This window comes from Nocardia sp. CNS-044, from assembly GCF_059570515.1.
Genome location: NZ_JCANSX010000009.1, coordinates 286,609 through 401,951, shown reverse-complemented (window position 1 = coordinate 401,951; position 115,343 = coordinate 286,609). Strand labels below are relative to the sequence as shown.

Annotated in this window: 107 protein-coding genes and 3 pseudogenes (2 of these 110 only partly in view); 67 read left to right on the top strand and 43 right to left on the bottom strand. The window is 69.2% G+C overall.

The window, feature by feature from the left end; genetic code table 11:
- On the top strand, nt 1-15 hold the 3' end of the coding sequence (locus T333_RS24670; protein ID WP_496425981.1) for an inositol monophosphatase family protein. It extends 513 nt beyond the left edge of the window; only the last 15 of its 528 coding nucleotides appear in the window; its start codon lies off the left edge, out of view; its stop codon occupies nt 13-15.
- Nucleotides 16-28: 13 nt separating this feature from the next.
- Here T333_RS24670 and T333_RS24665 read toward each other — a convergent pair whose 3' ends face one another.
- Nucleotides 29-859, bottom strand: coding sequence for an SDR family oxidoreductase (locus T333_RS24665; RefSeq protein ID WP_496425980.1), 831 nt, complete (start codon nt 857-859; stop codon nt 29-31).
- A 312-nt stretch (nt 860-1,171) separates the two neighbouring features.
- Here T333_RS24665 and T333_RS24660 point away from each other — a divergent pair, with 312 nt between their 5' ends.
- The gene (locus T333_RS24660) at nt 1,172-1,726 is read left to right on the top strand and encodes a DUF4334 domain-containing protein (protein WP_496425979.1); all 555 of its coding nucleotides are present in this window, start codon (nt 1,172-1,174) and stop codon (nt 1,724-1,726) included.
- A 66-nt stretch (nt 1,727-1,792) separates the two neighbouring features.
- The gene (locus tag T333_RS24655; RefSeq protein ID WP_496425978.1) at nt 1,793-3,025 is read left to right on the top strand and encodes an FAD-dependent oxidoreductase; all 1,233 of its coding nucleotides are present in this window, start codon (nt 1,793-1,795) and stop codon (nt 3,023-3,025) included.
- Between the two features lie 14 nt (nt 3,026-3,039).
- On the opposite strand, the gene T333_RS24650 is transcribed toward T333_RS24655, so the two are convergent.
- Both T333_RS24650 and T333_RS24645 read right to left on the bottom strand, forming a co-directional pair.
- Nucleotides 3,040-4,248, bottom strand: a complete 1,209-nt coding sequence (locus T333_RS24650; protein WP_496425977.1) for a serpin family protein — start codon at nt 4,246-4,248, stop codon at nt 3,040-3,042.
- Between the two features lie 701 nt (nt 4,249-4,949).
- Nucleotides 4,950-5,924 carry a quinone oxidoreductase family protein gene (locus T333_RS24645; RefSeq protein ID WP_496425976.1) on the bottom strand — a complete coding sequence of 325 codons (975 nt, stop codon included), beginning with the start codon at nt 5,922-5,924 and terminating at the stop codon, nt 4,950-4,952.
- A gap of 87 nt (nt 5,925-6,011) precedes the next feature.
- Here T333_RS24645 and T333_RS24640 point away from each other — a divergent pair, with 87 nt between their 5' ends.
- Entirely contained in the window at nt 6,012-6,605 is a 594-nt protein-coding gene (locus T333_RS24640; RefSeq protein WP_496425975.1) for a TetR/AcrR family transcriptional regulator, read from the top strand.
- 125 nt (nt 6,606-6,730) lie between these two features.
- Here T333_RS24640 and T333_RS24635 read toward each other — a convergent pair whose 3' ends face one another.
- Together T333_RS24635 and T333_RS24630 are read right to left on the bottom strand one after the other, a co-directional pair.
- Complete coding sequence (locus tag T333_RS24635) at nt 6,731-7,444, bottom strand: HD domain-containing protein (RefSeq protein ID WP_357248231.1); 714 nt, start codon at nt 7,442-7,444, stop codon at nt 6,731-6,733.
- Nucleotides 7,445-7,847: 403 nt separating this feature from the next.
- Nucleotides 7,848-8,474: an alpha-ketoglutarate-dependent dioxygenase AlkB gene (locus tag T333_RS24630; RefSeq protein WP_496425974.1), complete on the bottom strand. Its 627-nt coding sequence runs from the start codon at nt 8,472-8,474 to the stop codon at nt 7,848-7,850.
- 213 nt (nt 8,475-8,687) lie between these two features.
- On the opposite strand from T333_RS24630, the gene pyrR reads away from it, so the two are divergent.
- The 14 genes and pseudogenes from pyrR to T333_RS24560 all read left to right on the top strand — a co-directional run bounded on the left by pyrR (nt 8,688) and on the right by T333_RS24560 (nt 25,406).
- A complete protein-coding gene (pyrR, locus tag T333_RS24625; RefSeq protein ID WP_354999758.1) occupies nt 8,688-9,329 on the top strand; it encodes a bifunctional pyr operon transcriptional regulator/uracil phosphoribosyltransferase PyrR in 642 nt (213 codons plus the stop codon).
- Nucleotides 9,326-10,285: an aspartate carbamoyltransferase catalytic subunit gene (locus T333_RS24620; RefSeq protein ID WP_354999759.1), complete on the top strand. Its 960-nt coding sequence runs from the start codon at nt 9,326-9,328 to the stop codon at nt 10,283-10,285. The genes pyrR and T333_RS24620 overlap by 4 nt, the downstream gene beginning before the upstream one ends.
- A 180-nt stretch (nt 10,286-10,465) precedes the next feature.
- A complete protein-coding gene (locus T333_RS24615; RefSeq protein WP_496425973.1) occupies nt 10,466-11,851 on the top strand; it encodes a dihydroorotase in 1,386 nt (461 codons plus the stop codon).
- Complete coding sequence (locus T333_RS24610) at nt 11,852-12,349, top strand: PH-like domain-containing protein (protein WP_354999761.1); 498 nt, start codon at nt 11,852-11,854, stop codon at nt 12,347-12,349. It begins immediately after the preceding gene.
- Nucleotides 12,346-13,458, top strand: coding sequence for a glutamine-hydrolyzing carbamoyl-phosphate synthase small subunit (gene carA, locus T333_RS24605; RefSeq protein ID WP_354999762.1), 1,113 nt, complete (start codon nt 12,346-12,348; stop codon nt 13,456-13,458). The genes T333_RS24610 and carA overlap by 4 nt, the downstream gene beginning before the upstream one ends.
- Nucleotides 13,458-16,790: a carbamoyl-phosphate synthase large subunit gene (gene carB / locus T333_RS24600; protein WP_354999763.1), complete on the top strand. Its 3,333-nt coding sequence runs from the start codon at nt 13,458-13,460 to the stop codon at nt 16,788-16,790. The genes carA and carB overlap by 1 nt, the downstream gene beginning before the upstream one ends.
- A 214-nt stretch (nt 16,791-17,004) precedes the next feature.
- Nucleotides 17,005-17,829, top strand: coding sequence for an orotidine-5'-phosphate decarboxylase (gene pyrF / locus T333_RS24595; RefSeq protein ID WP_496425972.1), 825 nt, complete (start codon nt 17,005-17,007; stop codon nt 17,827-17,829).
- Between the two features lie 634 nt (nt 17,830-18,463).
- The gene (gene mihF, locus T333_RS24590) at nt 18,464-18,784 is read left to right on the top strand and encodes an integration host factor, actinobacterial type (RefSeq protein WP_040708330.1); all 321 of its coding nucleotides are present in this window, start codon (nt 18,464-18,466) and stop codon (nt 18,782-18,784) included.
- An 8-nt stretch (nt 18,785-18,792) separates the two neighbouring features.
- On the top strand, nt 18,793-19,374 hold the full coding sequence (gene gmk / locus T333_RS24585; protein ID WP_354999765.1) for a guanylate kinase: 582 nt from the start codon (nt 18,793-18,795) through the stop codon (nt 19,372-19,374).
- A gap of 106 nt (nt 19,375-19,480) precedes the next feature.
- Nucleotides 19,481-19,756, top strand: a complete 276-nt coding sequence (rpoZ, locus tag T333_RS24580; protein ID WP_067780290.1) for a DNA-directed RNA polymerase subunit omega — start codon at nt 19,481-19,483, stop codon at nt 19,754-19,756.
- A 74-nt stretch (nt 19,757-19,830) separates the two neighbouring features.
- Nucleotides 19,831-21,060 carry a bifunctional phosphopantothenoylcysteine decarboxylase/phosphopantothenate--cysteine ligase CoaBC gene (gene coaBC, locus T333_RS24575; RefSeq protein WP_354999766.1) on the top strand — a complete coding sequence of 410 codons (1,230 nt, stop codon included), beginning with the start codon at nt 19,831-19,833 and terminating at the stop codon, nt 21,058-21,060.
- A 257-nt stretch (nt 21,061-21,317) separates the two neighbouring features.
- On the top strand, nt 21,318-22,529 hold the full coding sequence (metK, locus tag T333_RS24570) for a methionine adenosyltransferase (RefSeq protein ID WP_354999767.1): 1,212 nt from the start codon (nt 21,318-21,320) through the stop codon (nt 22,527-22,529).
- 60 nt (nt 22,530-22,589) lie between these two features.
- Nucleotides 22,590-22,961: pseudogene (locus tag T333_RS24565) on the top strand (primosomal protein N' family DNA-binding protein); the annotation flags it as partial.
- Nucleotides 22,962-23,642: 681 nt separating this feature from the next.
- Nucleotides 23,643-25,406 carry a primosomal protein N' gene (locus tag T333_RS24560; RefSeq protein ID WP_496426125.1) on the top strand — a complete coding sequence of 588 codons (1,764 nt, stop codon included), beginning with the start codon at nt 23,643-23,645 and terminating at the stop codon, nt 25,404-25,406.
- 125 nt (nt 25,407-25,531) lie between these two features.
- On the opposite strand, the gene T333_RS24555 is transcribed toward T333_RS24560, so the two are convergent.
- Nucleotides 25,532-26,377, bottom strand: a complete 846-nt coding sequence (locus T333_RS24555) for an SDR family oxidoreductase (RefSeq protein ID WP_496425971.1) — start codon at nt 26,375-26,377, stop codon at nt 25,532-25,534.
- Between the two features lie 72 nt (nt 26,378-26,449).
- Between T333_RS24555 and T333_RS24550 the strand changes: the two genes are divergently transcribed.
- From T333_RS24550 to T333_RS24540, 3 genes are all read left to right on the top strand, one after another.
- Nucleotides 26,450-27,016 (top strand): TetR/AcrR family transcriptional regulator, encoded by a 567-nt coding sequence (locus T333_RS24550; RefSeq protein WP_496425970.1) that lies wholly within the window; start codon nt 26,450-26,452, stop codon nt 27,014-27,016.
- Between the two features lie 145 nt (nt 27,017-27,161).
- Nucleotides 27,162-27,818, top strand: a complete 657-nt coding sequence (locus T333_RS24545) for a PadR family transcriptional regulator (protein ID WP_354999771.1) — start codon at nt 27,162-27,164, stop codon at nt 27,816-27,818.
- 120 nt (nt 27,819-27,938) lie between these two features.
- Complete coding sequence (locus T333_RS24540; protein ID WP_496426124.1) at nt 27,939-28,925, top strand: esterase/lipase family protein; 987 nt, start codon at nt 27,939-27,941, stop codon at nt 28,923-28,925.
- A 39-nt stretch (nt 28,926-28,964) separates the two neighbouring features.
- Here T333_RS24540 and T333_RS24535 read toward each other — a convergent pair whose 3' ends face one another.
- Nucleotides 28,965-29,396 carry a PPOX class F420-dependent oxidoreductase gene (locus T333_RS24535; protein ID WP_496425969.1) on the bottom strand — a complete coding sequence of 144 codons (432 nt, stop codon included), beginning with the start codon at nt 29,394-29,396 and terminating at the stop codon, nt 28,965-28,967.
- Nucleotides 29,393-30,316 carry an NAD(P)-dependent oxidoreductase gene (locus tag T333_RS24530; protein ID WP_496425968.1) on the bottom strand — a complete coding sequence of 308 codons (924 nt, stop codon included), beginning with the start codon at nt 30,314-30,316 and terminating at the stop codon, nt 29,393-29,395. Before T333_RS24530 ends, T333_RS24535 begins: the two co-directional genes overlap by 4 nt.
- A gap of 48 nt (nt 30,317-30,364) precedes the next feature.
- Between T333_RS24530 and T333_RS24525 the strand changes: the two genes are divergently transcribed.
- Entirely contained in the window at nt 30,365-30,763 is a 399-nt protein-coding gene (locus T333_RS24525; protein ID WP_354999775.1) for a MerR family transcriptional regulator, read from the top strand.
- A gap of 2 nt (nt 30,764-30,765) precedes the next feature.
- Here T333_RS24525 and T333_RS24520 read toward each other — a convergent pair whose 3' ends face one another.
- Entirely contained in the window at nt 30,766-31,074 is a 309-nt protein-coding gene (locus tag T333_RS24520) for an antibiotic biosynthesis monooxygenase family protein (RefSeq protein ID WP_354999776.1), read from the bottom strand.
- Nucleotides 31,075-31,122: 48 nt separating this feature from the next.
- Nucleotides 31,123-31,749 carry a TetR/AcrR family transcriptional regulator gene (locus tag T333_RS24515; protein ID WP_496425967.1) on the bottom strand — a complete coding sequence of 209 codons (627 nt, stop codon included), beginning with the start codon at nt 31,747-31,749 and terminating at the stop codon, nt 31,123-31,125.
- Between the two features lie 225 nt (nt 31,750-31,974).
- Here T333_RS24515 and T333_RS24510 point away from each other — a divergent pair, with 225 nt between their 5' ends.
- On the top strand, nt 31,975-33,222 hold the full coding sequence (locus tag T333_RS24510; RefSeq protein ID WP_496425966.1) for a PucR family transcriptional regulator: 1,248 nt from the start codon (nt 31,975-31,977) through the stop codon (nt 33,220-33,222).
- 25 nt (nt 33,223-33,247) lie between these two features.
- Here T333_RS24510 and T333_RS24505 read toward each other — a convergent pair whose 3' ends face one another.
- Nucleotides 33,248-33,439 carry a hypothetical protein gene (locus T333_RS24505; protein WP_496425965.1) on the bottom strand — a complete coding sequence of 64 codons (192 nt, stop codon included), beginning with the start codon at nt 33,437-33,439 and terminating at the stop codon, nt 33,248-33,250.
- 214 nt (nt 33,440-33,653) lie between these two features.
- On the opposite strand from T333_RS24505, the gene T333_RS24500 reads away from it, so the two are divergent.
- From T333_RS24500 to T333_RS24490, 3 genes are all read left to right on the top strand, one after another.
- Nucleotides 33,654-34,556: an alpha/beta fold hydrolase gene (locus T333_RS24500; protein ID WP_496425964.1), complete on the top strand. Its 903-nt coding sequence runs from the start codon at nt 33,654-33,656 to the stop codon at nt 34,554-34,556.
- A 15-nt stretch (nt 34,557-34,571) separates the two neighbouring features.
- Entirely contained in the window at nt 34,572-35,387 is an 816-nt protein-coding gene (locus tag T333_RS24495) for a MerR family transcriptional regulator (protein WP_357248290.1), read from the top strand.
- Nucleotides 35,388-35,451: 64 nt separating this feature from the next.
- A complete protein-coding gene (locus T333_RS24490; RefSeq protein WP_354999782.1) occupies nt 35,452-35,796 on the top strand; it encodes an ArsR/SmtB family transcription factor in 345 nt (114 codons plus the stop codon).
- Here T333_RS24490 and T333_RS24485 read toward each other — a convergent pair.
- A complete protein-coding gene (locus T333_RS24485) occupies nt 35,786-36,997 on the bottom strand; it encodes a cytochrome P450 (RefSeq protein WP_496425963.1) in 1,212 nt (403 codons plus the stop codon). The genes T333_RS24490 and T333_RS24485 overlap by 11 nt on opposite strands.
- A complete protein-coding gene (locus T333_RS24480) occupies nt 36,994-38,322 on the bottom strand; it encodes an MFS transporter (protein ID WP_496425962.1) in 1,329 nt (442 codons plus the stop codon). Before T333_RS24480 ends, T333_RS24485 begins: the two co-directional genes overlap by 4 nt.
- A gap of 151 nt (nt 38,323-38,473) precedes the next feature.
- Here T333_RS24480 and T333_RS24475 point away from each other — a divergent pair, with 151 nt between their 5' ends.
- Nucleotides 38,474-39,889 (top strand): FAD-dependent monooxygenase, encoded by a 1,416-nt coding sequence (locus T333_RS24475; protein ID WP_496425961.1) that lies wholly within the window; start codon nt 38,474-38,476, stop codon nt 39,887-39,889.
- 8 nt (nt 39,890-39,897) lie between these two features.
- Here the strand turns inward: T333_RS24475 and T333_RS24470 are convergent, their stop codons facing one another.
- From T333_RS24470 to T333_RS24440, 7 genes are read right to left on the bottom strand one after another with little or no spacing between them, the layout of a single operon-like run.
- Nucleotides 39,898-40,551 (bottom strand): HAD family hydrolase, encoded by a 654-nt coding sequence (locus T333_RS24470; RefSeq protein ID WP_496425960.1) that lies wholly within the window; start codon nt 40,549-40,551, stop codon nt 39,898-39,900.
- Nucleotides 40,548-41,543 (bottom strand): AfsA-related hotdog domain-containing protein, encoded by a 996-nt coding sequence (locus T333_RS24465; RefSeq protein ID WP_354999787.1) that lies wholly within the window; start codon nt 41,541-41,543, stop codon nt 40,548-40,550. Before T333_RS24465 ends, T333_RS24470 begins: the two co-directional genes overlap by 4 nt.
- A 40-nt stretch (nt 41,544-41,583) precedes the next feature.
- Entirely contained in the window at nt 41,584-43,287 is a 1,704-nt protein-coding gene (locus T333_RS24460) for an ABC transporter substrate-binding protein (protein WP_496425959.1), read from the bottom strand.
- Nucleotides 43,280-44,881: an ATP-binding cassette domain-containing protein gene (locus T333_RS24455; protein ID WP_357248306.1), complete on the bottom strand. Its 1,602-nt coding sequence runs from the start codon at nt 44,879-44,881 to the stop codon at nt 43,280-43,282. Before T333_RS24455 ends, T333_RS24460 begins: the two co-directional genes overlap by 8 nt.
- A complete protein-coding gene (locus tag T333_RS24450; protein ID WP_496425958.1) occupies nt 44,878-45,732 on the bottom strand; it encodes an ABC transporter permease in 855 nt (284 codons plus the stop codon). Before T333_RS24450 ends, T333_RS24455 begins: the two co-directional genes overlap by 4 nt.
- On the bottom strand, nt 45,729-46,676 hold the full coding sequence (locus tag T333_RS24445; protein WP_496425957.1) for an ABC transporter permease: 948 nt from the start codon (nt 46,674-46,676) through the stop codon (nt 45,729-45,731). The genes T333_RS24450 and T333_RS24445 overlap by 4 nt, the downstream gene beginning before the upstream one ends.
- Nucleotides 46,673-47,542: a sulfurtransferase gene (locus tag T333_RS24440; RefSeq protein WP_496425956.1), complete on the bottom strand. Its 870-nt coding sequence runs from the start codon at nt 47,540-47,542 to the stop codon at nt 46,673-46,675. Before T333_RS24440 ends, T333_RS24445 begins: the two co-directional genes overlap by 4 nt.
- Nucleotides 47,543-47,714: 172 nt before the next feature.
- On the opposite strand from T333_RS24440, the gene T333_RS24435 reads away from it, so the two are divergent.
- The 3 genes from T333_RS24435 to T333_RS24425 are packed head-to-tail and all read left to right on the top strand — an operon-like array spanning nt 47,715 to nt 50,855.
- Nucleotides 47,715-48,569, top strand: a complete 855-nt coding sequence (locus tag T333_RS24435) for a sulfurtransferase (RefSeq protein WP_496425955.1) — start codon at nt 47,715-47,717, stop codon at nt 48,567-48,569.
- A gap of 16 nt (nt 48,570-48,585) precedes the next feature.
- Entirely contained in the window at nt 48,586-49,890 is a 1,305-nt protein-coding gene (locus tag T333_RS24430) for an NtaA/DmoA family FMN-dependent monooxygenase (RefSeq protein ID WP_496425954.1), read from the top strand.
- Nucleotides 49,887-50,855: an LLM class flavin-dependent oxidoreductase gene (locus tag T333_RS24425; RefSeq protein ID WP_496425953.1), complete on the top strand. Its 969-nt coding sequence runs from the start codon at nt 49,887-49,889 to the stop codon at nt 50,853-50,855. The genes T333_RS24430 and T333_RS24425 overlap by 4 nt, the downstream gene beginning before the upstream one ends.
- A 43-nt stretch (nt 50,856-50,898) precedes the next feature.
- Here the strand turns inward: T333_RS24425 and T333_RS24420 are convergent, their stop codons facing one another.
- The 3 genes from T333_RS24420 to T333_RS24410 form a co-directional block, all read right to left on the bottom strand.
- Nucleotides 50,899-52,251, bottom strand: coding sequence for an aminotransferase class I/II-fold pyridoxal phosphate-dependent enzyme (locus T333_RS24420; RefSeq protein ID WP_496425952.1), 1,353 nt, complete (start codon nt 52,249-52,251; stop codon nt 50,899-50,901).
- A gap of 441 nt (nt 52,252-52,692) precedes the next feature.
- Nucleotides 52,693-52,908 carry an Rv3202a family protein gene (locus T333_RS24415; protein WP_354999798.1) on the bottom strand — a complete coding sequence of 72 codons (216 nt, stop codon included), beginning with the start codon at nt 52,906-52,908 and terminating at the stop codon, nt 52,693-52,695.
- Between the two features lie 246 nt (nt 52,909-53,154).
- Entirely contained in the window at nt 53,155-53,469 is a 315-nt protein-coding gene (locus T333_RS24410) for a hypothetical protein (RefSeq protein ID WP_354999799.1), read from the bottom strand.
- Nucleotides 53,470-53,782: 313 nt separating this feature from the next.
- Between T333_RS24410 and T333_RS24405 the strand changes: the two genes are divergently transcribed.
- From T333_RS24405 to T333_RS24380, 6 genes are all read left to right on the top strand, one after another.
- Nucleotides 53,783-54,103, top strand: coding sequence for a MerR family transcriptional regulator (locus T333_RS24405; RefSeq protein WP_354999800.1), 321 nt, complete (start codon nt 53,783-53,785; stop codon nt 54,101-54,103).
- Between the two features lie 336 nt (nt 54,104-54,439).
- On the top strand, nt 54,440-58,969 hold the full coding sequence (locus tag T333_RS24400) for a HAMP domain-containing protein (RefSeq protein WP_357248335.1): 4,530 nt from the start codon (nt 54,440-54,442) through the stop codon (nt 58,967-58,969).
- Entirely contained in the window at nt 58,969-61,344 is a 2,376-nt protein-coding gene (locus T333_RS24395) for a SpoIIE family protein phosphatase (RefSeq protein WP_357248338.1), read from the top strand. Before T333_RS24400 ends, T333_RS24395 begins: the two co-directional genes overlap by 1 nt.
- A gap of 130 nt (nt 61,345-61,474) precedes the next feature.
- Nucleotides 61,475-61,831 (top strand): STAS domain-containing protein, encoded by a 357-nt coding sequence (locus tag T333_RS24390; protein ID WP_357248341.1) that lies wholly within the window; start codon nt 61,475-61,477, stop codon nt 61,829-61,831.
- Nucleotides 61,828-62,757 (top strand): anti-sigma factor RsbA family regulatory protein, encoded by a 930-nt coding sequence (locus T333_RS24385; protein ID WP_496425951.1) that lies wholly within the window; start codon nt 61,828-61,830, stop codon nt 62,755-62,757. Before T333_RS24390 ends, T333_RS24385 begins: the two co-directional genes overlap by 4 nt.
- 149 nt (nt 62,758-62,906) lie before the next feature.
- On the top strand, nt 62,907-63,050 hold the full coding sequence (locus T333_RS24380) for a hypothetical protein (protein ID WP_354999805.1): 144 nt from the start codon (nt 62,907-62,909) through the stop codon (nt 63,048-63,050).
- Nucleotides 63,051-63,081: 31 nt separating this feature from the next.
- Here T333_RS24380 and T333_RS24375 read toward each other — a convergent pair whose 3' ends face one another.
- On the bottom strand, nt 63,082-63,738 hold the full coding sequence (locus tag T333_RS24375) for a hypothetical protein (RefSeq protein WP_357248345.1): 657 nt from the start codon (nt 63,736-63,738) through the stop codon (nt 63,082-63,084).
- A gap of 18 nt (nt 63,739-63,756) precedes the next feature.
- Between T333_RS24375 and T333_RS24370 the strand changes: the two genes are divergently transcribed.
- Nucleotides 63,757-63,999 (top strand): hypothetical protein, encoded by a 243-nt coding sequence (locus T333_RS24370; RefSeq protein ID WP_354999807.1) that lies wholly within the window; start codon nt 63,757-63,759, stop codon nt 63,997-63,999.
- Here the strand turns inward: T333_RS24370 and T333_RS24365 are convergent.
- Nucleotides 63,984-65,777: an ABC transporter ATP-binding protein gene (locus T333_RS24365; RefSeq protein ID WP_496425950.1), complete on the bottom strand. Its 1,794-nt coding sequence runs from the start codon at nt 65,775-65,777 to the stop codon at nt 63,984-63,986. The two genes, T333_RS24370 and T333_RS24365, sit on opposite strands and share 16 nt — an antisense overlap.
- A gap of 289 nt (nt 65,778-66,066) precedes the next feature.
- On the opposite strand from T333_RS24365, the gene T333_RS24360 reads away from it, so the two are divergent.
- Together T333_RS24360 and T333_RS24355 are read left to right on the top strand one after the other, a co-directional pair.
- Nucleotides 66,067-67,731, top strand: coding sequence for a protein kinase domain-containing protein (locus T333_RS24360; protein WP_496425949.1), 1,665 nt, complete (start codon nt 66,067-66,069; stop codon nt 67,729-67,731).
- Entirely contained in the window at nt 67,695-69,131 is a 1,437-nt protein-coding gene (locus T333_RS24355) for an ATP-binding protein (protein WP_496425948.1), read from the top strand. Before T333_RS24360 ends, T333_RS24355 begins: the two co-directional genes overlap by 37 nt.
- A 277-nt stretch (nt 69,132-69,408) precedes the next feature.
- On the opposite strand, the gene T333_RS24350 is transcribed toward T333_RS24355, so the two are convergent.
- Nucleotides 69,409-70,257, bottom strand: coding sequence for a TetR/AcrR family transcriptional regulator (locus T333_RS24350; RefSeq protein WP_496425947.1), 849 nt, complete (start codon nt 70,255-70,257; stop codon nt 69,409-69,411).
- A gap of 64 nt (nt 70,258-70,321) precedes the next feature.
- On the opposite strand from T333_RS24350, the gene T333_RS24345 reads away from it, so the two are divergent.
- From T333_RS24345 to T333_RS24325, 5 genes and pseudogenes are all read left to right on the top strand, one after another.
- Nucleotides 70,322-72,022: a right-handed parallel beta-helix repeat-containing protein gene (locus T333_RS24345; protein ID WP_496425946.1), complete on the top strand. Its 1,701-nt coding sequence runs from the start codon at nt 70,322-70,324 to the stop codon at nt 72,020-72,022.
- A gap of 263 nt (nt 72,023-72,285) precedes the next feature.
- Complete coding sequence (gene def, locus T333_RS24340) at nt 72,286-72,843, top strand: peptide deformylase (RefSeq protein ID WP_355002236.1); 558 nt, start codon at nt 72,286-72,288, stop codon at nt 72,841-72,843.
- On the top strand, nt 72,843-73,766 hold the full coding sequence (gene fmt / locus T333_RS24335) for a methionyl-tRNA formyltransferase (RefSeq protein ID WP_496425945.1): 924 nt from the start codon (nt 72,843-72,845) through the stop codon (nt 73,764-73,766). The genes def and fmt overlap by 1 nt, the downstream gene beginning before the upstream one ends.
- A gap of 752 nt (nt 73,767-74,518) precedes the next feature.
- A pseudogene (locus T333_RS24330) lies at nt 74,519-75,943 on the top strand (RsmB/NOP family class I SAM-dependent RNA methyltransferase); the annotation flags it as partial.
- A 73-nt stretch (nt 75,944-76,016) separates the two neighbouring features.
- Nucleotides 76,017-76,361 (top strand): MmcQ/YjbR family DNA-binding protein, encoded by a 345-nt coding sequence (locus tag T333_RS24325; protein WP_496425944.1) that lies wholly within the window; start codon nt 76,017-76,019, stop codon nt 76,359-76,361.
- A gap of 4 nt (nt 76,362-76,365) precedes the next feature.
- Here T333_RS24325 and T333_RS24320 read toward each other — a convergent pair whose 3' ends face one another.
- Both T333_RS24320 and T333_RS24315 read right to left on the bottom strand, forming a co-directional pair.
- Nucleotides 76,366-77,226, bottom strand: a complete 861-nt coding sequence (locus T333_RS24320) for an RNA polymerase sigma factor SigF (protein WP_355002239.1) — start codon at nt 77,224-77,226, stop codon at nt 76,366-76,368.
- The gene (locus T333_RS24315; RefSeq protein ID WP_355002240.1) at nt 77,226-77,648 is read right to left on the bottom strand and encodes an ATP-binding protein; all 423 of its coding nucleotides are present in this window, start codon (nt 77,646-77,648) and stop codon (nt 77,226-77,228) included. The genes T333_RS24320 and T333_RS24315 overlap by 1 nt, the downstream gene beginning before the upstream one ends.
- A 124-nt stretch (nt 77,649-77,772) precedes the next feature.
- On the opposite strand from T333_RS24315, the gene rpe reads away from it, so the two are divergent.
- Nucleotides 77,773-78,426 (top strand): ribulose-phosphate 3-epimerase, encoded by a 654-nt coding sequence (gene rpe, locus T333_RS24310; protein WP_141809930.1) that lies wholly within the window; start codon nt 77,773-77,775, stop codon nt 78,424-78,426.
- Between the two features lie 48 nt (nt 78,427-78,474).
- Here the strand turns inward: rpe and T333_RS24305 are convergent, their stop codons facing one another.
- Nucleotides 78,475-78,945: a hypothetical protein gene (locus tag T333_RS24305; protein WP_355002241.1), complete on the bottom strand. Its 471-nt coding sequence runs from the start codon at nt 78,943-78,945 to the stop codon at nt 78,475-78,477.
- Nucleotides 78,946-79,630: 685 nt separating this feature from the next.
- Between T333_RS24305 and T333_RS24300 the strand changes: the two genes are divergently transcribed.
- From T333_RS24300 to T333_RS24285, 4 genes are all read left to right on the top strand, one after another.
- Nucleotides 79,631-80,254 carry a riboflavin synthase gene (locus T333_RS24300; protein ID WP_355002242.1) on the top strand — a complete coding sequence of 208 codons (624 nt, stop codon included), beginning with the start codon at nt 79,631-79,633 and terminating at the stop codon, nt 80,252-80,254.
- Nucleotides 80,255-80,341: 87 nt separating this feature from the next.
- Nucleotides 80,342-81,586 (top strand): bifunctional 3,4-dihydroxy-2-butanone-4-phosphate synthase/GTP cyclohydrolase II, encoded by a 1,245-nt coding sequence (locus T333_RS24295; RefSeq protein WP_355002243.1) that lies wholly within the window; start codon nt 80,342-80,344, stop codon nt 81,584-81,586.
- A 28-nt stretch (nt 81,587-81,614) separates the two neighbouring features.
- The gene (gene ribH, locus T333_RS24290; RefSeq protein WP_355002244.1) at nt 81,615-82,094 is read left to right on the top strand and encodes a 6,7-dimethyl-8-ribityllumazine synthase; all 480 of its coding nucleotides are present in this window, start codon (nt 81,615-81,617) and stop codon (nt 82,092-82,094) included.
- A gap of 2 nt (nt 82,095-82,096) precedes the next feature.
- Nucleotides 82,097-82,615, top strand: a complete 519-nt coding sequence (locus T333_RS24285; protein WP_355002245.1) for a PH domain-containing protein — start codon at nt 82,097-82,099, stop codon at nt 82,613-82,615.
- Nucleotides 82,616-82,648: 33 nt separating this feature from the next.
- Here the strand turns inward: T333_RS24285 and ggt are convergent, their stop codons facing one another.
- On the bottom strand, nt 82,649-84,601 hold the full coding sequence (gene ggt, locus T333_RS24280) for a gamma-glutamyltransferase (RefSeq protein WP_496425943.1): 1,953 nt from the start codon (nt 84,599-84,601) through the stop codon (nt 82,649-82,651).
- Nucleotides 84,602-84,798: 197 nt separating this feature from the next.
- On the opposite strand from ggt, the gene T333_RS24275 reads away from it, so the two are divergent.
- The 5 genes from T333_RS24275 (at nt 84,799) to whiA (ending at nt 90,814) form a co-directional block, all read left to right on the top strand.
- The gene (locus T333_RS24275; RefSeq protein ID WP_496425942.1) at nt 84,799-85,494 is read left to right on the top strand and encodes an HAD family hydrolase; all 696 of its coding nucleotides are present in this window, start codon (nt 84,799-84,801) and stop codon (nt 85,492-85,494) included.
- Between the two features lie 74 nt (nt 85,495-85,568).
- Nucleotides 85,569-87,689, top strand: a complete 2,121-nt coding sequence (uvrC, locus tag T333_RS24270) for an excinuclease ABC subunit UvrC (RefSeq protein ID WP_496425941.1) — start codon at nt 85,569-85,571, stop codon at nt 87,687-87,689.
- Nucleotides 87,690-87,855: 166 nt separating this feature from the next.
- Nucleotides 87,856-88,797 (top strand): RNase adapter RapZ, encoded by a 942-nt coding sequence (gene rapZ, locus T333_RS24265; RefSeq protein WP_246124077.1) that lies wholly within the window; start codon nt 87,856-87,858, stop codon nt 88,795-88,797.
- Nucleotides 88,794-89,840, top strand: a complete 1,047-nt coding sequence (locus T333_RS24260) for a gluconeogenesis factor YvcK family protein (RefSeq protein ID WP_355002249.1) — start codon at nt 88,794-88,796, stop codon at nt 89,838-89,840. Before rapZ ends, T333_RS24260 begins: the two co-directional genes overlap by 4 nt.
- Complete coding sequence (whiA, locus tag T333_RS24255) at nt 89,837-90,814, top strand: DNA-binding protein WhiA (protein WP_355002653.1); 978 nt, start codon at nt 89,837-89,839, stop codon at nt 90,812-90,814. Before T333_RS24260 ends, whiA begins: the two co-directional genes overlap by 4 nt.
- 99 nt (nt 90,815-90,913) lie before the next feature.
- On the opposite strand, the gene T333_RS24250 is transcribed toward whiA, so the two are convergent.
- On the bottom strand, nt 90,914-91,426 hold the full coding sequence (locus tag T333_RS24250) for a GNAT family N-acetyltransferase (RefSeq protein WP_496425940.1): 513 nt from the start codon (nt 91,424-91,426) through the stop codon (nt 90,914-90,916).
- Between the two features lie 296 nt (nt 91,427-91,722).
- Between T333_RS24250 and gap the strand changes: the two genes are divergently transcribed.
- From gap to T333_RS24225, 5 genes are all read left to right on the top strand, one after another.
- Complete coding sequence (gene gap / locus T333_RS24245; RefSeq protein ID WP_163815989.1) at nt 91,723-92,742, top strand: type I glyceraldehyde-3-phosphate dehydrogenase; 1,020 nt, start codon at nt 91,723-91,725, stop codon at nt 92,740-92,742.
- Nucleotides 92,743-92,747: 5 nt separating this feature from the next.
- Complete coding sequence (locus T333_RS24240) at nt 92,748-93,962, top strand: phosphoglycerate kinase (RefSeq protein ID WP_357248384.1); 1,215 nt, start codon at nt 92,748-92,750, stop codon at nt 93,960-93,962.
- A gap of 3 nt (nt 93,963-93,965) precedes the next feature.
- A complete protein-coding gene (tpiA, locus tag T333_RS24235; protein ID WP_357248387.1) occupies nt 93,966-94,751 on the top strand; it encodes a triose-phosphate isomerase in 786 nt (261 codons plus the stop codon).
- 180 nt (nt 94,752-94,931) lie between these two features.
- Complete coding sequence (locus tag T333_RS24230) at nt 94,932-95,222, top strand: hypothetical protein (protein ID WP_496425939.1); 291 nt, start codon at nt 94,932-94,934, stop codon at nt 95,220-95,222.
- 203 nt (nt 95,223-95,425) lie between these two features.
- Nucleotides 95,426-95,659 (top strand): hypothetical protein, encoded by a 234-nt coding sequence (locus tag T333_RS24225; RefSeq protein ID WP_357248393.1) that lies wholly within the window; start codon nt 95,426-95,428, stop codon nt 95,657-95,659.
- On the opposite strand, the gene T333_RS24220 is transcribed toward T333_RS24225, so the two are convergent.
- Nucleotides 95,660-96,454: an META domain-containing protein gene (locus T333_RS24220; protein ID WP_496425938.1), complete on the bottom strand. Its 795-nt coding sequence runs from the start codon at nt 96,452-96,454 to the stop codon at nt 95,660-95,662.
- Nucleotides 96,455-96,642: 188 nt separating this feature from the next.
- On the opposite strand from T333_RS24220, the gene T333_RS24215 reads away from it, so the two are divergent.
- The 5 genes and pseudogenes from T333_RS24215 to T333_RS24195 all read left to right on the top strand — a co-directional run.
- Nucleotides 96,643-97,311, top strand: a complete 669-nt coding sequence (locus tag T333_RS24215) for a hypothetical protein (protein ID WP_496425937.1) — start codon at nt 96,643-96,645, stop codon at nt 97,309-97,311.
- 52 nt (nt 97,312-97,363) lie between these two features.
- Nucleotides 97,364-97,567, top strand: a complete 204-nt coding sequence (locus tag T333_RS24210; protein WP_355002257.1) for an EF-hand domain-containing protein — start codon at nt 97,364-97,366, stop codon at nt 97,565-97,567.
- Nucleotides 97,568-97,711: 144 nt separating this feature from the next.
- On the top strand, nt 97,712-99,322 hold the full coding sequence (locus T333_RS24205; protein WP_355002258.1) for an MFS transporter: 1,611 nt from the start codon (nt 97,712-97,714) through the stop codon (nt 99,320-99,322).
- Nucleotides 99,323-99,403: 81 nt separating this feature from the next.
- A complete protein-coding gene (gene secG / locus T333_RS24200; RefSeq protein WP_355002259.1) occupies nt 99,404-99,637 on the top strand; it encodes a preprotein translocase subunit SecG in 234 nt (77 codons plus the stop codon).
- Between the two features lie 19 nt (nt 99,638-99,656).
- Nucleotides 99,657-99,893, top strand: a pseudogene (locus T333_RS24195) (helix-turn-helix domain-containing protein); the annotation flags it as partial.
- A gap of 36 nt (nt 99,894-99,929) precedes the next feature.
- On the opposite strand, the gene T333_RS24190 reads toward T333_RS24195, so the two are convergent.
- Entirely contained in the window at nt 99,930-100,217 is a 288-nt protein-coding gene (locus T333_RS24190; protein ID WP_496425936.1) for a hypothetical protein, read from the bottom strand.
- A gap of 29 nt (nt 100,218-100,246) precedes the next feature.
- Nucleotides 100,247-101,095, bottom strand: a complete 849-nt coding sequence (locus T333_RS24185) for an SDR family NAD(P)-dependent oxidoreductase (protein WP_496425935.1) — start codon at nt 101,093-101,095, stop codon at nt 100,247-100,249.
- Nucleotides 101,096-101,149: 54 nt separating this feature from the next.
- Between T333_RS24185 and T333_RS24180 the strand changes: the two genes are divergently transcribed.
- Nucleotides 101,150-102,139 carry an alpha/beta fold hydrolase gene (locus tag T333_RS24180; protein WP_496425934.1) on the top strand — a complete coding sequence of 330 codons (990 nt, stop codon included), beginning with the start codon at nt 101,150-101,152 and terminating at the stop codon, nt 102,137-102,139.
- A gap of 12 nt (nt 102,140-102,151) precedes the next feature.
- On the opposite strand, the gene T333_RS24175 is transcribed toward T333_RS24180, so the two are convergent.
- Nucleotides 102,152-102,832 (bottom strand): hypothetical protein, encoded by a 681-nt coding sequence (locus tag T333_RS24175; protein WP_496425933.1) that lies wholly within the window; start codon nt 102,830-102,832, stop codon nt 102,152-102,154.
- Between the two features lie 286 nt (nt 102,833-103,118).
- Nucleotides 103,119-103,940, bottom strand: coding sequence for a bestrophin-like domain (locus T333_RS24170; protein ID WP_496425932.1), 822 nt, complete (start codon nt 103,938-103,940; stop codon nt 103,119-103,121).
- Between the two features lie 217 nt (nt 103,941-104,157).
- Here T333_RS24170 and T333_RS24165 point away from each other — a divergent pair, with 217 nt between their 5' ends.
- On the top strand, nt 104,158-104,709 hold the full coding sequence (locus T333_RS24165; protein WP_496425931.1) for a hypothetical protein: 552 nt from the start codon (nt 104,158-104,160) through the stop codon (nt 104,707-104,709).
- Between the two features lie 43 nt (nt 104,710-104,752).
- On the opposite strand, the gene T333_RS24160 is transcribed toward T333_RS24165, so the two are convergent.
- The 7 genes from T333_RS24160 to tkt all read right to left on the bottom strand — a co-directional run bounded on the left by T333_RS24160 (nt 104,753) and on the right by tkt (nt 114,323).
- A complete protein-coding gene (locus tag T333_RS24160; RefSeq protein WP_357248422.1) occupies nt 104,753-105,232 on the bottom strand; it encodes an SRPBCC domain-containing protein in 480 nt (159 codons plus the stop codon).
- A gap of 137 nt (nt 105,233-105,369) precedes the next feature.
- Nucleotides 105,370-107,709 carry a thiamine pyrophosphate-dependent enzyme gene (locus T333_RS24155; RefSeq protein ID WP_496425930.1) on the bottom strand — a complete coding sequence of 780 codons (2,340 nt, stop codon included), beginning with the start codon at nt 107,707-107,709 and terminating at the stop codon, nt 105,370-105,372.
- 117 nt (nt 107,710-107,826) lie between these two features.
- Complete coding sequence (gene pgl / locus T333_RS24150; RefSeq protein WP_496425929.1) at nt 107,827-108,567, bottom strand: 6-phosphogluconolactonase; 741 nt, start codon at nt 108,565-108,567, stop codon at nt 107,827-107,829.
- Complete coding sequence (gene opcA / locus T333_RS24145) at nt 108,560-109,468, bottom strand: glucose-6-phosphate dehydrogenase assembly protein OpcA (RefSeq protein WP_355002269.1); 909 nt, start codon at nt 109,466-109,468, stop codon at nt 108,560-108,562. The genes pgl and opcA overlap by 8 nt, the downstream gene beginning before the upstream one ends.
- On the bottom strand, nt 109,465-111,030 hold the full coding sequence (gene zwf / locus T333_RS24140) for a glucose-6-phosphate dehydrogenase (protein ID WP_355002270.1): 1,566 nt from the start codon (nt 111,028-111,030) through the stop codon (nt 109,465-109,467). The genes opcA and zwf overlap by 4 nt, the downstream gene beginning before the upstream one ends.
- Before the next feature lie 5 nt (nt 111,031-111,035).
- Nucleotides 111,036-112,175 (bottom strand): transaldolase, encoded by a 1,140-nt coding sequence (gene tal, locus T333_RS24135; protein WP_496425928.1) that lies wholly within the window; start codon nt 112,173-112,175, stop codon nt 111,036-111,038.
- A gap of 6 nt (nt 112,176-112,181) precedes the next feature.
- The gene (gene tkt / locus T333_RS24130) at nt 112,182-114,323 is read right to left on the bottom strand and encodes a transketolase (RefSeq protein ID WP_357248433.1); all 2,142 of its coding nucleotides are present in this window, start codon (nt 114,321-114,323) and stop codon (nt 112,182-112,184) included.
- Nucleotides 114,324-114,803: 480 nt separating this feature from the next.
- On the opposite strand from tkt, the gene T333_RS24125 reads away from it, so the two are divergent.
- Nucleotides 114,804-115,343, top strand: the 5' portion of a protein-coding gene (locus T333_RS24125; protein ID WP_496425927.1) for a heme o synthase. Its footprint extends 453 nt past the window's final position; only the first 540 of its 993 coding nucleotides appear in the window; the start codon lies at nt 114,804-114,806; the stop codon falls past the right edge of the window.

Here is a 115,343-nt window from a genome sequence, read left to right as displayed (position 1 = left end):
GCGGCCGCCCTCTAGCAACGAGCCGACCTCACTGGAAAGCCATGGCGTTCTCTTCCACCCACTGACGGAATGGCCTGCCGGGGGAGCCGGTGATCCGCGAGACCGTGTCGCGGACCGCGAGCAGTTCATCGTTGACATCCCCGCCGGTCACGTCCAGTACCGCGTCCGCGGCTTCTTCGCCGAAGATTGTCACCATGGTCGCCCGAGCCTGCGCACGACCGATCTCGGCGCATTCGATCTCCCGGTCCAGCACGGCGGCGATGGTCGCCACTTGCTCGCGTGGCGTGATGCGGTCGGGGCCGGTCAAGGCATAACGGTGGCCTCGGTGACCGGGCTCGGTCAGCGCGACACGGGCCACCGCCGCGATGTCCGCCGGGTGGATCGTGGGAAGCCCGACATCCGCGTAGGGCACCTGGACCGATCGGCGTTCCTGGATCGCGTCCGCCCAGAGCAGGGCGTTGGAGGCGAACTGCGTCGGACGCAGGATGGTCCAGTCCATACCGCTGGTTTCGAGCAACCGCTCCACAGCTGCGTTCTCGGCGGCGGGGCCGAGGTGGGGATGGGTCTGGACGGTGATCGATGACACCAGCACCACATGCTCCACACCCGCTCGGCGCGCGGCGTCGAGGATGTCGGCATCCGGGCCGAGCCGTGAGACGAGAAACATCGAGCGCACTCCGTCCAGCGCGGGCTCCAGCGAAGCGACGTCGGCGAAGTCGCCCTCGGCGGCCTCGACCCCCTCGGGAAAGGAAGCGTCGGCGTTGCGGGTGAGAGCTCGCAGAGGTCCGGCGTCGACGGCCCGCAGCTGCTTCAGTAGCGCGCTACCTACGTTCCCGGTGGATCCGGTGATCAGCATCATGAGCGACTTCTCCTTGTCCGCGGTGATCGACTGGCGAAGACGCTAAGACCTCAATGCGACTCGAGGTCAAGAAAAGTGCTCTCGCTACTCGGATGCGGCCACCGGACCGAGCGCGCTCAGCCGGTGACGAGCAGCGCCGTGACCGAGCCGACGGTGGCGAGGAGCGCGAGACCGCGGCCGGTCAGCACGAACCGCCTCATCGGCACGCACATCACCGTGGAGTCGGCTGGACGCGCCGCTCTGAGGCCGCTCCCGTGCGGCGATGAGAGATCATTAGACTACTTCTCGCAACGTCGCAACGAGGAGTGTGGAATGGTCGCCGAAACGCCCGTGACAGGAACCGCCGAACTGGCCGGATTGCAGACCGGAGGGTGCACCGCCGAGCAGGCGTGGGCGTTGTTCGATCGACTGCCCGGCGTGCGGGTCGCCGAGGTGGCGACCGGGCGCTGGCGCGGCGAGGAGATCGACACCGGACATCCGTTCGACGGCATGCTTGTCGCCTCGGGTTGGTACGGCAAGCAGTTCGACGGTCCGGACGCCGTGCACCCGCTGCTGTTCGCCGACGCCGCGGGGGAGGTGTTCCCCGTCGATCCCCGCCGGGTGCCGCTGAGCTTGGCGGGCAAGGTGCCGCTGTCCGGTGTGCGGATGCTGCGCTCGATGCTGCCGGTGCTCGGTCCCGCGCTGCGCGCCCGCAAGCCCACCGCGCGGCTGCGGGATATCGAGTACCGGGGCGAGGTGGGCGCGGCGATGGTCTACGACCACCTGCCGATCATCGACCACTTCCGCCGCGTCGACGCGCACACGCTGTTCGGTGTGATGGACCTGCGCGGCATGACCGAGCCGTACTTCTTCGTCCTGCGTCGGTGAGTCGCGGCCCGGCCTACCATCGAACTAGTCGCCGAGGGTTGATCGCCGTGCGAGGGGAGACCGTCGATGGAACGTACGACCTGTTTGGTGGCGGGCGGTGGGCCCGCGGGCATGGTGCTCGGCCTGCTGCTGGCCCGCGCGGGCGTCGAGGTCACCGTGTTGGAGAAGCACGGCGACTTCCTGCGTGACTTCCGCGGCGACACCGTGCATCCCACCACCCTCGACCTGCTCGACGAACTCGGCCTAGGGGAGGAGTTCGCGAAACTGCCCGCGCGGCGATTGGACTCGATACTGCTCCCCGTCGGCGGCTCGCTGCAAACCTTGGCGTCGCTGAAAAACCTTCCGGGCAAACACAAATACATCGCCATGGTGCCGCAGTGGGATCTGCTCGACCTGCTGGCCCGCGCCGCCGATCGCGAGCCGACGTTCCGGCTGCGCGTGAACACCGAGGCCACCGGTCTGATCTTCGCCGAAGGCCGGGTCGCCGGGGTGAAATACCGGACGGCCGACGGTGGCACCGGTGCGATCGAGGCCGCGCTCACCGTCGCCTGCGATGGGCGCGGTTCGGTGCTGCGAGCGTCCGCCGGGCTGCGGTCGCGCCGGTGGGCGACGCCGATGGACGTGTGGTGGTTTCGCCTGCCGCGCACGGGGATCGATCCCGCGGGCGCGATTCCGATCGTCACCGCCCGCCGCGCCGCCGTCATGCTGGATCGCGGGGACTACTGGCAGTGTGCCACGCTCATCGCCAAGGGTAGCGACGCCGCGGCCAGGCGCGGCCCGGTCGGCGCGATCATGCGCGAGATGGCCGCGGCCGCACCGTGGTTGGCCGATCGGGTCGACACGCTGCGCGACTGGGACGAGGTCAAGCTGCTCGACGTGCAACTCGACCGCCTCGAACGCTGGTACACCGACGGGCTGCTCTGCCTCGGCGACGCCGCGCACGCCATGTCCCCGGCCGGTGGCGTCGGCATCAACCTCGCCGTGCAGGACGCGGTGGCGGCGGCGAGAATTCTTGCCGCGCCGCTGCTTTCGGGACGGGTCGGCGTCGCGGAGCTGGCCAAGGTGCAGCGGCGGCGCTGGTTCCCGACCGTTGTCACACAGGGCATCCAACGGTTGCTCCACGCCGCTGTCATCCGGCCCGCGCTGAGCGGGCAGGTGGATCTCACCGGCGCGGACAACGCGCCATTGCCCATCAGGGTGCTGCGGCGTATCCCCGTGGTGCGAAGCGTTCCGCCGTTTCTGCTCGCCAGGGGCGTATTGCCCGAGCACGCACCAGATTTCGCGCGGCGCGGGCACTGACGGTTCACGGTCGGTCAGCCGAAGAGATCGTCCGGGCTGCCTGCTCGACCGGGCAATTCGGCGACCCAGCCCGCGACCACCGCGAGTCCGGTCGCGCGGTGGACGGCGAGGAAACCGAACGGGCGGTCGAAAACGACCTCGACCTGGGTGATCAGGTGCTCGGCCGAGAGCGGCATGCTGACCGCGACCGCCGCGATGCTCGTGACGGCCGCGGCTTCGAAACCCTCGCGGGTGAAACGGGCCAGTACGTCCTGTGCGCCCTGCGCGAGCGCCAGTGGCTCCGGCGAGATCCCGGGGAAGTGGTTTCGGTCCGTCCGCATGGCGGCGGTGAGGCCGAAGAGTTCGGGGGTGGCGCACAGATCGTGCGAGGAGCGAATCTCGAAGGGCGGCATGCGGATATCGAGACGGTCCCCGGGGCGGGAAGCGCGGTGTCGGGTCACGCGCAGTCCAGGGCCGGTGGTTCCGGGCGGCAGGTGATCGCGGACGGGTACCTGCCCGGTGAGTGCGGCGAGGCCGGTGGTGAGCACCGCGCCCGGTGAGCTTGTGCCCGGCGACTCCGTGGCGTCTGGTGCCGCGCCGAGCAGCAGGTGCACGTCGAGATCGCCGGTTCCGGTTACCACCACGCGGGTCACGGGTTCCGAGCCGTCGAGAAGGGAGACCTGGGACAGGTCTCCAGTGGTGCGCGTCAGCCCGCGTCCGTCGATGCCGCGCCACGGCCCGGTTTCGGGACGAAGCACGGCGTCGACGAAGTGCTCGCGCCATTCGGTTTTGGCGACCAACGCGGTGGCGAGTACCAGCATGGTGTCGGGATCGATCCGCAGCGGGAAGCGGTCGATCAAGCCGTCGGTCCCGCGCGCGGCCCAGGCGTCCAGCGCGGCCTGGCTCGTCAGCCGTCCGATGGTGTCCTGCGGCAGGCTGTCGGACCACGTGCGGTGCAGCGGAAGCTCTTCGGCGAACCACACGCCAAGCACGGCGGAGAGATCTTCGGCCTCGGCCATGATCCGCAGCACCTCCAGCGCGGCACTGTGGGCTCGCTCGGCGGGCAGCCCGACCGCGGCTTCCAGTTCCGCGCGAGCCGGGTCGTCCGCGGCTGCGGCCAGCAGGGCGAGCAGCGGCCAGATCCCGGCCCCCGAGACGACGAAATCTCTCTCGCCCGCGACAGCCGCCCACCGCGCGGTCAACTCGTTGACGGCCGCTACCTGCGTATCGATTGCGCTCCCCATCAAGCCAACATAGCCGCCATAACCGCCACTGCCGACGAAGCTTGCCCGTGGCCCGTGGCCCGTGGTCCGTGGCCCGTTGTTGGCGTCTGCCGCCCGGAGTTCTCTGCCGCATGATTGCGACGGCCGCCCGCCGCTCGCTGGCGGCTGGCGGCTTGTCCATGACCCGCGCGGTGCCCGCTGTTCGCCGCTCGCTGCCCGCTGGCGGCTGGCGGCTTATCCGTGAGCCGCGGTGCCCGCTGTTCGCCGCCTGCTGCCCGCTGCTTGCCGCTCGTCGTCTGCTGCCCGCTGTTCGCGGTCCGCCGCCTGCTGCCTGCTGCTGGCGTCTGCCGCCCGACGTCCGTTCTCTGTCGCCTGATGGCGTCTGCCGCTTGTGGCCCGCTGTCTGCTGCAGGTTGTCCGTCGTCGGCTGTCCATGGCCCGCCGCCAGACGCTCGTTGTCTACCGCCCGCGCCTGCTGGCGTCTGCCGCCCGGAGTCCGTTCTCTGTCGCCTGATGGCGTCTGCCGCTTGTGGCTCGCTGTCTGCTGCGGGTTGTCCGTTGTCGGCTGGCCATGACCCGCCGCCAGACGCTCGTCGTCTGCCGCTCGCTCCTGATGGCGTCGGCCGCTCGTACGTGTTTCGGTCTACTCGGGGAGAGTCGTGGGCCGTGCCCGGCAGAACTCGGTGGCTCGTGCGAGTCGGGCGACGAGCGGCCGGGTGAAATCAGGTGTGGTTCGGGCGCAGGACGATCGTGCCGAACGTGGCGCGCTGGTCGATCAGTTCGTGCGCGCGTGCAGCTTGGTCGAGCGGCAGTACCTGGTCGAGCAGGGGCTCGAGCGTTCCGGCCGCGACCTCGTCGAGGACTTGCGCGCGATGACCCGCCACCTTGCCGAGCCAGGCGGGACCGGCGCAGCCGATCAGGGTCAGCCCGCGGGTCACGAGGTCGATCGCGGTGATCGGCGCGGGACCGCCGGAGAGGAAGCCGTAGCTCAGCATGCGACCGCGCACCGGCGTCATGAGGTCGAGCAGCGCCGGTGTCGCGGGCCCGCCGATGGCGTCGAACACGACATCCAGCGTCGTCGCAGCGAGCACGTCGCGCAGGTGGTCCGTCCACGCCGGGTCGTTGTGGTCGATCACCTCGGCGGCCCCAAGCTTGCGCGCCTGCGCGGCCTTGGCGGGGCCGCCCGCCGTCGCGATGACGCGCGCGCCCCGGCGGACCGCGTACTGGGTCGAGTAGGCGCCGACACCGGTCGCGGCCGCCTCGATCAGCACCGTCTCATCCTCGGTGGGTGCGGCCGTGTCGACCAGGGCCGCCGCGACGGATCCGCTCATCATGGCCGCCGCGGCGACGGTGGTTTCCACACCGTCGGGGATGGGCGTCGCGTGCGCGGCGGGGGCGACGACGTATTCGGCGTAGGCGCCGAAGCCATTGGTGTCCACCACGACTCGACGCCCGACCCATCCAGGTTCGACGCCCGCTCCGGTCTCGGTGACCGTACCCGCCGCCTGGAAACCGAACACGAACGGCGGTTCGGCGGGCGTGGGGAATCCGCCCGCGCGGATCACGGTCTCCGGATACAGCACCGGAACGGCCTCCGCCCGGACGACCAGCTCGCCCGTGCCCGCCGTCGGCCGCGGCGCCTCGGACGGAACCAGCACCTCGGGTCCGCCCACCCCTGTCATTACGATTGCCCGCATCGAGAACTCCATAAGTTGACTGTCGGTCCAGATATCTCGCCACGATATGGACCGTCGGTCAACTTTGTCAACGACGAAGGCGGGTGCATGTCCGACGGGCGCACGCGAGAACGGGCCGACGCCGCCCGCAACCGGCGCGCGATCCTGGACGCGACCAGGACGTTGCTCGCCGAGCACGGAGCCGAGGCCGTCACCATGGATCGGGTCGCCGCCGCGGCGGGCGTGGGCAAGGGGACGATCTTCCACCGCTTCGGCAGCCGTGCCGGGCTGCTGCACGAACTGGTCGCCGAACCCGCGGTCGCCCTGATGGAGGCCGTCTCCAGCGGACCGCCGCCCCTGGGGCCGGGCGCACCCGCCGCCGAGCGTCTGCTTGCCTACTTCGCGGCGATGGCCGACCTGGTGATCGACAACATCGAACTCGTCGTCGCCTACAACGCGGTGCCACCGCATCCCAGACGCGAAGAGTTCCACGCCTTCTGGGCCGCGCACATCACGGCGATGCTGCGCGAGGCACGCCCGGACCTGGACGCCGAAGTGGTCGGCGCGCTGTTGCTCGCGCCGTTGGGCACCGAGCTCGCGTCCAGGATGGTGCGCGCGGGGGAGGCGGATCGCCTGCGGGCCGCGGTGCACGATCTCGTCGCGTCGGTGCTGCGAGCGCCTCGGGCCGCGTCGGAAACATGATGCCGGGCGGAACGGCCGCGGTCCGCCGTGCGACTCAGCGGCTCCGGCGAGGGGCGTTGATCAGCCGTGCGCCCAGGATGGCGAGCCGTTGCGGCCTTGCCGCGCCTATCCCGAGCGGCCACTGATCAGCCCCGCGAGAGGATGGCTTCGAAGCGTTCGTCGGCGCGGTCGAGCTGACCGAGGATGTGTTGCTTGACGTGATCCGCGAGGGGAGTGTCCGGCCTGCTCACCAAATCGCGGTAGACGTCGGTGAGCGGACGGTATTTCGTGGCGAGCTTGCGCATGATCGGCTTCTCGGCGTAGAGGATGCCGACGCCGTTGTCGGTGAAGTCCGACAGCTTGACGACCCGCGCCCAGGGAGCGCGATCCAAGGTCGTGGCGACGTGGTCGCGGTACTGCTCGTGACGATCGCGGGCCGGATCGGGCTCGGGATTGGTGACGGCGGCGACGAGGTCGGCGACCCGCCCGCCGAAGCGTTCGGACAGTTCGGTGAGCGCGCCGTCGGTGGGGGAGCCGTCGCGGGCGCCCGCCAGTTCGGCCGGATGGTCTTCCACAGCGTCGTGCAGCAGGCCCGCCGCCACCACGTCGGTATCGCGCACCTCGTAGTGGCTGACGATCCGGATCGCCACGCGCAGAAGATGATTCAGATAGGGCTCGCGGCCGTACTTGTCGTCGCGGTGCAATTCGGTGGCCAGTTCGAGCGCCTCGTTCAGCCGCTCACCATCGGGCAGTTCCGCGATTTCCAGCAGCAGCCGTTCGCGCAGCCCCGGCTCGCCATAGACCTCGCTGATCGTGTGCAGCGGCATCACGGCCAAGACTCCCGCCCCAGGGTTGCGCATAGTCTCAATCTATCGAGCCTTTCGGCCGCGCGCTGTGCCCTGCGCCACTTGTTCACCTATCGGATTTCGAAAATCGGCCGCGAGTCGATTCGCATGGTGCGTTCGTCAGCTCCCGATATGGCGATTCGATTCGTGGGCAATCTCTTTCGCAGCCCGCAGCCCGCAGCCCGCAGCCCGCAGCCCGCAGCCCGCAGCCCGCAGCCCGCAGCCCGCAGCCCGCAGCCCGCAGCCCGCAGCCCGCAGCCCGCAGCCCGCAGTCTGCGGTCCTTACTCGCGGTTCATACGATGCGCGGCTCTCCGCTCGTGAAGATCACGAGTCGCGGCTACGACAACCAGCCGCAGGGGACGCTCTCTCGCATCCGCCCGTCGACGCTGCGGTGCCAGGCGTTCGAGACCGATGGCCTCAGCGCACGTTCCGCGGACGGAACTGAATGCTGATCCGCGGACCGACCGGCTTGCGGGTCTTGGGTACCGCGTGCTCCCAAGTCCGCTGGCAGGAACCACCCATCACCAGCAGGTCGCCGTGCCCCACCTGATACCGGATGCTCGCGCCGCCGCGCCGCGGCCGCAGCAGCAGCGCGCGCGGGGCGCCGACAGACAGGATCGCCACCATGGTGTCGTGTTTCGCCCCGCGCCCGAAGGTGTCGCCGTGCCAGGCGACGCTGTCGCGGCCGTCGCGGTACCAACACAGGCCCGCCGTCCGGAACGGCTCGCCGAGTTCGCTGGCGTAGTGGCGGCTGAGCGCGTCGCGCGCCTCGTCCAGAATCGGATCCGGCAGCGCCGCGTGCTCGTCGTAGAAATGCAGCAGCCGGGGGACGTCCACGACCCGGTCGTACATCGGCCTGCGCTCGGCCTGCCACGGAACCTCCCGCGCCAGCCGATCGAACAGGGTGTCCGCACCGGTCAGCCACCCGGACCGAACATCGACCCACGCGCCGTCCGACAGCGGCGTGCGGTGAATGCCATCGAGGGAGCCGAGGCAGACGTCCCCGGACCCGTCGAACAGCGAACCCTGCAGCCAAGCGGTCACCCGCCCGACCCTACCCCCATTCGAACATATGTGCACACACCGTCGTATGCCGTGGTATCGCCCGATGTTCCGGGTGGCGCCGCTCACAGCGCGTTCGTGGGGCAGCTCACAGGCCGATATGCCTGGTGAAAGCGGGGTCGGAGGCGCTGTTACGCTGCTAGCCGTAAGACATCCTTTAACGGACCGTCCGGTGAGGCGGGGAAGGAGGTCGGCATGGCCGTGCCCGGGGACCGGGCCGCCAAGTCCGGCGCTGCCGAGACGACGCATTCTCAGCGGCACACACCCGAATGGGTGGCGACGGGGCGGGAGCTGTTGTCGGCTTCCGATGTTGGCCGGACCATCGCGCGCATCGCGCACCAGATCATCGAGAAGACCGCGCTGGACTCCGACGAGGCCGGTTCGCCGCGCGTGGTGCTGATCGGCATCCCGACCCGCGGCACCACCCTGGCCGCGCGGCTGACCGACAAGATCGAGGAGTTCTCCGGCGTGCGCCCGGCCCTCGGCTCGCTCGACATCACCCTGTACCGCGACGACCTGCGTAGCCGTCCGCACCGACCGCTGGAGCGCACCTCGGTGCCTGAGGGCGGCATCGAGGACGCGCTCGTCGTGCTCGTGGACGACGTGCTCTTCTCCGGCCGCACCGTGCGCTCGGCCCTGGACGGGCTGCGCGATCTGGGCAGGCCGCGCTCGGTGCAACTGGCCGTGCTGATCGACCGCGGCCACCGCGAGCTGCCGATCCGCGCGGACTTCGTCGGCAAGAACGTGCCGACCGCGCGGGCGGAGGACATCTCGGTGCTGCTCACCGAACACGACGGTCGCGACGGTGTCTATCTGCACCAGGAGGCCGAAGCGTGAGACACCTGTTGAGCGTCACCGATCTGGACCGCGCCGCGGCGTCCGAGCTGCTCGACGAGGCCGAGCGCTTCGAGCAGGCGCTGCTGGGTCGCGAGGTGCACAAGCTGCCGACACTGCGCGGGCGCACCGTGATGACGGTCTTCTACGAGAACTCGACCCGCACCCGGGTGTCCTTCGAGGTCGCCGGGAAGTGGATGAGCGCCGACGTGATCAACGTCAGCGCCAGCAGCTCGTCGGTGTCCAAGGGCGAATCGCTGCGCGACACCGCGCTGACCCTGCACGCCGCGGGCGCGGACGCGCTGATCGTGCGGCACCCGGCCTCCGGCGCCGCGCACCAGATCGCGCACTGGATGGATGGCTGGGCGCGTTCGGAGGGCCGGACATCCGGTCCCGCGATCATCAACGCGGGCGACGGCATGCACGAACACCCGACCCAGGCGCTGCTGGACGCGCTGACACTGCGGCAGCGGCTCGGCGACATCGAGGGCAAGCGGGTCGTGATCGTCGGCGACATCCTGCACAGCCGGGTGGCGCGCTCGAACGTCTTCCTGCTGCACACCCTCGGCGCCGAGGTGGTGCTCGTCGCGCCGCGCACGCTGCTGCCGGTCGGCGTCGAAGCCTGGCCCGCCCGGGTCTCGCACCACCTGGACGCCGAACTGCCCGGTGCCGACGCGGTGCTCATGCTGCGCGTCCAAGCCGAGCGCATGAACGGCGGATTCTTCCCCTCGGCGCGCGAGTACTCGGTGAACTACGGCCTGTCCGAGCGCAGGCTCGCGCTGCTGCCGGAGCACGCGGTGGTCATGCACCCCGGTCCGATGCTGCGCGGCATGGAAATCGCCTCGGCCGTGGCGGACTCGCCGAAGGCCGCGATCCTGCAGCAGGTCACCAACGGCGTGCACCTGCGCATGGCGGTGCTGTTCCGCCTGCTGGTCGGCGCGCAGGAGGCAGTGGCATGAACGGCAACGAGCGGAAGGTGGCGCCCGGCATGAGCGAACGAAGTGAGCGAATCATGTGGCAGCGCGCAGCGCGCATGCCGAAGCTGAGCGTCAGCGAGGCGCAGGCATGAGCGGTCAGGGCTCGGAGGAGGCAGCCCGCGTAACCACGGAGAGCCCCGCTCAGGCCGAAAGGAGGACAGCATGAGTGGGCTGTTGATCAAGGGGGCCTTGATCTACGGCGAGGGTCAGCCCGTGGACGTGTTCGTCGACGAGGGCGAGATCCGGCAGATCGGCACCGATCTGGGCATCGTGGACGCCGAGATCATCGACGCGAAGGGCCAGATCCTGCTGCCCGGCTTCGTCGACCTGCACACCCACCTGCGCGAACCGGGCCGCGAGGACACCGAGACCATCGAGACCGGCTCCGCCGCCGCGGCGCTCGGCGGCTACACCGCCGTGTTCGCCATGGCCAACACCAACCCGGTCGCCGACTCGGTGGTCGTGACCGACCACGTGTGGCGGCGCGGCCAGGAGGTCGGCCTCGTCGACGTGTTCCCGGTGGGCGCGGTGACGGTCGGGCTCGAGGGCAAGCAGCTCGCGGAGATGGGCACCATGGCGGCGGGCGTCGGCGCGGTGCGGATGTTCTCCGACGACGGCCACTGCGTGTACGACCCGCTGATCATGCGCCGCGCGCTGGAGTACTCGAACTCCCTCGGCGTGCTCATCGCCCAGCACGCGGAGGAGCCCCGGCTGACCAAGGGCGCGGTCGCGCACGAGGGCCCGACCGCGGCCCGGCTCGGTCTCGCGGGCTGGCCGCGGGCCGCCGAGGAATCGATCGTGGCCCGCGACGCGCTGCTGGCCAGGGACGCCGGCGCGCGCGTGCACATCTGCCACGCCTCCACCGCGGGCACCGTGGAACTGGTGAAATGGGCCAAGTCCCAGGGCATTTCGATCACCGCCGAGGTGACGCCGCACCACCTGCTGCTGGACGACACGCGGCTGGAGACCTACGACGCGGTCAACAAGGTCAACCCGCCGCTGCGCGAGGCCTCCGACGCCGCGGCGCTGCGGCAGGCGCTGGCCGAGGGCATCATCGACTGCGTGGCCACCGACCACGCCCCGCACGCCGAACAGGACAAGTGCTGCGAATTCGCCGCGGCCCGTCCCGGCATGCTCGGGCTGGAGACCGCGCTGTCGATCATCGTCCAGACCATGGTCGAGCCGGGCCTGCTGGACTGGCGCGGCGTGGCCCGCGTGATGAGCGAGCAGCCCGCGCGGATCGTCGGACTCGACGACCACGGCCGCCCGCTCGAGGTGGGCGAGCCCGCGAACCTCACCCTGGTCGACCCCGACGCCACCTGGACGGTGCGCGCCGCGGAGCTGGCCAGCATCTCGAACAACACGCCGTTCGAGGCGATGACCTTCCCGGCCAAGGTGACGGCGACGTTGCTGCGCGGCCGGGTGACCGCACGCGAGGGCAAGGCGGTCTTGGGTACCGCGGCGCGAGCGACGGGCCCGGAGGCGGTAGCGGAGCGTGGCCACGGAGGGCACCGGGAGCGCCGCCGATTGGACGCAGGAGGTCCGTAAGTGGAAAGAACGCTGTGGGTGGTCGGGTGCCTCGCGCTGTTCGCGCTCGGCGTCTGGCTGATGTACCGGGGCTGGCAAAACCGCGCGGCGCGTCAGCAGGAGCGGATCGGCGAACTGCCGCCGGTGCCCGCCGACCTCGGCGCCCAAGTGCTGGAGCCGACGACCGGCCTGTATCTCGGCAGCACGATCGCGCCGAGTTGGCAGGACCGGATCGCGGTCGGCGATCTGGGTTTCCGCGCCACCGCGGAACTCACGCGGTTCGAGCGGGGGATCCTGCTCGAGCGCGACGGGGCGACGGTGATCTGGATTCCGCAGGAGTCCATCACGGCGGTGCGCACCGAACGCGGCCACGCGGGCAAGGTGATGACAGAAGATGGTGTGCTGGTAATTCGCTGGAAGCTGCCGACCGGAACCGAGATAGACACCGGCTTCCGAGGTGACGACAAGACGGTGTATCCGGCGTGGGCCAGGACGACGACGGGAGATGAACGAACGTGAATGAAGCGGCTGCGCTGGTGCTCGAGGACGGCCGGGTGTTCCGCGGCACGGCCTACGGCGCCGTGGGCGAGACGCTCGGCGAGGCGGTGTTCTGCACCGCGATGACCGGGTATCAGGAAACTCTGACCGACCCCAGCTACCACCGCCAGATCGTGGTGGCGGCGGCACCGCAGATCGGCAACACCGGATGGAACGACGAGGACGACGAGTCCTCGAAGATCTGGGTGGCCGGGTACGTGGTGCGCGACCCCGCGCGCCGTGCGTCGAACTGGCGCGCGACCACGACGCTGCCCGACGCCATGCGTGAGCAGGACATCGTCGGCATCGCGGGTGTCGACACCCGCGCTCTGGTGCGCCACCTGCGCACCCGCGGTTCGATGAAGGCGGGCATCTTCTCCGGCCCCGCGCTCGCCGACGAGGACGCGCTGCTGGCCCGGGTCAACGGCCAGCCGTCCATGCTGGGCGCGGATCTGGCCGAGGAGGTCAGCACCGATTCGGTCTACACGATCGAGCCCACGGGCGAGCGCCGCTTCACCGTCGTCGCCGTCGACCTGGGCATCAAGACCAACACCCCGCGCATGTTCGCCGAGCGCGGCATGCGGGTGCACGTGGTGCCCTCGACCGTCACCTTGGACCAGATCCGCGAGCTGAAGCCCGACGGCGTCTTCCTGTCCAACGGTCCCGGTGACCCGGCCACCCAGGACGGCGCGGTCGCCATCACCCAGGGCGTGCTCGAGCAGGGACTGCCGCTGTTCGGCATCTGCTTCGGCAACCAGATCCTGGGCCGGGCGCTCGGCCGCGAGACCTACAAGATGAAGTTCGGCCACCGCGGCATCAACATCCCGGTCGTCGAGCACGAGACCGGCCGGATCTCGATCACCGCGCAGAACCACGGCTTCGCCCTGGAGGGCGAGCAGGGTGAACAGTTCGACACCCCGTTCGGCCGCGCCGAGGTCAGCCACGTCTGCGCCAACGACGGCACCGTCGAGGGCGTGCGCCTGGTCAACGGCCGCGCGTTCTCCGTGCAGTACCACCCCGAGGCCGCCGCAGGCCCCCACGACGCCGCATATCTGTTCGACCGTTTCGCCGGTCTCATGGAAGGAGCCTGATGCCTCGCCGCGAGGATCTACGCCACATCCTGGTGATCGGTTCGGGCCCGATCGTCATCGGCCAGGCTTGTGAGTTCGACTATTCCGGCACCCAGGCGTGCCGGGTGCTCAGGTCCGAGGGCCTGCGCGTGTCGCTGGTGAACTCCAACCCGGCGACGATCATGACCGACCCCGAGTTCGCCGACTCGACCTACGTCGAGCCGATCACGCCGGAGTTCGTCGAGAAGGTCATCGCGAAGGAGCGTCCCGACGCCATCCTCGCGACCCTCGGCGGGCAGACCGCGCTGAACACCGCCGTCGCGCTGCACGAGCGCGGCGTGCTGGAGAAGTACAACGTGGAGCTGATCGGCGCCGACTTCGACGCCATCCAGCGCGGCGAGGACCGGCAGAAGTTCAAGGACATCGTCGCCAAGGTCGGCGGCGAGAGCGCCCGCTCGCGGGTCTGCTTCACCATGGACGAGGTGCGCGAGACGGTCGCCGAGCTGGGCTTCCCCGTCGTCGTGCGGCCCTCCTTCACCATGGGCGGCCTCGGCTCCGGCATGGCCTACAACCACGAGGACCTCGACCGCATCGCGGGCGGCGGCCTCGCCGCATCGCCGACGGCCAACGTCCTGATCGAGGAGTCCATCCTCGGCTGGAAGGAATACGAGCTCGAGCTGATGCGCGACGGCCGCGACAACGTCGTGGTGGTCTGCTCGATCGAGAACGTGGACCCGATGGGCGTGCACACCGGCGACTCGATGACCGTCGCCCCGGCCATGACGCTCACCGACCGCGAGTACCAGAAGCTGCGCGACCTCGGCATCGCCATCCTGCGCGAGGTCGGCGTCGACACCGGCGGCTGCAACATCCAGTTCGCGGTGAACCCGCGCGACGGCCGCCTGATCGTCATCGAGATGAACCCGCGCGTCTCGCGGTCCTCGGCGCTGGCCTCCAAGGCCACCGGCTTCCCGATCGCCAAGATCGCGGCCAAGCTGGCCATCGGCTACACGCTGGACGAGATCGTCAACGACATCACCAAGGAAACCCCGGCCTGCTTCGAGCCGACCCTGGACTACGTCGTCGTCAAGGCGCCACGGTTCGCGTTCGAGAAGTTCCCCGGCGCCGACGCGACGCTGACCACCACCATGAAGTCGGTGGGCGAGGCGATGTCGCTGGGCCGCAACTTCTCCGAGGCGCTCGGCAAGGTGCTGCGCTCGCTGGAGACCAAGGCCACCGGCTTCTGGACTCTGGACGACGGCCCGTGGGCGCCCGTCGACGGTGACGCGCAGGCCGCGATCGAGAAGATCCTCGACGACCTGCGCACCCCGATCGAGGGCCGCATCTACCAGGTCGAGCGGGCGCTGCGCTACGGCGCGAGCATCGACGACGTGGCCGCGGCCTCGGGCATCGACCCGTGGTTCGTCGCCGAGATCGCCGGTCTTGTCGAGCTGCGCCAGGAGATCATCGACGCCCCGGTGCTGGACGAGCCGCTGCTGCGCCGCGCCAAGCACTACGGCCTCTCCGACAACCAGCTCGCCGCGCTGCGGCCCGAGCTGGCGGGGGAGACCGGCGTGCGCGCGCTGCGCCACCGGCTCGGCGTGCGCCCGGTGTACAAGACCGTCGACACTTGCGCCGCGGAGTTCGAGGCCAAGACCCCGTACCACTACTCGGCCTACGAGCTCGATCCCGCCGCGGAGTCCGAAGTGGCGCCGCAGCGCGAGCGCGAGAAGGTGATCATCCTCGGCTCCGGCCCGAACCGCATCGGCCAGGGCATCGAGTTCGACTACTCGTGCGTGCACGCGGCGCAGACGCTGTCGCAGGCCGGGTACGAGACGGTGATGGTCAACTGCAACCCGGAGACCGTCTCCACCGACTACGACACCGCCGACCGCCTCTACTTCGAGCCGCTCACCTTCGAGGACGTGCTCGAGGTCTACCACGCGGAATGCGAGTCCGGCACCGTCGCGGGCGTCATCGTGCAGCTCGGCGGGCAGACCCCGCTGGGTCTCGCGCAGCGGCTGACCGACGCGGGCGTTCCGGTCGTCGGCACCAGCGCGGCCGCCATCGACCTGGCCGAGGATCGCGGCGAGTTCGGTGAGGTGCTGGTCGCGGCCGGTCTGCCCGCGCCGAAGTACGGCACGGCCACCACGGTCGAGCAGGCGAAGAAGATCGCCGCGGGCATCGGCTACCCGGTGCTCGTCCGCCCGTCCTATGTGCTCGGCGGGCGCGGCATGGAGATCGTCTACGACGAGAAGTCCCTGGAGGGCTATATCTCCCGCGCCACCGAGCTGAACCCCGAGCACCCGGTGCTCGTCGACCGGTTCCTCGAGGACGCCATCGAGATCGACGTGGACGCGCTCTGCGACGGCGAGGAGGTCTACCTCGGCGGCGTGATGGAGCACATCGAGGAAGCGGGCATCCACTCCGGCGACTCGGCCTGCGCGCTGCCCCCGATCACGTTGGGCCGCAGCGACATCGAGGCGGTGCGCCGCTCGACGATCGCGCTGGCCAAGGGCATCGGCGTCAAGGGCCTGCTCAACGTGCAGTACGCGCTCAAGGACGACGTGCTCTACGTGCTGGAGGCCAATCCGCGGGCGAGCCGGACGGTTCCGTTCGTCTCCAAGGCCACCGCGGTGCCGCTGGCCAAGGCCTGCGCGCGGGTCATGCTCGGCGCCACCATCGCCGAACTCCGCAAGGAGGGCATGCTGCCGAGCGAGGGCGACGGCGGGCACGTCGCGCTGGACGCGCCGGTCGCGGTGAAGGAAGCGGTGCTGCCGTTCCACCGGTTCCGTCGCGCCGACGGCAGCGGCGTGGACTCGCTGCTCTCGCCGGAGATGAAGTCGACCGGCGAGGTGATGGGCATCGACGCCGATTTCGGCACCGCCTTCGCCAAGAGCCAGGCCGCCGCGTACGGCTCGCTGCCCACCGAGGGCACCGTGTTCGTCTCGATCGCCAACCGCGACAAGCGCGCCATGGTGTTCCCGGTCAAGCGCCTGCACGACCTGGGCTTCCGCATCCTGGCCACCGAGGGCACCGCGGAAATGTTGCGCCGCAACGGTATTCCGTGCGAGCAGGTGCGCAAGCACTCCGACGAGGACCGGGCCGACGAGCCGACGATCGTGGAGCAGATCCGCGACGGCGAGGTCGACATGGTGTTCAACACCCCGTACGGCAACTCCGGTCCGCGGGTGGACGGCTACGAGATCCGCACCGCGGCGGTGGGCGTCAACATCCCGTGCATCACCACGGTGCAGGGCGCGGCCGCGGCCGTGCAGGGCATCGAGGCCAGCATCAACGGCGGCATCGGCGTGCGGTCCCTGCAGGAACTGCACTCGTCGCTGCGCGGCTGAGGCAGCGATGCGGCGGTCTGCCGGGCAGGTGGAACGTGACGAACCATTCAGACCGGCCCCGCACGGAGCGAGCCTTACGAGCGACCGTTCGCGGCCGTCTCGCGGCCCGGCGATCGAAGCGCATGCGCGTAGCGCGAGTCTCGATCGCCGGGACGCGAGACACCAGGGGCCGCGAACCCGCGCGCCCCGGCGCGCCGACAACACAGGAGACTCGATGAAGACGTTCGGCGCGCGCCTGCACCACGCGATGCACCACTTCGGCCCGCTGTGCGTCGGCATCGATCCGCACCCGCAGCTGCTCGCCGCCTGGGGGCTGACCGAGGACGCCGAGGGCATGGAGAAGTTCGCCGAGATCTGCGTCGAGGCGTTCGACGGCACCGTCGCCCTCGTCAAGCCGCAGGTGGCGTTCTTCGAGGCCTACGGTTCGGCGGGGATCGCGGTGCTGGAGCGGACTGTGGAGGTGCTGCGCGCCTCGGGCACCCTGGTGCTCGCCGACGCCAAACGCGGTGACATCGGCTCCACCATGGAAGCCTACGCCCGCACCTGGCTCGGCGACGGGCCGCTCGGCTCGGACGCGGTGACGGTCTCGCCGTACCTCGGTTTCGGTTCGCTCGCGCCCGCGCTCGAACTCGCCGAGGCCAACCACCGCGGCCTGTTCGTGCTCGCCGCCACCTCGAATCCCGAAGGCGCGCAGGTGCAGCTGGCGCGAGTCGGTGACGGGCGCAGCATCGCCCAGACGATGGTGGACGAGGCCGCCGCGCGCAACAGGGGCCAGGACTTCGGGTCGGTGGGCGTCGTCGTCGGCGCCACCCTCGCCGAGGCCCCCGACCTGTCCGCGCTGAACGGCCCGATCCTGATGCCGGGCATCGGCGCCCAGGGCGGCGGACCGGGATCGGTGCGCGACCTGGTGCCCGAGTCCGTGCTGGGCGCGGTGGTGCCGAACGTCTCGCGGGAGGTGCTGCGCGAAGGCCCGTCCGTTTCGGCACTGCGTGCCAGGGTGAGCGCGCTCCAGGAGGATTTCGCCTTCTTGCGGCGCTGAGAAAATCGCAGCGCGGCCGGGGTTTTCCCGGCGCATAGTCCTCGAAGCGGCCCGCGGGCTCGGTACCGACCGAACCCGCGGGCCGCTTCGTGGTGTCTGGCCGCCCTCCTGCGGGGTTTACGCGCGTCCCGCGCGGGGAAACCCGGGTGACGTGTGGTGAATCGCGTAGACGGCGATTCAGCGGCACGCCGTGCCCCCGGCTCTCTCGTTCCGCTCGCGCCCTCTCGCGCCCTGGCTTGTCGTCGTTTCGGTGGTGCCGAATCCCAAGCGATGGGACATGTGTTCGATCCGACACGCGGACGAACAGTGCGACACGCGGGGAATTTCCAGAAAGTTCCTGGTCGGAAGCCTGACCGATTGCTGACACGTCGAGAGAAGTCATGGCAACCGCTCCGCTAACCCTGGAATGCTTCGAGAATATGCTGGTAGCAGGGCGTTTCCGAGATTCGGCGGTACGATCACCGCAGCGCCCGGGGCGCGACGCGCATCCGGTCCGACTCGCCCCTACGGCATGCAGAATCATGCGCTGACCTGGGGGGTGGGTTCGCAATCGGCGGACGTCGTGGGTACGGTCGCTGAGACCGCGCGGGTTACCGGCGGTAGATCAAGCAATGAACGATGAGACGGAGGAACCGTGGCCCTTCCCCAGCTGACTGACGAGCAGCGCGCCGCTGCTTTGGAGAAGGCGGCTGCCGCTCGCCGCGCTCGGGCGGAGCTCAAGGAGCGCTTGAAGCGTGGCGGCACCGACCTGAAGAGCGTCCTCAAGGATGCCGAGACCGACGAGATCCTCGGCAAGATGAAGGTGTCGGCGCTGCTGGAGGCCCTGCCCAAGGTCGGCAAGGTCAAGGCTGCCGAGATCATGACCGAGCTGGAGATCGCCCCCACCCGCCGTCTGCGCGGACTCGGCGATCGGCAGCGCAAGGCGCTGCTCGCCCGGTTCGACTTCGACGCCTGACGACGAGGGTGGTCGAACACACGCGGAAGGGTCGGCTGGTTGTACTGGTCGGCCCCTCGGCCGTAGGCAAGTCCACGGTCGTGCGGTGCGTGCGGGAACGCCTGCCCGAACTGGTCTTCAGTGTGTCGGCGACGACCCGGGCCCCCCGGCCCGGGGAGGTCGACGGACTCGACTACCGGTTCGTCTCCCGTGACCAGTTCGACGCCATGATCGAGGCGGGCGAACTGCTGGAATGGGCGGACATCCACGGCGGCCTGCAGCGGTCGGGGACCCCGGCCGGCCCGGTGCGCGAGGCGCTGAACGCGGGCATGAACGTGCTCGTCGAGGTGGATCTCGAGGGCGCGCGCTCGGTGCGCACGGCGATGCCGGAAGCTCTCCTGGTCTTCCTCGCCCCGCCGAGCTGGGACGAACTGGTCTCCCGGCTCACTTCACGCGGCACCGAATCGCCGGAGGTGATCGAGCGCAGGTTGCAGACCGCGCGCACCGAACTGGCGGCATGTGACGAGTTCGACATCGTCATCGTGAACGACGAGGTGACCAGCGCCTGTGAGCAGTTGGTATCGTTGTTCGTTAGCACAAATTCGAGGTAGCCGCCGAACACCCGTGTCCCGGTCATCGCGGCCGGGGCCAGGGCGGCGGTATCGCACGCTCGACTACCCGCTGATTTTTCCACGACAACCCGCAGGAGCCTCACCAGTGAGCGACACCAAGACCGCGCCCGCGTACGACACCCCGGTCGGCCTGACCAACCCGCCGATCGACGAGCTGCTCGAGCGCACGTCGTCCAAGTACGCGCTGGTCATCTACGCCGCCAAGCGGGCCCGCCAGATCAACGACTACTACAACCAGCTCGGCGACGGCATCCTCGAGTACGTCGGTCCGCTGGTCGAGCCGGGCCTGCAGGAGAAGCCGCTGTCGGTGGCGATGCGCGAAATCCACTCCGACCTGCTCGAGCACTCCGAGGGCGAGTAACCCATCTCGCGTTCGCGCGTGATGCAGCAGTATCGAACTCCCCGCGTGGCCGGGGACGAGCCCACGGAGGCGTAGTGACCACACGCATCGTCGTCGGCGTCAGCGGAGGGATCGCCGCCTACAAGGCCTGCGCGCTCGTCCGGCGCTTCACCGAGACGGGGCACGAGGTCAGGGTGATCCCGACCGAGTCGGCTCTGCAGTTCGTCGGCAAGGCGACCTTCGAGGCGCTGTCCGGGAACCCGGTGCACACCGACGTGTTCACGGATGTGCCGGAGGTCCCGCACGTTCGCCTGGGGCAGGAGGCCGACCTCGTGGTCATCGCCCCCGCCACCGCGGACCTGATGGCGCGCGCCGCACACGGCCGCGCCGACGACTTGCTCACCGCCACGCTGCTGACGGCGCGATGTCCCGTGCTCTTCGCGCCCGCGATGCACACCGAGATGTGGGAGCATCCGGCGACCATCGCCAATGTCGAGACGCTGCGCAGGCACGGCGCGACCGTCATGGAGCCCGCCTCCGGACGCCTCACCGGCACCGACACCGGTCCGGGCAGGCTGCCCGAGCCCGAGGAGATCTTCGGGCTGGCCGCGCTGCTGCTGGAGCGCGCCGACGCCATTCCGCGCGACCTGGTCGGCCGTCGCCTGGTGATCACCGCGGGCGGCACCAGGGAACCGCTGGATCCGGTGCGCTTCCTCGGCAACCGTAGCTCGGGCAAGCAGGGCTACGCGCTGGCCAGGGTCGCCGCGCAGCGCGGCGCGCATGTCACGCTGATCGCCGGCAACACGATCGAGATGGCCGCTCCTGCGGCCGTCGATTTGGTGCACATCACCACGGCCGAGCAGCTGAAGACGGCGGTGGAGAAGCACGCGGTCGGCGCCGACGCCGTGATCATGGCCGCCGCCGTCGCCGATTTCCGGCCGACGAACGTGGCCGCGGCCAAGATCAAGAAGGGCGCGGGCGAGCCGGACGTCATCCCGTTGACCAAGACCGACGACATCCTCGCCGGTCTGGTGCAGTCGCGGCGCGACGGCCAGCTGGCGGGCACCGCCATCGTCGGCTTCGCCGCCGAGACCGGTGACGAGCACGGCGACGTGCTCACCCACGCGCGCGCCAAACTGGCCCGCAAGGGGTGTGACCTGCTCGTAGTCAACGCGGTCGGCGAGGGCAAGGCCTTCGAGGTCGACACCAACGACGGCTGGCTGCTCGGCGCCGACGGCACCGAACAGGCTCTCGACCACGGGTCGAAGGCGCTGCTCGCCAGCCGTGTGCTGGACGCGCTCGGCACGCTGCTGCGCGCCGGGTAGCCTTGGCTCGATCGAATTCCGTTGCCGCGCCGAGCGATCGGCGTGCCGCTCGATCCGGACGTCGACTGCGGGCGCAGTGCGCGAATGTGCGCCGCGACCACCGCGGGTGCGGATAGTCTGGGACGGCGATAACCGGCGGATTCGTCGCGTCGTGGGTTTGGAATAGTCTGAGATGAAGGGTTGCGCGACGGCGGTATCGCATTACTGTCGCTGTGGCCATCCGATACGAGAAACCCGTTGAGGGAGAGGGAACAACTGTGCGCACGTCTGGCAGCCGCCTATTCACCAGTGAGTCCGTGACCGAGGGTCATCCGGACAAGATCTGTGACGCCATCAGCGATTCCATCCTCGACGCGTTGCTGGCGGAAGACCCGCGCAGCCGGGTCGCCGTGGAGACGCTCGTGACCACCGGCCAGGTGCACGTCGCGGGCGAGGTGACCACCTCCGCCTACGCCGACATCCCGCGCATCGTCCGCGAGAAGGTCCTCGAGATCGGATACGACTCGTCCGCAAAGGGTTTCGACGGCAACTCGTGCGGTGTCAACATCGCCATCGGCGCCCAGTCGCCCGATATCGCGCAGGGTGTCGACACCTCGCACGAGGCGCGCGTCGGCGGCGAAGACGACGAGATCGCCAAGCAGGGCGCGGGTGACCAGGGCCTGATGTTCGGCTACGCCAACACCGACACCCCCGAGTTGATGCCGCTGCCGATCGCGCTCGCGCACCGGCTCTCGCGCCGCCTGACCGAGGTCCGCAAGACGGGCGTGCTGCCGTACCTGCGTCCCGACGGCAAGACCCAGGTCACCATCGAATACGACGGCCACCGGCCGGTCCGGCTCGACACCGTGGTCATCTCCACCCAGCACGCGGCCGACATCGACCTGGACAACCTGCTCGCGCCCGATATCCGCGAGAAGGTGCTGGACTCGGTGCTCGCCGACCTGAGCCTGCCCACCCTGGACATCTCCGACGTCCGGTTGCTGGTCAACCCGACCGGCAAGTTCGTGCTCGGCGGCCCGATGGGCGACGCGGGCCTGACCGGCCGCAAGATCATCGTCGACACCTACGGCGGCATGGCCCGGCACGGTGGCGGCGCGTTCTCCGGCAAGGACCCGTCGAAGGTCGACCGCTCGGCCGCGTACGCCATGCGCTGGGTGGCCAAGAACGTGGTGGCCGCGGGTCTGGCCGACCGGGTCGAGGTGCAGGTCGCCTACGCCATCGGCAAGGCCGCTCCGGTCGGTCTGTTCGTCGAGACCTTCGGCACCGAGAAGGTCGACCCGGAGCGCATCTCGACCGCGATCACCGAGGTCTTCGACCTGCGTCCCGGCGCCATCATCCGCGACCTGGACCTGCTGCGCCCGATCTACGCGCCGACCGCCGCCTACGGCCACTTCGGCCGCACCGACGTCGACCTGCCGTGGGAGCACACCGACCGCGCCGACAAGCTGCGCGCGGCCGCCGGCCTGTAGGCCGACCGGGCCGGAGTGAGCCGACCCGCGGCGGACCAATCCGCCACCTCCACGGATGATGTGTCCGTGGGACCGACGACGACAGCGGAAGCACCCGCGCGACCTATCGCGCGGGTGCTTCCGCTGTTGACGCCCGCGCACCTGGACCGCGATTTCGACTACCTGGTGCCCCCCGAGTTCGACGAGATCGCCCAACCGGGCGTGCGGGTGCGCGTCCGCTTCGCGGGCCGCCTCGTCGATGGTTACGTGCTCGCCCGCCTGACGCACAGCGAGCACGGCGGCAAGCTCGTCAAGCTGGAGCGCGTCGTCTCCGCGGAACGCGTCCTCACCCCCGAGATCCTGGACCTCGCCACCGCCATCGCCGCCCGCTACGCGGGGACCCGCGCGGATGTGCTGCGGTTGGCGATTCCGCCGCGGCATGCGCGGACGGAGAACGGGGGGACCAAGAAGGTAGGCGTTCGTTCGTCCGGTGCGTCGTCGGCGGACGAAGGAGGGGGCGACTCCGTCTCCGGCGCCGATCTCGAGCAGCAGGGTGCGCCTGAGGTCATGGCGGAGAACAGACATGCGGACCCGCCGATGCGAGTTGTCGAAAACGGTTCTGTACCAGGCCATTCGGCTGGCGGGTCCAATGCGTCCGCTTCCGATGACTCGGGCGACCGTAGCGCGGCTGCGGATGTGCCGCGAAATATTCTCGACGAGAACGATTCTCGCACTCCACGATCGGCGACCGCCCCGACCGGAGATGATGGCTTCGTCTCGACCGAGGACGCGAGGATGGCTCCGGAGCTTCGCGGGACCGCCACTGGCGCCGTCGCGACAGACGTGGTCACGGATGGCTCGGCTGCCGTCGGTAGTGCCGCTGCGGGTAGCGAGCTGGCCGGCGGTGCAAACGAGAATCGTGACTCGGCCGAGCAAGTCGCCGCTGCGAGCGGCACGGCGCCGGGTGCGGCACCCGTGGCAGGTGGTGCAGAGGAAAGTGGTGCCGGGGCCGAGCACGATGGGGCTGCGGGCGGTGCGGTGCAGGGTGCGGCGCCCGTGGCAGGTGCTGGTGGGGGAGCAGCGGATAGTGGCCCTGCGGGGGGTGCATCCCGGAGCGCCGCACCGGTGGATGATGTGGCCGAAGGTGGCGCCGACGCGGTCGATGGTGTAGCGGGCAGCCGTGGTGGCGAGACCGCGCCCGGTGCGGTCGCGGGCGGAGCCGCCGCGGCTGCCAACCGTGCAGTCGGCCCGAAGGCGTTGCCGCAGAGCACATCCGGGGTGCGTTCGGAGCTGGGCTTCGATACCGCGCCGTGGGAGCGTTACGTCCACGGCGGTGCGTTCCTCGCGGCGCTCGGACAGGGCAAGGGGGTGCGGGCGGCCTGGCAGGCGATGCCGGGGGAGGACTGGGCCCGGCGGCTCGCGGAACTCGCCGCGACAGTGGTCGGGGCCGGGCGCAGCGCGATCCTGATGGTGCCCGATCAACGGGATCTGAATCGCGTCTTCGCCGAATGCGTTCGGCTGGTGGGTGATTCGGCCGTCGGGTTGACGGCGGGGCTGGGACCCGCCGCGCGGTATCGGCGATGGCTGGCGGTGTTGCGCGGCAGCGCGAAGGTCGTCGTCGGCACGCGCAGCGCCGTGTTCGCGCCCGCCGCGAACCTGGGTCTCGTCGCGATCTGGGACGACGGCGACGACACCTACGCCGAGCCCCGCGCGCCCTACCCGCACGCGCGCGAGGTGTCGATGTTGCGGGCGCACGAGACGGGGGCGGCGTTCGTCGCGGCCGGGTTCGCCCGCACCGCGGAGATCCAAGCGGTGGTGGATTCCGGCTGGGCGCACGACCTCGTCGCCGATCGCTCGGTGCTACGCAAGGCCGCGCCTCGAATCAGCGCTCCTGGCGACAGCGACATGGCGATGGAGCGCGATCCCGTGGCGCGCGCGGTCCGCATCCCCGGCGTCGCTTTCGCGGCGGCACGGGCCGCGTTGAAGGAGGGGGCCGCGGTGCTGGTGCAGGTACCGCGCCGCGGCTACGTCCCCGCGTTGTCCTGCGCGAAATGCCGGACGCCCGCGCGGTGCAGACACTGCAACGGCCCACTGGCGCTTCCGGAAAGCACGCCCGGCGGCGTCCACGAGGCGCACAGCCCGAGCTGCCGGTGGTGCGGCATCACCGAGACCGCGTTCCGCTGCTCGGCCTGCGGCTCCCGCGCCTTGCGCGCCGTCGTGATCGGCGCCGTCCGCACCGCCGAGGAACTGGGCCGCGCCTTTCCCGGCGTGCCGATCCGCGGTTCCGGCGGCGGCGCGGTGCTCGACACCGTCGAACCGGGTCCGCAGGTGATCGTCTCCACCGTCGGCGCGGAACCGGTGGTGCGCGGCGGGTACGGCGTCGCCCTGCTGCTGGACGGCTGGGCGCTGCTCGGCCGCGCCGACCTGCGCGCCGCCGAGGACGCGCTGCGCCGCTGGATGTCGGCCGCGGCGCTGGTCCGCCCGCACGGGCAGGTCGTGGTGATGGCCGAGCCGTCCCTGCCGACCGTGCAGGCGCTGGTGCGCTGGGACCCGCTCGGACACGCCCGCGCCGAGGTCGACGCCCGCGCCGAGGTCGGTTTCCCGCCCGCCGTCCGCTTGGCCGCGGTGGACGGCGCCACGGAGGCCATCGACGAACTGCTCACCGCCGCCGACCTCCCCGCCGACGTCGAGGTGCTCGGCCCCGTCCCGCTCCCTGCCACCGCGCGCAAACCCTTCTCCGGCGACTCCCCGGCCGAAGTCGAACGCATGCTCCTGCGCGTCCCCCGCCGCACCGGCGCCGCCCTCTCCCGCGCCCTCACCGCCGCCCAGGCGATCCGCAGCACCCACCGCTCCGACGCCCCCCTCCGCGTCCAAATCGACCCCATCGACATCGGCTGACCCCCAGGTGCCCTGTCACGCCGGTCGAAACCCCACACCGCCGTCAGATCGCCGAACGAAGCCCGTGCGGCGCGCCGGGCGGGAGCAGCGTGCACCCGCTGGGCGCGGACGCCGGGTCCTGCGCGTCAGGCGAAGACAGCCCGATTCCGTTCCGCCCATTCGGCATACGTGCTCGCTTGCCGACCGAGCACCTTCTCGATGTCCGGGCTGATGAGCAGCTCGTCGGGCGTCGGCGAACCGAGAATCTCCAGCGTGTGGTCGGCGACCGCTTCCGGCATGAAGCGGAGCATGGCTTCGCGCGCTTGGGCCGCGGAGAGTTCGACGAAACGGACTTCGGTGCCGAGAGCCGCACCGAGTGCCGCCGCCTGCTCGCGTGGCGTGATCGGTACGGGTCCGGTCAGTGTGTAGATCTGACCGGCGTGCCGGTCCTCGCGCAACGCCGCGGCGGCGACGGCCGCGATGTCGGCCGGGTCCACCGAGGGCAGCCCGACCGATCCGAACGGCGCGGCGACGGTCTGCTCGCCGCGCACCGACTCCACCCACGCGTAGGTGTTGCTGAAGAAACCGCCGGGCCGCAGGATGGTCCATTCCAAAGACGAAGCCCGAAGTGCCTTCTCGTAAGCGCGCATTCGGTCGTAGCCCGCGGCATCGGGGCGGGTTTGAGTACCGAGCGAGGACACGAAGACCACCCTCCGTACGCCCGCCTCGGCAGCGACGCCCAGAACTTCCTCCGGTTCCGGTCCCGCCATCAACTGCTCACCGGTGATCAACAGGAACAACGCCTCGGCGCCCGCGAGGGCGGGGGAGAGGCTCGCGGGATCGGCGAGATCCGCCGCGACGTGCCGGACTCCTTCCGGTAGGGCGATCGACCCGACTCCCCGCGAGACGGCCGTCACCCGCGTCCCCGACGCTGCGAGCAGCGGGACGAGCGAGCGTCCGATATTGCCGGTCGCCCCGGTCACCACGATCATGTGCACTCCTAGTTAGTTGGCTGACTAAAAGAAACGTAGTGGAGGATCGCGCGGCTGTCTATAGTCAGTTGTGTGACTAACTCAGTCGAGAAGGCGGGCAAGCGCGAGCGGCTGGTCGACGCGGCAGTGCGCGAGTTCTACGAGCGCGGCGTCGAGAAGACCACCATCGCCGACATCGCGCGCACCGCCGAAGTGCCCGTCGGCAACGTGTACTACTACTTCAAAACCAAGGATCAGCTGATCGAGGCGGCCATCGGCGCGCACGCGAAGGGTCTGGACGAGCTCACCGCGAACTTGGATGCCCTGCCGGCGCCGCGGGAGCGGCTGAAGGCGCTGGTCCAAGGCTGGGTCGACGAGCGCGAGATGGCCGTCCGGCACGGCTGCCCATTCGGCTCGCTGACCGCCGAGCTGCACAAGCGCACCGACCCGTTGGACGGTCGCGCGGCCGACGTGATGCGGACGCTGCTGGACTGGGTCGAGCGGCAGTTCGCGGAAATCGGCCGTGCCGACGCTCGGGATCTTGCGGTGGCGCTCATTGCTTCCTATCAGGGAATCTCTCTGCTCACCAACACCTTCCGTGATCCCGAGCTGATGGCGGCCGAGGGAAAGCGGCTCCAGGACTGGATCGACTCGCTGTAGCGACCTGCTTCGGGCGCTCCTGTGGTGCACAGGCGCGCCCGAGGTGTTTCTCGCGGGGAATACTCGAGGACCTCCTTGTGTTCGATGCATTGTCGATATATCGTCGATATTGTGAAATGAACACGAGAGCCCAAGGAGGGCCGACATGGAAAACATCGAGAACACGCAGAACAGAGAGTTCGGACGCGGCGGCCGTTGGCGCAAGCCCGGCCGTGGCGAGTTCGGACGCGGACCGCACCGGCACGGCGGCAGGCACGGCTTCGGCCCCGAGTTCGGTCCCGGCTTCGGTCCGGGTTTCGGGCCGGGCTTCGGCCCGCAATTCGGACGAGGTCGCGGCCGCGGGGGTCGTGGCAGGCGCGGCGACGTGCGCGCCGCCGTGCTGCTGCTGCTGACCGAGCGGCCGATGCACGGCTACGAGCTGATCCAGCAGATCCGTGAGCGCAGCGACGACATCTGGCGGCCGAGTCCCGGATCGATCTACCCGGCGCTCGCGCAGCTGGAGGACGAGGGCCTGGTCCTCATCGAGAAGGTTGCCGGTCGCAAGACCGCCAAGCTCACCGAGGCGGGCGGCGAGTACGTCACCGAGCATCGTGAGGAACTCGGCGACCCCTGGGCGCAGGTCAAGGCGGACGTCGGCGCGCAAGCTATCGACCTGCGGGGATTGGTCGGCGGAGTGATGGGGGCGGTCGCACAGGTGGCCGCCGTCGGCACCCCCGAGCAAGCGGCGAAGGCGGCCGAGATCCTGAACGACACTCGCCGTTCGCTCTACCGCATCCTCGCCGAGGACGAAGCTACCGAATAGTAACGATCACGAAACATCGCTCGAGCGTGCGTTTTTCGCGCCGATCGGGTAGATCATTGTGATATGGAACAGCCGATTGGTTCGTGGGGTTGGGGTAGGTCACAGGTTTGGCGCGGCGCAATGGCGTTCGCGCTGGTCGCGGGAGTGCTGGTCGGCTCGGGTGTGGGCGGGTCGACCACCGCCGTCGCCGAACCGGGCGATATCGCCGAACCGCTCGTCGTCCGGGCGCCCGACGTGCCGACCGTCGGCGCGCCGCCGCAGCCCGACCACCTGGCCGCCGCGCGGCTTCTGAAAGAGAACAAGAACGCCACGCCGCTGGGCACCAACGATTTCGGTTGCCGTCCCACCGCGGCCCACCCCCGTCCCGTCGTGCTGGCGCACGGCACCGACTCCACCGCCTACTCCGATTGGTCGGCGATCGGTCCGCAGTTGGTGGCGGCCGGATTCTGCGTCTTCGCGCTCAACTACGGCGGCGCGCCGGGCGCCGACACCTACGGCACCGAGGACCTGCGCGCGAGCGCCCAGCAGATCGGCATGTTCATCGATCGGGTGCTGGCGGCGACCGGCGCCGCGAAGGTGGATCTCGTCGGATTCTCCCAGGGCGCCAACGTGACCCGGCTCTACACCAACAAGCTCGGCGGCGCCGCGAAGGTGGCCCAGTGGGTCGGCGTGGCGTCGCCGAGCTACGGCGGGGTGATGTACGGGCTGGTGCCGGTGGCGCAGGTGATCCCGGGCGCGCTGGACGTGTTCGCCAGGGTCACCTCGACCGCGGCGGTGCAGCAGGCGCAGGGCTCGCCGATCATGCTCGAACTCAACGCGGGCGGCGATACCGTGCCCGGTGTCCGCTACGTGACCATCGGCAGCCGGGTCGACGAGATGATCCAGCCCTTCAGCAATATCGCGCTGCGTGGGGCGGGCGCCGAGAACATCGTCGTGCAGGATTTGTGCCCGGCCAACCTGACCGGTCACTTCCACATGGTCTACGACCCGTTCGTGCAGCAGCTGGTGCTGCGGGCGCTCGATCCCGTGCACGCCCCGACGCCCACCTGCGCGGCGGTGCCGCTGGGCACCGGTATCCCGCAGGTGATCATCGCGGGCAATTCCTGATCGGGGTCGGCCGGGCGGGATGTGAACCGCCCGGCCCGATCACCGCAGCCGGGCGCCGTAGACGTGCTCGACCGCGATCGTGACGAGCACCCGCCGCTCGGCGACCATCACCGCTCGGTACTCCGCCCAATCGGGATGCTCGCCCGCGGCGGCGCGGTAGTACTCCACCAGGGCCTCCACCTCGGGACCGTGCGGATCCGTTCCGGGCCCCGTCAGTGTCGCGGTGCCCTCGGCGGTGGTCCACGCCCAGCCGTCCGGTCGGGTGACCTCCAGGCTGGCTCGCGGGTCACGCCGCAGGTTGACCGTCTTGGCCGAACCCTCGTCGGTCGCGAAGTAGATCCGGTCCGTCGCGCGGTCGTAGTATGGCGTCACGGGTGAGAGCTGGGGCCGTCCGGACGCTTTGATGGTCGCGAGCACACCGAGTTCGCTCTCCGCCAACAGCGAGCGAGGGTCGAACGGTTCGGCGCTCACCGTGGCGTCACCGAGTCGTCCCGGAACAGCTCGATCAAGGCCGCGTAGCCTTCGTCGCCGCGTCCGGCGGTCACGGCCCGGTCCGCCAATGCCTTGACGAACCTGGGGATTTCGGCGCTGACGCCCGCGGCCTCGCACTCCTCGATGACGTGCTCCATGGTGGCGAGGTGCGTGTGGATTGTGGCGTCCAGCACCGGGTAGTCGCGCGCGTCGATCTGCTGCGCGTATCCGGTCAGCCAATCACCGACGGTGCCGACGCCGCGAGTCGCCAAGGGCGCGAAGGCATCGGCGCGTACTCCGGCGGCGCCCAGCAGTGCTGCGCTGTGCAGAAACGCGTTCAGGATTCCCCACATCAGATTCAGCACCGCCACGTCGTGCAACGACGACAGACCGTGGTCCTCGCCGAGATAGGTTGCGCGGCCGAGGTTCTGGAGGGTCTCTTCGTGTGCGTCGAAGGCCGCGCGCGGGCCGCTGTAGATGATCTCGGCATCCGTCGAGCCGATCGCCGCGGGAACGCCGAGGATGGCGCCGTCGAGATACGCGCACCCTTGCCGCGCCGCCCATTCCGCGGTCTGTCTGGCCTGCGCCGAGGTGCCCGAGGTCAGGTTCACCAGGACGTGTCCGTCCAGCGCTCCGTCCAGCGGATCCAGGATCTCGTGCACCGAGTCGTAGTCGGACAGGCACACGACAAGGAGCCGACCGGCCGCGACCGCATCGCCGACGGACGCCGCGAGCTCGGCGCCGTCCGCCACCAGATCCGCGGCTTTCGCCGCCGTGCGATTCCACACCACGGTCCGATATCCCTTGCGTTGGAACGCTTTCGCGAGCGCGTGACCCATCATGCCGAGGCCGAGGACCGTCACGGTCTCGGTGCCGGATTCGCGCGTCGGCGTCTGCTCTTGTATCGAGTCGATCGTCATGACACGATCCTCAACGTTCACACCGGTATGAAGGTCAAGGAGCGCGCCATGTTGATCGGCGAACTGAGCAGACGAACCGGGGTCCACGCCCATCAGTTGCGGTATTACGAAGCCCAGGGGCTGCTCGAACCCGACCGCGGCAGCAATGGCTACCGGCAGTACGCCGACGACTCGGTGGTGACGGTGACGCAGATCAGGAAGCTCCTCGACGCGGGCCTGTCGACCGAGGAGATCGGCTACCTCCAGCCGTGCATCACCGGCGAGGACGCCGATCTCGTACCGTGTCCGGAGTTGTTCGACACCCTGCGCGGCCGCCTCGCCGGACTCGACGAGCAGATCGCCACGCTGACCCGGACGAGGCAGGCGCTGCTCGACTACATCGAGAACACCGAGGAGCGCGCGCCCTCGGGTGACTATTCGCCGTGCGAAACCACCGCGGGTCGGTGAGTTCAGAGGTATTCGGCGACAACGTGATAGAGGCCGGGGTTCGCGTCGGCGAATTTCTCGGCCTCCGCGACCGAGGCCACCACCGTCTTGTTGAGTCCGGCGGCCTCGCACGCCTCGACGCTGTCCCAATGGGCGACGTTGATCAGCTGGAATCGAGTGTCGGACATCAGCGCTCGGTGCAGTCGCACATCGCGGAATCCGGGTGCTTCGCGCATGAGAGCCGCGCGTTCGCGCCACTGCTCGACGAATTCCTCGATGCGGTCGGCGGGTAGTTCGATCACATTGATGAAGGTGACGCCCTGATCAGGCATGGTGAATGTCCTTTCGTCTTCGGTGATTTGGGTTCGAAGTAGGAGATGTCATCCGCGCAGCAGTTGACGGACCAGCGCCTCGCTCCACCACCGCTCGACCTGGTCGGGTTGCCACCCGCGTTCGACGGTGAGCGTGGCGTAGACGTCGATGTTGCACAGCGCGGCGTAGATGTCGAGGGCGGTGGACAGGTCCACGCCGGGACGCAGGGCGTCATCCGGCCAAGCCTCGAAGACCTCGGCGCGGACCCGGTCGGCCGCGCGGCGGACCTGCGCGTAGACGGTGGCGAAATCGGCCTCGGTGCGACCGGCTTCGCGGATCAGCGCGACGAGATCACCGGCGCGTTCGAGGAGCCGACGATCGTAGCCAGCCATTGCGGCGAGTTGCCGCTCAGGCGTGGTGGATTCGTCCAAATCGGTGAGCAGGCGGGGGAGATCGGCGGACAGGTCGGCCGCGTCCACCAGCGCCCAGACCAGGCCCGCCTTGTTGCCGTACGCGGCATAGACCGTCGGCACCGAAACGCCCGCCTCGCGCGCCACATCGCGCACGGTGGTCGACGCCCAGCCCTGCGCGACGAACAGCCGACGAGCGGCGTCGGCGATCTCCACCCGCGTGCGCTGCGCTTGGGCGTGTCGCCGCAGGGAATCGTAGGTACGCCGCGGGGGTGATTCGGTCACTCACCTCTCCGATCTTCTGCCTCATATATTGATTAGAGTACACGTAAAGTCAATAGGAACTCGCGCGCCGAAGCGGTTACTGAGACTGCGGGTCCTACCAATATGTCCTGGGAGACAAAGGAAGTCGGGAAGTCGCCCAGCTGCCACAAAGTCGGTTGTGAGGTGGCGGGAGTGGGGTTTCGCGAGGATACGGTGGGGAAACGTGTTCTAGCCGCGGGAGGTTCGATGTCCGCAGAGCAGGTCGCCGAGGACCTAACGGTGTCAGGTCGTCCCGTATCGACGCATTTGCGGGACGTTCGCACGATCTCGGAGCGGATGGTCGGTCACTTCCTGGAGACGGTCGTACCGTGCAACACCCTGCCCGGTGACGCGCTGGACGGTGATGTCGCCGCGGTAACGCGCGTGTGCCTGGAGCTGGCGACACGGATGCTCGACGGCGGTGACGACATCGATGCCGAGATCGGGCGGGTCGGCGTGGCGGCCGCGCAGTGGGCGCGCGAGGGAGTTCCGATCGACACGATCCAGCACGCCATCCACGCGGGTGTCAAACTCGGCTTCGATATGGTCCTGGCCAAGGCGACGACCAGCGACCAGCAGAGTTTGCTGAATGTCGCACGGCGGCTGATGGATATCCTGGACACCATCGGCGCGACCGTGTCGGTCGCCTACGTGCGAGAGCTCAAAGCCGTGGTCAGCGAACACCATGCGGCGGTGCACACGCTCACCTCGGCGCTGCTCGGCGGCAACAGCACCTCCACCATGGCCCGCGAGTGCGGCGTCCCGATCGCGGACGCCTATCACATTCTGGCACTGCATATTCCGCCGCACCGCGACGAAGCGAATCCCAAGCTCGATCCGAAGGTGGTGGCGCGGCGCAAGTTGCGCCGGGTGCAGGCGGAACTGGCGACCCGATGCGGGGAACGCGCGCTCTCGCTGTTGAGCGTCGACGGAGGAACGATTCTGCTGCCCGCCAACGAATTCGAGGACGACACCTTGGATTTCCTGGTGAAGTGGCTGTCGGACGCGGCTCAGACGCCGATCAGGGCGACCGCGGTGGAGGCCGGGCTGCGGCGCATTCCCGAGGCCGCCGACGAGGCGCACGAGCTGCTGGACATCGTGCAGCGCTTGCGGTTCGACACCGGGTTGTATCGGTTCAACGACATGGCGTTGGAGTATCAGCTGACCCGTCCCGGCCCGGCCCGTGATTTCCTCGGTTCGCTGCTGGATCCGTTGGAAGGGTATCCGGAGTTCTTCGAGACCCTGCAGATGTACATCGCCACCAACCTCAACCGCCAGCGCACCGCGCGCCTGCTGCACGTGCACACCAACACCGTCGACTACCGCCTCAAGCGGATCGGTCAGCTCATCGACTTCGACCCGACCCAGGCCTCGGGACTCTGGTACCTGCGCTCGGCGATGGTGGCCCGCAGTCACCGCGACGCCGATTTCACCGAGCGGCGGGTTGCCCGGTAGCGAACGCCGAGATGCACTACGCCGGTCACCGCTTCAGCGGCACCGCTGGCGGCTGCTCCATTTGCACACTGCACATCCGGCCGACATGCGTGGCGGTCATTCCGCGGTCGTGCATGCCGATCACCAGCACCGACGGATCACGGCGCACGCCGTCGACGGTGCCATCGAGCGCGCACACGATCTTCACGGTGCCACCGGGAATCTTGTTGCGTCGCACCGGCTCCGGTTGGTCGAGTCGAATCCGAACGCTCGCCGAACCCCCAACCCGCCGAACAAGGCAGGCGGCGCCTGGACGACGTGCTCGGCGGCCACCTGGAAGGCGCCCCGGCCCTCCAGCAATCGGCTGACCTCCACCCGGCCAGCGTATCTCTCGCGGTATCCGCGCACCGGGGTTTGACCTTGACCGTGCGTCAGGGTTGGAGGCTTGTCGCATGACGAACAACAGCACCCCCTCGGCACGGCTCGCTCCGCCGGTCGGTGGGTTCCAGGAAGTCGACGGCCGCCGCGTTTTCGTGCATCGGTCGGGGAGTGGCGGCCCCGCCGTCGTGTTCCTGCCGGGCGCCAGCGCGGTCGGACTGGATTACCTCGGTGTGCAGCAGCAGGTTTCAGAATTCACCACCGCGGTGGTGTACGACCGCGCGGGTACCGGCTACAGCGACCCCGTGCCGTTGCCGCGCACCGCCGCCGCGGTCGCCACGGAACTGCGCGGGCTGCTGCGTGCTCAGAACATCCCCGCTCCCTATGTTCTCGCGCCACACTCGCTGGGCGGCTTCTACGCGCATCGGTTCGCGCAGCTGTACCCGCGAGACGTGGCCGGACTGGTCTGGTTGGACGGCCTGCACCGCGACTGGGACGACTTCATGCCGCCCGCGATGCGGCTGGCCGCGGCCGAGCGGATGGGCACCGATCCGGAGCAGCTCGAGCAGCTGCGCCCGGTGCTGCGCGCGATGCGCGCCGAATTGCTCGCGGACTACCCGGAGCACGTCCGGCGCTCGCTGATCGAGGCCAAGGAGAGCGACGAATGGATCCGGGTCGGCATAGCCGAGCGCAGCAATCTGACCGAACTGGCCACCGAACTGCGGGCCGGACCGAACCTCCCTGATGTTCCGGTCGTCGCGCTCAGCGCGCTGGGCGCCGACCCCGCCCAGCCGGCGGAGACGCAGCGGCAGATGCGCGACGGCAGGAGGCGAATGGACGCGGCCCTGGTGAGCGCGGTCTCGCACGGGGAACAACGCGTTCTGTCCGACACCGCGCACCATCGGCTCTGCTTCGACCGTCCCGACGCCGTGGTCCAGGCGATCCGCGACGTCGTCGCACGGGCGGCTCGCCGCTGATCTCACCCACAAGCCATGCCGCCTACACTCGACGCGATCATGTTCGGCGTAGACCCGAGGAGGACGGTGCTCACGATCGGCCAGCTCGCGGCGACCGCGGGCGTGACGGTGCGCGCCGTTCGCCACTACCATCACGTCGGCCTGCTGCCCGAGCCCGAGCGCGATGCCTCCGGCTACCGCCGCTACAGCGCGCAAGCGGCGGTGGACCTCATCCGGATCAGAACCCTCGCCGACGCCGGTGTTCCGCTGGCCAGGATCGACGCCCTGCTACACGCGCGGCCCACCGAATTCGCCGCGGCCATCACCGATGTCGACGCCGAATTGCGGCGCAAGATCGACCAACTCACCGAATACCGCGCCCGGATCGCCGAATTGGCAAGCGGCGAAAGGCTTGTCCTGCCATCCGAGGTGGTCGCCATCCTGAACCGCATGCGCGGTCTCGGGGTCAGCGAACAGCGGGTGCTCCTCGAGCGCGACTCCTGGATCCTGCTGCAAGCACTCGATCCGGAAGCCATGCCCCAGCGGATTCGCGACAAGAACGCCGACTTCGACGACCCCGAGACGATGCGCCTGTATCTCGCGGTCGATCACGCCTTCGACTGGGACCCGCACGATCCGCGCCTGAACCAGCTCATCGACGACCTCGACGCCTGGGAGATCGAACACGAGCACGACGCCGGGCCGACGACCCGGAAACTGATCTCCTCCCGGATCTCCGAGGCATCACCGGCCTGGCAACGCATCGTCGACGCGCTCGTCCACCGCGCCGAACAGCGCCGGACACGGCACCTGAGCCCGGCGCGCGCCCGAGTTGGCAGGTCGACGCGGTAGGTACTATGACTGTCATAGGTATGACAGCCGTCAAAAAGCTGCCGTGGCGGAAAGGAATGGGATCGTGGCCGATGCCGATGGACATCCCGATCTCGAGGAGTTCGATCTTTCCGCGGTGCTGGCCGCTCTCGCGGACGACAATCGGCGCAGTGTGATCGCGCAGTTGTACGCCGAGCCGGAGGGCGCCGAGCAATTCTGCAGTGTGTTCGGGATGCCGTGGGCGCCGTCGACCCGGACGCATCATTTTCGGGTGCTGCGCAAGGCGGGGTTGATCTGGCAGCGGGATGTCGGCAACGGCCGGATGACGAAGCTGCGGCGCGAGGATATGGAGCGGGCGTTCCCCGGGCTGCTGGGAGCGATCCTCGACGCCGACCGCGGTCGTCATCCGGTCCAGCCCGCTACCAGGTGACCGGGAGCGACGTCGGCCGGTGCACGAGAACGCCGGTCTCCCAGGGGATTTCCTGCTCCGCAACCGCGAGTTCGAGCGTCGGTAGCTCGGTGACCAGCCGGCGCAGCACCTCGGTGATCTCCATCCGCGCCATGGCCGCGCCCATGCAGTGGTGCATGCCGTACCCGAACTGCAGGTGCCGCTTCCCGTCGCGCGCGGGATCGATGACCGCCGGATCCGGGTACACCTCGGGATCCCGATTCGCCGAATGCGCGTCGGCGTACACGATGTCGCCGGGGTGCAGCACGCCCCGCGTCAGCGTGACCTCGCGGGTGGTGACCCGGGGGAAGGTCGAGATCCTGCCCAGCGGCAGCAACCGCAGGAACTCCTCCACCGCGGTGGGGATGGCGTCCGGGTTGTGCACCAGGTACTGCCACAGCTCCGGTCGCGCGAGCGCGACATAGGCGATCTTGGTGATCACCGAAAGGATGTTCTGATCACCGCCGACCAACGATCCGAGCAGGATGGCCGCGTACTCCGCGTCGGAAACCGGCGGCGAGACCGATTCACGTGCCTCGAGCAGGTCGATGATCAGGCCGGGTCGCAGCTCGCGCCGCCGGGCGATCAGATCCTCGAGGTAGTGATAGAGCGTCCAGAAGTCGGCGAGCAGCTGGTCGATATCGGTGTCGTGGGCCAGCTGCATCTCTCGCGAAAGATGCCGGAAATAAGCGATATCGGCCGTCGGTATGCCGAGATAGTCCACATTGACTCCGATGGTCACCGGATCCAGCAGCGCGCCAACGAGATCCGCCGACCCCCGCGCCCGCTGCGCCCGTAGTTCGGCGAGAGCGTCGTCGAGGACCCGGTGGACCGCGGGCACCCGGCGGGTCATCGTGGCGGCGCTGTAGGCCGACGCCACAAAGCCTTTCAGCCGCCCGTGCCCGGGATGGTCCAGATTCAGCAGCATTTCCGTCGGCATGATCGTCGGCAGGAAGCTCGGCCCGTCGTCGACGTTGGTTTCCGCCCGCGCGAAACTCAGGTCGGTCAGTACCGCGTGCACGTCCCGGTACGAGGTCACGTGCACGGCCGTATGCCCACTGGGCAATCTCACCTGCGGCAATCCTCCGGCGGAGCGCTGCGACAGCGGTTCGATCATGGTGGGCGGCGCGATGTTCGCGATGCCGTCGACATCGACCCGGACGGCGTCGAGTGCGTGGGTCATGAGCTGACTCCTTCTGGGCTGGAAACGATTTCCCGGTTCTCCGTGGCTCGTGCGGTGCCGCGCACCACGACGATGAGGATGGTGAGCACGACGAGCAGGGCGATGAGCACGCCGACCGTGGTGGTGAAGGCGGAGCGGTAGACGTCGGGGTGCCCGTATTGGCCCGCGGCGGTGTCGTCGGCGGCCGATCCGCTGAGCTGGGTGCCGACGACCGCGGACAGCACGACGGCGTAGCCGGCGACGAAGAGCGCTTCGCTGCCGATGCGGAAGAAGTTCAGCACGCCCGCCGCGGTCCCGCCGCGTTCGGCGGGCACGACCGACAGCGCGTGACCGTCGACCAGCCCGATGGGCAAGCCGAATCCGAGGCCGAGCAGCACCATCGGCAGGATGATCCAGGCCACCGAACGGTCCTGCGAGAGCGCGAGAACGCCCGCGTTGCCGAGGATCGAGGCGGCCAGGCTGAGGTAGACGACCTTGCCGATGGTCAGCGACGGGAAGCGGGTGACCAGCTGTCCGATGGCGACCGGTGCGACGAAGACGGGGATCGTCATGGCGAGCATGAGCAACCCGGAGGTGCCCGCCGACAGGCCGGTGATGCCGCTGAGCGCGGAGGGCAAATAGGTCAGCAGGGTGACGAAGCCGATCGAGCCGGCGACCGGCACCAGGCACATCGCCAGGAATTCCCGATTGCGCAGTAGGCCCAGGTCGAGGATCGGACCGTGTTCGGTGACAGCGGGTTTCGCGGCGGGCAGCACGCGTGTACCGATGCCCGCGGCCGCGAGGATCACCGCGTGCACCACGAACACACCCCGCCAATCGAGCAGCGAGATCAAGAGGCCGGAGATGGTCGGACCGAGCGCCAGGCCCAAACCGTTGACCGTGCCGAAGACGGCGAAGGCCCGAATACGTTGCGCCCCTCCGTACGCGGTCGACAGCAGCGCGGTGGCGCCGGTCAGGATCGCCGCGGCGCCGACACCGGCGATCACCCTGGCCAAGTCGAGCACGAGCAAGTTCGGAGCCACGACGCTGCCGACGCTGCCCGCGACGACGAGCGCGGCCCCGATCCCGAAGGTGCGCCGGTGCCCGATGCGGTCACTCGCCGCGCCCCACAGCAGCGTGGTGAGCGCGAAGGCGATGTTGAAGCCGTTGACAACCCATTGCAGCGCAGTGGGATTCGAGCCGAGATCGCGCGAGATCAGCGGTAGCGCGATCGCGGTGCCCGCGATGGCCATGGGCGTGACGAACTGAGCGGCGAGAACCACGGGCAGCGTCGCGCTACTGGGTGGCGCGCTCTGGGTTTCGGTTTCGGCGGTGACGGTCGACATGAATACCCCTGTGACGGTGGGTGAGAGGACTTGCGGAACGTGCGACAGGTACTACCCGACTGCTAGCTACTATGATCGTAGTAGCTACGATGGTGATCGTACAACCGCTGTCGCGGACCGGCCTCCGACAACCTCGCCCCAGGAGAATGTGATGACCACGGCGTCCCGGCCCCCCTCGCGCACTCCCGATTCCGTCGTCGACACCGATGTTCTGGTGGTCGGCGGCGGCCCGGTCGGCATGCTGGTGGCCGCCGAACTGGCGTTGCAGCAGATCCGGGCCGTCGTGGTCGAAACCCGCACCGAGCTCGACATTCGCCCGCGCGCGGGCACCGTGCACGCCCGCTCGCTCTCGCTGCTGGCGCGCCGCGGATACCTCCCGTCGACGGACCCCGAGACGATTCGACGCGACCCGCACGGAGTACGTCGGACCCCGTTCCAGTTCGCGGCCCAGCCCGTGCTGACGATCAGCGCGCCGAGCGTCGAGCCCGCTCCGATCGCGGGCATTCCGCAGGCTCGGCTGGAGGCGGCGTTCGAGGAACGCGCCCGCGCCCTCGGCGCGCGGATTCTGCGCGGCCACACCGTTTCCGCGCTCGAGGTCCGTGACGACGTCGTGGTCGCCGACGCCGACGGCCACGACGGTCTCCTTCGGATCCGCGCCGAATACGTCGTCGGCGCCGACGGCGCCCGCAGCCTCGTCGCCCGCACCGGCGACTTCCCGGCGCGCGTCTATCCCGCGACCATGAATGCCCTTGCCGGGCTGGCATTCTCGGATACGCCCGGGCAGATCCCGCCGGGCTGGAATCCGACGCCCACCGGATGGACCATGCACAATCCGAACCCGTACGGCCCGGCTCGGATCATCGCGATGGATTTCAGCGGTCCCCTCGACCACCGCCCGGAACCCTCCGTGGCCGAGTACCGGCAACGCCTGGAATACGTGCTCGGCGCAGCCCCCGCGCTGAGCGGCGTCGGTCACCTCACCCGGTTCAGCGATCACGGCCGTTACCGCACCAGCCTTCGGGACGGACGACTCTTGTTGGCAGGCGATGCCGCCCACAGTCACTACCCGCTCGGCGGCCAAGGCCTCAATACCGGTATGCAGGACGCGTTCGCGCTCGGCTGGCGGCTCGCCCGCGTGATCACCGGACGCGATCGGTCCGAGATCCTCGACGACTATTCGCGCGAACGCGTCGCCGTGGCTTCGGCGGTGGTCGGCAACACCGTGCTGCAGTCGAGGATGATGAACCCGCGGACGCCGGAGCTGCGCGATGCGGTCGTGGCCATGCTCGCGGTCCCAGCGATCCACGATGCCCTCGCCCAGCTCATCAGTGGCCAGTTCCAACGCGGCTTCCAGCACGATCTGGTGGTGACCGAGGCCGGGGGCCGGGAGCGCACCCTCGCCGAACTGCTGCGCGAGGGCCGGTTCGTGGCGATCCGGCCCGACGAACACACGCCGGTACCGGATGGTCCCGCCGACGCCGTCGTGGTGACCGGCAAGGTGACCCCGGACCAGGCGTGGACCTCCGCGCTGGTCCGGCCGGACGGCTACCTCGCCGCCACCCTGTGAGCCGGTGCTCAGCCCGGCCATCGCTCCAGCGCCTCACGCACCTCGCCGATCGCCTGCCCGGCATCGCGGAATCGCACCGCCGTCCAGCCCGATTCCCGTGCCGCCGCGCAATTTTCGGCGAGATCGTCGACCAGGATGCACTGGCCGGGATCGACGCCCGCGCGCTCGGCCGCGAGGGCGAAGATCTCCGGATCGGGCTTGCGGAACCCGACTTTGCACGAATCGATCAACGCGCTCAGCACATCGTCCAGATCGATCATGGTGCGCCAGTACGGCTCCCATTCGACGACATTGTTGCTCAGCACCCCGACGCGGGTACCGCTCTCGGCGAGCTCGATCGCGAAGTCGCGCACCGCACCGTTGACCTGATGGCCGGCGAACCACTGCCTGCCGAAATCCGGCTCGCTGCGGGACAGATCGAGCTCGGGCGCCTTGGCGCGCAGGACGGCGTGCAGCTTGCCCACCCAGGCGCGTTCATCGAGCAACGCCAGTTCGATCGGGGCAAGCGGCGCGAGCCCGTACTGGGCGCCCACCTCGGCGATCGCGTATTTGAACAGGTCCACCGGAATGCCCGCGACCTGCTCGTATCGGAGGAACAGCTCGTCGAGCGGCGGTGAGAGCACGCCGCCGAAATCGAACCAGACGAACGGAGCCGGGCTCACTGGACCATCGTCCAGACGTCGGCGGGGCGGAACCGCAGCTCCACTTCGCCCGCGGCGATGACATCCTCGCCCTGGGCGAGACTGATCTGGGCTCGTGCGCCGCCGAGATTGCCGGGAACGGCGGCGACGGTGGCCCTGGCGATCGTATCCCGTTCGAACTCGCCGAATTTGCTGAATTCGATGCCGAGCCGATGCATCACCATGCGGCTGGTGTCCAGTCCGAGGAGCGCGTTCGCGGCTGCCATCGCGACCTGCCGGGCCGCCTCGAACTGCAACATCCCCGGCACGTGGTCGAGGGCGTGATCGAACAGTGAGGGATGGTTGGTGTCGATGATGGTCAACGCCGTCAATTCGTCACCCGAGAGGACCGGGTTGGCGAGAATGGCGTTGCGTGGATTGTGCCTGCCGATCGAACCCGGCCGCATCCGCGCCACCGGCAACTGCTCCGGAATCACGTGTTGCGCAGGCAGACCCAGCGATTCGCGCCCGCGGACCCGGATGCGGTTCCACACCGGAGCGGGCATCCACTGGTAGACCATCACCTCCCTGGCCGCCACGTGCCCCTCGATCTCGGCGACCATCTCGAGGGAGAGTCCGATGATCTGATCGTCACGCCGCTTCTCGCCGACCACCCGCGCCTCGACGACGCAGTGTCCCGGGCAGCTGCCGATCCGCAGCGTGTCGGGATCGATGATCGCGAAATCCGCCGAGCCGAAGATGAACTTCTCCGAGCGGGCGACCCCGAGGAAGGTGTGCGCGTAGTAGATCGCGACCTGGCGGAAGACTTCGATGAGCAGGAGCGGATCGTAGGTGGTCGCGGTGCCGCGGTGATCACTGAAATACGAGTGATTGCGGGGCAATTGAGCGGCGAACACAGCGCCGTCCGGTCTCGGGTGCGCGTCGGTGAGGAACACCTCGGCGATCGATTCCCGGTGCACTATGCCGCGGGGGATATTGCGATCGAAGGTCAGGGTTTGGGTAGCGGCAGTCATGATCGAGCCTTCCTGGAGCGGTGATGTGGCGGCAGACTGGTCAGCGGACGGCGATGTCGTATGCCCAGGCATTGACGCTGTTGCGAGGCGGGTCGAACAGCGAGGTCACGTTGTGGATCGCGGAACTGGCGGCGACACTGTTGCGGTCGGTGTACAGCGGTATCGCGACGGCTTTGTCGAGCAGGTAGCCGGTGATCTGGTCGAACAACTGCTTGCGTTGGTTCCGGTCGGTCGCCTTCGTCGATTCGACGAGCCACCGATCCACTTCCGGATCGGCCAGCTTGGACCCGGCGACGATGGATCCGATGGTGATCCCGTCGATCTGTCCGTACTTCAGGTCCGGCGAGGTCGAGCCGTAGGCGCGGTTGAATTGCAGCGACAGATCCAGGCCACCGACCTGGCGGGGGAACGCCTCGTACTGGTTGCGCGCGAGCAGGTCGTAGACCTGGGCGTTCTCGACGAACTGCAAGTCGACCTGGATACCGAGGTTCTGGCGGAGCTCGGCTTGCCAGGCCTCGAGGAAATCGTCCTCGGGATAGGTGGGCACGGTGGCGAGCAAGCGGATGGTCAACCGGCGGCCCGCGCTGTCGGTGCGGTACCCGTCGGCGTCCTTGCCGGTCCAGCCCGCTTCGTCGAGCAGAGTCTTGGCGGCGGCGATATCGGCGGTGCCTTTGTTCTCGTACTTGGCGTCGTAGTAGGCGCTGTCGGGCGAGATCAGGCTCCATGCGCGCTGCTGGGAACCCTTGGTCAGGCTGTCCACCACCGCGGCGATGTCGACGCCCTTGGCGATGGCCCGCCGCACCCGCACATCCGTGGTGGGGCCGTTGGTCAGGTTGAGCATGATCACCGTCGGCGCGGCCGCCGACCCGATCTGCTCGTACTGGAAACCGTCGATGCCGTCGAACAGCGGGATATCGGTGGCTTTGACGGTCCCGATCGCGTCGACCTCTCCGCTGCGCAGCAGTCCGGCCCGGGTGGATGCCTCGGGGATGTACTTGACGACGACCTTGTCGACGTAAGCGGCGCCCTGGTGCCGTGCGGTGGCCGGGCCCCACCGGTAGTCGGGGTTCTTACGGAACGTGAGCTCTTGGCCTTGGACCGCCTTGTCCAGGATGAACGGTCCCGAACCGACCAGCCCGGTCCCGCTGGTGAGGGTCTGTTTGTCGGCGGTCAGGGTGCCGGGAGCGACGATCGCGCCGCTGAGTCCGGCGAGCGTGGACAGGAAGTCCGCGCGGGGCGTGCTCAGCGTGATGCGCACCTGGTAGGGGGCCAGCACATCGACCGAGCTGACGCTCGAGTACTGCAGCAGGCCCAGCACGGTCCAGGACGGGTTGTCCGGATTGCGGAGGAGATCGATGTTCGCCTTGACCGCGTGCGCGTCGAACTTCTCACCGTTGTGGAAGGTCACGTCCTCACGCAGGGCGAATTCGTAAACCCTGCCGTCCGGGGAGACGGTCCATTCTTTGGCGAGCCACGGGTGGAACTGCTCGCTCCGGTCCTCGGCGATCAGGCTGTCGTAGCTGTTGCGCAACACCTGGGAGGCGTCGAATGCCGCGCCGTAATGCGGATTGAGGCCGCGCTGAGGGTAATTCGGCAAGGCGATGGTGAAGGTCCCGCCGGATTGCGGGGGAGATGTCGGTCCATCGTTGCCGCTGCCTGGCTCCGGGTCCGACGCGCAGGCGCCTGCGGCCGACGCCATGCCGACGACCAGCACGGTGAACAGTCGAATGATGCGGTTACGCAAGCGAATAGCTTTCTGTGGTGTCCTGCGCCGCCAGGCGCGGAACGGAATCGAGTAGGGCACGGGTGTACGGGGAAGTCGGGGCGGTGAAAATTGCGTCGGACGAACCGGATTCGACGATCGCGCCGTCGTGCAGGACGAGCACGCGGTGACAGATCTGCCGGATGACGGCGAGGTCGTGCGAGATGAAGACGATGCCGACCCGGCGGGTCCGGGCGAGTTCGGCGATGAGCGCGAGAATCTGGGCCTGCACCGAGATGTCGAGCGCCGAGACCGGTTCGTCGCACACCACCAACCTCGGCTCGCTTCCGAGCGCTCTGGCGATGTTGACGCGTTGACGTTGTCCGCCGGACAGTTCGCGGGGGTGGCGGTCGATGCTGTCGGCGGGTAGGTGCACCGCCGCCAACAGGCGCAGAACCTCGTCGCGGCGATCGTGCCTGCCGACTCGCAGTGCGACGCTCTCGCCGATGATCTCGCCGACGCGGTAGCGGGGGTCGAACGAACCGACCGAGTCCTGTGCCACCAAGCCGATTCGGCCGGGCAGGCGCGTCGTGCGCGTCAACGGCGCTCCGCCGAAACGCATTTCGCCGCCGTCGGGCGCGATCATCCCGGTGATCATCTTCGCCACCGTCGACTTTCCTGAACCGGATTCACCGACCACGCCGAGCACTTCACCGGCCTGGACGTCGAACCCGATATCGGCGACCGCCGGGACCGTGCGGCCGCGCACCCGATACGACTTGGCCAGCGCGGTGGCGGCGAAAACCGGGTCACCGGAGGGCGGGGGCGGCGCGTCGGCCCGGCCGTGCGGAACCGCGGCGATCAGTTGTCTGGTGTACTCGTGCTCGGGATTCTCGATCACCTGCCTGGCCGGTCCCGCCTCGACGACGCGACCCGATTTCATCACCAGGATGCGATCGGCCACCGACGCGACCACCGCCAGATCGTGACTGACCAGAATCATCGACCGACCGCCCTCGACCTGCCGAACCAGCAGATCGAGAACTTGCGCTTGAACGGTCACGTCGAGCGCCGTGGTCGGCTCGTCGGCGATGAGGATGTCCGGATCACCGGCCAGCGCGGAGGCGATCAGCGCTCGCTGACGCTGACCGCCCGACAGCTGAAATGCCCGCTGGCCCCTGCGCGTTTCGGGATCGGCGATACCGACCGAGGTCAGCAGCTGGTCGATCCGCGTCCCGCGTCGATGGCGCGGCAGCGCGCGCAGCGATTCACCGATCTCGTCGGCGATGGTGCGCAGCGGGTCGAGCGCGACGAGCGCGTCCTGGAGTACCAGACCGATTCGCGCGCCGCGGATCTCACGCCAGTGCCGTTCGGTCAGTTCCAGCGCCGAGGTACCGAACAATTCGAATCGGTCGGCGCGCACCCGGGCGCCGTCGCCGGCGAGCCCGACGAGGCTGCGCGTGGTCACCGACTTGCCCGAGCCCGATTCGCCGACGATCGCCAGGATCTCGCCGCGCCGAAGGTCGAAGCCGACTCCGTCGACGATATCGCCCGCCCTTCCGGCAAAGCCGACGCGCAGGTTGCGCACTCGCAGCACGATGTCGGCGCCTTTCGCGGATGGTGCTGTGAGCGTCATGGCTGTGCCCTTCGTTCGAAGCGATGACCCGCGTATCGGCCGAGCACCGTGGTCGCCAAGACGACGACGGTGATGGCGGCGCCGGGGAACACGACCGTCCACCACGCGATGCGCAAGTCGCCGTGCGCCTCGGCGAGCATCGAACCCCACTCCGGCTCCGGGGGTTTCGGCCCGAAACCCAGGAAGCTCAATGCGGCGGCACCGAGAATGCTGGTGCCCAGGCCGAGGGTGACCACGACCGGAAGCGACCGCAGCGCGTTCGGCAGGATGTGGCGGACCACGATCCGCGGCCGCGACCGGGTGAGCAGTCCCGCCTGCGCGACGTACTCGCTGCCGCGCACGGCTCGGGTCTCCGCACGCATCACCCGCGCGAATCGGGGCGCCGCGGCGATTCCGATCGCGAGGACCAGATTGGGCGTGCCGGTGCCGGTGAAGGTGATGAGCACCAGGGCGAGCAGAATCTCCGGGAAGGCGCCTAGCAGATCGAAGGTGCGCGAGGCGATCGCGTCGATGAGGCCGGCACCGACACCGGCCACCAGGCCGAGCGTCACACCGATCAGCACCGCGAGCGCCGTCGCCGATACCCCGATGAACAGCGACAACCGAGCGCCGTGCACGACGCGGGTGAACACATCGCGGCCGAGTTGATCGGTACCGAACGGGTGCGCCACCGACGGCGGCCGATGCGCGGCGACCAAATCGGTCTGCAAGGGATCGCCCGAGGCGATCAGCGCGGGCCCGACCGCGGCGAGTACGGCCAGGGCGAGCACCGCTGCCGCGACCCACACGTCGGCGGGCCGTTTCGTCAGGGGTACCGTAAACCGTTGCCGCAGCGCGGCTGTCGTCGTCATGATGCGACCTCCTGCAGGCGTGGATCAATCCAGAGACAGGCGATGTCGACGATCACCGTGGCCGTCAGGTAGACCGCGGCGGCCAGCAGCGCGACGCCGAGAACCACCGGGACATCGGAGTAGGTGACGGCCTCGACGGTCACCCGTCCGACCCCCGCCCGGCCGAAGACCTCCTCGATCACCACGGTGCCGGTGAGCAGCCCGCTCACGGCCCATCCGGCCAGGGTCGCGGCCGGTATCAGCGAATGCCGCAGTCCGTGCCGTAGGCGCAGGCGAGTGGCGCCGATCCCCCGGGATCGGGCGGTGAGCGCGAACGGCTGCTCGAGCGCGCGTTCGATACCCTCCCGCATGACCTGCGCCAGTACCGCGGCGATCGGCAGGGCCAGGGTGACGGCGGGAAGTATCGAGCGCTGGAACTCGTTTCCCGCGGTCACCGGCAGCACCTTCAAGGTGAAGGCCAAGACCCAGATCAAGATCAGACCGGTCCAGAAGGGCGGCGCCGAGGCCACCACGATCTCCGCGGTGGTGACAGATCGGCTGAACACATCGCGCCTGCCCGCGGTGAGGACGGCCAGCAGCGGCGCGAGCACGGCCGCGATGAGCAAGGCGAATCCGGCGAGCTGGGCACTGGTGCGCAATTGCTCCCCGAACAAGATGTCGGTCACCGGTTCGCCGCGCACATACGAATAGCCGAGGTCGCCGTGCAGCAGCCGCGCGAGATGGCGCCCGTACTGCACGATCAGCGGGCGGTCCAGCCCCCAGTCCTGTTCGATCCGCGCGCGCAGGGTCGGGTCGCTGGATTCGCCCATGATCGCGGTGACCGGATCTCCCGGGGCGATATGCACCGCGAGGAAAGCCAGCGTGACGGCGGCCCACATCATCGCCACCGCGGACAGGAGCACACCCGCGATGCGACGAAACACGATGTGCCGGTAGGTATTCACGGCTCGGCTCCGTCCTCGATGGGCGCGCCGACCAGGCTGCCCCATTCGGTCCAGGAACCGTCGTAGACGCGGACCCGGTGATCGTCGAGCAGGTCGGTGAACACCAGCCAGCCGAGCGCGGCGCGATGCGACAGCCTGCAGTAAGCGATGACCTTCTCGGCCCGCTCGATGCCGAGTGCCGCGACGCGCTCGCGAATCTCGGCCACCGGCCGCAGCAGACCGTGCTCGTCGAGCAGATCCTGCACCGGAAGACTCAGCGCGCCCGGGATGTGCCCGGCCCGTTCGGCGCCGTGATCGATCGGTTCGGTGAGCGGCGCGACGCGCAGGCCCGAATACTCCTCCGGCGAGCGCAGATCCACGATCGCGATGGGTGATTCGATCGCGGCGCGCACCTCGTCGCGGCCGACGACGAGCTCGTCGTGGCGGGGCGGAAGCTGGGGGAGCGGTGCGGCGACGGGCGCATGCGACCTGGCGACGGCCGCCCGTGGATCGAACTTCGGAACGCTGTCGCGCCAGGCAGGCAAGCCGCCGTCCAGGTACCGCAGATCGCCGCCGACACCGACGGCCGCGGCCACCCAGATCGCGTAGGCGGCGAATTGGGTCGGCTCGCCCGCGAAGACCACCGTCGACGTCGCGTCCGCGCCCAGCGCGTGCAGCCGGTCGGCGAGCACCCGCGCCGACGCGAACTCGCGGCGCGAACGATGCCAGAGCAGATCCTTCCAGTACACGGTGCGCGCACCGGCGATGGTGCTCTGGTCCGGCTCGAACCCCGGCGTGTTCGTCACCTCGATGACGACGATGCCCGGATCCGACAGACGGGACCGTAACCATCCGGCGTCCACGATGCGGCTCGTCACGACTCCCACAGCAGCCCTCCCGCTCGAATGTGCCGGGTCCGACGACCCGGCGGGGAAAACATAAGAGCGCAAACACGCTGCCGGGAACACAAAAAGTCACGAAGACTCGAATTATGTGTTCGGGGCTTTGGGATACATATCCTCGGCAGCGCGCTGCACCCGAACCGCCGAAAGGAGCCCGATGTCCGGCCAACGCGCCGCCCATCTCATATCCGCAGGCCGGCTACGTGACGATCCGCCGAAGCGGCTGGTGCTGCTCGACGTGCGGGTCGGCGCGGGCGGACCGGATCGGACCAGTTTCCGGCGCGGGCATCTGCCCGGCGCGCGGTTCGTCGACATCGACGCGGATCTGGCGGGCGCCGCCACCCGGTACTCCGGCGCCCGCCCACTCCCGGACACCGAAACCCTCACCGCCGCACTACGCCGCTGGGGCATCCATTCCGACAGCACGGTCGTGGTCTACGACGACTCCCGTGCTGTGCCCGCCGCCCGAGCCTGGTGGGTGCTGAGGTGGGCAGGACTGCCCGACGTCCGGATCCTGGACGGCGGGTTGCGAGCGTGGCGCGAAGCCGGAGGCGCCTTTGTTTCCGGCGCCGAACCGGCCGCACCGGGGACCACGACGGCACAACCGGCCGGACTTCCCGTCATCGATACCCCCGCCGTGGCGGCCCTGCCCGAGCGCGGCGTGCTCCTGGACGCCCGCCCGCGCGAACACTTTCGAGGCGACGGCGAGTTCGCCGGTCACATTCCCGCTGCCGTCAGCGCACCGGTATTCGACGACTTCGACGAGCGCGGCTTGCTGCGCGACGAGCACAGCCTGCGTGCCCGCTATCGGGACCTCGGCGTCACCGCTGGAACGACCGCCGCGACGTACTGCGGCAGCGCCATGGCCGCGGCCCTGCAGGTCTTCGTCCTCGCCACCCTCGGCATCGAAATCGCCTTGTATCCCGGCGGTTTGTCGCAATGGGCCGGTGATCCGGCCCGCCCGCTCGTCCGTGGCGAATCCGCCGCGCCGCGACCCATCCCGTCAGCCTGATCACCAGGAGACCGCAATGGCCGACCATCCACGACATGTCATCCTCAACGCCAACCTGATACCCGGCGGTGCGATCGGCAGCCCTTGGCGGCGCGCGGCGGAGCCCGCGGCGCATTTCGTCGGCATCGAGCACTATCTCGATGTGGCACGCACCGCGGAGCGCGGCCTGCTCGACGCCGTGTTCCTCGCCGATTCGCCGGATCTCCAGGCCAAGGACTGGAATGCGCCGAGCAGGCTGCTCGATCCCTTCGTCGCCCAGGCCGTCATCGCCGCGAACACCAGCCATATCGGTCTGATCGTCACCGCGACGACGTCCTACAACGACCCCTACAATCTGGCCCGCTCATTCGCGGCACTGTCCGCCGTATCGGGCGGACGGGTCGGCTGGAACTACGTCGTCACCGGCGGCGATGCCGCGGCGCTCAACTACTCGATGGATCAGGCCCTGCCGAAATCCGAGCGGTACGCGCGCGCCGCCGAGTTCATCGATGTGGTCACCGCGCTGTGGGATTCGGCGCCCGCCGACGCGATCGCCGGTGACAAGGCGACCGGTCGCTACCTCGATCCGGCGATCGTGCGGCCGATCGATCACGACGGCAAGTTCTTTCGAGTAGCCGGACCGTTGAAAGCGCCGCCGTTGACCCATGGCAGGCCGGTGCTGATCCAAGCGGGCGCCTCGACGCACGGTGTGGAACTGGGCGCCAGGACCGCCGACGCGGTGTACTCCGCGCACGTCGATCCCGCATCGGCGACCCGCCGCCGCGCTGATCTCCGGTCGCGAGCCCAGGCAGCCGGGCGTCACCCCGACAGTGTGAAACTGCTTCCCGGCCTGATCATCGTGCTCGGCGACACCGAAGCCGCGGCCCGGCAACGGGAACGGGAACTCATCGACCTCATTCCCGACGATGTCCAGCTGGTCCAGCTGGCCGATCGGCTCGGTGTCGAACCCGACGTGCTCGAGCTCGACGCACCGTTCCCGTGGGACAAGATCCCCGACGAGAACGCCGACGCGGGCTCGCGCGGGCAGCGCGCGGTGCTGCTCGAATACGTCCGATCCAGCGGAGCCGATACCCGCGGCGCCGCGCGCCTGCTGGCTTCCGGCAGTGTGCACGCGAAGGTCGTCGGCGGACCCGATCAGGTGGCCGGGTTCATCGCGGACTGGTTCGAGTCCGGCGCCTGCGACGGATTCAATCTGATGATCGATGAATCGCCCGGCGGGCTGGCCGATTTCGTCGACCACGTCGTCCCGCTGCTGCGGCGGCGCGGCATCGTCCGCAGCGAGTACGAGACCGCCACGCTGAGAGGACATTACGGGCTGTGACCACTCCCTCGTTGTTCGTGCAGCTGCGCAGCGGCCCACCGGCCGCCGAGGTCTACCGGCGCACCATCGAGATCAGCGTGCGCGCCGAACAACTCGGCTACCACACGATCTGGTTCGCGACTCGCCATTTCGAGGCGCATCACGCCGCCCTGCCCTCGGTGTTCCCGTTCGTGGCCGCGGCCGCCCAGCACACCACCAGGATTCGGCTCGGCACCGGCGTGGTGGCGCTGCCGTTCGAGCATCCGGTGCGCTTGGCCGAGGATGCCGCGGTCACCGACGCGCTGAGCGGCGGACGACTCGAACTCGGCGTCGGCAAGGGGCTCGGGTTCGGGCATTCCGCCGCCAGCTACGCCGGATTCGGCGTTCCCGACACCGACCGGGAATCGCTCTACGCCGACCGGGTAGCAGCTCTGCAACGCATACTCGCCGACGGCCGCGTCACCGATGACATCGCCCTCTATCCACCACCGGGAACACTGCGCTCCCGGATCTGGCAGTCCACCGGGAACATCGATACCGCTCGCCGCGCGGGCGCCGCGGGCGACGGCCTGCTGCCCCACGGGAATTCGCAGGCACGCGCCGGTGGCAGCGTCGGCGAGCTCGTCGACGCCTACCTGGCCGAATGCCGAACCACTCCGAGGATCGGGTCGAGCGTGGCGGTGCTGCCCGCGGACAGCGAAGGCGACGCGCTTGCCTTGCTCGACACCGACATTCGCTCGAGCCCCGCCTTCTATCCGGAACTGCACGGCGAATCCGATCGGCGGCGGTTTTTGGCGGACACCCGGATTCGCTTCGGTACCGCCGGGCAGATCGTCGATCGGCTACGCGCCGACCCCGACCTTGTCGCCGCCACCGATGTGTTGTTCTACATCCCGCTCGCGGTCGACCATCCCCGCTATCTCGACTGCCTGCACCGCGTCAGCGCCGAGATCGCCCCGCACCTGACCCCGCTGCCGACCTCGTGATCTCTCGCCGGCTCGAGCCGCTGTCGGTCCGGTGATCGCCCCGTCAGTCCAAGAACTCTCGGTTCGCGGCTCCAGCGGCTTCGGCGAGCAGCCGGGCGAGTTCGGCGATGGCGGCGGTGTCATCGGGCAACTGCGGCACCGCCACCCGCACCGCGCCCGGCCGGGGCGGGGTGACATGCGATTTCGCGCCCGACCCGACGACGATCCCGTGCCGCGCCAACCGGAGCAGCGCACCGTGCTCGTCGGCGACCTCCACCCAGACCACCAGGCTGTTGACGCCGGACCGTGCGGTGACGCCGTGCTCGCTCGAGGCCGACAGCAAGCTCGCCCGCCTGGCCGCATAGCGCCGGCGCGCGGTGTCGATCAACGCGGCCGTCTCGCGGTCGTCGATCAAGTGCGCCAACGCGTTCTGCAGGATTCGGCTGTTGGCGGCGATGCCGTGCACCCGGGCGCGAATGGCTCGGTCGACCAGCGCCGCGCTCCCGCCGATGACGCAGGTCCGGATATCCATTCCGTAGGCCTTGCAATAGCTGCGCACTCGGACGCTGTGCTCGGGAAAGAAACGCCCGAGCGACGGCGCCTGGGTGCTGGCCAGCGGCCCCACCGCGTCGTCCTCGACGATCCACGGCATCGACTTGGCCGACGACAACACCTCGGCCAGTTCCGCCGCCCTTTCCTCTGACAGCGCCCCGCACGCGGCGTATCCGCCCTCCGGCTGGAGGACCACCACCGATGGTTCCCGCCGAAGCGCCGAGGCCAGCGAATCCGCAAGGGCCCCTTGCTCGTCGGATTCGATGCCGACCACCTCGTATCCGACGTCCGCCAGGGTGTCGAGAAAGCCCGGCATCACCGGCTCTTCCACCGCGACGAGCGAGCCCGCGGGCGCGGCGGCGTCCACGGCGAGAAACAGCCCCTCGGAACCGCCACCCGCCGCGACGAACGCCTCGGCCGCGAAAGGCCAGCCGTCGACCACCGCGTCGCGCAGGCGATCGGTGATGTAGTCGCGTCCGGGACGGTTGAGCCGATCGGTATGCAACCCGGCCAGCATCGCGGGCGCCAGATCCGGTTGCAGAGCGTAATCGGGACTGCCCGTCAGCAGATCCCGGTCCGCGAGCGCCCGGCCCGCGGGTATCTCGTCGCGTGCGGCCACCACCGTGCCACCGCGGCGGTTGGTGGCGATCAGGCCTTCCTTGCGCAACTCGCCCCAGGCGGCGACGACCGTGCGGGTGCTCAGCCCGCAATGCTGCGCGAGCTCCCTGATCGTCGGCAAGCGCGCACCCGCGGCGAGTGCGCCCTCACGGATCAGCTGGGCGGTCACCGCCCGCACCGACTCGGAGGTATGCGACGCGTTCGCCTCCAACGCCCGCACCAGCAGCGCAGAACCCGGCTCCGTCACTGACACTCCACTCGTCGTATTTCCTCAGTATGACGACTATATGTGTTCAGGTGAACGGTTTTGTTCCCGGTAGCTCGATATATGTATCCGCCTAGGTCGGATGGTCACCGTGCGGGCTGGTCTTCGGTCTTTCCCCGATCGCGGGTGACGAGGCCGGGCCCGGTGCAATCGCGTGGTCGGGCGTGGTTCTCGCAGGACGGCGGCGAGGATTGCGCAGCCGAGGGTGGCGGTCAGCAGGAGCAGGGTGATCGGCGCGGCGCCGAGGGCGGCGAGCAGGGCGAGCCCGGTGAGCAGAGCGAGTGCGTGTTGGGGGATGTGGTGGAGTGCCATGGGTGTTCGGTGATTCCGCTGCCGCGGTGTCGCTGGGGTATCGGCTGCCGCAGGGTGCGGGTCTACGGGCGCGGTGCCGTGGTGCCAGCCGGGGACTCGATGGTGGTGGTGTCAGTAGGCGAGGGGGTATTCGTCTTCATCGGGTAGCGGGATGCGGACGGATTGCTCGATCCGGTCGGTGGTGTCGGCGGCGTCGAAGGCGGCGCGGACGCGTTCGGCGAGCGGATGCAGGGCGCGGGTGTCGAGGCCGATGTGGCGGTCGGCGTCGTGGACGAGGGTGCGCTGATCGGCGTAATCGGCGTCGTCGCGGGCGGGGATCGTGGTCATGGCCAACCTCCTGACGTCGTGTGCGCTCGGACAGAGTGGGACGGGCCCTGGTGATCGCTCCGGGCCCGTCCCGGTGAAGGAAGACGTGACTGTGCGAGAGGTTGGTCCGCGGTCGGCGGTGGCCGTGAGGCCCGGCCTTGCCACGGGTGTGGCGGTGCGCGAATTATCCAGTCGTACGGAGTGTTCGAATGCGCTTGGTCGCCGGAGGATCGACGACATCACCGCCGCGGACCTTTCGGTACTTTGCTATGTCATCACCTCGCTTTCACTGTTCGAGATGAACCGGATGGGTCTGGTCGGGCGCGGAGGGCCGCGTTGGGTCGCGCGCATTCTCGGCGGCGCCCGTCCGGTCAGCCTCGGTGCCCGCCGATCGCGGTCGAGGTCGGTCGGCCGCCGTGGCGCACGGGTGCGCAGCTTCGGCAACACCGGGACCGGTCGTGGCGCGAGTGCTTCGCGCAAGATGTCGTCTACCTCGGCGAACAGCGGTTCGAGGTCGGGGTCGAGTACCGACAGCCGCGTGTCGAGCGGTTCGCGGACGCCGAAGGCTTCCATGGGTTGCATGGCGCTACTCCGATTCGAAGCGAATCCGGTTCGGCGGGTCAGGCGTTGATCGGTCTCGCCGCTGGGTGAGCTGCTGTGCCGAACACCTGCTGCCCCAAGCGGTCCAGATCGAGGAAGGGATCGGTATGCGTCAGCATGATCGTCACCTCCAAACCTCCAACCAACTGTGTTCTCGGTAGTCGGCTGCGTTCTCGGTAGTCGGCTGCGGATATCTATGTCAGCGAGTGCAGATTTTTTATAGCACTATCGAAAGTTCTATGCAAGAGACTACGATAGAAAATCTGAGAAGTATGAAGCAGTATCGAGGAGCAGGATGATTCGCCCACCTCAGCAGCCCGATCCCGCGCGCGCGGTGTACGCGATCTCGGTCGCCGCCGATCTGGCAGGCGTCGGTGTGCAGACACTGCGCCTCTACGAACGCCATGGGCTGATCACCCCGGCCCGCAGCGATGGCGGCACCCGCCGCTACAGCGGCGACGACCTCACCCGGCTGCACCGCATCGCCGCGTTGGTCGCCGAAGGCATCAACCTGGCGGGTATCGGCCGCATCCTCGACCTCGAAGACGCCAACGCCGAACTGCACGCGGACAATGACCGCTTGCGCACCGGCGCGCGCCGCGATCCCGGGCGATAACCACCCGGGCACCCGTCGGACGCTCTCCGCGCACGACTGGACCTCTTCTTCGGCTCGCCGTGCGCAGCCACCACTCGGCCGACGCCGGACATCGCCGCTGTCCGAGACCCGTGGCGCGGCAACTCGAAACGTCCACCTCGGCTGAGCGACGGTTCTGATCAGCTGTGCGCCAATGGGTTCGCCCACGAGCACTCGGAGACGTAAAGTACCGCCGGGCGGGTGTTCAGCAGCCAGCACCTCGCCGCTCGTCAGCGACCCGCCGTGTGCGGTGTCGCGCGGGTCGGCGTGCCCAGTCGGACCTCATCCGGTCCGAATCGGGACGAAGCGAGGATGGCAATGACGGATACCGCGGCACCGGCCCGCGCCCCGAAGCAGGCTGCTACGGCCACCGAACAAGTCGAGCTGCGCCAACTACTGGCCGGATTGACGGCGGTGCGCGACGGCGATTTCGGCACCCAGTTGCCCACCGACGCCGACGGGCTGCTCGGCGAGATCGCGATGGTGTTCAACGGCATGGTGGACCAGCTCTCGCTGTTCACCTCCGAGGTCACCCGCGTCGCGCGCGAGGTCGGCACGGACGGGCGGCTCGGTGGACAGGCCGAAGTGCCTGGCGTGTCCGGCACCTGGAAGGACCTCACCGACTCGGTGAACGCCATGGCGGGCAACCTGACCAGCCAGGTGCGCGACATCGCCCAGGTCGCCACCGCCGTGGCGCAGGGCGACCTGTCGCAGAAGATCGACGTGGACGCGCGCGGGGAGATCCTCGAGCTGAAGAACACGGTCAACACGATGGTCGACCAGCTGTCCTCCTTCGCCGACGAAGTCACCCGCGTGGCAAGGGAAGTGGGCTCGGAGGGCCAGTTGGGCGGCCAGGCCGAGGTCCCCGGCGTCGGCGGCGTGTGGCGCGACCTCACCGACTCGGTGAACTTCATGGCGGGCAATCTGACCGACCAGGTCCGCAACATCGCGCAAGTGACCACCGCGGTGGCGCGCGGCGACCTGAGTCAGAAGATCACGGTCACCGCCCGCGGGGAGATCCTCGAGCTGAAGAACACCATCAACACGATGGTCGACCAGCTGTCGTCCTTCGCCGACGAGGTCACCCGCGTCTCCCGCGAGGTGGGCACCGAAGGCATCCTCGGCGGTCAGGCCGACGTCAAAGGCGTCTCCGGAACCTGGCGCGACCTCACCGACTCGGTGAACTTCATGGCGGGCAACCTGACCGCGCAGGTGCGTTCGATCGCTCAGGTCGCCACCGCGGTCGCGGGCGGTGACCTCACTCAGAAGATCCGGGTCGACGCGCGCGGGGAGATCCTCGAGCTGAAGAACACCATCAACACGATGGTCGATCAGCTGTCGTCCTTCGCCGACGAGGTCACCCGCGTCTCCCGCGAGGTGGGCACCGAGGGACGGTTGGGTGGGCAGGCCGACGTCAAGGGCGTCTCCGGAACCTGGAAGGACCTCACCGAATCGGTCAACGTCATGGCCGACAACCTCACCGCGCAGGTGCGTTCGATCGCTCAGGTCACCACCGCCGTCGCGGGCGGCGACCTGACCCAGAAGATCCGGGTCGACGCGCGCGGGGAGATCCTCGAACTCAAGGAGACCATCAACACGATGGTCGATCAGCTCTCCTCGTTCGCCGACGAGGTCACTCGCGTCGCCCGCGAGGTCGGCACCGAGGGCAACCTCGGCGGCCAGGCGACGGTGCGCGGCGCGTCGGGCACCTGGAAGGACCTGACCGACAACGTCAACGTCATGGCCTCCAACCTGACCAACCAGGTGCGCTCGATCGCGCAGGTCGCCACGGCGGTGGCGCGCGGCGACCTGAGCCAGAAGATCACCGTGGAGGCCAAGGGCGAGGTCGCGGCGCTCGCCGGCGTGATCAACACGATGGTCGACACGCTGTCGGCGTTCGCCGACGAGGTCACCCGCGTCGCCCGCGAGGTCGGCACCGAGGGCATGCTCGGCGGTCAGGCTCGCGTGCCGAACGTGGCGGGCACGTGGAAGGACCTGACCGACAACGTCAACTCCATGGCGAACAACCTGACCAACCAGGTCCGCAACATCGCCCAGGTGACCACCGCGGTCGCCCAAGGCGATCTGACCCGCAAGATCGACGTGGACGCGCGCGGGGAGATCCTCGAGCTGAAGACCACGATCAACACGATGGTCGACCAGCTCTCGGCGTTCGCCGCCGAGGTCACCCGCGTCGCACGTGAGGTCGGGTCGCAGGGCCGGTTGGGTGGACAGGCCGAGGTCGAGGGCGTCTCGGGCACCTGGAAGCGGCTGACCGAGAACGTCAACGAGCTCGCGGGCAACCTGACCCGCCAGGTGCGCGCCATCGCGGAGGTCACCAGCGCCGTCGCGGAGGGCGACCTGACCCGATCCATCACCGTCGAGGCGTCCGGCGAGGTCGCGGAGCTCAAGGACAACATCAACTCGATGGTGGAGTCGCTGCGTGAGACCACCAAGGCCAACCAGGACCAGGACTGGCTCAAGACCAACCTGGCTCGCATCTCCAGCCTCATGCAAGGCCAGCGCGATCTGCACGTGGTGGCCGAGTTGATCATGGACGAGCTCGCGCCGCTGGTCTCGGCGCAGTTCGGCGCGTTCTACCTGGCCGACGACACCGCCGAGCGGCCGGAGCTGCGATTGATCAGCTCCTACGGAAGCCCGGAGGAGCCGGGCGGGGAGACACGGTTCACCTTCGGTCAGTCGCTGGTCGGTCAGGCCGCGCGCAGCCGCCGCACGATCGCGGTCGACGACGTGCCAGGGGACTACGTCACCATCTCCTCCGGGCTGGGGCGGACGGCGCCGGTCAACCTGCTCGTCCTGCCGATCGGGGTGGAGGACCAAGTGCTCGGCGTCATCGAGCTGGCCTCACTGCACCGCTTCACCCGCATCCACCGGGACTTCCTCGACCAGCTGATGGAGACGGTCGGCGTCAACGTCAACACCATCATCGCCAACGCCCGCACCGACGAATTGCTCGTCGAATCCCAGCGCCTGACCACCGAACTGCAAGCCCGTTCGGAAGAGCTGCAGGTCCGTCAGGAAGAACTCCAGTCGTCCAACGCCGAGATGGAGGAGAAGGCGGCGCTGCTGGCCAGGCAGAACCGCGACATCGAGGCAAAGAACCTCGAGATCGAGCAGGCCAGGCAGGAGCTCGAGACCCACGCCCAGCAGCTCGCGCTCGCGTCGAAGTACAAGTCGGAGTTTCTGGCCAATATGAGCCACGAGCTGCGCACGCCGCTGAACAGCCTGCTGATCCTCGCTCAGCTGCTTGCCCAGAACCCGACCCGCAACCTCACGCCCAAGCAGGTCGAGTACGCGGGCATCATTCACTCGGCGGGTTCGGATCTGCTGCAGCTGATCAACGACATCCTCGATCTGTCCAAGGTCGAGGCGGGCAAGATGGACATCACGCCCGAGCGCGTGCCGCTGCGCAAACTGCTGGACTACGTCGAGGCCACCTTCCGGCCGATGACGACGCAGAAGAGTCTCGGGTTCCGCATCACCACCGCGCCCGGCCTGCCCCTCGATTTGGTCACCGACGATTCGCGGTTGCGGCAGGTGCTCGGCAATCTGTTGTCCAACGCGGTGAAGTTCACCGAGACCGGATCGGTCGAGTTGCGCATCGAGCCGTCGGAGGCGCGGGAACTGCCCGCCGCCGTGCGCAGGCACGGCCCGGCCCTCGCGTTCCGGGTGATCGACACCGGCATCGGCATCGCCGCGCACCAACTGGAGTCGATCTTCGGCGCGTTCCAGCAAGCCGACGGGACGACCAGCCGCAAGTACGGCGGCACCGGGCTCGGCCTGTCGATCAGCCGGGAGATCGCCTACCTGCTCGGCGGCGCGATCACCGCGGACAGCGCGCTCGACCAGGGCAGCACGTTCACCCTGTACCTCCCGGTCGCCCGCCCGGACTTCCAGGAGGCGCCCTACCACGACCGCGAGGACACGCGGCAAGACGACAGCCGCTCCGACTACACGCCGAGCGCCGCGACGCCGCAGCAGCAGCGCAGGCTGCTGGTCGTGGAGGAACGCCCGGAGGGCCTGCTGTCGCTGGTCGCGCAGACCGCGGTGGCCGACCTCGCCGCGGGCAACGATCCGCGCGGTCCCGTCCAGATCGTCAGCGCCAACGGCGTGGAGGAAGCGGCGGCGGCGATGGCCGCCGAGGCCTTCCACTGCGTGGTGCTGGAATTGGACATGCCCGACGGCGCCGCGCTGCTGTTCCTGGAGACGATGGACGGAGACGCCGCGCTGAGCAGCGTCCCGGTGCTCGCCCACAACCGCAGGCTCGACGCCGAGCAGGAACGCCTGCTGCACGAACGCATCTCGCGCCAACCGCTGGAGCTGCTGTCCAGCCTCGACGAACTGCGTGAGCGAATCGCGTTGCACGTCAGCGCGGAAGCGCCCGGCGACGTGCTGGCCCTCGTGCGCCGCGAGGAGACACCGGCCGCCGCGCCGCGGCAGCCGGTCGGCGAACTCGCCGGACGCACCGTGCTCATCGTCGACGACGACGCCCGTAACCTGTTCGCGCTCAGCAGCATTCTCGAACTGCACGGCATCGGCGTGCTGCACGCCGAGAACGGGCGCGAGGGCATCGACAAGCTGCTCGCCCACCCCGAGACGGATCTGATCCTGATGGACGTGATGATGCCGGAGATGGACGGCTACACCGCGACCGCGGCGATCCGCGAGATGCCGCAGTACGCGAACCTGCCGATCATCGCGGTGACGGCCAAGGCCATGCTCGGCGATCGGGACAAGAGCCTCGCGTCGGGCGCCAACGACTACGTCACCAAGCCCGTCGACGCGGACGCCTTGCTCGCCCGCATTCAGCACTGGCTGCGTGCCTGATGACCGAATCGGACATCAGCGACTCCGTGATCCAGGACGGTCGTCCGGCCGAGCAGCCCACCGTCACCCGCCTCGCTGCCACCGTGGAGCGGCTGCGCAAGGAGGTCCAGCGGGCCCACGCCACCGCCGACGGTCGGGCGCTGATCGAGATGGCCAAAGGCGTTCTGATCGAACGGCTTCGGTGCGGGCCCGCGCAGGCGGCGCGCCAGCTGGACACCCTGTCCGAACAGGCGGGCGTCACGACACTGGAACTGGCCGCCGACCTGGTCAACCAGGCGGCGCAGGACAAAGTCAGCGCGGCGGTGGGCCAGTTCCTGCTGAGCACCGCCACCCCGAGCGAGCCGACGGCGGCCGTGCGACTGCGCACCGCCGAGAGCGGGTTGCTCGCGGCGGGCGACACCCAGCGCGTGGCGGAGTCGGTGCTCGAGCACGCCGTCGCGCCGCTGGGCGCCACGGCCGTGGCGATCTGGGCTGCCGGGACCGACGCGTCGCTGACGCTGGTGGCTTTCGCCGGGATCGGCCCGCACGAGGCCCAGCGGTGGCGCTATGTGCCGCCCGGTCTGGCCACCCCGGCGCGGCAGGCGCTGGTGAACCGCGCCGCGCAGTGGATCGAGAACCTGAGCGAGGCCGGTCTGCCGTCGATCGGCCACCGCGGCGGCGGGCGGGCGGCGATCCCGGTGGGTGCGGGCGGCAAACTGCTCGGCGTGCTCGAGGTGTGCTGGCCGCAGCCGCTCGAGCCACAGCCGCCCCAGGTGCACCGGCAGCTGGAAGCGCTCGCCGAGTTGTGCGCGCACACTTTGGAATCGGACCTGGCCGCGGTGCACGCGTCGGACCGGCCCGACGTCGCGGATCTGGTGCGGCTGTCCGACGGCCTGTTCGACCCCGCGCTGGTGCTGCTGCCCCACCTCGACGACGACGGCGCGCTCGCCGATTTCCGCGTCCACCACGTCAACACCTGCTTCGTCGACCCGGCCGGTCGCGCCCGCGGCCTGATCAGGGGCACGTTGCTGCTCGAGTCGTACCCGATGGCCGCGAGCGAGGGACGGCTGTTCGAACGGATCGAGCACGTCTTCGCGACCGGCGAGACCTACCGAGCCGAGCGGGTGACGCTGACCGAACTGGTCGACCAGGTACCGCTGACGGTCTCGGCGGCGCTGAGTATCAGCAGGCACGGCGACGCCGTGCTGATGGTCTGGCGGGTGGAGGACGAGGCGGCGCGGCTGGCGGCGCTGTTGCAGCACGCCCAGCGTCTCGGCCGGGTCGGCGGGTTCGAGGAGAACGCGGCCACCGGCGAAATCACCTGGAGCGACCAGCTTTTCGCCCTGCACGGGCTGGCGCCGACGGCGGATCCCATCCCGCTGGCGCAGCTGCCAGGTCACGTCGACGAGGCCGACACCGAAGCAGTGCGACGGTTTCTGCGGACCCTGCTGCGCTATCGCCGTCCGGCTTCCACGGCGTTCCGCCTGATCCGGCCGGACGGTGTGATCCGGCACATCAGGATCATCGCCGAACCGGTGGCCGATGCGGCCGGGCACCTGCTCGCCATTCGCGGCGCCTACCAGGACATCTCGTCGCAACACTGGACCGAGATCGCGCTGTCGGCCACGCGCGATCGGCTCACGCACACCGAGGAGCACGCCGCCGAGCAGAGCCGCCTCGCGCGGCAACTCCAGCAGGCGATCATGCCCGACGCGCAGCCGTCCACCGAGGCCTTCGGTCTGCGGATCGCGGTGCGCTACCAGCCGACCGAGCAAGACCACCTGGTCGGCGGCGATTGGTACGACGCGATCGTGTTGCCGTCCAAGAAGATTCTGGTCTCGGTCGGCGACATCACCGGCCACGGCATCGCGGCGGCCACCGGCATGGTGGTGCTGCGCAACGCTCTGCGCGGTCTCGCCGCCACGGGCGCCGGGCCGGGCCAGATGCTGACGTGGCTGAATCTGGTCGCTCACCACCTGACCGACAACATCTTCGCCACCGCCGTCTGCGGCCTCTACGACCCGCAGACACAGGTGCTGCGCTGGGCCCGCGCGGGACACCTCCCGCCGGTGCTCATCCGCGCGGGCCACGCCTCGACCCTGCCCACCATCAAGGGCATGATCCTCGGCGCGGTGGCGGAGGCGGTCTACGAGGAAGCCGAACTCCAGCTGGAACCGGACGACACCCTCCTGCTCTACACCGACGGTCTCATCGAGCGCCGCGACCGGTACTTGGACGACTGCGTGGAACGACTGCTCGCGATCTCGGCGGAGTTCACCGGAACCCTGGACGATCGTCTGGACCACCTGCTCGACGGCAGCGACGCCAACACCGACGACGACACCTGCGTGGTCGGTATCCACGTGAGCCATGGCGCCGGGCGCGACAGCGCCTGATCGTCCTGGGGTATGGGAATGTCTGCCGCCTGACCCACCCGGATACACTGTGCCGCTGGAAGGGTCGTCCTTCCGCTGGTCCTGGCTGCGACTGCCAGCAGGCGGCCGACGGTGTCGAAGGAGTCCGAAGGTGGATGCCCCACTCGCGGTGGGTGACTCCGATGGAGCGCTGTCCGGAACGACGGAGCTGGAAGTGAGCGCGCTACCGGATCGCCCCGGACTACGCGCTTCCGGCGAGATCACCGCGGTCACTTGCTCGTCCTGGGAAGACGCCTTGGCCGAGCTGGCCCGGTGCCACACGGATGTCTCCTATATCGAGCTGTCGGATGTGGCCTACATCGATGTATCCGGGGCGACGGTGCTCGCGGTGACCGCGATGCGTTTGCCCGCCGGGCGGGTGGTGGTGGAATCCCCACCGCCGTCGCTGCCGCGGGTACTGGAGATGTTCTGGCCGAACCTGAACCGAATCGAGGTGACGCCGCGATGAGCGCAGTGGCCGCAAGCGAGGCGTTCGAACATCCCGCCCTGTTCTACCGCACAGAACAGGAGTACACCCAGCAGACGGTGTCGTTCCTGCGGGAGGGCATGGCGGCGGGCGAGCCGATGGCAGTCGCGGTACCCGGCCCCAACCTGGAACTGATCAGGAACGGCTTGGGCGCGGACGCCGAGGGCATCTTGTTCCTGGACATGACCGAGGCCGGCCGCAATCCGGGGCGGATCATTCCCAAGGTGCTCAGGGGCTTCGCCGACGCGCACCCCGAAGGACGGGTGCGCATCATCGGCGAGCCGATCTGGGCCGGACGCAGCGCGGTGGAGTACCCGGCGTGCGCGCAGCACGAGGCGTTGATCAACGCGGCCTTCGAAGGCCGGGCGGTGACGATCCTGTGCCCTTACGACGAGGTCCGGCTGGACGCGGGTGTGCTGGCCGACGCCCGTATCACCCACCCCACCCTCATCAGCGATGGGCGCGAGGCGGCCAGCGATGTCTACGACTGGCAGGCGATCGTGGCCCGCTACAACCAGTCGCTGCCGACCGCGCCGGATGCCGCCGTCTTTTCCTTCGGCGTGGACGAGCTTCGGGCCGTCCGGCACTTCGCCGTCGAGCAGGCCGGGAGGCTGGGCTTGCGGGGCGAGCGGTTGCAGGATGCCGAGCTCGCGGTCGGCGAGCTGACGACCAACAGCGTGGTGCACGGCGGCGGCAGCGGGACCTGCGCGATCTGGGCCGAGCAAGGGCAGCTGGTGTGCGAGGTTCGTGATAGCGGGCGGCTGACCGATCCGCTGGCCGGTCGCAGGCCACCGCAGCCTGGACAGGTCGGCGGCCGGGGGCTGATTCTGGTCCACTACATGGCGGATCTGGTGCGCGTGCACACCGGTGGCGACGGCACGACGATTCGGTTCTATCTCGGTCTCTGACCCTGCGCATGCAACCTCATGCGCCGTGTTCGATCGAAATGCGTTACACCGCCGCGGTTCTGGGTACTGCCGCATCCGGCCGGGGGCTGCGGTGCACAGCGACGTGAACGAGCTCGGGACGGCTTGTCGATCGACGAAGGGGAACGCTGATGTCGCTGCTGCCGCTGTTGATGATCGTGGTCGGGCTACCGTTCGCGGCGGTCACCGCCGCGTACTCCGCCATCTTGCTCGCCTGCTGGTGGGAGCTGCGCAGCGCGCCGCATCCGGCGGCGGCGGTTCAGCCGAGTCGATAGGGACACCCTGCATCGCAGTCGTGTGCGGTCGTCAGGAGTCCGGTCCGGCGGGTATCTGCACGGCTATTTCGCCACCCAGTTCGTAGCCGCCACCGAGCTCCAGTCCGTCACCGCTCCAGAACCGTCCGGGGTCGTACCAGTTGGGGCTTCGGTGTTGCGACAGCAGTCCCATCGATTGGTAGGTCGCGGCCACGATCTCCGCGCAGTACGCGCTTTCCAGCTCCTTGGCGGCCGCTCGGTTCGATCGGCGTCGGGGGAGCCGCACTCGGCCGCGTAGCCAGCGTCCGGCGAGACCGGCGGTGGAAGGGAAGGGGGTTCCGTCGAGTCGGGCGATGGTGCGCAGCAAGCTGTCTTCCATCTCTTTGGTCGCCGGAAGGTTCAACTGGCGCAACCAGGCTTGCTGACCGTAGCGGTGCGCCCACACCAGTACCGCGTCGCGCAGGTTGTGCAACTGGACGCCGCGGTGCGCGACGCCGGTCCACATGTCGGGCAGTGATCGGCCCAGCTCGGCGTGCCAGATCAGCGCGGGCAGATCGTCGAGCACGACCGACATGCCGACATGGTTGACCGGGCTGTTCGTCGTCATGCGAATCGCACGGTCGGCTGCCGAATGGCCACGAAACAGCCAGATGTCACCGGTCCTGGTGATCTCGAGCGCTCGATCGAGACTGATGCTCGTCCCCGTCATGGACGTAGCCTATGCGGTATGCGGTGGTGGAAGGCAGTGGGTTTGGCGGGTGCGGCAGGTGTGGTCGCGACCGGTGTGGTGATCGTGCGCGCCGAGCGCCGTCGCCGTGCCTACACTCCGGACCAGGTCCGCGAACGACTGCACATGCGACTCGCGCAGGCGACCGCGGTCGAAACGGCCGCCGAAACCGCCGCGCCAGCACCTCGGGACGCCGTCGGCATCCGCGGGCGCATCCGCCGCTTGTTTCAGTCGAAATCCTGACGGGCGACCACGTCCTCGCCGAGGAACCCACCCGATTGGCGCCGCCACAGCTGCGCGTATGTTCCTTGCGCGCAGAGCAACTCCTGGTGCGTCCCCTCCTCGACGACTCGCCCGTTGTCGAGCACCACCAGCCGGTCCATCCCGGCCACAGTGCTCAGCCGGTGCGCGACGACCAGTGCCGTCCGTCCTTCCATCAACTCCCAGAGCGTCTGCTGCACAAGCGATTCGCTTTCCGAGTCGAGTGCGCTGGTGGCCTCGTCCAGGAGCAGGATGGGCGCGTCCCGGAGGATGGCCCGGGCCAGCGCGACCCGCTGGCGCTGGCCGCCGGACAGTTTCACGCCGCGCTCGCCGATCAGCGTTTCCATACCCTGCGGTAGCGCGTCCGCGAACTCGGTGACGTGCGCGGCCTTGGCGGCCCGCGTGATCTCCTCGTCCGTGGCGTCCGGGCGCGCGAACCGGATGTTCTCGCTCAGGGTCCGGTGAAACATGGCCGGATCCTGTGGCACGTAAGCGATCAGACCGCGCAGATCCGCCTGCCGCAGCCGGGCGATGTCCTGCCCGCCGATGCGTATCGTTCCGGATTGAATATCCATCAACCGCAGCAGCAATTGGGTGATGGTGGTCTTGCCACCCCCGGACCGTCCCACCAGGCCTACCTTGGCGCCGCTCGGCACGTGCAGATCCAGTCCGTGAAACAGCTGCCGCGCGCCACCGTGCGTGAAGTCCACTCCCTCGAACCGCACGTCGAAGCCCTTGGGTCGCAGTGGTTCCGGATGTTCGATATCGAGCACCTTCGGTTCGTCGAGCAGCAGTTCGGTGAACTGCGCCGCCTCGGTGAGCACGGTCTCCAACCGTCGGTAGATCTGGTTGAACCGGAACATGATCCCGGTGGCGTTGAAGTAGTAGGTGAATGCCACAACAATGGCCTCCACCCCCGCGTTGCCGCGGCTGAGTCCCAACGCGATCAGCAGGCCGATCACATTGGTGAGTACCACCAGCGGCGCCACCAGCGTATCTATCCGCAGGTTCGCGTAATCCCAGGAGCGCACCGTTTTTCGCCGCGACGAGGCCACCCGCCGTCGATGCTCGGCCGCCTCCCGCGGTTCGGCGGCGAAGGCGCGCACCACCTGCATATTGGCCAGGCTGTCGGCCACATGCCCGGAAACCCGCGCGATGGCGGCCTCGCGGTCGTCGACGAGCTTCTGGCGGCGCTGGACCAACGGGATGATGACCAGCACGGTCACCACGATCATTCCCACCAGCACGGCGACCAGCACGGGGTTGTAGCGCCACAACACGATCGAGGCGAACACCAGCGGCACCAGTGCCGCCAGGACCTCGAAAGCGAGGGTGTCCACGAACTGTTCGAACCGAGCCGCGAAGCTGAGCGAGCGCTTCGTCAGCGAACCGGCGAAGTTGTTGTGGAAGAACGCCGCGTCCTTGGCGAGCAGCTCGTCCATGGCGACCACGTGCAGGTGCTCGATACCGTAGGCGTCGACTCGGTTGAGGCAGTGAATTCCGATGCGCCACAGCAGTTCCGCGAGCAGCAGGGTGCCACCGAAGGCGAGGATGTACGGAGCAAGGGCCCCGAAACTCGAATCGCCGGTGGCCGCGACCCGGCCGACAACCATGGCGACGATCAGCGGTGCGACGTACAGGTTGCAGATATTGCCGAGTGCCGGCCCCAGCAACGCCGGAATCGTTATGCCCTTACGAGAGGCCATTTCCCGGCCGTAGAAACGCAGAACCAGCTCGACCGCCGTCGCGCGTGAACTCATGCTCCCCCCGGTCTCGTATCGACGAGCGCTGCAGGTGAGTAATGATCCCGTGTCCAGGTGGGTTGTAGCCAGTGGATATCCGCCGAAGGCGAGCCTCCGACATCGCCGCCGACGGCGTCGAGGTGTTGCGCCGACTCACGCCGCGGTGACCGGCGTAGCCGATGCCGGTCGGAACAAGTCGGGGTTCTCGTCGGGTGTGGCCAACCGGCGATATTCTGGGAAGACGTCATCGAGAGGTGCGCAGTGGTGCATTCGACCTGGCTTGGATCGGATGGATCGGTGTAGGTCGATGACCGGCGCCGATTCATTCGCGACGCAACGCGACGTGTCCGGTTCGGTCGTGGCGGAGCTGGCCGCGGCCGGGTTCGAGGACGCCGTGGAGATCGGTCGTGGCGGTTTCGGCGCGGTCTATCGGTGCAGGCAGGCCGCGCTCGACCGCGTGGTGGCGGTCAAGGTGCTCACGGCCGATCTCGACGAGGACAATCGGGCGCGGTTCTTCCGCGAGCAGCGGGCGGCGGGCAGGCTGACCGGACATCCCAACATCGTCGATGTCCTCCATGCCGACGCCACCGGCAACGGTCGCCCATTCCTCGTCATGCCGTATTACGCGCACGGTTCCCTGGACGCACGGATTCGCCACAACGGACCACTGGAGCTAGGGGAAGCGCTGCGGCTCGGGGTGAAGATGGCCGGGGCGCTCGAGACGGCGCATCGCTTCGGGATTCTGCACCGCGACGTCAAGCCCGCGAACATCCTTTTCACCGACTACGACGAGCCGACGCTGGTGGACTTCGGAATCGCCCATTTCGCGGGCGGGTTCGTCACCGGCACCGGAATCATCACGGGTACACCTGCTTTCACCGCTCCGGAAGTGATAGCGGGCGAGCCGGTGACGCCTGCCGCGGACGTTTACGGTCTCGGTGCGACATTGTTCGCCGCGATCACCGGCCATGCCGCATTCGAACGCCGAAGCGGCGAGCAGGTGGTGGCTCAATTCGTCAGGATCACCTCCGAGCCGGTGCCCGATCTGCGGGAGCACGGCATCGCGGAAGAGGTCAGCGCCATCATCGAAAGTGCCATGTGCCGTGACCCGGGCAACCGCCCGACCGCCGCGGAACTGGGTGAGCGACTCCGGACATCGCAAGCCCATCATGGTTTTTCGGTCGACGAGATGGCATTGCGCACGCCACCCGACACTGAGCACGACTCTCCGCGAGCCGAACTCGGAAAGCCTCCCTCGGCAATGCGCGTCCGCCGAGCGTCCGCGACCTCGTCGCGTTCGGGCCGGTCGGGTAGGACTCCGTTGGAATTGACCAGTTTCGTGGATCGGCGCACGGAACTGGTCGAAGCGAGCAACGCGTTGTCGACCTCGCGGTTGGTGACGTTGACCGGGATCGGCGGGGTGGGCAAGACGCGGCTGGCGGTGCGGGTCGCCACCCTTGCCGAGGCCGAGTTCACCGACGGCACGACCTTCGTGGATATCGGCGAGGTGCGCGACGGGTCGCTGGTGTGGGGCATCGTGGCGGCGGCGCTGGGGTTGCAGGACCGGTCGGTGCTGCCGCTGCGCGAGGTACTCGTGGAATTCCTTGCCGATCGGGAATCGCTGCTCGTACTCGACAATTGCGAGCAATTGGTGGACGCGGTGGCCGAGCTCGCCGACTCGCTGCTTCGGACGTGTCCCGGGTTGCGCATTCTGGCGCTCCAGCCGCCGACAGATCCGAGCGATCGTGACCTTGTTGTCCTCGGTGATCTCGAACCCCGCGACAACCGTGGCAGCACGCTCGGCGAACAACCTCATCGCGTCGTCGCGCGACAGGTTCTCGGGCAGCCGATCGGGATCGGGGACCGCCAGCGGCTGAATCGGCAGAACCGCCTCTCCGTCGAGACCGATCGGCTCGCGACTCGTCCGGTTTGCCGTTGCCGATCGAGCTGGCGACGGCGTGGCTGCGGGTGATGTCGCCGGAGCAGGTGTTGCAGCGGTTGACCGATCGGTTCGCGTTGCTGACTCGTGGGAGCCGCAGCGCCCCACCGCGGCAGCAGACGCTGCGCGTGTGTATCGACTGGAGCCATGACTTGTGCACACCGGCGGAACAACGGGTGTGGGCGCGGTTGTCGGTGTTCGCCGGAGGCTTCGGACTCGAGGCCGCGCAGTACGTCTGTGGTGATCCGGCGGAGGATCTCCTGGATACGGTGGCCTCCCTCGTCGACAAGTCGATCCTGACGAGGGAGGAAGCGGGGACCGAGGTGGGGTTCGGCATGCTCGATACCGTGCGCGACTACGGCCGCGAAAAGGCAAGAGAGACCGGCGAATACCTCGAGATCTGCCGCCGCCACCGCGACTGGTGCGAACGGCTGGCGCTGGATGCGAACGCGGGCTTTTCCAGTACCCGGGCACTCGAGTGGGTCGGCAGGCTGCGTCGGGAGCGACCGAACTTGCGGCAAGCGCTGGAATTCTCCGTGTCGGAGAGTCCTGACGTCGGAATTCGGATCGCCGCGGCTGTGTGGCCCTTCTGGTTTTCCCAAGGCTCGCTGGGCGAAGGGCGACGCTGGCTGGATCGCCTGCTGGCGCTGCGCACCGGAGAACTCACTACCGACCAAGCCGGGGCGTTCTACGCCGCCTGCCTGATGGCCGCGGTGCAGGGTGACCTCGCCGCGGCGGCCGGCTGGGTGCGCCAAGGGCGCGCACTGGTCGAGGAGACGACCGACCCAGGGACCCGCGCTCGCATCGACTTCGCCGAGGGAGTTCTCGCACTGTTCAGCGGGAATCCCTCGGCCGCACGCCCGCACCTCGAGAAGGCCGTCGAGGTGTCTGCGGAAGATGGGGACGTGCTCTTCCAGATCGACGCCCTGACGAACCTCGGGGCCGTCCACGATCTGGGCCACGACACCGAGAAGGCCGTCGAGTGCTACGAGCACGCGCTCGCGCTCACCGACGATCACGGTGAAGCGATGTACCGGCCTTATGTGCTGTGGTCGCTGGCGGTGGCATCGTGGCGGGGAGGAGACCTCGCGCGGGCGACCGGATTGCTCGCGGAGGCACTGCGGGTGAACCGGACGGTGAAAGACCGCACGAACGCGAGCATGTGCTTACGAGCATTGGCGTGGATTGCCACAGAAGAGCAGGAGGCCGAACGGGCGGTCGTGTTGATGGCGGCCGCCGAGCAGATCGGCCGGTCGGTGGGCACTTCGCCGATATGGCTCGCGGACCTGCTCCCAGCCCAAGCAGAGTGGGAGCGCCGAACCCGCCAGGCGATGAGCGAACAGGCATACGCCGCGGCCTGGAGGGAGGGCGCCGCGCTCGGTTTCGACGCCGCGATCGCCTATGCCTTGGGTGGATGCTCGTTGGACAGCTGAATGATGACTGTCCGAGTACGGGCGGCGGCAGCGCGATCGTGGCGAGGGCGCCACCGCCCGCCGCGCGGGGGTTCGGGTGGCCCGACCCCTCCGGACCACCCGCTCACCGAACCGGCCGGCGGCCACGGCGCCGAGGGTGAGTGTGGCAGCGGCGATCGCGGACTTGATCTTCATGGGATGGGTTCCTTTCCCGCGCGGCATCTCCGCGCTGAGGACAGAAAACCAAGCCCTCCGTGAGATTTTCATGATGAACGCGCCAGCCGGTGAGGCAGGGTAGTCACTTGTCGAGTCGCTTTCGGTAAGCGCGCTGCTGGCATGCGCGTGAGCAGTAGAGGCGCGGTCGGCCGGAGGCGGGTCGCCGCACCGGCTTCCCGCACATCAGGCAGGTTTCATCACGAATTTCATCACGATTGCGGGCGATGAGCATCTCGATACCGTCGAGCACGCGCGCGAGCCCGAACTCGAACGGGGCCTCTGGCTCGTCGTAGCCGCCCGCTTCCCACAGGGCCGTGAGCGTCGGGTAGCGGTCGAGGCGCTGGTAGAGCGTGTCGCGAGCGCCCCACCATTCCCGCTCGCTCACCCCGCTCTGTCGTTCCTGCCGTGCGGTCTCCACCAACGTCTGGGCCTCGGCGTCGACGAACCGGCCGACCAGATTCACCGCGGCGATCACTTGCGCAGGGGGCAGGCCGGATTCGGCGACCACGCTCAGCATGCGTTCGTAGGAGGCGACGCCGTTGGGGCCGGGCAGGTGACGGCTGCCGCGCACCTCGGCCATCCAGGGGTGGCGCGTGCGCAGCTCCCATTCGCTGCGGGCGCACGACTCCAGTCGCGCCCGCCAGCCGTCTCCGGTGCCGACCGAGGGGTGGGCTTCCCCGCGGACGGCATCGAGCATGAGGTCGACGAGCTGGTCGCGTCCGGGCACATGGCGGTAGAGCGACATCGTGGTGAAGCCGAGCCGCTCGGCTACCTTGCGCATCGACAGGCCCTCCAGACCCTCGGCGTCGGCCAGTTCGATGGCGGCGCGCACTATCCTTCCCAGGCTCAGCCCCCGGCGCGGCTCCAGTTCGCGCTCCCGCCACAGCAATTCGACGCCGTGGTCGGGATCCTCCGCTTTGTCGTCGATCATTGGCCTCCCGCCGTCTATGGTGTTATATCTTGTGTACACCATAAACGTACAGAAGGGTTGCTACATGCTGGAGTTCTATGTCGATCCGAATGGCGACGACTCCGGGCCGGGCACCGAGAGCCAGCCGTTCGCCACGGTCGGCCGGGTCGCGCAGGCCGCGGGAGACGACACCGGCACAATCGTCGCCCACCTCAGGGCGGGACGGCACATCCTGCGCGAACCCCTCGCGGTCACCAAGGGGGACATAGTCTTTCAGGCCTACGGTTACGGGACCGCCACGCAGGAGGAAGCCATGATCAGCGGCGGCCGACACATCACCGGCTGGCGTGTACGTGACGGGGTCTGGCTGGCCGATGTGGGCGAGCTGGACACTCGCCAGCTCTATGTCGACGGGCGCAGAGCCGAACGTGCCGCCATCGACACCCTCCCCGGCGCTGTGACCAGCACCGAAGCGGGTTACGTCACGGACGTCACGCTCAATTGGCAGAGCCCGGCCGACGTCGAGTTCGTCTACCGGGGTATCTACCCGTGGACCGAGGCCCGCTGCGCGGTGGCCGAAGCAGTCGTCAGCGAAGGTTCGACGACGATCGCCATGGCGCAGCCTGCTTTCGCCCGAGCCCACGACCTGTACAACTTCGCGTGGGAAGGACAGACCTCGCACGGCCCCGGCTTGCCCACCAGGGTGGAGAACGACCCTGTCTTCCTCACCGAACCGGGCACCTTCGTCCTGGACCGCTCGAGGCCCGGCCAGCACGTCCTGCACTACCTGCCACGTCCCGACGAAGAGCCTGAACGCACCGAGGTGATCGCTCCCGTTCTCGAGGTGTTGCTGCACGTCACGGGCGCGACCGGCGTCGCTTTCCAGGGGCTGGTCTTCGCCGAGGCCACCTGGCTGCGCCCCCATGCCGAAGGCTTCCTGCACTATCACGGCGGCGGCTACTACGAAGGCGGCCCGGTCGACACGGTCACCATCGTGGAGGGACAGATGTGGGTGACGGTCCCGCGGGAATCCGCCATGATTCCTGCCTGCGTTCGTGTCGACGACAGCACCGACGTCCGTATCGAGGACTGCCGGTTCACCAGGTTGGGCGCCACCGGGCTCGGGCTCACCAATGGCGCGAACCTCATCGTGCGCGGTTGCGACTTCGACACTCTCGCGGCCTCCGGTATCACGGCCACCGGCGGCCGGGACGTACTGATCGAGGACAACCGCGTCCACCAGATCGGTCTGGACTACTCCGGTTCTCCTGGCATCGCGATCAGCGAAACCCTCGACTGCACTGTCACCCGCAACCAGGTCACCGACGTGCCGCACTGCGGCATCGTGGCCGGGCCCGCGCGCGGCACCCGCCTGCTGCACAACCTCGTCACGGACACTCTCACGACCTTGGCCGACGGCGGCGGCATCTACCTGGCCGGCCCCCAGGGCGACGGCCCCGGCAACGGCGCGCTCGTCCGCGGCAATGTCATCACGGACACCCGCACCCCGTACAACTTCGGCCTCTACACCGACTACGGCGCCTCCTGGGTGACCGTCGAGAACAACGTGGTCATGCGCGCCGACAACACCGCCGTCCTGCAAGTCGTGCCGCCGCTGGAGAACGTCGTCTACCGGGACAACTTCTGGGACGCCGATCCACAAGGCAGCGACGACGTGCCGGCGGGCGTCACCTACGAGGGCAACACCACGATCGCCGAACCACACCACCTGGACAACGCCACCCGCGCCATCCAAGCGCAAGCGGGCCTCGTTCGCCCCCGCTGAACACAGCGGTACACCGGAACTTCACCGGTGTACCGCTCGGTCCCAGGCACGGATCGGAGACCGATCTCGGGCGCCGCCCCGGGTTCGGGGTATCCGCGGAGCGTCGACCGGACCTTTCGGGCGGCCGGGCGGAGGGGATGAACACCCCGCCCGGTCCGCATGTGAGTTGTACCAGGTCGGGGGCGTTGTGTCGGGGAGATCGGGGTGATCGGCGCCGCTCTCTAGAATGAGACGACCGTGTTCGTCCGCTTCCGGGAGCCGCCGTGACCATTCAGCCCGTTCGCCTGTTCGGCGATCCGATTCTGCGCGCCCGTGCGGCGGAGGTCACCGAATTCGATCGTGAGCTGCGCCAGCTGGTCGCCGACCTGACCGACACCATGCACGACGACGGCGGTGTCGGCATGGCCGCGCCGCAGATCGGCGTCGGGCTGCGGGTGTTCGTCTACGACACCGGCGATGCCGCGGGGCATCTGGTGAACCCGACCTACACGGTGGTCGGCGACGAGGAACAGGTCGGTCCCGAGGGCTGCCTGTCCATTCCCGGACTGCGCTACGACACCCGTCGCGCGCTGCGGGTGCGGGCGTCCGGTGTGAACATGCACGGCGAGCCCGTCGAGTTCGCCGCGGAGAAGCTGCTGGCGCGCTGCGTGCAGCACGAGACCGATCACCTCGACGGTGTGCTGTTCATCGACCGGCTCGACCCGGCGTCTCGCAAGGAGGCGATGCGCACCATTCGGGAATCCGACTGGTTCAACGCGGGCGTCACCGTGCGCGAGTCGCGCGGTGCGGGTCAGGCCGGACCGTTCGGACGGGGCCGCTGATGCGCGTCGTCTTCGCGGGGACTCCCGAACCCGCCGTGCCCTCGCTGCGCAAGCTCATCGAGTCGGAACGCCACGAGGTGGTCGCGGTGGTGACCCGGCCCGACGCGGTCGCCGGTCGCGGTCGCAAGGTGACGCGGTCGCCGATCGCCACGCTGGCCGACGAGTACAACATCCCGGTGCTCACCCCGCGCCGCCCCAGCGAACCCGAATTCATCGAGCAGCTCACCGAATTCGCGCCCGACTGTTGTCCGGTGGTGGCCTACGGCGCGCTGCTGCCGCAGCAAGTGCTCGACATTCCGCGCTTCGGCTGGATCAACCTGCACTTCTCGCTGCTGCCCGCGTGGCGTGGCGCGGCGCCGGTGCAGGCCGCCATCGACGCGGGTGACGAGATCACCGGCGCGTCCACCTTCCAGATCGAGGCGGGTCTGGACACCGGGCCCGTCTTCGGCGTGGTCACCGAGAAGATCGCGGTGACCGACACCGCGGGCACGCTGCTCGCCAAGCTCGCCGAAACCGGCGCCCACCTGCTCGCCACCACCTTGGACGGTGTGGAAGACGGCACCCTGCACGCCGTGCCGCAGCCCATCGACGGCGTCTCGTACGCGCCGAAAGTGGCCGCGGAGGACGGTCACATCCGCTGGGATCTGCCCGCGCTCGCGATCAGCAGGCGGATCCGCGCCGTCACCCCCGCGCCCGGCGCTTGGACGGAGGTGAACGGCACCCGCCTCAAGCTCGGCCCGGTCGAGATGGTGGAGGAGGTGCTGCCCGAACGCGTCATCGAGGTACGCAAGACCGGCGTCTTCGTCGGCACCGCGACCACCGCCGTGCGCCTGAATCAGGTGCAGCCGCAAGGCAAGCGGATGATGGCGGCCCTCGACTGGGCGCGCGGCGCCCGTCTGCAGCCCGGCGCGGTGGTCGAATGAGCCCCGTGGATCGGCCGCGCAAATCCGACGATGTCGACGGCGGGTGGGCCAAACGCGCCGCCCGCAAGCAGGAGGCTCGGCGCGACGCCGCGTCGGGGAAGTCGTCCGATCGTGACTCGGCGTCGGCCGGAAACCGTGGTGGGCAACGGAAGTCGGAGTCAGGCAAGCCCTACCGTTCCGATCGGGACGCGTCGGGCTATCGGGGACAAGCCGACCGTCGTTTCGAGGGCAAACCGCGGCGGACGGAGAAGCCGGGTGATCGCGCGGCGCGCGAATCCGGCTATGGCGCAGGTCGTTCCGAGGCAGGACGGACCGGCTATGGTCGCGCCGACCGGGCGCAGACGCCCGGTGGCAAGGGCGGTCGTGAACGAGCCTGGGACGACAAGCGGGCCGGACGGCCCGAGGGGCGTAGGTCTGGCGCGGACGACTTCGGTCGTCGCGGAACTTCGGAGACCGGCTCGTCGTACGGCGGCCGCCGCTCGAGCGACACCGGGGACCGTTCCAGCGGTGGATACCGGTCCGCCGCCGACGCCTCCGGACGGCGAGGAGTTGAGGCCGGGTCGGCGTCTTATGGCGATCGCAGGTCGAGCGATCGCGGGTACAAGTCGGACGCCGCTGGTCGCCGTGGCGCCGAGGATGTCTCGGCGTCCTACGACGAGCGCCGGTCGGGCGGTGCCGAGCGCCGGGCAGACGCCTCCGGCCGCCAGCGGCCGGAGAAGGGCTCGGGGACGTACGGCAAGCGGCGAGCGGACGACGCGGGACGACCCGAGCGAGCCGGGCGGAGCGCGGCGAAACCCGTTGGGGCGGAGAAGGTTACTTCCGGCAAGCGCGCCCGGCGCGCCGGTTCCGTCGACCCCGCGCGCGAGGTCGCGCTCGAGGTGCTGCGCGCGGTCCGGGAGCGCGACGCGTACGCGAATCTCGTGCTGCCCGGCCTGCTTCGCGACCGGCGCGTCTCCGGACGGGACGCCGCGCTGGCGACAGAGCTGGCCTACGGCGCCTGCCGGACCCAGGGTCTGCTCGACGCGGTGATCGCGCACGGTGCGGGCCGGTCGGTCGAGGAGATCGACGGACCGCTGCTCGACGTGCTGCGGCTCGGCGTCTACCAGCTGCTGCGCACCCGCATCGGCGCGCACGCCGCGGTCGACACCTCGGTGGCGCTGGCCAGGGCCGAATTCGGCGCGGGCAAGTCCGGTTTCGTGAACGCCGTGCTGCGACGCGCGGGGGAGAAGACCGCCGAGGAATGGGTCGAGGCGCTGGCGCCGGAGGATCCGGTGGGACGGCTGGCCTTCGAGTACGCGCACCCGACGTGGATCGCCCAGGCGTTCGCCGACGCGCTCGGCGCCCGCGCGGGCGAGTTGGGCGACCTGCTCGCCGCCGACGACGATCGGCCGGTCGTGCACCTGGTCGCCCGGCCCGGCGAGATCACCGCCGAGGAACTGGCGCTGGTCACGGGCGGCGAAGAGGGTCGTTGGTCGCCCTACGCGGTCTACTTGGAGGGCGGTGATCCGGGCAAGCTGGAGCCGGTGCGCGAGGGCATGGCCGCGGTGCAGGACGAAGGCAGCCAGCTGGTCGCACTGAGCCTGACCCGAGCCCCGCTGGAAGGCCCCGACGGTGGGCGCTGGCTCGACCTGTGCGCGGGTCCGGGCGGCAAGGCCGCGCTGCTCGGCGCGCTCGCGGAGATCGACCGCTTCCAGGTGGACGCCGTCGAACCCGCGGAACACCGCGCCGAACTGGTGCGCAAGGCCACCCGCGACCTGCCCGTGCGGGTGCACGTCGTCGACGGCCGCGACAGCGGACTCGAGCCCGGCTACGACCGCATCCTGGTCGACGCACCGTGCACCGGCCTCGGCGCACTGCGGCGCAGGCCGGAGGCCCGCTGGCGGCGCAGCCCCGCCGACGTGCGCGACCTGGTCGTGCTGCAACGCGAATTGCTCACCGCGGCATGGGATCTGCTCCGGCCCGGCGGCGTGGTGGTGTACTCGACGTGCTCGCCGCACCTGGCCGAGACCGTGTCGATCGTGGCCGACCACGTCCGCCGCACGGGCGCGGTCGAACTCGACACCCGCGACCTGCTCCCCGGCGTCACCGACGTCGGCGACGGCCCCGCCGCCCAGCTGTGGCCGCACCGCCACGGCACCGACGCCATGTTCATGGCGGCGCTGCGCAAACCGAGTTGAGTGTCGGCCGAGCCGGGCGAACCCGTTCCATCCGTCCAATCCACCGACCCACGCACCCGCGCACACTGGTTCCATGACCCTGACGTGGCAAGACGTGGTGACGATCGCGACCGAACTCCCGGCGGTCGAGGAGTCGACCTGGTGGCGCAGCCCCGCGCTCAAAGTCGGCGGTAAGGGGTTCGCGCGACTGCGGTCGGAGGCCGAGGGCGGGCTGGTGCTGCTGTGCGAGATGGTGGAGAAGGAGGCGTTGCTCGCCTCGGGCGATCCCGCCTTCTACACCACGCCGCACTACGACGGGTATCCGTACATCCTCATCGATCTCGACCGGATCGCAGCGGATCAACTGCGCGAACTGATCGATGCCGCCTGGTGGCTCTCCGCACCCGCGAAGGTTCGCAAACAGCGCGCGGCGGGCTGAACCGTCAGTCCCGGCTCGACAGCTCCCGCAGGCGGGCAAGAGTTTTCGCCAGAATCCGGGAGACGTGCATCTGGGAGATGCCCATCTGCTTGGCGATCTGCGTCTGGGTCATGGATTCGAAGAACCGCATGGTGAGGATCCGGCGTTCGCGTTCCGGCAGTCCGGCGAGCAGCGGCCGGATGGCGACGTACTCTTCGACCCGGTCGAACTGGGACTCCTCCTCGCCGAGCGTGTCCAGCAGCGAGGCCTCGGTGTCACGGCCGAGCGCCGCCGCGTCGATCGAGCTGGGCTGGTACGCGTTGCCCGCGATGACGGCCTGGGTCACCTCGTCGGGATCCACGTCGAGTTCGGCGGCGATCTCCTTGGCGGTGGGGGAGCGGCCGAGGGTCTGCGAGAGGGTGTCGATGGCCGCGCCGATGCGCAGGTGGGTTTCCTTGACCCGGCGCGGCACTCGCATGGCCCAGGTGTTGTCGCGGAAGTAGCGGCGGACCTCGCCCATGATGGTCGGCACCGCGAACGAGAGGAAGTTCGATCCGCGCGAGATGTCGAAGCGGTCCACCGCGTGCACCAGCCCGACTCGCGCGACCTGGGTCAGGTCGTCGAACGGTTCGCCGCGGCCGCTGAACTTGCGCGCGATGTGGTCGGCGAGCGGGATGCAGCGGCTGATCAGCTCGGCGCGCGTCGCGGCGTGGTCGGCGGTGCCCGGCTCGCATCCGGCCAATCGCTCGAACAGCGCGTTCAGATCGTCGTAGCCGGTGACCGACCCCGCTTCGGCGACGGCCTCCGCGTCCTCGGCGGCGTCGGTGGGCTCGGATTCGGCGTTCTCATCACGTTCCTGGTCGAACACGGTGTCCTCGTCCGCCACTACGCCTTCCCCCGGACCCGACGGAACTCCACCGTCGTCGGATATCCGGAGACCGCCGAATCGTACGAATTCTGTGTCGCCTCCACCGCGTCGGTGAGCGTGCGCAGCACATGCCAGCCGAAGCTGCGCTGGTCGGGCATCCCTTCGGACCCGGCGACGCCGGTGACCTCCACCCGCAGTTCGGTCTCCCCGATGGTGAATCGGCAGTCCAGGCTGGTGCCGGGCGCGGCTAGCGCGATCAGGGTCGAGCACACCTCGTCGACGGCCAACCGGATGTCGGCCACTTCGTCGAGGGTGAAATCGCTGAGTAGGACGAGAGTTTCGGCGAGCCCGCGAACGATGGGCAGCTGTGTGACCGATGCGGCCACCCGAATCTCCACCGGGGTGCTGTAGAGCCCCTGTTCCGCCGAAATGTTGATCACTCTGCCCAGGCTACCCACTGGAGGCCGCCGACAATCACCGATTCCCTGGGGTACGGCATGTGATCCGGGCTCGGTACACTGCCGGGCTGTGTCCTCTCCGACGTTTTCCCGCCCTGGCCAGCCGATGATCGCACCGTCCATCCTGTCCGCCGACTTCGCTCATCTCGCGGACGAGGCCCGCCGGGTGGAAGGCTCGGACTGGCTGCACGTCGACGTGATGGACGCCCATTTCGTGCCGAATCTCACGCTGGGCCTTCCGGTGGTGGAGAGCCTGCTGAAGGCGACCGACATCCCGCTGGACTGCCACCTGATGATCGAGGATCCGGGCCGCTGGGCCCCGCCGTACGCGGAGGCGGGCGCGCACAACGTCACCTTCCACGCCGAGGCGACCGACGACCCGATCGCCGTGGCCCGGGACATCCGCGCCGCGGGCGCGAAGGCCGGTCTCTCGGTGAAGCCGAACACGCCGATCGAGCCGTACCTGGAGATTCTGCGGGAGTTCGACACCTTGCTGGTGATGAGCGTCGAGCCGGGCTTCGGCGGCCAGTCGTTCATCGCGCACGTGCTGGACAAGGCGCGCACGGTGCGCAGGCTGGTCGATGCCGGTGAACTGCGGCTGATCGTCGAGATCGACGGCGGCATCAACGCCGACACCATCGAGCAGGCGGCCGAGGCGGGCATCGACTGCTTCGTCGCGGGCTCCGCGGTCTACAACACCGCCGACCCCGGCGCCACGGTGCAGAAGTTGCGGCGGCAGGCGGCCGCTGTCTGGCACTGAGCCATCGGCGCGGCACCCGCATGGCGAGTGCCGCTGGGTCGGATTCGGTTACCGGGCGCGGGTTTTCGGGGCTCCGAGGGCTCGCGTCGCCTCGATGACGATGTTCAGCGGCGGCAGTGTGGTCGCGCTCTCCGGCGGGCGCACCCAGACGCGGTAGCCGGTGCGCTCGTCGTCGGGCGAGGGCAGCACCACCTGGCTTCCGGTGCAGGCGACCGTCGCGTAGAGCCGGAAGAGTTCGGCCGAGACGGCGACGGTGAGCGAATCGGGCCGGGCGGGACCGGTGATGAACGTCCAGCGTCTCGCGCGCGGGTGGTGGACGACCGGTGCGGCGATCTGCGCGCGGGTGAGCTCGAGTTGCACCTGTTCGCCGAGATCGGCGGGCATCGTGATGGCGCCGAAATGGGTGCCTATGTGCAGCAGGATGCGGCGTGACGTGGGATCGATCGATGCGGGCATGTGGAACTCGCGCCGGTACTGCACGCAGCGGACTTCCAGTGTCGAATCGAGAAACGTGGTCACGCGGCACCCCCATCTTTGACGAACTCGTGTTGTCCCACTGTGTTGTTCTGACTTCCTCGAGTGGTGGATTTCCCGGTGTCGAACTCCTCGGGGCGCTACCCGGACGAAGCGGGCGTCGGCCTTGTCGAAGTATTCGACGGCGAACTGCTCGGATCAGAAGTTGAACGGTAGGAATCAGCTACATAACAATATTGCTTCCATTCCTGCCCCCGCGCAAGAAGTTGGTGTATCCGTGTTTCGAGCTGGGCATCAGGACTGGTTCGAGGTTACGCGGACGGGCCGGAAGCGACCGGGGGATACCCGGAAAGTCTGGCTGAACAATTGTCGTCGACGAGGAAACCGGGAAATTCCGGTATGACCGTACGGAATTGTTTGCGAATAATGCCGGCATGCGGTCGTCGGGTGGACCGGAAAAGTCCGCCGGGATGCTTTCGCGGTGTGTCGCAGAATTACGGTTTCGGATGCTGGGAGCAGGTGTGCCTGCTCATGGTGTGGTTCTCTGCGTGAGTACCTGCCAACGGATGAGACCCAGGTTGCCCGTGCTACGCACAGGAGCACCCGCCGGGAGACCAACTGCGTCGGGCTCGCGGCGACCGGGCGTCGTTACCCTGGGAGGGCGCCGGGAATAGCGGCCGGGTCACGGCTGTTCCGCAACCGTACGTACACACGCGACAGGGAGTCACGCATGTTCACAGGCATCGTCGAGGAGCTGGGCGAGATCGTCGCCACCGAGCAGCTGGCCGACGCCGCGCGCCTGACCATCAGGGGCAAGCTCGTCACCTCCGATGCCGGACACGGCGATTCGATCGCCGTCAACGGCGTGTGCCTCACCGTGGTCGAGGTCGTCGACGGCGACTCCTTCACCGTCGACGTCATGCAGGAGACGCTGGACCGCTCCTCGATCGGCGGGCTCGGCGCGGGCTCGCGCGTCAATCTGGAACGGGCCGCCGCGCTGAACAGCCGTCTCGGCGGACATCTGGTGCAGGGCCACGTCGACGGCACGGGCACCGTCCTCTCGCGGACCCCCTCGGAGAACTGGGAGGTCGTGCGCGTCTCGCTGCCCGACTCGATCGCCCGCTACGTGGTGGAGAAGGGCTCGATCACCGTCGACGGCATCTCGCTGACCGTCTCGGGCCTGGGCATCGCCGACGAGCCCGCCGCCGACGGCAACCGCGATTGGTTCGAGGTGTCGCTCATCCCGACCACGCTGTCGATGACGAACCTGGGCGCGGCGACCGTGGGGACCACCGTGAACCTCGAGGTCGACGTCATCGCCAAGTACGTCGAACGACTGCAGCAGCGCGGCTGAGCCCACGCGTGCGGGTGCGCCGCCGGGGGCGCACGGCACAGGCCTTACTGTAGTGAGGCACCTAATTCGAGATGGAGCACAGCAGACGTGACCAGGTTCGACACCATCGAGCGCGCAGTCGCCGACATCGCGGCCGGTAAGGCCGTAGTCGTCGTCGACGACGAGGACCGCGAGAACGAGGGCGACCTCATCTTCGCCGCGGAAAAGGCCACCCCCGAGTTGGTCGCCTTCATGATCCGCTATACCTCCGGCTACATCTGTGTGCCGCTGACCGGTGACGACTGCGACCGCCTCGGCCTGCCGCCGATGTACGCGACCAACCAGGACAAGCACGGCACCGCCTACACCGTGTCCGTCGACGCCCGCGAGGGCATCACCACCGGCATCTCGGCCGCCGACCGCGCCACCACCATGCGCCTGCTCGCCGACGCCGACGCCAAGGCCGACGACCTGACCCGACCCGGTCACGTGGTGCCGTTGCGCGCCAAGGAAGGCGGCGTGCTGCGTCGTCCCGGCCACACCGAGGCCGCCGTCGACCTGTCCCGCATGGCCGGTCTGCGTCCCGCGGGCGTCATCTGCGAGATCGTCAGCCAGAAGGACGAGGGCCATATGGCCCGCACCGAGGAGCTGCGCGTCTTCGCCGACGAGCACGAGCTGGCGCTGATCTCCATCGCGGACATGATCGCCTGGCGGCGCAAGCACGAGAAGCAGGTGGTGCGGGTCGCCGAGGCGCGCATCCCCACCGCGCACGGCAATTTCACCGCCGTCGGCTATCAGAGCATCTACGACGAGGTCGAGCACGTCGCGCTGGTGCGCGGCGACATCAGCGACGGCGAGGACGTGCTGGTGCGAGTGCACTCGGAGTGCCTGACCGGCGACGTGTTCGGCTCGCTGCGCTGCGACTGTGGCCCGCAGCTGGACGCCGCGCTGGAGATGGTGGACAAGGAAGGCCGCGGCGTCGTGCTGTACATGCGCGGTCACGAGGGCCGCGGCATCGGCCTGATGCACAAGCTGCAGGCCTACCAGCTGCAGGACTCCGGGCACGACACCGTCGACGCGAACCTGGAACTCGGCCTGCCCGCCGACGCCCGCGACTACGGCACCGGCGCGCAGATCCTGGTCGACCTGGGCATCCGGTCCATGCGCCTGCTCACCAACAACCCGGCCAAGCGCGTCGGCCTCGACGGCTACGGCCTGCGCATCACCGAGCGCGTCGCGATGCCGTTGCGTGCCAACGCCGAGAACCTGCGCTACCTGCGCACCAAGCGCGACCGCATGGGCCACGACCTGATCGGTCTCGACGAACTAGATCTCGGCGAGACGGCGCAGTGAACCACCACCTTCGGAAAGGCGGAACACGATGAGCGGCACCGGCGTACCCAGCTTCGAGCTGTCGGATGCCAAGGACCTGAAGCTCGGCATCGTCGCCTCGCGCTGGCACACCAAGATCTGCGACACGCTGGTGGCCAATGCCGAGCGGGTGGCGAAGCAGGCCGGTGTCCGCGACGTGACGGTGGTGCGGTGCGCGGGCGCCATGGAGCTGCCGGTGGTCGCCCAGGAACTGGCCCGCACCCACGACGCGGTGGTCGCGCTCGGCGTCGTGATCCGCGGCGGCACACCGCATTTCGAATACGTCTGCGACGCGGTGACCGCGGGCCTGACCCGGGTCTCGCTCGATGCCGCGACCCCGGTCGCCAACGGCGTGCTGACCACCAACACCGAGGAGCAGGCGCTGGATCGCGCCGGGCTGCCCGGTTCGGCCGAGGACAAGGGCGAGCAGGCCTGCGCGGCGGCGCTGGACGCCGCGCTCACCCTGCGCGCGCTGCGGCAGCCCGCGTAGTCATGCCGGTCGTCCGCATCTGGAGGAGAAACGACGCCGCGCCGTCGTCCGGCGCCGCGACCGAGGGCGACTGGGACTTCGAGGTGCGTCCGCGGCGGTCGGTGCTGACCGCGCGGATCGTCGCCGCCGTGATCGTTGCGATGTTCGCGGTGGGCGGCATCTGGTTGCAAAGCGGCTCGACCGGCGTGAACTTCCGGCTCGCCGACCAGATCGCGATGGTCACCATCGGCGTGCTCATCGCGGGCGGAGTGCTCATGCTGACCCGGCCGCGGGTGCGAGTCGGGCACCGTGGCGTCTCGGTGCGCAACATTCTCGGCGACCACCTCTTCGGCTGGGAGCACATCCGCGGCGTGACCTTCCCGGACAAGAAGTCCTGGGCGCGACTGGAATTGGTCGACGACGACTACGTGCCATTGCTCGCGATCCGCTCCAACGACAAGGCCCACGCCGCCCGCGCGATGGATCGGCTGCGCGAACTCGGCGCGAAGTACGCGGGGGCGCAAGAGCCCGAGCGCGACTGATCTTCGCCGCCCGCTGGCGGTCCGGTTTCGAACTCAGCGAGTGTCGCCGAGGACCGCGCCCTCGCGCCGCGGGTCGGCGCCGCCGATCAGGCCGGGTCCGTCGCGCTGCAGCGCGCTCAAACCGCTGGACTGGGGTGCGACGGAGACCTGGTGGCCGAGTTCTCGGAGCCGGAGGACGAGTGGGTCGTGGTCGCCGTTGTCGCTCGCGTCGATGGCGGGGTGCTCGCCGCCGACGCCGGTTGTCGGGGTGTTGCCCGCGCCGAACGAGACCGCCGAGACCGCCTGCTGTGGATCGAGACCCCAGTCCAGCATGCCGACCAGCGTCTTCACCACGAACTGGATGATCACCGAACCGCCCGGCGAACCGGTGACGTGGGTGAGCTCGCCGCGTGCGCCATCGGGCCCGCGATCGAACACCAGGGTGGGAGCCATCGAGCTGCGCGGGCGCTTGCCGGGCTGCACCCGATTCGCCACCGGCGTGCCGTCCGGGTCCATCGGGTCCGCGGCGAAGTCGGTGAGCTGGTTGTTCAGGACGAAGCCGTCGACGAGATGGAAGGAACCGAACGCGGACTCGACCGTGGTGGTCATCGCCGCGGCGTTGCCGTATTCGTCCACCACGGAGATGTGACTGGTGCCGTGCTCGGGCGGCTGCGGGCCGACCCCCACCGGAACCGGTCCGAAGTCGCCCGGTTTCGCGGTGCCCATGCTGCGGCCGGGATCGATCAGCGACGCGCGCTGCTTCAGGTAGTTCTTGTCGATCAAGGTCTGCGCCGAATTACCGGGCAATGGAACGAAATCGGTGTCGGCCACGTACTTGTTGCGGTCGGCATAGGCGAGCCGCTCGGCCTCCGAGATCAGATGCACCGCTTCGGCCCTTGGCTTGCCGCCGTTGCGATCGACGGATTCCGGCTTCAGCGCGGCCAGATCGAAGTTCTCCAGAATGCCGAGCGTGGCCGCGACCGTGCTGCCGCCCGAGGAGGGCGCGGGCATGCCGCAGATCTCGTGCCCGCGGTAGCCGCCGCACAGCGCGGTGCGTTTCTTGGGTTGGTAATTCGCCAGGTCCTGGGCGGTGAGCAGGCTCGGAGTGCGACCGCCGGACCCCGCGGTGGCGGCCTCGACGATATCCTCGGCGATGGCGCCGGTGTAGAAAGCGTCCGCGCCCTCGGACGCGATGGCGCCCAACGTCTTCGACATCGCCGGGTTGGTCAGCTTGGCGCCCGCGGGCTTCGGTGAACCGTCGGGATTCAGGAAGTACTGTTTCGCGGCCTCGTCCCTGGCCAGGTCCCGCGCCGATTCCGCGATCTGGCCCGCGAGCCGGGGGCTGATCGTGAAGCCTTCGTCGGCCATCGCCACGGCCGGATCGAACAGCTCGCGCCAGCCGGTCTTACCGTGCTCGCGGTGCGCGAGCTCCAGCAGCCGTAGCACACCGGGCACGCCGATCGAGCGGCCGCTGGCGCGCGCGTTCGGCTGCGGCTCGGTGCGGTCGGTGTCGCTGATCCAGCGCAGATAGTTCTCGGTGGCCGCGGCGGGCGCGACCTCGCGGCCGTCGTAGGCCTCGACCGACTTGGTGGCGCCGTCGTAGTACAGCAGGAACGCGCCGCCGCCGATGCCGGAGGCCTGCGGCTCGACCAGGCCGAGCACCAGCTGCGCGGTGACCAGCGCGTCGGCCGCGGTGCCGCCGTCGCGCAGCACTCGGCAGGCTGCCTCGGTGGCAAGGGGATTTGCGGTGGAGACCGCGTACGAGCCGGTGCGCACCGCGGTCATTCCGCTGCGATAACCGGAGGCGATCTCGGGGTTGGTGCTGAGATTCTGGGTGGTCGCCGTGCCCGCCGCGGTCGGCGGCGCCGCGACGACCGGCGTGCCGTTGGGGGCGCTGGTGCATTCGGCGGTGGTCGTCTCCTCGGTGGTGGTACATCCGGTGAGAAGTCCGACCGTGAGCATCGTGGCCGCGGCGGCTCCGCTCCAGATGTGTCGCGCGCGCGTCATGGCCTGGACTGTAGCCCTCGGGGCCGACAGCGGTGCGGCTTTCGGGCGAGGCCGTCAGTTGCCGTGACGATCCGAACCGCGCACGCAGACGGGGAGATTCCGTTTTTCCCAGGTGCGCGCGGTCGCGCCGCTCTCCCACCCGAACCCCGCCCGCGCTCGACCGGACCGTTCGCCTCGGCGTCGGTACGCTGGTGCGGGTGGATATCGAGGCCGTGCTTTTCGACTTCTCCGGGACGATCTTTCGATTGGAGGAGGACGAATCGTGGGGCGACGAGCTGGTCGGCGCCGACGGCGCGGATTTCGACGTCGAGGCCAAGGCCGAGATCCTGCGGCGAATGACGGCGCCGGTCGAGCAGTTCATGACCTTCGACGCCGCGGGCCAACTCGCCTGGGACAACAGGGATTTGGACCCGGCGCTGCACCGGCACGCGTACCTTGAGGTGCTGCGCTCCTCGGGCGTGCCAACCGAGGAGCAGGCCGAACGGCTCTACGGCAGATTGATCGATCCGCTCGCCTGGACGCCGTACCCCGACACCGGACCCGTCCTGGAGTTCCTTGCGGCACAGGGTGTTCCGGTGGGCGTGGTGAGCAATATCGCGTTCGACGTGCGTCCGGCGTTCCGCACCAGGGGATGGGACCGGCTCGTCGGCGCGGTGGCGCTCTCGTTCGAGGTGGGCGTGATCAAACCCGAGCCGGGGATCTTCCTCGCCGCGTTGAACGAGCTCGGCGTCGACCCGGCGCGCGCCTTGATGGTCGGCGACAGCGCGCCCGCCGACGGCGGCGCGACCGCGCTCGGCTCGCGCTTCGCGCTCGTCGACCCGCTGCCGACCGCGGAGCGGCCCGACGCGCTCGTCGACGCGCTGCGGGCGCACGGGTTGGCCGTCCCGAGGTGAGCGCCGGTCCTGGTCGCGGAGTCGCGGCCAGGACGGACACCAACCTTGTCGCCCCGCCTCGATAGGCTGTTCGAGTGGCAGATCCATCGAGGTACCGCCCCGCCCCCGGTACGATCCCCGTCGAACCCGGCGTCTACAAATTCCGGGACGCGCACAAGCGGGTCATCTACGTCGGCAAGGCCAAGAGCCTCCGCAGTCGGCTGAATTCCTATTTCGCCGACGTCGCCTCGCTGCACCCGCGCACCAAGCAGATGGTCACCACCGCCGCGAGCGTGGAGTGGACGGTCGTCTCCACCGAGGTGGAGGCGCTGCAGCTGGAATACAACTGGATCAAGGAATTCGATCCGCGGTTCAATGTGCGCTACCGGGACGACAAGTCCTACCCGGTGCTCGCGGTGACGTTGAACGAGGAGTACCCGCGCCTGTTCGTCTACCGCGGCGCCCGTAAGAAGGGCGTGCGGTACTTCGGCCCGTACGCGCACGCTTGGGCGATCCGCGAGACGCTGGACCTGCTGCTGCGGGTGTTCCCCGCGCGCACTTGCTCGAACGGAGTCTTCAAGCGGCACAACCAGATCGGCCGTCCGTGCCTGCTCGGCTACATCGACAAGTGCTCCGCGCCGTGCGTCGGCAGGGTCACCGCCGACGAGCACCGCCGCATCGTGGAGGACTTCTGCGACTTCCTCGCCGGGCGCACCGACCGGATGGTGCGCGAGCTGGAGCGGCGCATGCACGAGGCCGCCGAGGATCTGGACTTCGAGACCGCGGCCCGGCTGCGCGACGACGTGCAGGCGCTGCGCAGGGCGCTGGAGAAGCAAGCGGTGGTGCTCGGCACCGGCACCGACGCCGACGTGATCGCCTTCGCCACCGACGAATTGGAGGTGGCGGTGCAGATCTTCCATGTCCGCGACGGCCGGGTGCGCGGTCAGCGCGGTTGGGTGGTGGACAAGGCGGGCGACGCCGTCGACACCGCGGAGCCCGGCGGCGAGCTGGCCGCGCTGGTCGAACAGTTCCTCACCCAGTTCTACGGCGAGCAGGTCTCCTATGCCGACCAGAGTCCCGACGAGCAGCCCGCGACCGTGGTCCCGCGCGAGGTGCTCGTCCCCGAGCTGCCCGCGGACCACGAGCAGATCCAGGAGTGGCTGAGCAAGCTGCGCGGTTCGGCGGTGCAGCTGCGCGTCCCGCAGCGTGGCGACAAGAAGGCGCTCGCCGAGACCGTGCAGCGCAACGCCATGGAAGCCCTCGCCCAGCACAAGCTGAAGCGCGCGGGCGACCTCACCTCGCGTTCGGCGGCGCTGCAGGACATCCAGGACGCGCTCGATCTGGACACCGCGCCGCTGCGCATCGAGTGCGTCGACATCAGCCACGTGCAGGGCACCGACGTGGTGGCCTCGCTGGTCGTCTTCGAGGACGGTCTGCCGCGCAAGTCCGAATACCGGCACTACGCGATCAAGGAGGCCGCGGGCGGTGGGCGTTCCGACGACGTCGGCAGCATCGCGGAGGTGACGAGGCGGCGGTTCTACCGGCTCCGCAAGGAGCGCGACGAGGCCGAGCGCGAGGAACTCGACGGCGCGACCGCCGTTCCTCTCGTCGGAACCGAGGGATCGGCCGGGAGCGAAGCCGGGGTTTCGCCGCTCGGCGGCTCGACGGTCGTCGTCGAAACCTCCGCGGTGGACCCGATTCCGCCCGACGACGCCGACGAGATCGAACTGACCTCGCGGCCCGGCATCGACCCGCGCACCGGACGCCCGCGCAAGTTCGCCTACCCGCCGAACCTGTACGTCGTCGACGGCGGCGCGCCGCAGGTCGCCGCCGCCGCCGAAGTGCTCGACGAACTCGGCATCACCGATGTCGCGGTGATCGGCCTCGCCAAACGTCTGGAGGAGGTGTGGGTGCCCGGCGAACCCGATCCGGTGATCATGCCGCGCAACAGCGAGGCGCTGTTCCTGCTGCAACGGGTCCGCGACGAGGCGCACCGTTTCGCCATCACCTTCCATCGCAGCAAACGCTCGCGGCGGATGACGGCCTCGGCGCTGGATTCGGTGCGCGGGCTCGGCGCGGCGCGCCGGACCGCGCTGGTCACTCATTTCGGTTCGGTGGCCAAGTTGAAGGAGGCGACGGTGGAGCAGATCACCGAGGTACCCGGCATCGGCGTGGCCACCGCGAAAGCCGTGCTCGCCGCGCTGCGGGAGGAGTGAGTGATCCCGAAATCTCCGGCTCCGGTCCGACCTGCATATATCCTCGGTAGCGTTTCCACATGTTCGTGAACCGTCCTCGTGCACCACGGAGGGTGAGCGCGCGTGCCCGATACCGAATCCGGTGCGGGATGATCGAGAGGCACCTAGACACGGATTCCGGTAGGACATGACACGCGTCGAATCGAACAACAGTGCGGGCGGCCAGCGCGCGGGCAACCAGCTGCGCCAGCAGGTCGAGGTCGTCATCGTGACCGGTCTGTCCGGCGCGGGCCGCGGTACCGCCGCGCGGGTGCTGGAGGATCTCGGCTGGTACGTCGCCGACAACCTGCCGCCCGAGCTGATCGGCAGACTCGTCGAACTCGGCGCTTCCGCCGAGCCGCCGATCCGGCGCCTCGCGCTGGTCATGGACGTGCGCAGCAGATTCTTCACCGGCGATCTCTCGGTCGTCACCGAACAGCTGCGCGCGCTCGGCGTGCGGACCAGGGTGCTCTTCCTCGAGGCCTCCGACGACGTGCTGATCCGCCGCTTCGGCTTCGCCCGCCGCCGCCACCCGCTGCAGAGCGAGAGCGCCGACGGCACGCTGTCCGCGGGCATCGCCGCCGAACGGGTGCGCCTCTCGGCCGTGAAGACGGCTGCCGACCTGGTGATCGACACCACCGAGTTGTCCATTCACCAGCTGCACCGCAAGCTGGAGGAGGCATACGGCGGCGGCGCGCCCGCCGCGCTGCAGCTGACCGTGCAGTCCTTCGGCTTCAAGTACGGGGTTCCGTTGGACGCCGACATGGTGTTGGATGTGCGTTTTCTACCCAATCCACATTGGATACCGGAACTGCGGGAACACACGGGACAGGAGACGGTGGTCAGCGAGTACGTGCTGTCGCGCCCCGGGGCGACCGACTACCTGCACACCTGCCGCCACCTCGTCGACCTGACGACCAACGGTTACCGCCAAGAGGGGAAGCGATACATGACGGTGGCAGTGGGCTGCACGGGGGGCAAGCACCGCAGCGTGGCGATCGCCGAGGCGCTGGGCGAACTCATCGGGCCGGAGTCCGACGGCTCCGCCGACGTCGTGCGGGTCGTGCACCGGGATCTGGGGCGCGAATGACCGGGTGGGAATCGAATCCCGCCATCGTCGCACTGGGTGGTGGGCACGGGCTGTACGCGACGCTGACGGCGGTGCGGCGGCTGACCAGGAAGATCTGCGCGGTGGTGACCGTCGCCGACGACGGCGGGTCCTCGGGTCGGCTGCGCGCCGAGCTGGGGGTGCTGCCGCCGGGGGATCTGCGTATGGCGCTGGCCGCTCTGGCTGCGGACCCCGAAGGCGTGTGGACGCAGACCGTTCAGCATCGTTTCGGCGGCACCGGCGCGCTGGCGGGTCATTCGGTCGGCAACCTCGTGCTCGCGGGACTGACCGAGGTGCTCGGCGATCCCGTCGCGGCGCTGGACGAGGTGGCCAAGATGTTGCGCGCCAGCGGCCGGGTGCTCCCGATGTCGCCGATCGCGCTCGACATCGAGGCCGACGTCTCCGGCTTGGAAGCGGACCCGCGGGTCAGCCGCTGCATTCGCGGCCAGGTCGCGGTCGCCACGACGCCGGGCAAGGTGCGGCGCGTCCGGCTGATCCCGTCCGATCCGCCCGCCAGTCCGGAGGCGACCTCGGCCATCGAACACGCCGACGTGGTGGTGCTCGGGCCCGGCTCGTGGTTCACCAGTGTGATTCCGCACGTCCTCGTGCCGGAACTGCGCGACGCGCTGGTCTACACCAGGGCGCGGAAGGTGCTGGTGCTCAACCTGGCCGCCGAACCGGGGGAAACGGCCGGTTTCTCCGCCGAGCGCCATCTGCATGTATTGTCCCAGCACGCACCGGAATTCGTTGTCGACGAGGTGTTGGTCGATTCCGGCTCGGTGCCGGAGGGCCGGGAACGCGAACATGTTGCCAGGGCTGCCGAACAGTTGCGGGCGCGAGTAACCTTCTCCGATGTCGCCGAAGCGGGAACGGACCGGCATCACCCCGGAAAGCTTGCCGCCGCCCTGGATCAGCTGATCCGGCAACCTCGGCCGCAAATGGCAGGGCTTCGAGTCGAGGGACGGCACATGGGCGCGGATGTGCGGTCCGGGTTGGGTGGAAAGGAGCGCGTCTCGTGGCGATGACAGCCGAAGTGAAAGACGAGCTGAGCAGGCTCACGGTGTCCCAGGTGAGTTCCCGCAAGGCGGAACTCTCCGCCCTGTTGCGTTTCGCGGGTGGCCTGCACATCGTCGGGGGCCGGGTGATCGTCGAGGCCGAGGTGGACATGGGATCCATCGCTCGACGGCTACGCCGGGAGATCTTCGAGCTGTACGGCTACGGCTCCGACGTGCACGTGCTCGGCGCGGGCGGTCTGCGCAAGACCTCCCGCTACGTCGTGCGGGTGTCCAAGGAGGGCGAGGCGCTGGCCAGGCAGACCGGCCTGCTCGACGTGCGCGGCCGCCCGGTGCGCGGACTGCCCGCCCAGGTGGTCGGCGGCAGCATCGCCGACGCCGAAGCCGCTTGGCGCGGAGCGTTTCTCGCGCACGGCTCGCTCACCGAGCCCGGTCGCTCGTCCGCGCTCGAGGTCAGCTGCCCCGGACCGGAGGCGGCGCTCGCGTTGGTCGGCGCGGCCCGCAGGCTCGGCATCACCGCCAAGGCGCGCGAGGTGCGCGGCACCGATCGCGTCGTGGTGCGCGACGGCGAGGCCATCGGCGCGCTGCTGACCAGGATGGGCGCCCAGGACACCCGGCTCACCTGGGAGGAACGCCGAATGCGCCGCGAGGTGCGCGCCACCGCCAACCGGCTGGCCAACTTCGACGACGCCAACCTGCGCCGCTCGGCGCGGGCCGCCGTCGCCGCGGCCGCCCGGGTGGAGCGCGCGCTGGAGATCCTCGGCGACGAGGTGCCCGATCACCTGGCCGCGGCGGGCAAGCTGCGCGTGGAGCACCGCCAGGCGTCGCTGGAGGAACTCGGTCAGCTCGCCGATCCGCCGATGACGAAAGACGCTGTGGCGGGCCGGATTCGGCGCCTGCTCTCGATGGCGGACCGGCGCGCCAAGGAACTCGGCGTCCCCGACACCGAATCCGCCGTAACCGCCGAGCTTCTCGACGAGGCTTGACTGTTCTGGACTCACCGCACGCCCCGCACGCCGATATCCGGCGCTCGGGGCGTGTTGTGTGTTATCAGGTAGCCGTGGGTCTTCGGGCCGGTGCGGAGTTCACGCGCCGGGATCGCGAAGCATTGCCCAGGTGGTGGGGCCGCCGTCCGGCAGGTCCACGGTCGCGGTGACGCGGAAGCCCAGCCGCTCGTAGAAGCCGACGTTGCGTTTTTCGGAGGTCTCCAAGAATGCGGGCACGTCCGCGCGCTCGGCGGCCTCCAGACCGGGCCGGATCACCGCGCCGCCGAGCCCGCGGCCCTGACCGTCTGGGTCGACGCCGACGGTGCCGAGGAACCAGACCGGTTCGACCGGGCGGTGTGGCGCGAGCGCGGCCTCGGCCGCCGCGTAAGCCGCCGCGCGATCACCAGCCAGCTCGGCGAACCGCGGCGCGAGGTCGACGAAGACCAGCCCCGCGTCGGTGGCAGGGGTGGTCCAGACGGCGACAGCGGCACCCTCGTCGGCAACCCAGACCTGGCCGTGCGGCAGTCCATCTGCCGCGCCACGCGGGATGCGCCAGCGATTTTTCGGTCGTCCCGGCCGCAGCTCGCGTCGTGCCGGACCCGCGGGCGCCATCGGCGTGCACGCGGGCAGTGTGATGGGTGAAAAACCTTGGGGCGCTTCGCTTCCGCGACACGCGGGATTCTGTCGAGGGGGATTGTCGCCGTCCGGGGCCCGCGATGGCGGCGCGAACGGCCGTTCGCGCCTGCCGCGACATGGCGTCCACCTGGGCGGGTGGGCGCCGGATCGTGACCGGTCACGGCCCTCGGACGGTCCTCACCATGCGAGGTGCGTGTCGGAGAGGTGACCGCAGGGCACTAGTGTGAATAAGGCATCGGAATGAATCCGCTTGAAAGCTGAGGAGCGATAACGTGACAGTCCGGGTAGGCATCAACGGCTTCGGTCGTATCGGACGTAATTTCTTCCGGGCGGTGGAGGCGCAGAAGGCGCTCGGCACCACCGATATCGAGATCGTCGCGGTCAACGACCTCACCGACAACGCGACCCTGGCCACGCTGCTGAAGTACGACTCGATCCTCGGCCGTCTGCCGCAGGATGTCTCGCTGGACGGCGAGGACACCATCGTGGTCGGCGACCAGCGGATCAAGGCCCTGGCCATCAAGGAAGGCCCGGCGGCCCTGCCCTGGGGCGACCTGGGCGTCGACGTGGTCGTCGAGTCCACCGGCATCTTCACCGACGCCACCAAGGCCAAGGGCCACCTGGCGGCGGGCGCCAAGAAGGTCATCATCTCCGCCCCGGCCAAGGGTGAGGACCTGACCGTGGTCATGGGTGTCAACGACAGCCAGTACGACGGCAGCCAGAACATCATCTCCAACGCGTCCTGCACCACCAACTGCCTCGGCCCGCTGGCCAAGGTGCTCAACGACGAGTTCGGCATCGAACGTGGCCTGATGACCACGATCCACGCCTACACCCAGGACCAGAACCTGCAGGACGGCCCGCACAGCGACCTGCGCCGCGCCCGCGCCGCCGCGCTGAACATCGTGCCCACCGGCACCGGCGCCGCCAAGGCCATCGGCCTGGTGCTGCCCGAACTGCAGGGCAAGCTGGACGGCTACGCGCTGCGCGTTCCGGTCCCGACCGGCTCGGTCACCGACCTGACCGCGACCCTGAGCAAGTCGGCCACCATCGACGAGATCAACGCCGCGTACAAGGCCGCCGCCGAGGGCCCGCTGAAGGGCATCCTGAAGTACAACACCGACCCGATCGTGTCCAGCGACATCGTCACCGACCCGCACTCGTCGATCTACGACGCGCCGCTGACCAAGGTCATCGACGACCAGGTGAAGGTCGTGTCCTGGTACGACAACGAGTGGGGCTACTCCAACCGCCTCGCCGACCTCATCGGCCTCGTCGGCAAGTCCCTCTGATCGGCATGGCAGTCAAGACGCTTCAAGATCTGCTCACCGAGGGTGTCGAGGGCCGGGGCGTGCTGGTGCGCTCCGACCTGAACGTTCCCCTGGACGAGAACGGCGAGATCACCGACCCCGGCCGCATCATCGCCTCGGTGCCGACCATCGAGGCGCTGGTCCAGGCCGGCGCCAAGGTCGTCGTCACCGCGCACCTGGGCCGTCCGAAGGGCGAGCCGGACCCGAAGTTCTCGCTGGCTCCGGTCGCCGCGAAGCTGGCCGAGCTGCTCGGCCGCAACGTCCAGCTGGCCGGTGACGTGGTGGGCTACGACGCGCTCTCGCGCTCGGAGGGCCTCACCGACGGCGACGTGCTGCTGCTGGAGAACGTGCGCTTCGACGCCCGCGAGACCAGCAAGGACGACGCCGAGCGTGGCAAACTCGCCGCGGCGCTCGTCGAGCTGGTCGGCGACGACGGCGCGTTCGTCTCCGACGGCTTCGGCGTCGTGCACCGCAAGCAGGCCTCGGTCTACGACGTGGCCAAGCTGCTCCCGCACTACGCGGGCACGCTGGTCGCGGCCGAGGTGGACGTGCTGGCCAAGCTGACGGAGAACCCCGAGCGGCCGTACGCGGTCGTGCTCGGCGGCTCGAAGGTCTCCGACAAGCTCGCGGTCATCGAGGCGCTGGCTCCGAAGGTCGACACCCTGGTGATCGGCGGCGGCATGTGCTTCACCTTCCTTGCCGCACAGGGCCTTTCGGTGGGCTCCTCGCTGCTGCAGGAAGAGATGATCGACACCTGCAAGGAGCTGCTCGAGCGCTTCGGCGACGTCATCCACCTGCCGCGCGACATCGTGGTGGCGGACAAGTTCGCGGCCGACGCCGACTCCAAGATCGTGCCCGCCAACGAGATCCCCGAAAGCTGGATGGGCCTGGACGTGGGCCCGGAGTCGGTCGACCGGTTCGCGGCGCTGCTCACCGAGGCGAAGACGGTGTTCTGGAACGGCCCGATGGGCGTGTTCGAGTTCGCGAACTTCGCCGCGGGCACCCGCGGGGTCGCCGAGGCCATCGTCACGGCGACCGGCAAGGGTGCGTTCACCGTGGTCGGCGGCGGCGACTCGGCCGCGGCCGTGCGCGCGCTCGGCCTGCCCGAGGACGGTTTCTCGCACATCTCCACCGGCGGCGGCGCGTCGCTGGAGTACCTGGAGGGCAAGGAACTCCCCGGCATCAGTGTGTTGGAGGACTGATCCATGGCACGTAAACCGCTCATCGCGGGCAACTGGAAGATGAACCTCAACCACCTCGAGGCCATCGCCCTGGTGCAGAAGATCGCCTTCGCGCTGCCGGAGAAGTACTTCGCCAAGGTCGACGTGGCGGTCATCCCGCCGTTCACCGACATCCGCAGCGTGCAGACTCTCGTCGAGGGCGACAAGCTGCTGATCACCTACGGTGCGCAGGACGTGTCCGTGTACGACTCGGGCGCCTACACCGGTGAGATCAGCGGTGGCATGCTGGCCAAGCTCGGCTGCACCTTCGCGGTGGTCGGGCACTCGGAGCGGCGGCAGTACCACAACGAGGACGACGCCACCGTGCTCGCCAAGGCCAAGCAGGCGCTGAAGCACGGCATCACGCCGATCGTGTGCATCGGCGAGGGCCTGAATGTCCGTGAGGCGGGCACGCACGTCGAGTACAACCTCGAGCAGCTGCGCGGTTCGCTGAAAGGCCTGACGGCCGAGGAGATCTCGAAGGTCGTCATCGCCTACGAGCCGGTCTGGGCCATCGGCACCGGCAAGGTCGCCACCCCCGCCGACGCGCAGGAGGTGTGCGGCGCCATCCGTGCCGAGCTCGGCGAGCTGGCCTCGCCCGAGGTCGCCATGGAGGTGCGGGTGCTCTACGGCGGTTCGGTCAATGCCAAGAATGTCGGCGAGCTGGTCGCTCAGTCCGACATCGACGGTGCGCTGGTCGGCGGCGCGTCGCTGAAGGGTGACGAGTTCGCCACGCTGTCGGCGATCGCCGCGGGTGGTCCGCTGCCCTGAGTCGGTCGACGGCGTCGCGCTGACGCCGCAGGAACGGCCCGGTATCGCGCGTGCGATGCCGGGCCGCTTCGTTTCCTCGGGCGTGTGTTTCGTTCTGGGCGTAACCGCGCGCCGGGCAATGGCACGGCGCCGTGTGTGATGATGGGCCGACTCCGATCACCAAGGCCGACAAGGATTTCCGTGCGCTCCACTCTTTCCCGTGCCCTGAGTTCCCTCGCGTTGGTCGCCGTCGCCGCGCTCGGCGCCGGGTGTTCCGACGATACGACCAGCACCGCGGCCGCGTCGCCGACGACGTCCGCGGCGAGCGTCGACCCGAACACCCAGGATCCGGGCCATCGCAGGCTGAACCAGCTGGTCGGCGAATGGCGCGGGGACAAGTCGACCTACGTCGCGGGCGGCACGCCGGACAAGCCGCTCCAGACCGAGATCGTCTCCCGCTGGCAGTGGATCGCCGAGACCGGCGACAACTGATTTCGTGAGGACGTCGGGCACACCAAACCCCCGGGAGCCCAACCGGAGGATTACCGACGCGACAACTGATCTCGCACGGGCCGGGTAACTCACCGGGTACGCCCAGAACCCGAGCGGCACCCCACCGCCGGCCCGGCACGAAACTTCCGGGGCTCTCACGACCGGCCTTGAACGCGGAGAGGCGGAACAGCAGCGTCACGCCGATGATGATGACCTACAAGGGCGCCAAGGACAGCGGCGGCAGCGACACCGAGATCACCGTCCTCGGCGAGTTCACCGACCCGGGCGTGCTCGGCGAACGCTTCGTCGGCAAGACGATTCCGATGCGCACCACGATCCGGCTGGAATCGGCGGACCGGGTCGTGATGGAGCTCTACTTCACCCCGCCGGGCGAGGCGGAGATGATCGCGGACCGGGTGGTTCTCACCAGGAAGTGACTACCGGGCCGTCAGGGTCAGGCCGTGTCCGTTCGCGTTGCGCAGGGTGAGCACGTCGGCGTCGATGGTGGCCGTGGTCTGCCCGTCGAGCACGCGCAGCACCGCGGCCTCGACCTCCATCACCTCGGGCGGACACATCATCTTGGTGGTGGCCACCTGAAAGGTGACCTTCGCGGCGTCGTGGCTCGGCTCGACTGTCGCCGTGCCGGTCAGCCGGTTGCAGCCCGCGGAACCGGAGACCGCGCCGTCCTCGGCGATGACCAGCGTCGGCTTCGCGTCGATGATGGCTTGGGACTGTATCTGCGCGTCCGGCGTGATCAGCCCGTTCACCACCCACGTGGTGCCGCGCAACGGTTTGTCCGGCTGCGCGACCTTCTTGTCCAGCAGCGTGACGGTCTGCTCGTTGTTCTTCAATGTCAGCGTGTCACCGTCGAGCTGCCAGGTCGGCGCGGAGCTCAGCAGGGTGTCCACCCACTGATCCGCGTCCGCGAGGTCGCCGGGACAGCCGATCAGCGTGCTCGCCAGTTCGTCCACCCGCAGCACGTGCTCGTCCAGCGTCACCGCACCCGAAATGGTGTTGCACCCCGCGTAGCCGGTCACGGTGCCGTCGGCGAACCGCAAACTGAGCGGCCCGCCACCCGGAATCGGCGCGCCTTCCACCTCGGTCGACAGGAAGCTCCGCCCCATCGGCGTTGCCTCCGGCTCACTCGGCCCGCTCTCGTCCCCATTCCCGCACGCGGCGACACCGAACGCGAGCAGCAACACCGGAACCAAGCGCACGAGTGAGGACGGCATGCGGCGATGCTACCGAGATCGCGTCCCGTACCTCGTCAACCGACCTCGGCCGGTCGACCCTTCGCCGGTCGTCCGCGACACGCGGTTTGCTCGGTTTCGCACGGCCGCTGCCGAAATCGACTTCGGCTTTTCCGGCGGGATGGGCACAATGCCGGGGACCGGGTGAAGTGATCGCCGAGAAGCCCGAAGTGGACGATGCGGGGAGGGTGTGGGTGCGGGTCTGGACGTTGCAGGCGCCGGAAGTCGTTGCGGCGCTGCGGGACCGGGGGCGTTATCGAGCGTCGTGGGAGCGGGTGGTCGTGAATTGGCGGCCCGCCTACCGCGCCATGGTCGGGCAGATGGAGCGCAGCGGGATCGCGTGCGGTGACGCGCCGCCGGTGTGGTGCTGGCCGGGGCGGGCGCTGCGCCGCGGGCGAGGGCGCATGACCGCGGACCTGCTACTGGGCGACGATCAATGGGCGCACGGCGTGTGCCTGCTGCGGTTGACGGTTCCACCCTCGGCGGCGCTCGCGACGTCCTACGCCCGCTGGAACGACTACCTGGGGGAGACAATGGCCCTGCTCGCGGCGCCGGGACGATCGGACGGTCCTGCGTTCGGACCCGACGAGGCAGCGATGGATTGGCGCGGCGTCCCGGTCGACGCGTGGGACGCCACGCAGATAGTTCTGCCGGAGCTGCGCAGCGAATGGCTGGTCGGCGTCCGCCACTATCCGCCGGGTGCCGACACCGCCTCGCGCATCGCCGCCGACCCGGAACTCCGTGCGCTCGCGGCGGTCGACGACGGTGCGCGACCGCGGCGAGAAGCGATCCGCCGGTGGCGAGGGCGGCGGTATATTCGACAAGCTCGATGCTCGTAGTTCGACCAGAAGATCGGAAACCGATTCGGACAGCTACGAAGGGAGAGTTGCCATGGCCGACGCCACTCAGGTATTCGCCGAGATCGATCTCGACGATGACGGCTACATTTCCGTCGACGAACTCAAGAAATATCTCGATCGCACCCGTTCGGTCAGCGATGCCGCCGGCTCCAGGTACTTCGGGTTGCTCGACAAGGACAAGGACGACCAGATCAGCTTCGAGGAATTCGAGAAGTCCTACCTGGCCGGACGTTAGTTTCGCGGCGCGACGCCAGCCGTCGCGGCAAGCATCACTGCTCCTGCCGCTGTCGATCGCGCACAAGCTCGCGGCCCCGCAGCCCCGGAACCCGCATGGTCCGGGGCTGCGCTGTGCCGTAGGAGGGGCTGCGCACGCGGCGATATGCTCTTCGGAGTGACCACCGCCGACGCGACGACCCCGCTTTCCACGTGGGCGCCGCTGCGGTCCCCGATCTATCGAGCGCTGTGGATCGCGCAGTTGGTGTCCAATCTCGGCACCTGGATGCAGACCGTCGGCGCGCAGTGGATCCTGGTCGACGAGCCGAACGCGGCGACGCTGGTGTCGTTCGTCCAAACCGCGATCACGCTGCCGGTCATGCTGCTGTCCATACCCTCCGGCGTGCTCGCCGACCTGGTCGACCGCCGCCGTCTGCTGCTGGGCGCCCAGTCCACGATGGCGTTGCTGGCCACGCTGCTGGCGGTCTCCACCGCGACCGGCCACACTACGCCCGCGGTGCTGCTCACCCTGCTGTTCCTGCTCGGCTGCGGACAGGCGCTCACCGCGCCCGCGTGGCAGGCGATCCAGCCGGAACTCGTACCGCGCGAACAGATTCCGTCCGTCGCGGCACTGGGCAGCATGAACATCAACATCGGCCGCGCGGTGGGACCCGCGGTCGCGGGCGTGCTGGTCTCGCTGTCCGGGCCGACGCTGGTGTTCGCGCTCAACGCGGTGTCCTTCGCCGGGATCGTCGCGGTGCTGACCGTGTGGCGCAGGCCGGTCACCGACCGGAAGCTGCCCACCGAGCGACCGCTGGCGGCTCTCCAGGCGGGCACCAGGTTCATCCGCGCCGCGCCCGCGATCCGGCGGGTGCTGCTGCGCTCGATCCTGTTCATCGCCCCTGCCAGCGCGCTGTGGGCGCTGCTTCCGGTGATCGCGCGCGACTCGCTGGGCCTGTCCTCCTCCGGCTACGGCCTGATGCTCGGCGCGCTCGGCGTCGGCGCCGTGCTCGGCGCTTTCGGTCTGTCGCGGATCCGCGCGCTGCTGACACCCACGCAGCGGCTGACCGCGGCCGCCGTGCTGTTCGGCATCGCCTCGGCGGGCGCGGCCCTGCTGCACCACGTGGCGGTGGTACTGGTGCTGCTGGTCGGCGCGGGTCTGGCCTGGCTGCTGGCCATGTCGACGATGAACTCCACCATGCAGCTGCTGCTGCCCGCCTGGGTGCGCGCCCGCGGCCTCTCGGTCTACATGCTGGTCTTCATGGGCGGGCAGGCCATCGGTTCGCTGCTCTGGGGGTTGGTCGCCGGTGCGCTCGCCCCCGTCACCGCGCTGCTCATCGCCGCGGCGCTGCTGGCCGCCAGCGCGGTGAGCAGCGTGTGGCTGCCGATCCGGCACAACGCCGAGGAACTCGATCTCACCCCGTCGGCGTTCTGGCCGGAGCCGCAGCTGGTGGTGGAACCGGAGCCGGACGACGGACCCGTGCTGGTGCTGCGCGGCTACGACGTGCCGGAGGAGAAGGTCGAGGAATTCCTCGGCGCGATGGCGTTCGTCGGCCGCTCGCGCCAGCGCACGGGCGCGATGGAATGGCGGCTGTATCGCGACGTCGGCGTGGTCGATCGGTACGTCGAGGCGTTCGTGGTGCGTTCCTGGGCCGAGCACATGCAGCAGCATCAGGTGCGGCTCACCGCCCAAGATCGGATTCGCGAGCACGCGGTGGCGGAGTTCGACGCGGGCGAGGAACAGATCACCCACCTGGTCGCGATGGACCGTCCGTAACGAAGCCCGGCATCGAGGCCGAGCCGATCGCCGTCGAGCCCCATTAGGCGGGTGATCCGCGCACCCCATAGGATGGTCGCCATGCGGATGTTCCTGGATATCCTCCTGATCATCACCAGCCTGCTGCTGGTGCTGCTGGTGCTGCTGCACCGCGCCAAGGGTGGAGGCCTGTCCAGCCTGTTCGGCGGCGGCGTGCAATCGAGCCTGTCCGGCTCCACCGTCGTCGAGAAGAACCTCGACCGCGTCACGATCTTCACCGGCCTCATCTGGGTCATCGCCATCCTCGGCATCGGCCTGGAGATCAAGTTCGCCTGAGCGGGCAACGGCTCGGTCACCGGGCCTGCCGCGAACGTCGGCGCGCGATCACCTGACCCAGCCGAGTCTCAGCGCGCAACTGCGGAAGCTGGAGAAATCCCTCGGCGTGCAACTGGTGAAGCCGACACCGGCCGGACGCACCGGCCCGCACCTGGCCGCGCTGAGCGACGGGACACTCCACGTCGGCCTGGTGTACGGCCACTCGCACACCGCCGCGTTCCGCTATCGCCCACTGCTGCAACGCATCCGCTGGTGACCGCGCCCATCGCCGTCTTGGCCGCGACCCAGTACTTCACGACGAGCAACACGCCGTTCCCGCGGAAGTGACCTCGGCACTGCGGCGCGTCGTGGCGCGCAGCTGACCGCGCGTCACGACCAGCGCCGGGGCGATGGCCAGGCCGAGCACGGCCGTGAGCGACGGGAGTAGCGCGCACCGCGCCGCAGCGGCCTGTCCTGCGGCTCGACCGGGACGGATATCCAGGCGCAGCGCGAGCAGGATCGCCGCGAGCGCGGCCGCGCCGAGCCTACTGCCCTGCCAGGGACAGCACTGGCCGCGCCGCGAGCATTGCGCCTCGACCATGTCCGGCCGCAGCGGCGGGGAGACAACGGTCAGTCGTTGCGCGGCACCCGTCCGTCGATGTCGGTGAAGCCGTACTGGTCGGCGAGATCGGCCACCCGCCAGGCAAGTCCGGTGCGTGCGCGCCGCCGCGGATCGGCGGCCAGCGCGACGACGGCACGGCCGGGGAAGCGCGGCGTCTCCGCGGCGCCGAGGTCGAAGGTGCCCTCGCCGGGCAGGGTGACCAGGCGGCGTCCCTCGGCATCGGCGGGTACCAGCTGGAGAAGTTCGGTGTTTACGATTCCCGGCCACAGCGAGACCACGGTGACCCCGGTGTCGGCGAGATCGTGGGCCATGTCGGCGGTGAGCCGGTCCAGTGCGGTCTTGGCCACGCCGTAGACCGCGTTGTGCATATAACGCCGGGACCCCGGTGACGAGACGTTGACGACGAGCCCGCTCGACCCGATCAGCAGCGGCGCGGCGTAGAAGCTTGCGGCGTAATGGGATCGGACTCCCACGTCGAAGGTCTCGTCCCAGGCGCTCGGCGGCACCTCCCAGAACGGCTTGCCGAGCCAACGGGCGGCGGCGGGGGAGTTGTAGACGTTGTTCACCAGCACGTCGAGGCGGCCGTGTTCGGCGCGCACCCATTCGAACAGGCGCTGCACGGCGTCGTCGTCGCGGTGATCGCAGACGAAGGGGACGCCGTGCCCGCCGAGCGCGTCGATCTCGGCCGCGGTGTCGTGCACGGTGCCGGGTAGTCGGCCCGCCGTCGCCGATCGCCCGGTGATGTACACCGTCGCGCCCGCCGCGCCCAGTTCCAGCGCGATGCCCTTGCCGATGCCCCGGCTCGCACCGGTGACGACCGCGACCCGGCCGTGCAGTTCTCGTGGTATTCCGCTCACGACTCTCGGACATTACCGTTACTCGTAGAACGCGTTCTAGATTTGGAGGCGAGAGTGGAGCTGACGCATCGGTTCGTGACCACCAACGGCGTCCGGATGCACGTTGCCGAACAGGGCAGCGGCGATCCCGTGGTGTTCTGTCACGGTTTCCCGCACACCTGGTTCGTCTGGCATCGGCAGCTCGCCGCGGTCGCCGCCGCCGGGTACCACGCAATCGCCCCTGACCTGCGCGGATACGGCCGGACCGAGGCTCCCGAGGATCCGGCGGAGTACACGAATCGCGCCGTCATCGGCGATCTGCTCGGCCTGCTGGACGACATCGGCGCCGAGCGCGCGGTGTTCGTCGGGCTGGATTTCGGCGCCGCGCTGGTATGGGAACTGGCGTTGCGCGCACCCGAGCGCGTGGCGGGCGTGGTCGTGCTGAACAACCCCTACGCGCCGCGCCCGCCGCGAGCGCCCTCCGAGCTCTGGGCCAAGGCGGCCGCGCGCCACTTCCTGCACCTGGACTACTTCCAGCGGCCCGGTGTCGCCGACGCCGAACTGGCGGCTCGCCCGCGCGAATTCCTCGTCCGCGTCTACTACTCGCTCAGCGCCGACTACCACTACCTCGACACCTGGCGTTTCCCCGCCGAGGGCACCGGCTACCTCGACGTGCTTCCCGAAGCTCCGGCGCTGCCGTGGCGCTGGCTGTCCGAAGACGAGTTCGCCACGCTCGCGGCCGATTTCGAGCGCACGGGTTTCACCGGCGGCCTCAATTGGTACCGCAACCTGGACCGGAACTGGGCGCTCACGGCCGACTACGCGGACGCTCGGGTGAGCGTGCCCGCCTACTTCCTCTACGGTGAGCGCGATCCGGATATGGAGGGCTTCAGCGGGCGCGATCCGCTGGGGACCTTGCGCGCGTACGTGCCGGACCTGCGCGCGGTGACCAAGATTCCCGACGCCGGGCACCTCGTCCAGCTCGAGCGTGGCGACGAAGTGAACGCGCTGATCACCGCGCACCTAACCGACCTGGCGTCGACCGCCGCCGACGTCCCGGCCTGACACCCGACGTCATCACGGCAGTCTCGGGACGCGACTCGCGACGACCCGAGTGCGGACGGCGGCGAGCACTGTGATCACCAGGACCGTCATGAGTTCCAAGAGGTTCCAGGCGAGCGGGTCGGCGGTGGGTTCGACGGGTTGCGGATCCGCCGCTTTCGGCGGTCGTGCGGGGAGGGGCGGACCGGGCTCCGGTGTGAAAGCCTGCGCCGGAATGGGTTCTGGCGCGGGTTGGGGTGCCGGAACGGGCAGCGGCGGCTCGAGTCGCAGCGGAATGCCGGGCGCGGGCGGCGTCATCGGGAGCAGCAGGAGGCAGGTGAGCAGCGCGCTGCCGCCGAGTGCCGACCCCGCGGCGCTACCGAGGGCCGAACCGCTGGAACCCGGTCCGACGAGGCCGCTGCCCGTGGTGCTGCCGAGCGCCGAGCCGGAGCCGAGGAGACCCGGACCCACCAGACCGCTGCCGAGCGCCGACCCGCTCGAGCCAGGACCCAGCAGACCACTGCCTGTCGCGCTCCCCAGCGCCGAGCCGAGCGCGAGTGCCGCGCTGCCGGTACAGGCCGTGCGGACGCTCCCGGCGTCGAGGCCGAGGGTTTCGGCGGGGGTGGCGGCTGGTTCGAGAGCCGGGTCGGTATCCGTGACGGGAACCGGCTCCGGCCCGTAGCCCGGGGAGCCTGCGACTGTCGCAGGCTCGCGCATCGGCGAGCCATTCGACGGCACGAGAGCCAAAGGAAGTGCGGCGAACGCACTTCCGGTATCGATCGCTGTCAGATCCGTGATAGCGCTACCGGAGTCGGGATGTTCGCCGACGAGAAGCGCCCCGCCCGCACTGCCGGTGGCGATGCCGGGTGGCGTTAGCGGCTCGGCGAATGCCGGGATCGGTTGCGTCAACAGGGCTGCCGCCACCGGCAGAGCGACGAATCCGGTTCTCGCGCAACGACTCTTCGAGCCGGGATCGTTCCCTCGCGCACCGGCGCGGCCCGGCTTACCGGTGCGGAACATCGCCTGCGCCGATCGCCGTGGCCGGTGCGGACTTCGCCGATCGGTCACCGATCTGCTCGAAGCGGGACTGCGCGTATTCGTAGGCGTCCCTCGGGACGACGTTGCCGCCGGAGAAGGGTCGGTCCAGATTGTGGATGGCGAGCACGGCGGCGCCGACCACCACGCCGAGCAGCGCGGTCATCGCGACGCTGCGTTTGGTCACCCGCAGGCCCGACAGCACCGGGCTGAGCAGCAGGAGAACCGTGCCGAAGAACAGTGCGAGATAAAGGAATCGGGGGACGCCACGGTCGGCGTCGACGGCTCGATCGTGCCGGGCCTGGGCGACCTGGTCGAGTCCGGCGAGCGCTTCGGCGCGCGTATCGCTCGTCGCGGTGTCACTCGAGGACACCGCGGTGACGCTGGCGCGCAGCGTGTCGAAAGTGTCCTGGGTGACCGGGCTCAGCTTGCGTTCGGCGTCCATCACCGCCCACTCGCCGCCGACGACCTGCTCGGTGTACGCGCGAACCAGACCCTGGACGCGCTGCCGGTCGGTGTCGGGCAGCCCCTCCGCGGCAAGGTAGGTGTCCACCAGCGCTTTCGATTCCGCGACGGTGTGGTTGTGCGCGTTCTGATACTGCTGCCAGCAGATCACCACGACGAACGCGACGACCGCGGTGAAGAAGGTCTTGATGAGGTCGAGCACGAGGGTTCCGGACGCCTCGTCGCTGGTCTGCCGCCAGGACTCCGGGCGAAGCCGGTCACCCACCACGAACACCGTCAGCGCCAAGACCGCCGCGGCAACCGGAAAGATGAATTCGAAAGCCATATCGAGCACCGCCTTCCGCACAACTGGGCCGCCGGGGTGACACCCCGGCGGGTGGCGTGATCGCGGACAGCAGCGATCGACAGTGATTCGGGGCGGCGCAACGGGCGGATGAGATCCCTTGGCGTGTCGCGCATTCGGTGAGTCGCGGTGCGGCGGCCGGGATTTCGGATGTCGTCGGCCCCTGCCGTCCAGGCCGAGCGGTCGGTACTGTGGCCTCATGAGAATTGGGGGAATCGATTGGCGGCGTGGGGCGCCGAGGTGGTGGGTCGGCTGGACGCTGGGCACCGCGGTACTCGCGGCGGCATGCTCACTCGGTCTGATCGTCCAGGAGGTGATCCAGGACGACAGCGACGACCGCACGATACTTCTACTGTTGGGGCTGCTCACGGCCGGAGTGTTGTGGCTGGTCTGCGGCGTGATCGGTTTGATCGCCTACGACAACGCACGATTGAGTGCGGTCGCGCCGCTGGTCGTCGTCGTCGCGGTCGCGCTGTTCACGTGGGAGCTACCGGAACGCCTCGGGTGGTGGCTGTCGAAGGGCAGCCTCGACCGGGCGGCCGTCGACTGTGTCCCCACCGAAACGAGCACGCGCTATGGCGCCTACACGATCTTCGAGGTCGAGCCGTACGAGGGCGGGTGTCTGTTCAGCACGGGGCGTGGTTTGTATACGAGGGAGGGCTTCGCCTACATGCCGAACGGAGCGCCGCAGCCGAAACACCGATACGACTATCACTTCGACCCGTACGACGGTCCTTGGTATCGCTACTGAATCGGTGCGAACCGTCCCCGGCCCTTCCGGAACGGCGGGTCGTTCAGCGGTATTCCGCCGCGAGCTCCGGGTAGTCGGCCCAGTTCGGAAGCGGCTGGAACTCCAGGTAGGCGGTGAGCCGGTCCAACAGGTACTGCCAGCGCGGACCGACGGAGCTCGCTTCGGGATGGCAGAGGTGGCGGCGGACGAGTTCCAGATTGGTGACGACGCCGACCTGGGTCAGGCGCAGCTCGACGATGCAGCCGTCGACGTGCACGACCAGTTCGTGCGGCGCGACGCAGTGCTCGACACGGACCGCGATCGGACCCGCGACCGGACCGTCCACCGGCTCGATCGTGTAGTTGCCGCTGCCGCCCGTCACCGCGCCCAGCCAGCGTTCGAGTTGGCTCCGTGACGTGCACGCCGACCAGACGTCCAGCACCGGCTGACGGTAGGACCGCAGGTAGTGCAGCAGCACGCGAGCGTCGCCCTCGGTCGCGTCGTGCTCGGGTCGCACCTCGCCCAGGATGGACATCGTGGTCATCGTCCTGCCCTTTCGCCGCTGGTCACCATTGCCTGTCCAGGGTATTTCCCGCCGCCGCCCATCGAACCGCGAACACGCGGATCCGCGCCGACGCGTACCTCCGCTTCACTCCGACGGACTTCGTCCGCCAGCGCCGGTCAGGCGAGCAACTCCGCCGCGGCCTTCTCGATACCGGTCTCGTCCAACAGCACGGTGTCCGCCGCGGGCCCGAGCGGGACGAAGCTGTCCGTGCTGGTCACCCGCGCGACGCGACCGGCGAAACCGGCATCGATCAGCGCGGCGCACACCGATTCGGAAACGCCGCCGCTGTGGCGGGTTTCGTCGGCGACGAGGACACGGCCGGTGGCACGAGCGTGCGCGAGCAGATCGGCGACCGGCAGCGGATTGAGCCAACGCAGGTCGAGCACGCGGGCGCGGACACCGCGCGCCGCGAGCCGGTCCGCCACCCGCAGGCTCATCGGGACGCCGTTGCCGAAGCTCACGATCGTGAGGTCGCCGCCGTCGCCGTAGACGCGGGCGCGGCCGATCTCCACGTGCGGCCCGGCGGCGGGGGCCAACCACGCGCCGTCGCCGGGATGCAGGTCCTTGGTGTGGTACAGGGCGATGGGTTCGAGGTAGACGCATACCCGTCCGTCCACCCGCGCCGCCGAGACGCAGGTGCGCAGCAGCGCCGCCGCGTCGTCGGCGCGGGACGGCACCGCGATCACCAGCCCGGGGATGTCACGAAGCGCCGCAACGGAATTGTCGTTGTGGAAGTGCCCGCCGAAGCCCTTCTGGTAGGCCAGCCCCGCGATCCGCACCACCATCGGATTGCGGTAGCGGCCGTGCGAGAAGAACTGGAGGGTGGCCGCCTCGCCGCGCAACTGGTCGGCGGCGTTGTGCAGGTAGGCGAGGTACTGGATCTCCGGAATCGGGACGAAACCGGCGAGCCCCGCGCCGAGTGCGGTGCCGAGCACGCTCTGTTCGTCGAGCAGCGTGTCGAAGACGCGGCGCGCGCCGAAACGCTTCTGCAAACCCTTGGTGACGCCGTACACGCCGCCTTTGCGGCCGACGTCCTCGCCGAAGACCAGCACGTCGGTGTCGCGTGCGAGCAGGTCCGCCAGGGTGTGGTTGATCGCCTGCGCGACGGTCGTCCCGGGGTCGCTCGCGGGCGTGGTGGTGCGGGTCGTGCGACGGTCCGGACCCGTGAGGCGCGCGCCGTACCGGGATGCCGTGCCGCGTGCCTCGGACCGCGAATCCGCCTGCTCGTGCGGCACCGTCCGCCCAGGGGGCGCGCCGACCGCATCGGAAGCATGCCCCGGCCCCTCAGAGGGCGGCGCGTCGCGCAGCACGTCGGCCCGCACCGCCTCGGGACGAGCGGGCGCCAAGGGCGCGGTGACGGCCGCCGTGGACGTCAATTTCGGTTCCCGCCAGACCAATTCGGCCATGGCGGTCACCCGGTGCCCGATCTCGTCGTAGAACGCGACCACCTCGTCGGGCTTGGACAGGCCCCGTTCGACGAGCAGCCGGGCCGTTGCGACGACCGGGTCGCGCACCAGATCGGCCGCGATGTCGGCGGGACGGCGGTACGCGGCCTCCATGTCCGAACCGGCATGACCGAGCAACCGCACCGTGCGCAGCCGCAGGAACGCGGGCTTGCGCTGCTCGCGCACCCAGCGGACGGCGCGTTCGGACACGGTGAGCGCGTCGATCGGATCGCAGCCGTCGGCGTCGAAATAGGCCAGCCCCGGCCGTGTTCCGTACGCGTTCTCGATCCAGTCCGGAGGGGTCGGCACGCTGATGCCGATGCCGTTGTCCTCGCAGACGAACAGGATCGGCACCGGAATCCCTTGGTGCGCGGTGTGAATCGCGGCATTGACGGCGCCCGCCGCCGTCGAGTGGTTGGCCGAGGCATCGCCGAAAGTGCACAGCACCACCGAGTCTCGCGGCCATTCCGACGGGATGCCGAGCCGCCCCGCCCGTTCGATCGCGAAGGCCAGCCCGACCGCTCGCGGCAGGTGCGAGGCGATGGTGGAGGTCTGCGGTATCACGTGCGCCGATTTGCTGCCGAAGACCTTGTGCCTGCCGCCGGAGATGGGGTCGACCGCCGCGGCGACCACGCCGAGCAGCACGTCGCGAATCGGATCCAGCCCCGGCACTCGGCGCGCGCGGTGCACGAAGAACGCGCCCGACCGATAGTGCAGCAGCGCCGGGTCGGTGGCCCGCGTCGCGACCGAGAGCGCCGCGTTGCCTTCGTGACCGGACGAGCCGATGCTGTAGTAACCGCGCTTGGCCACGCCGAGCGCGCGCGCCGCCAGATCGAGATGCCTGCTGGTGGCCTGCGCGTCGAAGACCTCCCACAGCGTGTCAGGGGAGAGGCCGGGGCCGAGGTTGTCGTCGCGAATGTGTCGCGGCGCCAGCGTGCCGATCTCGGCGCGGAACCGCTCGTCCAGTGCCCGCGCCGGATCCGCGCCGGATACCGGCGCCGCCCCGCTCATCGCTGCCCCGCGCGCGGCGAGCACGGCGGATCGGCGTGGGCCGCGCGACCATGCCGCCGGTCCATCGAGCGACCGGTGGGGTTGTCGACGAGCAGGTGCGGCACCCGACCTCCGTTGTCAGCGCAGCGCGCTCGCGGCTTCTCGATCCAGCAACCAGATGGTGGATTCCCGACCCGCCGCGCCCGCGGCCGGGATGTCGACCGGCTCGGCGCCGCCGACCGCCGCGGCGACCGCTTCGGCCTTGCCCGCCCCGGCGACGACCAGCATCACGTGTCGCGAGCGCCGCACCGCGGGCAGCGTCAGCGTGACGCGGACCGGCGGCGGCTTGGGGGAATTCGTCACGGCCACAACGAGTTCGTGCTCCTCGCGCACCGCGTCGGTGTCCGGGAACAGCGAGTTGATGTGCGCGTCGGGGCCCATGCCGAGCAGGTGCAGGTCGAACGCGCCGTGCTCGGCGAGGTGGGCGTGCACCGCCGCCGAGTACTCGGCGGCGGCCTCGACCGGATCGGGGTACTCGCCGTCGGACGTCGCCATCGGATGCACCCTGGCGTGATCGACCGGCACGTGGTCGAGCAGCGCCTGCCTGGCCTGCAACTCGTTGCGCTCGGGATCGCCAGCGGGGACGAAACGCTCGTCCCCCCAGAAGATGTCGAGCCGCGACCAGTCGATATCGCCGGGCGCCTTGCGCACCTGCTCGAGCATCGCGATGCCGGTGCCGCCACCGGTCAGCACCACCGACGCCGAGCCGCGCTCGGCCTGGGCGGCCGTGACCACCTGCACGAAGCGGGCGGCCGCCGCGGCGACGAGCGCGTCGGCGTCGGGGTGGACCTCTACGGTGTCGCGGGGAGTCTCACTCATAGGTCACCTTCTCGATTCCGGCGAGGGCTTCGTGATAGATCTCGTCGGCGTCGAGCCGACGCAGTTCCTCGGCGAGGCAGTCGCGAGTCTCCCTCCGCGCCAAAGCGATTCGCTGATCGGGATCACCGGTGCGGGTGAGCGTCGCGGTGCGCCCGGTCTGCGGGCGTTCGATGGACATGGACGCCGACGGGCGGTTCACCTCCACCCGCAGCGCGCCCGAGCGTCTGCGCACCGGGCAGCCCAGCCGGGCGGCCAGCCAGCCGGCGAGCATGTCCAGCGCGGGCTCGTCGCGCAGCCCCGACACGGTCACCGACTCGACCGGTTCGAAAGGCGGCTCGTCCAGCGAGGCGGCCAGTAGTGCCCGCCAGTAGGTGATCCGGCTCCACGCCAGGTCGGTGTCGCCCGAGGCGTAGGAGGCGCGCCGCTTCTTGATCGTCGCCTGCGGGTCGGCGGCGAAGGTGGCATCGGTGATGCGCCGGGTCGCCAGGCGTCCCACCGAGTCCTTGGACGGGAACTCCGGCGCGCCCCGCGGCCACCACGCCACCACCGGGGTGTCGGGCAGCAGGAACGGGATGACGACGCTGCTCTCGTGGCTCACCAGCTCGCCCTGCAGGCGCAGCACGATCACCTCGGCCGCGCCCGCGTCGCCGCCCACCCGGATCTGCGCGTCCAGCTTGGTCTCCGCCTCGCGGTCGCCGCGCGCGAGAACCACTACGCGACAGGGATGTTCGCGGCTGGCGTCGTTGGCCGCGTCGATGGCGTCCTCGGCTTCGGAGCTGTCCAGCGTGCACACCACCAGGGTGAGCACCCGGCCCATGGTGATGACGCCGTTGCTCTCGCGCAGCTGCACCAGGCGCTTGGTGACCGCGCCGGTCGTGGTGTCGGGCATGTCGATGATCACGGGCGCCGCCATTCCCGGCCGGTGCGCTCGAGCATCTCGTCGGCCGAGGCCGGACCCCACGTGCCCGCGGGATACGGATCGGGCTTGCCGTCCGCCGCCCACCGCTCGAGCACCGGATCCAGGATGCGCCAGGACAATTCGACCTCCGCGTTCACCGGGAACAGCGACGGCACCCCGAGCAGCACGTCGAGGATCAGGCGTTCGTAGGCCTCGGGGGAGGACTCGGTGAACGCCTCGCCGTAGCTGAAATCCATGTTGACGTCGCGCACTTCCATGCCTGAGCCCGGCACCTTCGAGCCGAAGCGCATGGTGATGCCCTCGTCCGGCTGCACGCGGATGACCAGCGCGTTCTGGCCGAGCTCCTCGGTCATGGTCTGGTCGAAGGGCAGGTGCGGCGCCCGCTTGAAGACGACCGCGATCTCGGTCACCCTGCGGCCCAAGCGTTTTCCGGTACGCAGGTAGAACGGCACGCCCGCCCAGCGCCGGGTGTCGACCTCGAGGGTGATCGCCGCGTAGGTCTCGGTCTTGGACTCCGGGTCGAAACCCTCCTCGTCGAGCAGGCCGACGACGTGCTCGCCGCCCTGCCAGCCCTCCGAATACTGCCCGCGCGCCGTGGTCTCTTCCAGCGGCTCCACCAGCTTGGTCGCCGAGAGCACCTTGATCTTCTCGGTCTGCAACTGCTTGGGCTCGAAGCTGATCGGCTCCTCCATGGCGGTGAGCGCGAGCAGCTGCAGCAGATGGTTCTGGATGACGTCGCGCGCCGCGCCGATGCCGTCGTAGTAGCCCGCACGTCCGCCGAGGCCGATGTCCTCGGCCATGGTGATCTGGACGTGGTCGACGTAGTTGGCGTTCCAGATCGGGTCGAACAACTGGTTGGCGAAGCGCAGCGCCAGGATGTTCTGCACCGTCTCCTTGCCGAGATAGTGATCGATGCGGAACACCGTCTCCTCCGGGAACACCCGGTTGACCAGCTCGTTGAGCTCGACGGCGCTGTCCAGGTCGTGCCCGAACGGCTTCTCGATCACCACCCGCCGCCACGGCTTGCGCCCGGCGATGTCGGTGGTGCTCGGCTGCGCGAGCTTGTGCTCGGAGAGCTGGTCGAGCACCACCGGGAACATGTCCGGCGGAATGGACAGGTAGAAGGCGTGATTGCCGCCGGTGCCGCGCTCCTTGTCCAGTCTGCCGAGGGTGTCGGCGAGCCTGGCGAAGGCGGCGTCGTCGTCGAAGGTGCCCTGCACGAACCGGATTCCCTCCGCCAGGTGGTCCCAGACCTCCTGACGGAAGGGCGTGCGGGCGTGCGCCTTCACCGCGTCGAGCACGACCGCGGCGAAGTCCTCGTCCGCGTAATCGCGCCGCGCGAAACCGACCAGCGCGAAACCTGGGGGCAGCAGCCCCCGGTTCGCCAGGTCGTAGATGGCGGGCATCAGTTTCTTGCGGGACAGGTCACCGGTGACACCGAAGATGACCATGCTGCACGGTCCCGCGATCCGCGGTACCCGCTTGTCCCGCTCGTCGCGGAGTGGGTTCTTCCAGACTGTCGACGTTTTGGCCGAGCCTGCCATGGGATTCAGTTGCCCCCGGCCGACGACGCTGCGCCCAACTCCTCGGCGGTGGCGGAAAGCAGTTCCTCCCAGGACTTCTCGAACTTGTCGACGCCCTCGCGCTCGAGCACCTCGAACACGTCGTCCAGGTCGATGCCCACCGCGGCGAGCTTGTCGAAGACCTCCTTGGCCTCCGCCGCGGTGCCGCGGACGGTGTCGCCGCGGACCTCGCCGTGGTCGGCGACCGCCTCGAGCGTCTTCTCCGGCAACGTGTTCACGGTGTTCGGGGCGACCAGCTCGGTGACGTAGAGGGTGTCGGAGTAGTCCGGGTTCTTGACGCCGGTCGACGCCCACAGCGGCCGCTGCCGGTTCGCGCCGACCGAGGCCAGGTGCGCGTAGGTGGAGGTGTGCTTGCCGCCGTCGAACACGTCCTGGTACTCGGCGTAGGCGAGGCGGGCGTTGGCCACACCGGCCTTGCCGCGCAGCGCGAGCGCCTCGTCGGAGCCGATCGCCTCCAGCCGCTTGTCGATCTCGGTGTCCACCCGGGACACGAAGAACGAAGCGACGGAATGGATCTTGGCCAGGTCGTAGCCCGCGGCCTTGGCCCGGCGCAGACCGTCCAGGTAGGCGCCCATCACCGAGCGGTAGCGCGCCACCGAGAAGATCAGGGTGACGTTCACGCTGATGCCCTCGGCGATCACCGCGGTGATGGCGGGCAGGCCCGCCTCGGTCGCGGGGATCTTGATGAACAGGTTGGGGCGGTCCACCGTCTTCCACAGGTCGATGGCCTGCGCGACGGTCTTCTCGGCGTCGAAGGCCAGCCGCGGGTCGACCTCGATGGAGACCCGGCCGTCCACGCCGCCGGAGGACTCGTACACCCCGGCCAGCACGTCGCAGGCCGCGCGCACGTCGTCGGTGGTGATGGTGCGGATCGCCGCGTCGGCGTCCGCCCCTTGCGCGGCAAGCGCTTTCACCTGCGCGTCGTAGGCGTGACCCTTGCTGAGCGCGCCCTGGAAGATCGTCGGGTTGGTGGTCACGCCGACGACGCTGCGGGTCGCGACCAGCTCGGCCAGGTTGCCGGACTGGATCCGGTCCCGCGACAGATCGTCGAGCCACACCGAGACGCCCGCCGCGGCGAGTGCGGCGAGGTTTTCGTTCTGTGCCATGAGGTCTTATCCCTTCACGTTGTCCAGCGTGCGCTGCGCGGCGGCAACGACCGCGTCTTCGGTGATGCCGAACTCGCGGAACAGGGTCTTGTAATCGGCCGAGGCGCCGAAGTGCTCGATGGACACGATCTCGCCCGCGTCACCGGCGAACCGGTGCCACGGCATCGCGATACCGGCCTCGACGACGACGCGCGCGCGGATCGCGGGCGGAAGCACCTCGTCCCGGTAAGCCTTGTCCTGCGCGTCGAACCACTCCACACACGGCATCGAGACCACCCGGGTGCCGATGCCCTGCGCCTCCAGCGTAGTGCGCGCGGCCACGGCGAGCTGCAGCTCCGAGCCCGTGGCGATCAGGATCACCTGCGGGGTTCCGGTGGACGCCTCGGCCAGGACGTAGCCGCCCTTGGCGACGCCCTCGTAGCTGGTGCCCTCCTGGATCGGCAGATCCTGGCGGGTCAGCGCCAGCGCGGAAGGGCCGTCCTGGTGCGGCATCTCCGACACCGAGAAGTGCGAGGCGTTCTCGGCCGATTCACGCTCGAGGATGGTGCGCCAGGCGTAGGTGGTCTCGTTGGCGTCACCGGGACGCACCACGTTCAGGCCCGGGATCGCGCGCAGCGCGGCCAAGTGCTCGATCGGCTGGTGGGTCGGGCCGTCCTCGCCGAGGCCGATGGAGTCGTGGGTCCAGACGTAGATCGCGGGCACCCGCATCAGCGCCGCGAGGCGGACCGCCGGGCGCATGTAGTCGCTGAACACCAGGAAGGTGCCGCCGTACGGCCGGGTCGGACCGTGCAGCGCGATGCCGTTGAGAATCGAGCCCATCGCGTGCTCGCGCACACCGAAGTGCAGGGTGCGGCCGAACGGGTTGGCCTTCCACATGCCGGTCGAGATCGACTCGGGGCCGAAGCTGGGCTGGCCGGGCATGGTGGTGTTGTTGGACTCGGCGAGGTCGGCCGAGCCGCCCCACAGCTCGGGGAGCACCTCGGCGAGCGCGGCGAGCACCTTGCCGGACGCCTTGCGCGTGGCCATGCCCTTGGGGTCGGGCTCGTGCACCGGCAGGTTGTCGGTCCAGCCCTCCGGCAGCCTGCGCTCGACGAGCCGGTCGAACAGCGCCTTGTTCTCCGGGTTGGCCGCGGCCCACGCGTCGAACTGCCGCTGCCATTCCGCGTGCGCCGCCTTGCCACGCTCGACGGCCTTGCGGGTGTGCGCGATGACGGCGTCGTCGACTTGGAAGCTCTGCTCGGGATCGAAGCCGAGGATCTTCTTGGTGGCGGCCACCTCGTCGGCGCCGAGCGCCGCGCCGTGCGAGGCTCCGGTGTTCATCTTGTTCGGGGCCGGGTAGCCGATCACGGTGCGCAGCACGATGATCGACGGCTTGCCCGTCTCGGCCTTGGCGGCCTCGACGGCGGCCTCGATCGCGACGACGTCCTCGCCGCCCTGCACGGTCTGCACGTGCCAGCCGTAGGCCTCGTAGCGCGCGGCCACGTCCTCGGTGAAGGCGATGGTGGTGTCGTCCTCGATGGAGATCCGGTTGTCGTCGTAGAAGACGATCAGGTTGCCCAGCTGCTGGGTGCCCGCGAGCGAGGACGCCTCGGAGGTGACGCCTTCCTCGAGGTCGCCGTCGGAGGCCACCACGTAGACGAAGTGGTCGAAGGGGCTGGCGCCCGGCGCGGCGGCCGGGTCGAACAGGCCGCGCTCGCGGCGCGCCGCCATCGCCATGCCGACCGCGGAGGCCAGACCCTGGCCCAGCGGGCCGGTGGTGATCTCGACGCCGTCGGTGTGCCGGAACTCCGGGTGGCCGGGGGTGAGCGAGCCCCACTTGCGCAGGTTCTTCAGGTCGTCCAGTTCCAGACCGAAGCCGGTCAGGTAGAGCTGGATGTACTGGGTGAGGCTGGAGTGGCCGCACGACAGCACGAAACGGTCCCGGCCGACCCAGCTCGGGTCGCTCGGATCGTGGCGCAGCACCCGCTGGTAGAGGGTGTAGGCCAGCGGAGCCAGGCTCATGGCGGTGCCCGGGTGGCCGTTGCCCGCGTTCTGCACCGCGTCGGCGGCTAGGACGCGGACAGTGTCGACGGCCTTGGTGTCCAGATCCGTCCAGTCGTCCGGGTAGTTCGGCTGAGTGAGGGCGCGGATGTCGTCTGTGACTGACACGACCGAGATTCTCCTGACATTGGTCTCGTCGACGGCGGTGTGCTTGGTAACGGCGGTGGGAACGCACGGCAGCTGTGGCATGCATACCGGTTGTGTATCCAACCACCCTAGATGTGCCCGCTGAGCGCCATGCCGGGAACCCGCTTTAACGGCGCATCTTCGCCTCCGATCCGGCCGTGCGCGGGCTGATGGAGGACCGCATCCGGCTGCGTCCCTCGGGCGCGTCTCGGCCTCGGCCGGGACCGTGCGCGGAGTGTGTCGGGGCGCACTGATCGGGCGTCGGGGCCTCGCGCCGGGCGGGGCTCGCGGCGGAGCGATGTCGGCGGGGGTCTACCATCCTCTGTAGTAGTAGCCGCGCCGCATTCGGCTGTAGGGCGCCGAGGCGGACGGACGTCCGGCTCTCGCGCATCCGTGACAGCGGGTCCGAGCGAGCTGCTCGTTCCATTGCCGGATGCGATGCACAGCGTGCGAGGAGAGACAGTGCGGATTGGGCAACAGCCGGGTGGCGATGGCGCACACGGCTCCTCCGCGACGGTGCTTGCCGACCGTTTCACTGGTCCCGGCCTACCGTCCCGGCTCATGCGACGGGTGCTCGCCTACATCGCGTTGACCAAGCCGCGCGTCATCGAGCTGCTGCTCGTCGCCACGATCCCGACCATGCTGCTCGCCGACCGCGGCAGCGACGTGGACATGCCGCTGATCCTGGCCACCCTGTTCGGCGGCTGGATGGGCGCCGCGAGCGCCAACACGCTCAACTGCGTGGCCGACGCGGACATCGACAAGGTGATGAAGCGCACCGCCAAGCGCCCGCTGGCCAGGGAGGCGGTGCCGACCCGCAACGCGTTCGTCTTCGGCGTCGCGCTCGGCATCGGATCCTTCGCCTGGCTGTGGTGGCAGGCGAACCTGCTCGCCGGCGCGCTCGTCGTCGCGACCATCCTGTTCTACGTCTTCGTCTACACCCTCGGCCTGAAGCGGCGCACCTCGCAGAACGTCGTCTGGGGCGGCGCGGCGGGCTGCATG

Bases quoted from the DNA above. Each gene is read 5' to 3' on its own strand.
- T333_RS24665 (WP_496425980.1), bottom strand. From the start codon at position 859: ATGATGCTGATCACCGGATCCACCGGGAACGTAGGTAGCGCGCTACTG.
- T333_RS24660 (WP_496425979.1), top strand. From the start codon at position 1,172: ATGGTCGCCGAAACGCCCGTGACAGGAACCGCCGAACTGGCCGGATTG.
- T333_RS24655 (WP_496425978.1), top strand. From the start codon at position 1,793: ATGGAACGTACGACCTGTTTGGTGGCGGGCGGTGGGCCCGCGGGCATG.
- T333_RS24650 (WP_496425977.1), bottom strand. From the start codon at position 4,248: ATGGGGAGCGCAATCGATACGCAGGTAGCGGCCGTCAACGAGTTGACC.
- T333_RS24645 (WP_496425976.1), bottom strand. From the start codon at position 5,924: ATGCGGGCAATCGTAATGACAGGGGTGGGCGGACCCGAGGTGCTGGTT.
- T333_RS24640 (WP_496425975.1), top strand. From the start codon at position 6,012: ATGTCCGACGGGCGCACGCGAGAACGGGCCGACGCCGCCCGCAACCGG.
- T333_RS24635 (WP_357248231.1), bottom strand. From the start codon at position 7,444: ATGCGCAACCCTGGGGCGGGAGTCTTGGCCGTGATGCCGCTGCACACG.
- pyrR (WP_354999758.1), top strand. From the start codon at position 8,688: ATGGCCGTGCCCGGGGACCGGGCCGCCAAGTCCGGCGCTGCCGAGACG.
- T333_RS24615 (WP_496425973.1), top strand. From the start codon at position 10,466: ATGAGTGGGCTGTTGATCAAGGGGGCCTTGATCTACGGCGAGGGTCAG.
- carB (WP_354999763.1), top strand. From the start codon at position 13,458: ATGCCTCGCCGCGAGGATCTACGCCACATCCTGGTGATCGGTTCGGGC.
- pyrF (WP_496425972.1), top strand. From the start codon at position 17,005: ATGAAGACGTTCGGCGCGCGCCTGCACCACGCGATGCACCACTTCGGC.
- T333_RS24555 (WP_496425971.1), bottom strand. From the start codon at position 26,377: ATGATCGTGGTGACCGGGGCGACCGGCAATATCGGACGCTCGCTCGTC.
- T333_RS24545 (WP_354999771.1), top strand. From the start codon at position 27,162: ATGGAAAACATCGAGAACACGCAGAACAGAGAGTTCGGACGCGGCGGC.
- T333_RS24540 (WP_496426124.1), top strand. From the start codon at position 27,939: ATGGCGTTCGCGCTGGTCGCGGGAGTGCTGGTCGGCTCGGGTGTGGGC.
- T333_RS24530 (WP_496425968.1), bottom strand. From the start codon at position 30,316: ATGACGATCGACTCGATACAAGAGCAGACGCCGACGCGCGAATCCGGC.
- T333_RS24525 (WP_354999775.1), top strand. From the start codon at position 30,365: ATGTTGATCGGCGAACTGAGCAGACGAACCGGGGTCCACGCCCATCAG.
- T333_RS24520 (WP_354999776.1), bottom strand. From the start codon at position 31,074: ATGCCTGATCAGGGCGTCACCTTCATCAATGTGATCGAACTACCCGCC.
- T333_RS24510 (WP_496425966.1), top strand. From the start codon at position 31,975: ATGTCCGCAGAGCAGGTCGCCGAGGACCTAACGGTGTCAGGTCGTCCC.
- T333_RS24500 (WP_496425964.1), top strand. From the start codon at position 33,654: ATGACGAACAACAGCACCCCCTCGGCACGGCTCGCTCCGCCGGTCGGT.
- T333_RS24495 (WP_357248290.1), top strand. From the start codon at position 34,572: ATGCCGCCTACACTCGACGCGATCATGTTCGGCGTAGACCCGAGGAGG.
- T333_RS24485 (WP_496425963.1), bottom strand. From the start codon at position 36,997: ATGACCCACGCACTCGACGCCGTCCGGGTCGATGTCGACGGCATCGCG.
- T333_RS24480 (WP_496425962.1), bottom strand. From the start codon at position 38,322: ATGTCGACCGTCACCGCCGAAACCGAAACCCAGAGCGCGCCACCCAGT.
- T333_RS24475 (WP_496425961.1), top strand. From the start codon at position 38,474: ATGACCACGGCGTCCCGGCCCCCCTCGCGCACTCCCGATTCCGTCGTC.
- T333_RS24465 (WP_354999787.1), bottom strand. From the start codon at position 41,543: ATGACTGCCGCTACCCAAACCCTGACCTTCGATCGCAATATCCCCCGC.
- T333_RS24455 (WP_357248306.1), bottom strand. From the start codon at position 44,881: ATGACGCTCACAGCACCATCCGCGAAAGGCGCCGACATCGTGCTGCGA.
- T333_RS24450 (WP_496425958.1), bottom strand. From the start codon at position 45,732: ATGACGACGACAGCCGCGCTGCGGCAACGGTTTACGGTACCCCTGACG.
- T333_RS24435 (WP_496425955.1), top strand. From the start codon at position 47,715: ATGTCCGGCCAACGCGCCGCCCATCTCATATCCGCAGGCCGGCTACGT.
- T333_RS24430 (WP_496425954.1), top strand. From the start codon at position 48,586: ATGGCCGACCATCCACGACATGTCATCCTCAACGCCAACCTGATACCC.
- T333_RS24415 (WP_354999798.1), bottom strand. From the start codon at position 52,908: ATGACCACGATCCCCGCCCGCGACGACGCCGATTACGCCGATCAGCGC.
- T333_RS24410 (WP_354999799.1), bottom strand. From the start codon at position 53,469: ATGCAACCCATGGAAGCCTTCGGCGTCCGCGAACCGCTCGACACGCGG.
- T333_RS24405 (WP_354999800.1), top strand. From the start codon at position 53,783: ATGATTCGCCCACCTCAGCAGCCCGATCCCGCGCGCGCGGTGTACGCG.
- T333_RS24400 (WP_357248335.1), top strand. From the start codon at position 54,440: ATGACGGATACCGCGGCACCGGCCCGCGCCCCGAAGCAGGCTGCTACG.
- T333_RS24395 (WP_357248338.1), top strand. From the start codon at position 58,969: ATGACCGAATCGGACATCAGCGACTCCGTGATCCAGGACGGTCGTCCG.
- T333_RS24385 (WP_496425951.1), top strand. From the start codon at position 61,828: ATGAGCGCAGTGGCCGCAAGCGAGGCGTTCGAACATCCCGCCCTGTTC.
- T333_RS24380 (WP_354999805.1), top strand. From the start codon at position 62,907: ATGTCGCTGCTGCCGCTGTTGATGATCGTGGTCGGGCTACCGTTCGCG.
- T333_RS24375 (WP_357248345.1), bottom strand. From the start codon at position 63,738: ATGACGGGGACGAGCATCAGTCTCGATCGAGCGCTCGAGATCACCAGG.
- T333_RS24370 (WP_354999807.1), top strand. From the start codon at position 63,757: ATGCGGTGGTGGAAGGCAGTGGGTTTGGCGGGTGCGGCAGGTGTGGTC.
- T333_RS24365 (WP_496425950.1), bottom strand. From the start codon at position 65,777: ATGAGTTCACGCGCGACGGCGGTCGAGCTGGTTCTGCGTTTCTACGGC.
- T333_RS24360 (WP_496425949.1), top strand. From the start codon at position 66,067: ATGACCGGCGCCGATTCATTCGCGACGCAACGCGACGTGTCCGGTTCG.
- T333_RS24350 (WP_496425947.1), bottom strand. From the start codon at position 70,257: ATGATCGACGACAAAGCGGAGGATCCCGACCACGGCGTCGAATTGCTG.
- T333_RS24345 (WP_496425946.1), top strand. From the start codon at position 70,322: ATGCTGGAGTTCTATGTCGATCCGAATGGCGACGACTCCGGGCCGGGC.
- fmt (WP_496425945.1), top strand. From the start codon at position 72,843: ATGCGCGTCGTCTTCGCGGGGACTCCCGAACCCGCCGTGCCCTCGCTG.
- T333_RS24325 (WP_496425944.1), top strand. From the start codon at position 76,017: ATGACCCTGACGTGGCAAGACGTGGTGACGATCGCGACCGAACTCCCG.
- rpe (WP_141809930.1), top strand. From the start codon at position 77,773: ATGATCGCACCGTCCATCCTGTCCGCCGACTTCGCTCATCTCGCGGAC.
- T333_RS24300 (WP_355002242.1), top strand. From the start codon at position 79,631: ATGTTCACAGGCATCGTCGAGGAGCTGGGCGAGATCGTCGCCACCGAG.
- ribH (WP_355002244.1), top strand. From the start codon at position 81,615: ATGAGCGGCACCGGCGTACCCAGCTTCGAGCTGTCGGATGCCAAGGAC.
- T333_RS24285 (WP_355002245.1), top strand. From the start codon at position 82,097: ATGCCGGTCGTCCGCATCTGGAGGAGAAACGACGCCGCGCCGTCGTCC.
- ggt (WP_496425943.1), bottom strand. From the start codon at position 84,601: ATGACGCGCGCGCGACACATCTGGAGCGGAGCCGCCGCGGCCACGATG.
- rapZ (WP_246124077.1), top strand. From the start codon at position 87,856: ATGACACGCGTCGAATCGAACAACAGTGCGGGCGGCCAGCGCGCGGGC.
- T333_RS24260 (WP_355002249.1), top strand. From the start codon at position 88,794: ATGACCGGGTGGGAATCGAATCCCGCCATCGTCGCACTGGGTGGTGGG.
- whiA (WP_355002653.1), top strand. From the start codon at position 89,837: ATGACAGCCGAAGTGAAAGACGAGCTGAGCAGGCTCACGGTGTCCCAG.
- T333_RS24250 (WP_496425940.1), bottom strand. From the start codon at position 91,426: ATGGCGCCCGCGGGTCCGGCACGACGCGAGCTGCGGCCGGGACGACCG.
- T333_RS24240 (WP_357248384.1), top strand. From the start codon at position 92,748: ATGGCAGTCAAGACGCTTCAAGATCTGCTCACCGAGGGTGTCGAGGGC.
- tpiA (WP_357248387.1), top strand. From the start codon at position 93,966: ATGGCACGTAAACCGCTCATCGCGGGCAACTGGAAGATGAACCTCAAC.
- T333_RS24225 (WP_357248393.1), top strand. From the start codon at position 95,426: ATGATGATGACCTACAAGGGCGCCAAGGACAGCGGCGGCAGCGACACC.
- T333_RS24220 (WP_496425938.1), bottom strand. From the start codon at position 96,454: ATGCCGTCCTCACTCGTGCGCTTGGTTCCGGTGTTGCTGCTCGCGTTC.
- T333_RS24210 (WP_355002257.1), top strand. From the start codon at position 97,364: ATGGCCGACGCCACTCAGGTATTCGCCGAGATCGATCTCGACGATGAC.
- T333_RS24205 (WP_355002258.1), top strand. From the start codon at position 97,712: ATGCTCTTCGGAGTGACCACCGCCGACGCGACGACCCCGCTTTCCACG.
- secG (WP_355002259.1), top strand. From the start codon at position 99,404: ATGCGGATGTTCCTGGATATCCTCCTGATCATCACCAGCCTGCTGCTG.
- T333_RS24190 (WP_496425936.1), bottom strand. From the start codon at position 100,217: ATGGTCGAGGCGCAATGCTCGCGGCGCGGCCAGTGCTGTCCCTGGCAG.
- T333_RS24175 (WP_496425933.1), bottom strand. From the start codon at position 102,832: ATGCGCGAGCCTGCGACAGTCGCAGGCTCCCCGGGCTACGGGCCGGAG.
- T333_RS24170 (WP_496425932.1), bottom strand. From the start codon at position 103,940: ATGGCTTTCGAATTCATCTTTCCGGTTGCCGCGGCGGTCTTGGCGCTG.
- T333_RS24165 (WP_496425931.1), top strand. From the start codon at position 104,158: ATGAGAATTGGGGGAATCGATTGGCGGCGTGGGGCGCCGAGGTGGTGG.
- T333_RS24160 (WP_357248422.1), bottom strand. From the start codon at position 105,232: ATGACCACGATGTCCATCCTGGGCGAGGTGCGACCCGAGCACGACGCG.
- T333_RS24155 (WP_496425930.1), bottom strand. From the start codon at position 107,709: ATGAGCGGGGCGGCGCCGGTATCCGGCGCGGATCCGGCGCGGGCACTG.
- pgl (WP_496425929.1), bottom strand. From the start codon at position 108,567: ATGAGTGAGACTCCCCGCGACACCGTAGAGGTCCACCCCGACGCCGAC.
- zwf (WP_355002270.1), bottom strand. From the start codon at position 111,030: ATGGCAGGCTCGGCCAAAACGTCGACAGTCTGGAAGAACCCACTCCGC.
- tal (WP_496425928.1), bottom strand. From the start codon at position 112,175: ATGGCACAGAACGAAAACCTCGCCGCACTCGCCGCGGCGGGCGTCTCG.